The organism is Nocardia spumae, from assembly GCF_020733635.1.
In the GTDB taxonomy this organism is placed as follows: domain Bacteria; phylum Actinomycetota; class Actinomycetes; order Mycobacteriales; family Mycobacteriaceae; genus Nocardia; species Nocardia spumae.
The window spans coordinates 4,482,331-4,595,740 of sequence record NZ_JAJFZL010000001.1 but is presented as its reverse complement, the minus strand read 5'-3'; the positions used below and the strand labels follow the sequence as shown (position 1 = coordinate 4,595,740).

The window sequence follows — 113,410 nt, the reverse complement described above, 5'->3', positions numbered from 1 at the left end:
TCGCCGATGCGGTCGACGCCGCGATCAACGCCCAGCTCGAGGTGGTCAAACACCGGCACCGGGTCTCGGAGGCGTTGTCCGGCAAGCAATCCGGTGTGGTCCTCGTCGACGATATCGCGCAGGGGCTGCGCGTGGTCAACGCCTACGCCGCCGAACACCTCGAGATCCAGACCGCCGACGCGGCCGCGGTCGCCGCCCGGGTGCGCAGCGCCGGCGCGGTATTCGTCGGCGCCTGGTCGCCGGTCAGCCTCGGCGACTACTGCGCCGGCTCCAATCACGTTCTGCCCACCGCCGGTTGCGCCCGGCACTCGTCCGGGCTCAGCGTGCAGACCTTCCTGCGTGGCATCCACGTCGTGGAGTACAACGAGGTGGCGCTGAAAGACGTTGCCGGGCACGTGGTCTCACTGGCCAACGCGGAAGATCTCCCGGCCCACGGCCAGGCCGTGCAGGTGCGGTTCGAGGCGTTGTCATGACCGACACCACGGTGGGCGCGCAGGCTCCCGCGGTTCCGGGCGCCGGGGCGACGCTCGACGATCTTCCGCTGCGGGAGAACCTGCGGGGTAAGAGCCCCTACGGCGCGCCGCAGCTGACCGTACCGGTGCAGCTGAACACCAACGAGAATCCGCATCCCCCGAGCCGGGCGCTCATCGACGACGTCGCCGAATCCATTCGCGCCGCCGCCGCCGATCTGCACCGCTATCCCGATCGCGACGCGGTCGCGCTGCGCGCCGATCTGGCCGCCTACCTGACCCGGCAGACCGGCGTCGCGGTGGATACCGCGAATGTATGGGCCGCCAACGGCTCCAACGAGATCCTGCAGCAGCTACTGCAGGCCTTCGGCGGGCCGGGGCGCAGTGCTCTCGGTTTCGTACCGTCGTATTCGATGCACCCGATCATCTCCGAGGGCATCGATACCGAATGGGTCGAGGCCAAGCGCAATGCCGACTTCTCCCTGGATATCGACTACGCGGTGTCGGTCATCGCCGACCGCCGCCCCGATGTGGTGTTCGTGACCAGTCCGAACAACCCCACCGGGCATTCGATCGCCCTCGACGGGCTCGAGCGTGTGCTCGAGGCCGCGCCGGGCATCGTGGTCGTCGACGAGGCCTACGGCGAATTCTCCGCTGTGCCCAGTGCGCTGGCGCTCATCGATCGGTACCCGGCCAAGCTGGTCGTCAGCCGGACCATGAGCAAGGCGTTCGCCTTCGCCGGTGGTCGGTTGGGGTATCTGGTCGCCGCACCCGCGGTGATCGAGGCGATGTTGCTGGTGCGCCTGCCGTATCACCTGTCGGTGGTCACCCAGGCCGCCGCCCGCGCCGCGCTGCGGCATGCCGACGAGACCCTGGGCAGTGTCGCCGAACTCGCCGCTCAGCGGGATCGGGTCGCGACGGCGTTGCGCGAGCTGGGATTCGAGGTCGTGCCCTCGGACGCGAACTTCCTGCTGTTCGGCTGTTTCGCCGATGCCCCGCGGACCTGGCAGCGGTATCTGGACGAGGGTGTCCTGATTCGCGACGTCGGCATCGCGGGCTATCTGCGCACCACCATCGGACTGGCCGCCGAGAACGACGAATTCCTACGCGTGAGCGCGATGTTGGCGGGTACCGAGGTGATCTCCCGATGAGTACGGAAGCGAGTATGAACCGAACCGCACGGGTGGAGCGGACCACCCGCGAGTCCAGTATCGTCGTCGAGCTGAACCTCGACGGCACCGGCCGCACCGACATCAGCACCGGCGTCCCGTTCTACGACCACATGCTGACCGCGTTCGGTCAGCACGGCAGCTTCGACCTGACCGTGCAGGCGAAGGGCGATATCGAGATCGAGGCACATCACACGGTCGAGGACACCGCGATCGTCATCGGCCAGGCCCTGGGGCAGGCACTCGGCGACAAGGCGGGCATCCGCCGCTTCGGCGACTGCTACATCCCGATGGACGAGACCCTGGCCCACGCGGTGGTGGATGTGTCGGGACGGCCCTATTGCGTGCACGACGGTGAGCCGGAACGCCTGCTGCACACGGTGATTCCCAGCGCGGGGCCCGGCGCCTCCTATTCGACGGTGCTCAATCGCCATGTCTTCGAATCCATCGCGCTCAACGCCCGCATCGCACTGCATGTGCGGGTGCTCTACGGTCGCGATCAGCATCACATCACCGAGGCCGAGTTCAAGGCCGTCGCCCGCGCACTGCGCGCCGCCGTCGAACCCGACCCGCGAGTCACGGGTGTGCCGTCCACGAAGGGAACGTTGTGAGCGCTTCGGTCGTGTTGCTGGACTACGGTTCCGGCAATCTGCATTCGGCCGCCCGTGCCCTGGCCCGGACCGGCGCCGAGGTGACCGTCACCGCCGATCCGCGGGTCGCGCTGAACGCCGACGGTCTGGTGGTGCCCGGCGTCGGCGCCTTCGCCGCGTGCATGGCGGGGCTGCGCGAGGTACGGGGTGAGCGGATCATCGGCACCCGGCTCGCGGGTGGCCGGCCGGTCCTGGGCATCTGCGTCGGTATGCAGATCATGTTCGAGCGCGGCGTCGAATTCGGCGTCGAGGCCGAGGGCTGCGGCCAGTGGCCGGGAACGGTGGAACGCCTTCCCGCGCAGGTACTTCCGCATATGGGCTGGAATACCGTCACCGCGCCCGCCGACAGTGTGCTGTTCGCCGGAATGGATCCCGCGACGCGCTTCTACTTCGTGCATTCCTACGCCGCCCAGAAATGGGAGTGGGACGACAACGGCACCATCGCTCCGGCGAAGCTGATCTGGGCCGAGCACGGTGGACCCTTCCTGGCGGCGGTGGAGAACGGGCCGCTGTGTGCCACCCAGTTCCATCCGGAGAAGTCCGGGGACGCCGGTGCGCAGCTGCTGCGCAACTGGGTCGGCTCGCTGTAGCGCCTCGGCTCAGGCCGGCGGCGGCAGCATGTCGACCCGCTCGGTGAGCCAGCGGCCGTCGACGTTGTCGAGATAGACCCGCATCACCGAGCGTTGCGGCCGCGGCAAGCCGAGGGTCGCATCGCTTCGGGTGGACTGGTCGACCGTGACCACGATCTGTGGATGCTCGGGGTCGGGGACATCGGTGCGGCATTCGACCGACATGGCCTCCGAGCGGGTGTGGCCCGAGGTCGCCTGGGCGCGGCGATCGGGTGCCGTGGCGCTGAACTGATCGTGGAACGCGCCGGTGGACAGGTCGAGTACGCGGCGGTCGTAGTCGTCGTAACCCGCCCAGTCGAACGTGGTGAGCTGGCGGCCGAAATCGCAGGCTGCCAACTGAATCGGGTCGGTCGGAGTGGCTGCGGCGGTCGGGGTGACGACCAGCGCCGCTCCGACCGTCGCACAGGGTAACGCGATCGCCATGGGCCGCAACGTGATCCGGGACATGGTTGCAGATCCTCTTCCTAGACAGCAGTGGCAGTACGTGCCCCCGCCCCAGGGTACGTACGCGGAGAGCGCCGGCAAGGACCTCCTGCGCACAGTGACACGCGCAATGTTCGGAATGCCCAGCCGTCTGCAGCTCAAACGTGTGAGGTCCGTCCCGCGGGCAGTGACGGGCGTCCCATATGCGCCATCCCGGCACCGCGACGCCAACCGGTAGCCAGTAGGCTGCATGCGTGAGTCTTGTGCTGCTACCCGCCGTCGATGTCGCCAATGGTGAGGCCGTGCGCCTGGTCCAGGGGGAGGCCGGTAGCGAAACCGGCTACGGCGCCCCCCGGGACGCCGCGCTGGCCTGGCAGGAGGCGGGGGCCGAGTGGGTGCATCTGGTGGATCTGGACGCGGCGTTCGGGCGCGGATCCAACCGTGAGCTGCTCGCCGAGGTGGTCGGTGAACTGGATGTGAAGGTCGAACTGTCCGGGGGCATCCGTGACGACGAGTCGCTGAAGGCCGCGATGGCCACCGGCTGTGCCCGGGTCAACCTGGGCACCGCGGCCCTGGAGGATCCGCAGTGGTGCGCTCGCGCGATCGCCGATTACGGCGACCGGGTCGCGGTCGGCCTGGATGTGCGGATCATCGATGGTGAATACCGATTGCGGGGCCGTGGCTGGGTCAGCGACGGCGGCGATCTGTGGGAGGTCCTCGAGCGCCTCGAGCGCGACGGCTGCTCCCGCTACGTGGTCACCGACGTCAGCAAGGACGGCACCCTGCAGGGCCCGAACCTGGATATCCTGCGGCAGGTGTGCTCGGCCACCGATGCGCCGGTGATCGCCTCCGGTGGCGTCTCCGCTCTCGACGATCTGCGGGCCATCGCCGGACTGGTACCCGAGGGCGTCGAAGGCGCGATCGTCGGAAAAGCCTTGTACGCCGGGCGTTTCACCCTGCCCGAGGCCCTGGCCGCGGTTCGCTGACGTGAGTCCCGCCGCCCTCGACCCGGCCGCGTTGCTCGCGACGGCGAGCGAGATATTGGACAGTGCGACACCACGTTTCGTCGAAGGCGTGGGAGCACCCAGCGCGGTGCAGAAGGGACGCGGCGATTTCGCCACCGCGCTCGATCTCGAACTCGAACGCACGCTGTCGCAGGAATTGCTCGACCGGACCGGGATCCCGGTGCACGGTGAGGAATTCGGTGGGCCGGAGCTGAGTTCGGGTACCGCCTGGGTCCTCGATCCGATCGACGGCACCTTCAACTACTCCGCGGGCCACCCGCTGTCGGCGATGCTGCTGGCGCTGGTCGACGACGGTCAGCCGGTGCTCGGGCTGACCTGGCTGCCACTCCTGGATCGCCGCTACGCCGCGGCCGTGGGCGGTCCGCTGCTGCTCAACGGAAAGCCGTTGCCGCCGTTGGAATCCGGTCGGCTCGCGGAAGCGATGATCGGCTTCGGCGCGTTCAACATCGATGCGCACGGCCGCATTCCGGGCCGGTTCCGCTTCGATCTGCTGGGTGCGCTCAGCCGGTTGTCGAGCCGGGTGCGGATGCACGGCTCCACCGGGATCGATCTGGCCTACACCGCATCCGGGGTGCTGGGCGGAGCGGTGGTGTTCGGTCACCATCCGTGGGACAACGCCGCCGGGGTGGCGCTGGTGCGGGCGGCGGGCGGTGTGGTCACCGATCTGCGCGGTGAACCATGGTCGATCACCTCGCGTTCGGTGCTGGCCGCCGCGCCCGGTGTGCACGAGGAACTGCTGGACATGATCGACAGCGCCGTCGACCGCGCCTATGAGGGCAACGAGAATTCGGAAGGGGCGCAATGACACTCGCGACACGCGTGATTCCGTGCCTGGACGTCGACGCCGGCCGGGTGGTCAAGGGCGTGAACTTCGAGAACCTGCGCGATGCGGGTGATCCGGTGGAACTGGCCGCTGTCTACGACGCGCAGGGTGCCGATGAGCTCACCTTCCTCGATGTCACGGCCTCGAGCGGCGATCGCGGCACCATGATCGATGTCGTGACCCGCACCGCCGAGCAGATCTTCATTCCGCTCACTGTCGGCGGCGGCGTGCGCACGGTCGAGGATGTGGACCGGCTGCTGCGCGCGGGCGCGGACAAGGTGTCGGTGAACACCGCCGCCATCGCCAATCCGGAGATCCTGCGCGAGATGTCGCAGCGATTCGGTTCGCAGTGCATCGTGCTGTCGGTGGACGCGCGCCGGGTGCCCGATACCGGGTCGCCGACCCCCTCGGGTTGGGAGGTGACCACTCACGGCGGTAAGCGCGGTACCGGAATCGACGCGGTCGAGTGGGCGATCCGCGGCGCGGAACTGGGAGTCGGCGAGATCCTGCTCAACTCGATGGATGCCGACGGCACCAAGGGCGGATTCGATCTGCCGATGATCAGCGCGGTACGTGCCGCGGTCTCGGTCCCGATCATCGCCAGCGGCGGCGCCGGGCAGGTCGAGCATTTCGCCCCCGCCGTGGCCACCGGCGCCGACGCGGTGCTGGCCGCGAGCGTGTTCCACTTCGGTGATCTGACGATTCCGCAGGTGAAATCCGCGATGCGGGCCGAGGGCATCACCGTTCGCTGACGGCCGGGACGCAGACAGGAACAGGTATAACGATGGGTATGAGTTTGGATCCCGCCATCGCCGCCCGGCTCAAGCGCAACGAGGCGGGCCTGGTCGCCGCCATCGCGCAGGAGCGCGGCACCGGTGACGTGCTGATGATGGCGTGGATGGACGACGAGGCCCTGGCCCGCACGCTGGCCACCCGCAAGGCCACCTACTACTCGCGGTCCCGGCAGCAGTACTGGGTCAAGGGGGAGACCTCCGGGCACACCCAGTACGTGCACGAGGTGCGCCTGGACTGCGACGGCGACGCGCTGCTGCTGATCGTCGACCAGGTGGGCGCGGCCTGTCATACCGGCACCCATACCTGCTGGGACGGTGACCAGCTGCTCGCCGACGCGCGCTGAGACTCAGTTCGAGGCGCTGGCCGCCGGTTCGGACGCGGCTGGATCGGGTGTTCCGTCGGCCCGCCCGATACCGCGGCCCAGACCCTCGTCGAGCTGGCGCACCAGCGCCTCCCCGAGGCTGAGCAACTGTTCGACCTGGCGATCGTCGATCCCGTCGAAGACCAATCCCCGGACACCCTCCAGATAGGCCGGGGTCGCGTGCCGGACCCGTTCGTAACCGGCGTCGGTCAGTACGGCGCACGCGCCGCGGCGTCCGCGCACCACTTCGCGGCGGGCCCAGCCCAGCCGCTCCAGCTTGGTCACCACATGGGACAGGCGCGATAGCGATGCGTTTGCCTTGTTCGCGAGCTCATTCAGCTGCAGCCGATGCCCGGGCTCCTCCGACAGCAGTGCCATCAGGAAGTATTCGAAATGCGTCATACCGGCTTCGCGTTGCAGCTGGGTATCCATCGCCGCGGGTAACCGGGTGGTCAGCGCGACGAGGGTACGCCAGGCCCGTTGCTCGGTGGGATTGAGCCATTCCGTCACTTCGCGCCCTCTCTCGCAGCCCCGTGACGTAATCGTTGACAAAGCTAACGACCATTGAAACTTCAATTCACCGTCACTTGCGATGAATAAGTTTGCCACGACTTCGCTCGATGGTCATCAGCGTTGCGTATGACGTGACACCTATCACGCCGGGGCCGGTTCGGGTGGCGAGAACGGACGCTATGCGTTATGGCCCGGTGGCGCCGCGTTATTCGGTGAATGAGCGGAGGTGGCGACATACCCTCCGGCGCGAAGGCGGGGGCGTGCCCACTTGTTGTTTGCGTAGCAGTAGCGCGAGCGGCGCGGCGGCGATGTCGAGGACCTGCTGACCCGGCATGGCGACGCTGCTGGCGCCGAGCGCGATGGTCGGCGTCAGGGGAGGTGGGCAGGGCAGTGGACGGAGGTCGGGAGGTGGTCCCGGGGGCGTGACGGGGCTCGTCGACGTCCGGGCGGTACGAGCTAGGACCGGTGTTCGCGCAACGCGGCCAGTGCCGCGTCGGCGTGCACGTTGGCGCGCAGTTCCCCGGAGATCACCGCCAGGACGGTGCGATCGGTGTCGATGACGAACGTCTGGCGTTTGACCGGCAGGAAGTTGCCGAGCAGGCCGCCGATCGCACCGGATCGCTTCACACCGAAACGCTCCGCCACCGCGCCGTCGTGATCGGACAGCAGCGGATAGCCGAGGCTCTGGGATCGATCGAATCCGGCCTGGGTGTCGACCGAATCGGTGCTGATTCCCGCGCAACTCGCCCCGAGCGCGGCGAATTCGCTTGTCAGATCACGGAAATGACAGGCCTCGGCGGTGCAGACCGGGGTGTTGGCGGCGGGAAAGAAGAAGAGGGTCAACGGCCCGTCGGCCAGCAACGAATCGAGGGACCGGACGGTGCCGGACTGATCGGGAAGTTCGAACCCGGGAGCGCGCTGGCCTTTTTTCACACTGGCGAGGGTACCGGGCGGTGGGGGCGCCCGGTACCCAGCGCGCGACAGCGGCCGATCGGCCGATCAGCCGCCGATGAGCGCGGCGACCTCGGGGTTCTTGATCTTCATGACATCGAGGATGCCGTGTGCCCGCAGCAGCGGTCGCAGTTCCCTGAGGCGATCGGCGTGCTCGGCGTACTCCTCGGGAAACCTGTTGCGGTCCAAGGTTTCCAATGCTTTGGCGTAGGTGACGAACGAGGCCAGTGCGCTGTACGCACCGCTCGCGGCGTGCGGTCGGCTCGCCGGAGGCCGGGTCCGGCCGGGCAGCGGCAGATGCGGTGCCGCATGCCGCGGGACCTCCGGTGCGATCGGTTGCACGGGGTGCATCGGTGAGCAACTCCTTTCGGGGAAGGGGCGAGTGTCGGTGCCTGTTATTCGCCGCCGGTGCGGACCCGGCTGGCGGCGTTGCCGAATCGGTACCCGGCGGGGCGGGACGGGGCCAGCGAATCTCGGTTGCGGCGGACTGGAATGATGGGCGATATGCACGGCGCCGCATTCGACCGTCCGGAAACCGCAACCACCACCACTCGTGACCAGTTCCGCATGCTCGCGGCCGCGCACCGCGTGGTACCGGTCACCCGTAAGGTGCTGGCGGATTCGGAGACCCCGCTGTCCGCGTACCGCAAACTGGCCGCCGGCCGGCCGGGCACCTTCCTGCTCGAGTCGGCCGAGAACGGCCGGTCCTGGTCGCGCTGGTCGTTCATCGGAGCCGGCAGCCCCACCGCGCTGACCGTGGTCGACGGGCAGGCCGCGTGGCTGGGCGCCACCCCCGCCGACGCACCCGCCGGCGGTGACCCGTTGCAGGCGCTGCGCGACACCCTCGAGCTGCTGCGTACCGAGCGGCTGCCCGATCTGCCGCCGCTGACCGGCGGCCTGGTCGGTTATCTGGGCTACGACATCGTGCGCCGCATCGAACGGCTGCCGGAACTCACCACCGACGATCTCCAGGTTCCGGAGATGGTGCTGTTGCTCGCCGCGGATCTGGCCGCGTTCGATCATCACGAGGGCGCGATCACGCTCATCGCCAACGCGGTGAACTGGAACGGCACCGACGAGCGGGTCGACGAGGCCTACGACGACGCGGTCGCCCGCCTCGACCGGATGACCGCCGCGCTCGCCGCCCCCGCGGATTCGACCGTGTCGGTCTTCGACCGTCCCGAACCCGACTACCTGCGCCGCCGGACCCCCGAGGACTTCGGTGCCGGAGTGCGGCGGCTGATCGGCGAGATCGAGGCCGGTGAGGCGTTCCAGGTGGTGCTGTCGCAGCGCTTCGAGATGGACTTCGACGGCGAACCGCTGGATGTGTACCGGATGCTGCGCGCCTCGAATCCGAGTCCGTACATGTATCTGATGCACATTCCCGACGGCGCCGGCGGCACCGCGTTCTCCATCGTCGGATCGAGCCCGGAATCGCTGGTGACCGTGAAAGACGGTGTGGCGACGACACATCCGATCGCCGGCACCCGGTGGCGGGGCGCCACCGAGGAGGACGATCTGCTGCTCGAGAAGGATCTGCTCAGCGACGAGAAGGAGAACGCCGAACATCTCATGCTCGTCGACCTCGGCCGCAACGATCTGGGCCGGGTCTGCGAGCCGGGCACCGTGCGGGTGACCGATTACCGGCATATCGAGCGCTACAGCCACGTCATGCATCTGGTGTCGACGGTGACCGGCCGGCTCGCCGCCGGGCGTATCGCCTTCGACGCGGTACGCGCCTGTTTCCCGGCCGGCACGCTGTCGGGCGCCCCGAAGGTGCGTGCGATGGAATTGATCGAGGAGAACGAGCCCACCCGCCGCGGCGTCTACGCCGGAGTGGTCGGCTACCTGGATTTCGCCGGTGACGCCGATACCGCGATCGCGATCCGCACCGCGCTGCTCAAGGACGGCGTCGCCTATGTGCAGGCCGGTGCCGGTATCGTCGCCGATTCACAGCCCGACTACGAGGACGAGGAGTCGTGCAACAAGGCGATGGCCGTCCTGAAGGCCGTCGCCGCCGCACGCACCGTCCGCACCTTCACCCCCGAACCCGACCCCACCATGCTATGACCACTTCCGAACCCGAACCGGCCCAGCAGAATTCGCGCACCGAACCGGAGACCGACGCGACCTCGCCCGAGGCGACCTCCGGCGAGGTGGCGCAGTCGGGCGGGCGCACCCGGCCGATCGTGCCGGTGCTGCTGCTCGCGGTCGCGGCCATCGCGCTGTGGGGCTCCTCCCGGATGACCTGGGTGACCCTGCACTCCTCGGACGGGCTCACCGAACCGCGCACCCAGCACATCGACGGCGGTCTCTGGTTCGGCGCGCTGACGCCGCTGGCGCTCGTCCTGGTGGCTTCGATCGCGGCCGTCTTCGCCACCAAGGGCTGGCTGCGCCGTTTGATCGGTGTCGTCGTGGCGGTGGTGGCCGCGGTGGCCGCGGTTCCCGGCGTGGCCTTGCTGACCCAGCAAGCGAAGATCGCCGAACGGGCCGCGAGACTGGCGGAGCTGCCCGCGCGTGCCCAGGTCGATCAGGCGACCGCCGCGGCGTTTCCCGCCGCGCTGAGTGTGGTCGGGGCGATCGCGGCCTTCGTCGCCGGCGTGCTGCTGGCCCGTATGCCCGAGGACACCGCCCGCATGTCGGGTAAGTACGACAATCCGGTGTTCCGCCGGGCCGCGGCCGCCGAGCAGGTCGCCGAGCGGCGGCACACCGGCGCCGATCCGGAACCCGCGAACACGGCCGCGGCGACTCCCGCCGGGACCGCCTCACCGGACTCGGACGAACTCTCACAACGCGTGCTGTGGGATGCGCTCGATGCCGGCGCCGATCCGACCGACGACGAGCCCGGCCGATGAGAACGGCGCGGCAACGAGGCAGGTGCTCGGCGCCACACCCCGCCGTAGGCCCGGCGAACACCTCCAATTACTCTTTAACAGCATCGGTGAGACAGCACCTGGGGGGATTCTCAGGTAGCAAGTCCGTCTCCCCAGAAAGGATTCGAGCCAGATGACGGTACTCGACTCGATTCTCGACGGGGTCCGCGCGGATGTGGCCGCTCGGGAAGCCCTCCTGGATTTCCAGGCCGTCAAGAAGGCCGCAGCCGCGGCTCCCTCGCCGCGGGACGCGCTCGCCGCGCTGCACGCGGACGGGATCGGAGTCATCGCCGAGGTCAAGCGCGCCAGCCCCTCCAAGGGTGAGCTGGCTGACATCCCGGACCCGGCGAGCCTGGCGAAGGCCTACGAAGACGGTGGCGCGCGCATCATCAGCGTGCTCACCGAGGGCCGCCGTTTCCACGGTTCGCTCGACGACCTGGACGCCGTGCGCGCGGTCGTGGACGTGCCGATCCTGCGCAAGGATTTCGTCGTCGGCCCGTATCAGATCCACGAGGCCCGTGCCCACGGCGCGGACGTGATCCTGCTGATCGTCGCCGCGCTGGAACAGGATGTCCTGTCCTCGCTGATCGATCGCACGGAATCGCTGGGGATGACCGCCCTGGTCGAGGTGCACACCGAGGAGGAGGCCGACCGCGCGCTGACCGCCGGCGCCTCCGTGATCGGCGTCAACGCCCGTAACCTCAAGACTCTCGAGGTCGATCGCGACGTCTTCGCCCGGATCGCTCCCGGGTTGCCCACCGAGATCATCCGTGTTGCCGAGTCCGGAGTCAGCGGGACCGCCGATCTGCTCGCCTACGCCGGTGCCGGCGCCGATGCGGTCCTGGTCGGCGAGAGCCTGGTGACCAGCGGTGATCCTCGGGCGGCCGTCTCCGAGCTGGCCACCGCGGGTACCCACCCGTCGTGCCCACGTCCGCTGCGCCGGGGTGTGACTCGATGACCGGAGTGCGCGAGCCCGTGCTCCCACCGGCCAGCGAGGGGGTGACCCAGCGCAGCCACGAGCCCGACCTGGGCGGCCACTTCGGCGTCTACGGCGGGCGGCACGTACCCGAGGCGCTGATGGCGGTGATCGAGGAGGTCTCCGCCGAATACGACAAGAGCCGGGTCGACCCGGACTTCCTGGCCGAACTCGATCGGCTGCAGCGTGACTACGCGGGCCGGCCGTCGCCGGTCTTCGAATGCGCCCGGCTGTCCGAGCACGCCGGTGGTGCCCGCATCCTGCTCAAGCGCGAGGATCTGAACCACACCGGTTCGCACAAGATCAACAATGTGCTCGGCCAGGCGTTGCTGGCCCAGCGCATGGGTAAGACCCGCGTCATCGCCGAGACCGGCGCCGGCCAGCACGGTGTCGCGACCGCGACCGCCTGCGCCCTGCTGGGGCTGGACTGCGTGGTCTACATGGGCGCGGTCGACACCGCGCGCCAGGCCCTCAACGTCGCCCGGATGCGATTGCTCGGCGCCGAGGTCGTCTCGGTGACCACCGGATCGCAGACGCTCAAGGACGCGATCAACGAGGCGCTGCGCGACTGGGTCACCAACGCCGAGGAAACCTACTACTGCTTCGGCACCGCGGCCGGGCCGCATCCGTTCCCGCTCATGGTGCGCGATTTCCAGCGGGTGATCGGGCTCGAGGCGCGGGTGCAGGTGCAGGCGCAGACCGGCCGCCTGCCCGACGCCGTGGTCGCCTGCGTGGGCGGCGGATCCAACGCGATCGGCATCTTCCACCCGTTCATCGACGATGCGAGCGTGCGGCTGGTCGGCTTCGAAGCCGCCGGCGACGGTGTCGAAACCGGCAGGCACGCAGCCACTTTCGCCGGTGGCCGCCCCGGCGCCTTCCAGGGCGCCTACTCGTACCTGCTGCAGGACGAAGACGGGCAGACCATCGAATCGCATTCCATCTCCGCGGGTCTGGACTACCCCGGCGTGGGCCCCGAGCACGCCTACCTCAAGGATGTCGGCCGCGCGGAATACCGTCCCGTGACCGATGCCGAGGCGATGGACGCGCTGCTGCTGCTGTCGCGCACCGAGGGCATCATCCCCGCCATCGAGTCCGCGCACGCGGTCGCCGGCGCCCTGCAGCTGGGCCGCGAATTGGGTTCGGGGGCAATCATCCTGGTGAATCTGTCCGGACGCGGCGACAAGGATATGGATACCGCGGCCCGCTGGTTCGGACTGTTCGACGACAACGGCCCCGCCGCCGAGGAGAACCGCTCGTGAGCCGTCTGCAATCGACCTTCGATGCCTGCCGCGGAGAGGGTCGTGCCGCGCTGATCGGCTATCTGCCCGCCGGGTACCCCGACCTCGCCGGATCCATCGACGTGTGCACCGCCATGGTCGAATCCGGTTGCGACATCATCGAAGTCGGCGTCGCCTACTCCGATCCGGTGATGGACGGACCCACCATCCAGGCCGCCGCCGAACAGGCCCTGCGCGGTGGCGTGCGGGTACGTGACGTGTTCGCGGTGGTCGAGGCGATCACCGCGGCCGGCGGCCGGGCCGTGGTGATGACCTACTGGAATCCGGTGCTGCAGTACGGAGTCGACCGCTTCGCGCGTGATCTGTCGGCCGCCGGTGGCATGGGCCTGATCACGCCGAACCTGATTCCGGAGGAGGCGGGGCAGTGGTTCGACGCCTCCCGCGCCCACGATCTGGACCGCATCTTCCTGGTGGCACCGTCCTCGACCGAGGAACGCCTCGTGAAGACGATCGAGTCCAGCAGTGGATTCCTCTACGCGGCGTCCACGATGGGTGTGACCGGAGCTCGTGACGCGGTGTCCTCGGCGGCACCCGAGTTGTGCGCGCGGGTGCGCGCGCACTCCGACATCCCGGTCGGTGTGGGACTCGGTGTGCGTAGCGGCGCCCAGGCCGCCGAGATCGCTTCCTACGCCGATGGAGTCATCGTCGGCTCCGCTCTGGTATCGGCCGCGGGACAGGGCCTGGACCAGGTGCGTGCGCTGACCGCCGAGCTGGCCGAAGGCGTTCGATCGGCCACCGTCGTCAACTGACTCCCGCTCCGCCCGCGGTCGGCGACAGGACACGCCACGAGCACCACATCGGGTCCACTGGCGCGTGGTTCCGCCACGGCGCTGCCGACTCGACCCCGCGGAGCGACACCGCTCGTTCGAACCGGGCACGGTAGTCGTCGGGTGAATGCGGCCCTCGTGCGGCCGGCCCGGCGCGCTGGAGAACCCGAGCCGGGGTGCTCCGGCGTGTCCGCGGGCGGTGGCGATCGCGCGGTCGAAGTGTTCCCGAGCTGCCGGACTCGGAGGTGGAGGTAGCGAACCGCTGTCACTCGGCCCGGCCCGCCGACGCGCCGGGCGTCGGGGTGTGCGGCAGGGCCGGCCGTGCTCTCGACCGTGGCTCGCGGCCGCTTCCGCCGACTGAGACGACGCGAACTGGGCGGAAACTGTGCCCTCCGTTACGGTGGGGCCGTGACTTTTCCAGTCCTGGCAGACAGCGTTGGTGTGCACGGTGGAGCGGTGCTGGCCTTTATCCCCAGTCCGCCGCGTGGGGTGTGGGATGTGGGCCCGTTCCCGCTGCGTGCCTATGCGATCTGCATCATCATCGGCATCATCGTCGCGATCTGGTGGGGTGAGCGGCGGTGGCGGGAACGCGGTGGCCAGCCGGGCGCGGTACTGGACGTGGCGATGTTCGCGGTGCCGTTCGGACTCGTCGGTGGCCGGCTCTATCACGTCGCCACCGACTGGGAGAAGTATTTCGGCGCCGGCGGGCACCCGCTCAACGCGCTGAAGATCTGGGAGGGTGGGCTCGGCATCTGGGGCGCGGTGCTGCTCGGCGGCGTCGGCGCCTGGATCGGCTGTCGGGTCTATCGAATCCCGTTGCCCGCCTTCGGTGATGCCATCGCCCCGGCGATTCTGCTCGCCCAGGGCATCGGCCGCCTCGGCAACTATTTCAATCAGGAGCTGTACGGCCGCAAGACCGATCTGCCGTGGGGCCTCGAGATCTACCTGCGTTTCGACTCCGACGGTCAGCTGGACATGATGAACGGTGTCTCCACCGGTGTGGTGGAGAAGGTCGTGCAGCCGACGTTCCTCTACGAGCTGATCTGGAATCTGCTCGGCGTGCTGGTCCTGGTCATGGTCGACAAGCGCTGGCGCATCGGCCACGGACGCCTGTTCGCCCTGTACGTCGCCATCTACACCTTCGGCCGGTTCTGGGTCGAACTGCTGCGCGACGACGAGGCCACCCACATCTTCGGCATCCGGGTGAACTCCTACACCTCGGCGATCGTATTCCTCTGCGCGGTGGCCTATTTCGTCCTCGCGACCAAGGGGCGCGAGACCGCCGCACAGCTCGCGCCCGGCGGTGAGCGCCCGTGGCCGTGGCAATGGGGCGCACTGCGCCGCCACGGTGCCGAGCAGCGGGCGGCCGGCGAGAACGCCACTGCCGCAACCGCTGCCGGTACCGGGGCCCCCGCCGCGGAACCGGACGGGCCGCCGGAGGACGCCGTGGCATCGGACACCGATGCCCCGGCGCCCGCCGTCCGGAAGTCCGGTTCTTCGGAATCCGGCTCCGGCACTGAGGCCGAGGCCGAGCCCGAAGACGGTGCGACACCTCCCACCGCATCGGGCGCGGCGGACGAGTCCGGGCCCGAATCAGGCGATCCGGACGACACCGGCAACGATCCCGGCGCCGCGGCCGATGACACGGATGCGGCCGCTACCGACTCGCGGACCGAGGGCACGGCGCAGCCGACCGGGCGCAAACGGGGCCGCAAGCAGGCGAACAAGAGCTGAGCGGCCGACCGCTCGACGAGGAGGACTTCGTGACCGATCCCTATCAGCCGCAGCCCGGGTACGGCCCGCAGTACGGTGCGCCCGGTACCGGCCCCGGCGCACCCTACGGTCAGCCCGCGTACGGTCAGCCCGGATACAGCCAGCCCTACGGGCAGCCGGTCGACCCTTACGCGCAGCCGTACGGCCAGCCGCCGGGCTACCCGCCCGGCGCCTACGGGATGGACCCCGAGGCGCCCTTCGGCCGCAATATGTACGGCGAACCGTTCTCGGACAAATCCAAGCTCACCGCGGGCCTGCTGCAACTGTTCGTCGGCGGGCTCGGGGTCGGCCGCTTCTATCTCGGCTACCCGGGCATCGGCGTCGCGCAGCTGGTGGTCACCATCGCCACCTGCGGTATCGGCGGTATCTGGCCGTTCATCGACGCGATCATGATTCTCACCGGCAAGGTGCGCGACCCCTACAACCGCCCTCTGCAGGAATGACGCCGGTGCCGGGTGGTGTTGTGATGTGGGCCATACTTTTGCCGTTCACCAGCAACGGGTGTGCGGGTAAGCGCTATATCCGCGGCAGGGCTAGGCTCGATCCGTGATGCGACGGACAAAGATTGTGTGCACCCTCGGGCCGGCCACAGCCACCGAGGACCGGATCCGTGAACTTGTCGACAGTGGCATGGACGTGGCCCGGTTGAATTTCAGTCACGGAGAACACGCCGATCACGCCGAGAATTATCACAAGGTGCGGCATGCGGCCGAGCAGATGAGCCGTGCGGTCGGCATTCTCGCCGACCTGCAGGGGCCGAAGATCCGCTTGGGCCGTTTCATCGACGGCCGCACCGTGTGGGCGACGGGCGAGGAGGTGCGGATCACGTCGGAGGACGTGGACGGCACCCACGATCGCGTCTCCACCACCTACAAACAGCTACCCGAGGACGCCAAGGCCGGTGACCGGCTGCTCGTCGACGACGGCAAGGTCGGCCTGACCGTGGTCCGCGTCGAGGGCAACGACGTGGTGTGCCGCGTGACCGAGGGCGGTCCGGTCTCCAACAACAAGGGCGTCTCGCTGCCGGGGATGGACGTGTCCGTTCCGGCGTTGTCCGACAAGGACATCGAGGATCTGGAATTCGCCCTGCGGCTCGGCGTGGACTTCATCGCCCTGTCGTTCGTACGGTCTCCCTCGGACGTCGAGCTGGTCCACGACGTGATGGACCGGGTCGGACGCCGGGTGCCGGTGATCGGCAAACTCGAAAAGCCCGAAGCCATCGACAATCTCGAGGCGATCGTGCTGGCCTTCGACGCGATCATGGTGGCGCGCGGTGACCTGGGGGTGGAACTGCCGCTCGAGCAAGTGCCGCTGGTGCAGAAGCGTGCCATTCAGATGGCAAGGGAGAATGCCAAACCCGTCATCGTCGCCACCCAGATGCTGGAGTCGATGATCGGCAACTCCCGTCCGACCCGTGCCGAGGCCTCCGATGTCGCCAACGCGGTGCTCGACGGTGCCGACGCGGTCATGCTCTCCGGTGAGACCTCGGTCGGCCAGTACCCGATCGAGACGGTGCGCACGATGGCCCGCATCGTGCACGCGGTGGAATCCGAATCCTCCACTCGCGTGCCCCCGCTGACCCACGTGCCGCGGACCAAGCGCGGCGTCATCTCCTACGCCGCCCGCGATATCGGCGAGCGGCTCAATGCCAAGGCGCTGGTGGCCTTCACCCAGTCCGGTGACACCGTGCGCCGTCTGGCCCGGCTGCACACCACGTTGCCGCTGCTGGCGTTCACCCCGCTGCCGGAGGTGCGTAGCCAGCTCGCGCTGACCTGGGGTGTGGAAACGTTCATCGTGCCGCCGGTGGGCACCACCGACGAGATGATCGGGCAGGTCGACAAGGAACTGCTCTCGCTGAACCGGTACACCAAGGGCGATCTGGTGGTCATCGTGGCCGGCTCGCCGCCGGGTACGGTCGGATCCACGAACCTGATCCACGTGCATCGCATCGGCGAAGAGGACCACTGATCCGTGAGTGAGCGCAGCGAGCGAACAATGGACACAGCCGCACGTGCGGTCGTGTCACGTCCGAGCGCCGGCGAGGGGGCGGCATGAGCGCGTCACCGGTCGAATCGGTCGGCGCCGGTCGCGACGCCACCGGGGGCGGCGATCTCGCGGTCCTGCTCGATCTGCTCGACCTCGAGGAGATCGGCGAGGACGTATTCCGCGGCCACCACCCGGAGAAGGTGTGGAGTCGCACCTTCGGCGGCCAGTTGGTGGCGCAGGGGATCATCGCTGCCGGTCGCACGGTCGGACCGGGACGTCCGGTGCATGCGGTCAACGCTCATTTCGTGCGGGGCGGCGATGTGCGCAAACCCATCGAGTACCGGGTCGAACGACACCGGGACGGGCGCGCCTTCGCCAATCGCACGGTGACGGCGTATCAGGACGATCAAGAGCTGTTCGTGATGCTGGCGGCGTTCCAGGACTGGGCCAAGGGCTTGGAACACGCCAGCCCGCAGCCACAGGTGCCCGACCCCGATGGCCTGCCCCGGGTGGAGGAGTCCTTCTCCGGGCTCGAGGACAAGCTGCAGATGTTCGTGCAGGCGCCGCATCCGATCGATATGCGCTACACCAACGATCCGGCCTGGATTCTCAAGGGCACCGGCGGCACCCTCAATCACAACCGGGTCTGGATGAAGGCCGATGGCGAACTGCCCGACGATCCGCTGATCCACGTCGCGACCCTGGGCTATTCGTCGGACACCACTGTCCTGGACTCGATCATCACCACCCACGGGCTGTCGTGGGGATTCGACCGCATCGTCGCGGCGACGGTGAACCATTCGATCTGGTTCCACCGCCCGTTCCGATTCGACGACTGGGCGTTGTACGCGACGCAGTCACCGGTGGCGGCCGGTTCGCGTGGCCTGGCCACCGGCCACTTCTACTCGCGGGCCGGCGAGTTGCTCGCCACCGTCGTACAGGAAGGCGTGATCCGGCACTTCCCGGCTCGCAAGTAGTACCGACGTCCTCGGTGGCGTCACGCTCGTCAGAGGCGTTCGCGGTTCTCGTCGAAGTCGTAGCTGTCGCGATGCAGCGCCTGTATCGAATAGGGGATCGCGTCGGAGGTGGTGGCGATCCCGAGCAGCAAGCGGTGTTCGAGTGCGGCCATGCCGGATTCGGACAGCTGTTCGGGGTCACCGACCAGGCTCAGTGCGATTTCGTAGGTGCGCCGGGCACCCGGATCGAAATCGGGGTGGTCCAGTCGCCACTGGGTTTCCAGCAGTGTGTGTGCGGGCTGATCGGCATCGACGGGAAGGGTGAAGCGCCAAGCGAAGACATCGTGCTCGGCGAGGTGGTCGTCGACCACGCAGCGCACGGTGTGCACGACGCGGTCGAGCGTTTCCGGTGTCACGAAAACATGGAGTGAAACATCCGAAATTCGTTTCGGCATGTCTGTGTCCTGTTCCGGTGTCGAACCATCGGCGTCGGCAGTTTCCGCCGGGAGTCTAACCCCGGATCCGGATCGGCGGGAGGGTGGCATGCCCTGCCGCGGTCGTGGCCCCGGATTGTTCAGGCGTGGCGCCCGATTCGGGGGTGTTCGACAGCGGGCGGCGGCGTCGTCTCGACGCGGCCGCCCGGCAACAGGACCAGCCGCGGGCGCCCGTGGACATCGGAGCCGGCCCGGCCACCCCGGTCGGCGTGCAGGGCCAGCAGCAACGGGACGAGTGTTTCGGCGATCCGGTCGCCCACGGCACAGTACTTCTCGCTGGACAGGCCCACCGGGTCGGCGATGTTCTCGCGGCCGACCAGGGCGAGATCGTTTCGCGCGCTATCGATTGCTGCGATCGTCCGGGCGCCCGCGACCTTGGCGACGCGGTAGGCCTCGAGCAGGGTGAAGGTGCGGGGGCGCGCGGCGGGATCCGATTGGATGATGTGGTCGCGGATTTGCTCGGTCATCGCCAGAATCAGGTCCGCGCGGCTGATCATCTCCGGTTTCAGCTTGCGTGCCGAGAAGTCGCCGGCATCCGCACCGAGACCTGTGATGGTCTGCGCGGCAAGGGGTTCGACGCCGAAGCCGACCAGTGCCCGGGTTCCCGCGCTCTCGGCGGTGAGATCGTCGAGTCCGTGTGCGGCGGCCACGGCGCGGGTCAGACGTTCGGCGATGACCGAGCGGCAGACGTTGCCGGTACAGACGAACAGGACGTGCATATCCGCAACGGTAGGGCGTGGCGGTGTCCGGGAGAAGGTTCGGACGGCCGAAAACCGCTGATTTCGCGGGATGTTCACCTATCGGTAGCGCGTCGCGCGCGGCCGTTTGCCAATTCTTCGCTGAAAGGTCGTATCGACGAGGTGCCGTCAATCGTTGTGCGGTGGTCCGGAACCCTCGGCGTCGTCATCGGTTTCGTAGTAGGCGGCTTCGTCGACGACGGGGGCGGGCGCCGGTCGGCCGTCGAGGTGGGTGTTGTGCGCTCCCACCCGGGTGGCATTGTCCTGTGCGCGCCCGCGCGCGCCGAACAGCGGCCCGCGCATGGGGCGGGTCGGCGCGAAGGCGCCGAGGCCGGTCGGGTTGGTCATATCGTCGTACATGGTGTCGATGCCGCCGCGCAGGAAGTAGGCCTCGTGCCAGAAGCCGGTGCCGCCGGAATCGCGCAGGAAGCGCTGCCACCAGTCGCGATGCGGTGCCGATCGAGTCCAGCGTTCGAGACTGTCGAGGTCGCGCCAATACTGGCGGGCGCCCCAGTGTGGCGGGAACAGCGACCAGATGACGTCCTCGTGCAGCAGCAGCCCATCGGGCCGATCGCGATGGGAGCGGTACAGTTTCGGGCCGAGTCCGAGTAGGCGCAGCACTCCTCGTGGGGTACGGACCCGCATCCCCAGATAGATCACCACCAGATCCGGATAGCCGGACAGGTCGGCGGTGAGTCGATTCACCCGCATTGGCGCGACCTCCTCGATCCCGGGGTCGTGGTGTCCACCCTACGCGATGTCACGGCACGGCCCCGGTGTTCGGCTCGATCCGGTCACTCTGCTCAGCCGGTGACCTCCGCGGGCAATTCCCGATCGGGCACCACCGCCGAACCGTCCCAGGTGTAGGTGACGGTGACGGGGCCACCGGCCGCACAGCAGTTGGGTTCGTCACCGGCGATCCACTTGTACTGGACCGAGACCGAGGTGTCGGTGGATCCGGTGACGGCGGTGAAGGAGGTCGGCCGGGCGGTGGCGGTGCCGAGGTAGGTGCCGTTGTGGAAGAACAGCACATACTGCGGTGACGACACCGTCCCGCGCGGGGTTTGCGCGGTCATCCACATCAGGGCCGGACAGTTGCCGACGGTGGCGTCGGTGCCCGCCCGCGGCTGCCAGGGCGATCCGCCGGGCGCGGTGCCGAGGGTGGCGAACGCGTCCCCGACCACTGCGGAGTTGATATCGAGGCAATACCCGTGACCGGCTGTCTCGGCAGGCGGCGCCGGTTCGGCGGAGGGCGCCGGTTCGGCGGAGGGCGCCGGCGGGGCGGGAGGCGCCGGTGCCGCGGACACGGGTGGGGCGTCCGGTGCCGGCTCGGGCGCCGCGTTCGGGTCGGATGCGGGCGGCAGTTCGCCCGGCGCGGTGCCGGTGCGCGGCGTGTCGGAGTCCGGTGGACGCACCGGGTGCTGAGACGGCATCGCCCCCGGTGGTGCGGTCGCGGCGGACTGCGGGCCGGTGGTGGTCTGCCCGGCCGGGTGCGAATCGGAGCATCCGGCTGTCCACAGTGCGACAGCGCAGGTGAACAGCGTGATCGCGAGCCGATGGGCCATGGGGGTTCCCCTCTCGCCGCAGTCGTATTTCGATGCGGCGTGAAACCAATAGCGGCTCGTTGCCTGTCCGTTAACACCGGAAATGTCCCAGATGTCGGATCGGCGGCGGAATGCCCGGGCGCACGTCGCTGACCTGGTGAAACCTCGTGGTACGCATCACTGTTCGCCGATGCGGTGCCCCGAATACGGAAAGGCGGCCCGCCATGGGGCCGCCTCGATGTGGTGCCGAGTGTGGGACTCGAACCCACACGTCCGTGAGGACAACGGTTTTTGAGACCGTCGCGTCTGCCAGTTCCGCCAACTCGGCGCACCGGGAGGAAATGATAGCCGGTAGGGGGCCGGGTTACCGAATCGGCGTGGTGCGACCGGGTTCGCGCTGGGTAGATGGGTTGTGAGCGCGGTTGAACTGTACGCTTTAGAACACTCGGGTGTGTGCGGCCGGTGCTGGGCGGGGCGGACGCGCACACCGGGTGTCGGCATCGGGAATATGAGGGGTCTGTCTATGGGAACGAATGCAGGGGGCGCCGGCGCGAAGGACGCGCCGGCTGCCGCGAAGCGTGTCGTGGTGGCCGAAGACGAGGCGCTCATCCGGATGGACCTTGTGGAGATGCTCTCCGAGGAGGGCTATCAGGTTGTGGGTGAGGCCGGTGACGGGCAGCAGGCGGTCGATCTGGCCGTGGAGCACCGTCCGGATCTGGTCATCATGGATGTGAAGATGCCGCGTCGCGACGGTATCGATGCCGCCGCCGAGATCGCGTCCAAACGTGTTGCGCCGGTGGTGATCCTGACCGCCTTCAGTCAGCGTGACCTGGTGGAGCGGGCCCGCGACGCCGGTGCGATGGCGTATCTGGTCAAGCCGTTCACGAAATCGGATCTGGTGCCCGCGATCGAATTGGCGGCCAGCCGATTCCACGAGATCGCGGCGCTGGAGCACGAGGTCGCGAGCCTGTCCGACCGCCTGGAGACCCGCAAGCTGGTCGAGCGTGCCAAGGGTGTGCTCATGCAGACGCAGGGGTTGTCGGAACCGCAGGCGTTCAAGTGGATTCAGCGCACGGCGATGGATCGCCGGACCACGATGAAGGCGGTCGCCGAAGTGGTGCTGGAGAACCTGGCGCCGAAGTCCTGATCGCCGGGCCTCGGCGCGGATCGGCGCCGGCGCGGGCCGGGTTCGCCGACCCGCCGGGTTCACCCGTGTCCGGATGCCGTTCGCACGGGTGGCGCGGGTCGTCTGCTACGCCCGGTGCCCGGGGATGTCGGTGCCTGTCCCTAGACTCGGTCCCGTGACCCCAGCCTCCACCGATCAGCGTCAAGGCAGTGTCTCGTCCAGCACCGGTGCGGTTGCGCCTTCCGCCCCCGGCGGCGCGCCTGCCTCCTCGGCAGCCGTATCGGCCGGTGCCCCCGGCGAACGGCCCACCCTGTTGTTGCTGGACGGCCATTCGTTGGCCTACCGCGCCTTCTACGCGTTACCGGCGGAGAACTTCAAAACCGTCACCGGGCAGACCACGAATGCCGTGTACGGCTTCACCGCCATGCTCATCAACCTGCTGCGCGACGAACGCCCGACCCATGTCGCGGCCGCGTTCGATGTCAGCCGGCAGACCTTCCGCACCGAGGCCTACCCGGAGTACAAGGCCAATCGCATCACCACGCCCGACGAATTCCGCGGGCAGGTCGAGATCACCCAGGAGGTGCTGGGCGCGCTCGGTATCCCGGTGATGGCGATCGACGGCTACGAGGCCGACGACATCATCGCCACGCTCGCGACTCAGGCTGTGCCCCAAGGTTTCCGGGTATTGATCGTCACCGGTGACCGGGATTCGCTGCAGCTGGTCAATCCGGATGTGACGGTGTTGTATCCGAAGAAGGGGGTCTCGGAGCTCACCCGGTTCACCCCCGAGGCGGTGGAGGACAAATACGGCCTCACTCCCGCGCAGTACCCGGATTTCGCGGCTCTGCGCGGCGACCCGAGCGATAATCTGCCGGGCATCCCGGGAGTGGGGGAGAAGACCGCCACCAAGTGGATCCGAGAGTTCGGTGATCTGCCCACCCTGGTGGAGCGGGTCGACGAGGTGCGCGGCAAGGTCGGCGAGGCGCTGCGCGCGAATCTGTCGAGTGTGGTGCTCAATCGGCAGCTCACCGAGATGGTCAAGGATGTCGCGCTGCCCTATACGCCCGAGCAACTGGCGCAGCAGCCGTGGGATCGCGACAAGATCCACCGCCTGTTCGACGATCTCGAGTTCCGGGTGCTGCGGGACCGCCTGTTCGAGACGCTCGCTCCGCCGGAGCCGGAGGCCGAGGGCGGTTTCGAGATCAGCGGTGGACCGATCGAATCCGGAGCGGTTGCGGACTGGCTGGCGACCCACGCGGTCGCCGGCGAGCGGCACGGTCTGTCGATCGTCGGGACGACCACCCCGGTGCACGGCGATGTGAAGGCGATCGCGATCGCCGCCGCCGACGGTGAGGGCGGTTACCTGGATGCGGTCGCGCTGACCCCCGAGGACGAGCGGGCGCTGGGAGCCTGGCTGGCCGACGCCGGGACGACCAAGGCGGTGCACGAAGCCAAGGCGGCGCTGCACGCATTGCACGGGCGCGGCTGGACACTGGCCGGTTTGACCACCGATACCGCACTGGCGGCGTATCTGGTCCGGCCGGGGCAGCGCACCTTCAACCTGGACGATCTGTCACTGCGTTACCTGTCGCGAGAACTGCGCGTCGAGGCGGCCGAGGATGCTCAGCTGTCGTTGCTCGACGACGAGGATCAGGTCGATACCGAACTGGCCCGCGCCGAGATACTGCGCGCCCGCGCCGTCGTCGACCTGGCCGAGGCGTTCGACGGTGAACTGGAGCGGATCGAGTCCACGCCGCTGCTCACCGAGATGGAACTGCCGCTGCTCGGCGTGCTGGCCGATCTCGAGGAGACGGGCATCGCCGTCGATACCGCCGAGTTGGAACAGCTGCAGCGCGAGTTCGCGGATCGGGTGGCCTCGGCGGCGGAGTCGGCCTACGAGGTGATCGGTAAGCAGATCAACCTCGGCTCGCCCAAACAGCTGCAGGTTGTGCTGTTCGACGAACTGGATATGCCCAAGACCAAGCGCACCAAGACCGGCTACACCACCGACGCCGATGCGCTCGAGTCGCTGTTCGAGAAGACCCAGCACCCGTTCCTCGAACATCTGCTCGCCCATCGCGACGCGACCCGGCTCAAGGTCACCGTCGACGGTCTGCTCAAGTCGGTCGCCGACGACGGCCGCATCCACACCACCTTCAATCAGACCATCGCCGCGACGGGCCGCCTGTCCTCGACCGAGCCGAATTTGCAGAACATCCCGATCCGCACCGACACCGGGCGTCGCATCCGCGATACGTTCGTGGTCGGTCCGGGCTACGAATCGCTGATGACGGCGGACTACAGCCAGATCGAGATGCGCATCATGGCGCACCTGTCTTCCGACGCCGGGCTGATCGAAGCCTTCAACTCGGGTGAGGATCTGCACAGCTTCGTCGCCTCCAAGGCGTTCGACATTCCGATCTCCGAGGTCAATCCGGAGATGCGCCGCCGCATCAAGGCGATGTCCTACGGTCTGGCCTACGGATTGTCGGCCTACGGCCTGTCGCAGCAGCTGCGGATCAGCGCCGAGGAGGCGAAGGCGCAGATGGAGGTGTACTTCTCCCGCTTCGGCGCGATTCGCGACTATCTGCACGAGGCCGTGGATCAGGCCCGCAAGATCGGCTATACCGAGACCCTGTTCGGACGCCGCCGGTATCTGCCGGACCTGGATTCCAGCAATCGTCAGCGCCGCGAGGCCGCCGAGCGGATGGCGTTGAACGCGCCGATCCAGGGCACCGCCGCCGACATCATCAAGGTCGCGATGATCAATGTGCAGACCGCGATCGCCGAGGCGGGGCTGCGCTCGCGCATGCTGCTGCAGATCCACGACGAATTGGTCTTCGAGGTCGCCGCGGGTGAACGTGAGGCTCTGGAATCGCTTGCCCGCGAGCAGATGTCGAGCGCGATCGAGCTGTCGGTGCCGCTCGAGGTCTCGGTCGGTGTGGGTCGCAGCTGGGACTCCGCCGCGCATTGATCCTCGGGCGCCGCGGGAGCGGCGCCCCTGCGGCTAGGGTGGCGGCGATGGGTGCACTGGACTGGGATCACAACGCCTTCTATCACCGGACGCTGCTGCGGCGACTCCCGGCGCACTGTGATCGGGTGCTCGAAGTCGGTTGTGGTGCGGGGGTATTGGCCGCGAAACTGGCGCGGCGGTCCGATCGGGTCGATGCCCTGGACCGTTCGCCGGCGATGGTCGAGGCGGCCCGCCGGATCGTGCCGGCGAATGTGACCTGCGCGGTGGCCGATATCCTCGACCATCCGTTGCCCGAGGCCGGATACGACGCCGTCGTGTCGCTCACCACCCTGCACCACATGCCGCTCGAGCGGGTGCTGCCGCGACTGGACCGGGCCCTGCGACCGGGCGGGGTTCTGGCGGCGATCGTGCTTCCGCGCATCGACCCGGTGCGCGAACTGCCGTACGAGGTCGCCGGTGCGCTCGGCCACCGCGTTCTCGGCGCCGGATTCGCGGGCCTGCGCGCGTCCGGAGCGGGTCGGTGGTACGCCTACGAACCCACCCACGCGGCGATGCCGATGGTGCTCGACCCCGAGCTCACCACCCGGCAGGCCGCCCGCCGGGCACGTGCCGTTCTGCCCGGCGCGCGAGTGCGTCGATTGGTGTTCTGGCGCTATCTCCTGCTCTGGCACAAGCCCGCGTCCGGCCCGGCCTGAACCGTCCACCATGTCCGGCGGCCTGGATTCGCACCCGCTGTGGCCTGCGCGAATGCGGTGGCGGCCACAGCACTGTCCGTTGGTGTGCCGTTCACTCGAAAATGTGACGAAGTTACTCGTGGGTTCCGCGGCGATATTGTTGCTATCGCCGCGGGGAGTCAATACTCTCGAAGCCGTGCCGAATCCCGCCGCAAGCCACAGCGCCGCGCGCAACGTCGCCGACCGCGACCGCGTGGTGCTCCTTCCGCTTACCGCGATGGTGGCTGCGGCGCGACTTCTCGTAGTACCTCGCCGTAGCGGGAGCTGATTCGGACCGGCCCCCTCGCTGCGGCCGTTGAAGATTTTTTGCGCTGGTCCCCTTCTGTCATCCGACCAACGACAAAGCTTCGGGAAGACCTAGTCCAATGACGATCACCATTGATCCACACATGTTCATCGCGGCCGCGCCCAAGGGGATGCGCGCCGAATCCGCCGACCTGTCGCCGTCCGAGTTCTACACCCGGTACTGCGACCACACCGGTCCGATCAAGCTCAGCGACTGGACGCCGATCGGGCAACGAAGCACTCCGACCTACGCCGCGACCATCGAATTGGCCGGTCACGCGCGCACCGTGGTGTCCGCGGGCAGTCCGGTCGCGGCGCTGACCTCCGCTCTCTACGACGAGGGCTACCCGGTCGAGATCCTGCAGTTCCATCAGCGGCGCACCGATGTCGGCACCGCCACCTTCGTGCAGTGTGAGTGCAACGGCCGTCGTGGCTGGGGCGCGGCACTCGCCGGGGACGGGCCGGAATCGACGGTGCGTGCCATGATCGCCGGTATCAACCAGTTGGGGAACTGACCCTCACCCCGCCGAAAACCGAAGTGCCGCATCTCGTTTCGAGCTGAAACGAGATGCGGCACAGGTGCGTCGTGCGGGGTGGTCAGTCCTGCTGCGGCTGCTGCTCCTGCTGCTCGGCGAGCTGCTTGCGCACCTCGTCCATATCGAGCGCCTTCACCTGGGAGACGAGGTCTTCCAGTGCGGTCGGAGGCAGGGCGCCGGGCTGCGCGAAGACCAGCACACCCTCACGGAACGCCATGATCGTGGGGATCGAGCGAATGTTGGCGGCGGCGGCGAGGCTCTGTTCCGCCTCGGTGTCGACCTTGCCGTGGACAACATCGGGATGCTGGTCCGAGGACGCCTCGAAAGTGGGCGCGAACGCCTTGCAGGGCCCGCACCAATCGGCCCAGAAATCGACGAGGACGACGTCGTTTCCGGTCACGATCTCGTCGAAGTTCTGCGCGGTCAGGGTCTGGGTGGCCATGGGTTCCTCTCGTGTCGTTGTATGCGGTGCAACGTGGGAGACCGCGGTTATCTTCCGCCGGGTCAGCCGTGGACCTCACCCCCGGGAGCGATCGGCCATTCGATCCGCCGGTCACCGTCCCACCGTCGAATACCCACCACGGTAGCCGCAGAATCCCGGTCGGCGGCCACGGCATCGACGGCCGCGGCGAACTGTTCCGGCTTCAGTCGCCGCGCCAGCGTCACATGCGGGGTCCACGAACCGGGTCGCATGGTCGCCGGAATACCGGGGCACGCGTCGATGACCCCCGCGATGTGCCGATGGGTCGCCAGCAGCTGCTCGGTGGGCACCACCAGCCGGACGAGAATCGGATGGCGGGCGCCGAAGATCAGTAATCCGCCCAGCCGGACCGGCAGCGGCCGGAACGGTCGCGGCGACAGTGCCCGGTCCAGTCGGGGCCAGATCTCCCGTGCCACGCCGACGGTGACGTGCGGCCGGTGATCCGGTGCGGGACTGGATATTCCGGCTGCCGCCAGCATGCGCCACTGTCCGCGAATCTCGGCCTCGGCCGCGTCGTCGAGCAGCAGTTCCACCGATTGCACCATGGTTCACGCCAACTTACGCGGGTCGGCGGCGGCCGGGCACGAATCGGGTCGACGCGGGCGGACGGCGATCGGGGCCGCGGCGGGGGCTGCCCGGCCGGCAGCGGATCCGCACCCATAATGTGAGTCGTCCGGTCCGAGTGCCGGACAGGAGTGAGGTGCGAGCGGAGGAGTGCGGGTGAGCGTGACGGATTCGCCACGATCGGTGATACGGCTCGGTCTGATCGAGGGCGACGGCATCGGCCCCGAGGTGGTCCGCGCCACCCGGGTGGTGGTGGACGAGGCGCTCGCCGCGGCCGGCGCGTCCGCCGCGGAGTGGGTCGAGGTGCCGATCGGTCACGCGGCGATCGCCGAATGCGGTGATCCGCTACCCGAGCGCACGCTGTCCACCCTCGCCGGCCTCGACGCCTGGATCCTGGGGCCGCACGACAACGCCTCCTACCCGCCCGAACATCGCACCGGGGCGCCTCCGGGCGGGGCGATCCGCAAGCGATTCGGGCTCTACGCCAATATCCGGCCCGCCCGGGCCTTTCCGGGCGTGCGCGCGGCGGCTCCGGATATCGACCTGGTCATCGTGCGCGAGAACAGTGAGGGCTTCTACGCCGACCGCAACATGTTCGCCGGCGCGGGCGAATTCCGTCCCACTCCGGAGGTCGCGATGTCGATCGGCGTGATCACCCGCGACGCCTGCGCGCGCATCGCCCGCCAGGCCTGCGAACTCGCCTCGGGCCGCCGCGGGCGGTTGACGATCGTGCACAAGGCGAACGTGCTGCCGATGACGATGGGTATGTTCCGCGACGTGTGCTACGAGGTGGCCGCCGGATATCCGGCGCTGGCGGTCGACGACGAACATGTCGACGCGGTGGCGGCGCATCTGGTGCGCGCACCCGCAGACTACGACGTGCTGGTGACCGAGAATCTGTTCGGCGACATTCTGTCCGACCTGGCGGGCGAGCTCAGCGGCTCGCTCGGACTCGCCGCCTCCCTGAACTGCTCGGCCGATCGGGCGATGGCGCAGGCCGTGCACGGCGCGGCGCCCACACTGGCCGGTCACAACCGGGCCAATCCCGGTGCGCTGCAGTTGTCGGCGGCCATGTTGCTGCGCTGGCTCGGACATCGCCGCGACGATGCCGCGCTGCGGGGCGCGGCCGATCGGGTCGAGCGGGCGGTGGCGGCCACGCTGGCGGCCGGTATCGCCACCGCCGACCTCGGCGGGCTCGCCTCGACCAGCGAATTCACCGAACAGGTGCGCGCCCGGGTGCATCGGCGCTGATCGGCGTGTACCCCGGCCGGGAGCCGGTGGCGCGCATTAACCTTCGGTAACCGACCGGCGCGATGCGTGCCGATCGCCTAGATTTTCGAATGCGTGTACAGCTACACGGCAGTCGACCGCACGACGGTGGACTGTGGCGAATACGGAGGGCTGCGTGTCTGCTCGACTCGGTGCCCGCGGGGTCATCCTGCGAGCCGCAAGTGTGATCGTCGGGGTGGCGGTACTGGTGACGGGCTGTGTGGACAACACCGACGACGAGTCGCCGAAGGTTCCGAAGGTCCCGGTGACGAAGGTCGAGTCGATCGCCGCGCGGCTGCCCGCGAAGATCGCGCAGTCGGGCCGGCTGGTGGTCGGCGTGAACGTGCCCTACCAGCCGAATGAGTATCGCGACCCGCATACCGGGCAGATCATCGGTTTCGATGTCGACCTCATGGACGCCATGGCCGCGGTGCTCGGTGTCCGTGCCGACTACCAGGAAGCCGATTTCGAGAAGATCATCCCGGCGATCGACGCGGGCACCGTCGATGTGGGGATGTCCTCGTTCACCGACAACCTGACCCGGCAGAAGACGGTCGATTTCGTCGACTACTTCTCCGCCGGGATCCAGTGGGCACAGCGCAAGGGCCATCCGGTCGATCCGAACAACGCCTGCGGTAAGAAGGTCGCCGTGCAGCGCACCACCACCGAGGACATCGACGAGATCCCCGCGAAGTCCAAGGCGTGCGCCGATGCCGGCAAGCCGGCCATTCACAAGATGTCCTACGACGAGCAGAGCGCGGCGGCCACCGCGCTGGTCCTCGGCCAGGTCGACGCCATGTCCGCCGATTCCCCCGTGACCGCCTACGCCGTCAAACGCAATGCCGACACCATCGAACCGGCGGGTCCGCTGTTCGACGCGGCGCCCTACGGCTGGCCGATACCGAAGGGGTCGCCGCTGGCGCCGGTGCTGCAAGCGGCACTGCAACATCTGATCGATTCCGGCGTCTACCACACCATCGCGCAGAACTGGGGCGTGGAAGCGGGAGCCGTCACCACCGCTGTCGTCAACGGCGGGAAAGGCTGAGTGCACATGTCGGCGCAGGACCCCGATCGGCGGGATGCGGACACCGCATCGCCGCCGGAGACGATCGAAGCAGTACCGCTGCGGCGGCCGGGACGCTGGATCGCCGCCGCGATCCTGCTGATCCTGCTGGCGCTGTTCGTCTACGGCGCGGCCACGAATCCGGCGTATCGCTGGGACACCTACTGGAAGTACCTGTTCGATCGGCGCATCTCCGAAGGGGCGGTGGTCACCCTCGAGCTGACCGTCCTGGCGATGGCGATCGGCGTGATTCTCGGTGTGCTGCTCGCGGTCATGCGGTTGTCGCCCAATCCGGTGCTGCGCTCGGTGGCGTGGGTGTATCTGTGGATCTTCCGCGGCACCCCGGTCTACATCCAACTGGTGTTCTGGGGTCTGTTCCCGGCGTTGTACAAGTCGATTCAGCTCGGAGTCCCGTTCGTCGGACCGCAATTCGTGACGTGGGACGTCCAGGACTGGTCGCAGCCGTTCATCTTCGCGATGATCGGGCTGGGCCTGAACGAGGCCGCGTACATGGCCGAAATCGTGCGGGCCGGTATCAATTCGGTCGGTGAGGGCCAGCGGGAGGCCTCGGTCGCGCTGGGCATGTCGTGGGGGCAGACCATGCGCCGCACCGTGTTGCCCCAGGCGATGCGGGTGATCATTCCGCCGACCGGGAACGAGCTGATCTCGATGCTCAAGACCACCGCGCTGGTGACGGCGATCCCGTTGACCACCGACCTGTACGGCCGTGCCCGCGACATCTACGGCATCAACTTCCAGCCGATTCCGCTCCTGCTGGTCAGCGCGACCTGGTATCTGGCGATCACCAGCGTCCTGATGGTCGGTCAGTTCTATCTCGAGCGGTACTACTCGCGCGGAGCCACCCGCCAACTGACCGGGCGGCAGCTGCGGGCGCTGGCCACCGCCACGCACACCACGGAGGCCGGTAAATGAGCACTGCGCCAACGCCTCCGGCCGGGGCCGAGGTCCCGATGATCCGGGCCCAGCAGGTCTGCAAGAACTTCGGCGCGCTGCGCGTGCTCCAGGGAGTGACGCTCGAGGTCGCGCGCGGACAGGTGATGTGCCTGATCGGGCCCTCGGGATCGGGGAAGTCGACCTTCCTTCGCTGCATCAACCATCTGGAGCAGGTCAACGCCGGCCGGCTCTACGTCGACGGCGATCTGGTCGGCTATCGGGAGAAGGGCGGTAAACTCTACGAACTGCATCCGCGGGAGTCGGCCCGCCAGCGCCGCGATATCGGCATGGTGTTCCAGCATTTCAATCTGTTTCCGCACCGGACGGCGCTGGCGAATGTGATCGAGGCGCCGATCCACGTGAAGAAGGTCGGGAAATCCGATGCGCTGGCGCGGGCCCGCGAATTGCTGGACCGCGTCGGCTTGGCGGACAAGGCCGACGCGTATCCGGCCCAGCTGTCGGGCGGGCAGCAGCAGCGAGTGGCGATCGCCCGCGCGCTGGCGATGGATCCGAAACTGATGCTGTTCGACGAACCCACCTCCGCCCTCGATCCGGAGCTGGTCGGCGAAGTCCTCACGGTCATGCGGGAATTGGCGCACTCGGGGATGACCATGGTGGTGGTGACCCACGAAATGGGTTTCGCCCGTGAGGTAGCCGACCAGCTGGTGTTCATGGACGGGGGTGTGGTCGTGGAGGCCGGGGATCCCCGTGCGGTGCTGGCGAATCCACAGCACGAGCGCACCCAGGCCTTCCTGTCCCGAATCCTGTAGCCGGGTGCGTCGGACCGGGCGGGGTCAGTTCTCGTCGAATGCCGTTGCGCGCGAGACCTTCTCCCAGGTCTGGATCTCATCGCGCACGGTATCGAGGTGGCCGAGCAGCGTATCGACCGAATCGCCGCCCAGCGGCAGCCGCAGCGGTGTGCGCTCGGCCTCGAGCGCCGCGCGGATGGCGGCCGCCGCCTTGGCCGGATCACCCGGCTGGGTGCCGTCACCGCCCTCGATCATGCGCCGGGTCTTGCCCGAGGTGTCGGTGTAGACCTCGGATTCGGCGCTGAAATAGGCCGCGCCGGCACCGAACAGGCCGGTACGGAAGGCGCCCGGCTCCACGACCAGGACCCGGATGCCGAAGGGAGCGACCTCGTCGGCCAACGCCTCCGACAGGCCCTCCAGCGCGAATTTGGTGGCGCTGTAGGCGGAGAAGCCGGCGAACGACATCTGCCCGCCCACACTGCTCATCATGACGATGGCGCCGCTGCGCTGGGCGCGCATCTGCGGCAGCACGGCGCGGGTGAGGGCGGCGGGGCCGAACAGGTGCAGATCGAACAGATCGCGCAGCTCGCCGTCGGTGGTCTCCTCGACGGCGCCGACCTGGGTGCGGCCGGCGTTGTTGACCAGCACATCGATGCGTCCGTAGCGGGCGATCACGTCGGCGACGACGGTGTCGATCCCCTGGGTGTCGGTGACATCGAGGGCGACGGCCTCGATCCGGTCCGGGTGGGCGGCGACCAGATCGTCGAGTGCGGCGGTGCGCCGCGCGACCGCGATGACGGTATCGCCGGCCGCGATCGCGTTCTGGGCGATCGCGCGGCCGAAACCGCTGCTCGCGCCGGTGATCAGCCAGACTTTGGTGGTGCTCACGAGTGCTCCTCGGGTGTTGTGTCGGTGACGAGGGAAATCCTCGCCTGTTCCCAGTGGCGGCGTCCAAGTCCCTTCGCTATAACCATTGGTTATGGATGTGCACGGGCGGGATCTGCGCTACTTCGTCGCTGTCGCCGAGGAGTTGAACTTCACCCGCGCGGCCGAGGCGTTGTTCATGTCCCAGCCCGCGCTGTCGAAGCAGATCCGCATGCTGGAACGGCAACTCGGCGCACCGCTGTTCGACCGCGACGGTCGCGCGGTGCGATTGACCCCGGTCGGACATGCGCTGCTGCCACACGCTCGGACGCTGCTGGCGGACTGGGGCGCGGCCCTCGTCGAGGTGGAGGGCGCGAAAGCGGGCCAGAGCGCAACGGTGACCATCGGGATCAGCACCAGTCCGGGACGTGGTCTGCTGCCGGCGATTCGGTCGCGCTTCGCCGCCGCCTTCCCGGACGCGAAGCTGGTACTCCGCCAATCGGGCTGGTCGGATCCGACGGCGGGCCTCGCCGACGGAAGTGCGGATCTGGCCTTCGTCTGGCTGCCACTGGCCGAACCGGATCGTTTCCGTTGGATCGTGGTGGCCCGGGAGTCGCGCATGGTGGCGCTGCCCGAACACCACCGGCTCGCGTCGCGCACGGTGATCGATTTCGCCGATCTGCTCGACGAGCCGTTTCTCGCACTGCCGGAATCCGCGGCGGAGTTGCGCGACTACTGGCTGGCCCTCGACGCGCGCGGGGGCCGGCCCCCGGTCGTCGGCGCGGAGATCGCGAGTACCGAGGAAACCTACGAGGCGCTGGTGAACGGCGACGGTGTGGTACTCGTCGCGGCCGGCAATGTGGCGCTGGTGGCGCACGACGGTGTGGTCGCGCGCGCGGTGCGCGGTATCACCGCGAGCGAGCTCGCCCTGGTCTGGCGCGCCGACGACTCGCGCCCCCTCGTACGCGGATACGCACAGGCGTGCGGCCTCGCGCTGGGGGCGCGGTGAGATGAGTTACCGGGACCGGCGCTTCCATCCGCCCAGGGCGATGCGCAGCTGTCCGAGCAGGACTTTCGCCGCCGGACTCGCCGCCCTGTCCCGGCGCCAGACCAGCGCCAGCTGTCCGTGGAGCGCGGGATCGGCGAGCTCGACCATGCGGACACCGGCCGCCGTCGCCTGATCGGCGGTCAGGGCCGGGACCACGGCGATGCCGAGACCGCCGGCGGCGAGCTGGATCAGCAACGGCGGCGCGGCGGCTTCGAATTCCACTCGCGGCTCGAATCCGGCGGCGGCACAGGCGCGTTCGAGCACGCCGCGGATGCCGGTGCCCCGGGGCAGGCAGATCAGCGGCCGATCGCGCAGATCCGACAGCGTGATGCGGGAACCGAATTCGTCGTTGCCGGACGCGACCGCCGCGTCGAGACGGGTATCGAAGACGACATCGATGCCGAGACTCTCGTCGACTTCGGCGCCGGTCAATCCGACCAGCGCGATATCGAGGGTGCCGTGGGCCAGTGCGGCGAGCATCCGGTCGGTGGTGTCCTCGGTGAGGCTGATGCCGACCTGCGGATGATCGCGGTGGAAGGCGGTGAGCACGGTGGCGACATCGAACTCCTCGGTCGCGGCGCCGGAGATGAGCCCCACTCGGACCTGACCGCGCAACAGTCCGGTGAATTCGTCGACGGTATGGGAAACCCGTTGTGCCGCTTCCAGTGCCGCGCGCGCGTGTGGCAGGACGGCCGCGCCGGCGGCGGTCAGCGTCACCGTCCGGCCCGAGCGATCCAGCAGCGGCTGTCCGAGTTCGCGTTCCAACTGCCGGATCTGGGCCGAGAGCCCGGGTTGTGCGAGATGCAGCCGCTGTGCCGCGCGGGTGAAATTGGCTTCCTCGGCGACGGTGACGAAGTAGCGCAACTGCCGTAGCTCCATAACTTCTGATTCTAGTATCGAGAAGAACTATCTGTTTTACTTATCATTTGACCGGCGGCAGAGTTCAAGGCATGACGAATTCGACCTTCCCCAGCGAACGCCCCGCCGTCACCGGCCCGATCTTCCGCCCGGGTGAGGACGGCTACGACGCCGAGATCGCCGGCTTCCAGACCGCGTACACCCACCGTCCCGATCTGGTGGTCGGCGCGGTCCACGCCGAAGATGTCCGCGCCGCGGTGGAATTCGCGGCCCGTCACCGGCTTCCGATCGCCGTGCAGGCCACCGGTCACGGTCTGTCGGTGCCCGCCGAGGGCGGGGTGCTGATCAGCACCCGGCGGATGACCGAGGTGCGAGTCGACGCGGCGGCCCGCACCGCGTGGGTCGCCGCGGGTGTGCAAGCCGAGGCGCTGATCGCGGCGGCGGTCGTGCACGGGCTGGCGCCGCTCAACGGATCCTCCCCGTCGGTCGGGGTGGTCGGCTACCACCTCGGGGGTGGGCTGGGCATCCTGGCGCGCACCTTCGGATATGCCGCCGACCGGGTCCGGGCGCTGGAACTGGTGACGGCCGACGGCCGCTTGCGCCGGCTCGTGCCCGGCGACGAATTATTCGGCGCCGCACTGGGTTCCGGTGGCAACTTCGGCGTGGTCACCGGAATGGAGGTGGAACTGTTCCCGATCACCGAGGTCTACGGCGGCCGGCTGGTCTTCGACACCGCACTGGTGGAACCGGCGCTCGAGGCCTGGCGGCAGTGGACCGCCGACGTGCCCGAGACGGTGACCTCGGCGATCACCATGATGACGATGCCCGATGTCGAGGCGATTCCGGCGCCGCTGCGCGGGCGCTATCTCGCGACGATCACCATCGCGAGTACCGGATCCGCGGCCGAGGGGGAGGAATTGGTCCGGCCGCTGCGTGCGGTCGGCGCGCGGCTCACCGATGATCTGCGGGCCATGCCCTATCGCGATACCCACACCATCTATCGCGACCCGAGCTTCCCGCACGCCTACACCTCGACCAACGCTCTGCTGTCGGATCTCACCGCGGACGCCGCGTCGGCCTTCCTCGACATCACCGGACCGGATGCGCCGGTACCGGCGGTCGCCGGATTCCGGCATCTCGGTGGTGCGCTGCGCCGGCCGGGACCCGCCGCGATCGCGATGGATCACCGTGCGGCCGAATACGCCTCGCGGATCATCACCATGCCCGGCGCCGAGGGCGCCGACCTGCGCGAGTACCACGATCTGGTCGCGAAGACGCTGGCGCCGTGGACGATGGGCCACAACCTGAACTTCCTCTACGGAGCCGGTGAGTGGGCCGATGAGGAACAGACCCGCGCCGGATACGAGGCCGGAACCTATGCCCGCCTGCGGGCGCTCAAGTCCGAATACGACCCCGCCAACCTGTTCCGGTTCAACCGCAACATCCGACCGGCCTGACCTGCGGCGCTGGACGCGCGGAATATCCTCGCGCTATCGTAGTGATATCACTTCAATATTGGGAGGATGTCATGTCCCTGCGTCCCGCCTTCCGGCTGAACGGGTTCTTGCTGCTCTTGGTGCTGCTGATCGTCGGTGCCGCCGGATTGATCGGCGGCATCGCCGCATCCGCCTCCGCCGGGTCCGGCGGCGGTGCGGGCCCGGCGGTCGGAGCCGTCGCCGGATACGTGATTCTGGCGGTGGCCGTCATCGGGCTCACCGGTCTCACCACGGTGAGCCCGAACGAGGCCAAGGTGCTGCAGTTCTTCGGCCGCTATATCGGATCGGTGAGCGACGCCGGGTTCTATTGGGTGGTCCCGCTGACCACCAAACGTCGGATCTCGTTGCGGGTGAGTAACTTCGAGACCCAGAAACTGAAGGTCAACGATTCCGACGGCAATCCGGTGGAGATCGCCGCGGTGGTGGTCTATCGCGTGGTCGACAGCTTCAAATCCGCCTTCGCCGTCGACGATCACGAGGAATACGTGCAGACGCAGTCCGAGGCCGCCGTCCGGCATCTGGCCACCGTGCATCCCTACGATGCCGCGCCCGATGCGCCGTACCCGGGTCCGTCCGTGGGGGCGCGCGCCGCCGCCGGGCCCGACGCTCCCGGCGGCGACCCGGCCCGCACCAGCCTGCGCAACGGCACCGAGGTGGCCGAGGAGTTGACCGCGGAACTGCGCGACCGCACGGCACTGGCCGGTGTCGAGATCATCGAGGCCCGCATCACGCATCTGGCCTACGCACCGGAGATCGCGCAGGCGATGCTGGTGCGCCAGCAGGCCGCGCAGGTGGTGGCCGCGCGCAGCCGGATCGTCGAGGGCGCGGTCGGCATGGTGGGAATGGCGCTGCAGCGCCTGACCGATGAGGGCATGGTCGAACTCGACGAGGAACGCCGGGCGTCGATGGTGTCGAATCTGCTGGTGGTGCTGTGTGGTGATCGCTCCACCCAGCCCGTGGTCAACACCGGCACCCTGTATCACTGATGGTCAAGCGCGAGCCGAAGAAGGTGCTGGTGCGGCTCGACCCGGCCGTCCACGAGGCGATCGCCAAGTGGGCGGCCGACGACCTGCGCAGCATCAACGCTCAGATCGAGTACGCCTTGCGCATGGCGCTCGACCAGGCCGGCCGGTCCCCGCGCCGGGCGGGGGACACCCCCGAGTAAAACAAACCTGACGCCCGTTTAGTCCGGGATTTATTACCAGCTGGTCACGCCTTGAACACAAAATGCCCCAGGAAGTGCGAAAAGGTCACAGATGGGTAGCTTGGTTAGGTGCCAATCGTGTTCGAAACCGGGGGATTGCAGCAGCTTGACCAGACCACGTGGGGGAATCCGGCCACCCGTGACATCATCACGCTGAGCTATATCGATCTGGTACCGGACTTACCCGCCCCGCTGTCCGAACTCGACACGTTGCGCCGCCGTCTCACCGAACTGCAGTCCGAGTTCGGCTGCCTGATCGAGGCCCACGCCATCACCGTGGACTCGCAGCCGGCCCTGCTGCGGCTGGAGAAGTTCCCCCTCGCCGACCAGGCGAGCGGACTCGGCTTCACCGCCGGGATCGTCATCCCCAAGGCCACCTGCAGTGCGATTCTGAAGATCATGTGCCCGGAGACCGGCCGGTCCGGCGTCCGCGAGGCCGCGGTGGTGCCGAAGGTCGGATTCGCGAACATGTTCCCGCCGCATCCGTACGCGCCGGAGATCAAGGGCAAACTGCCCTACAACGTCGCCGACGACGCGCGCTGGGATCCGCAGTTCCCGGACCATCCGCTGACCCGTGCGCGCCGGTGGATCACCCAGGTCAGCCGAAGTGCGCGGGTCGATCCGCGTTTCGCGGCGCTGCCCGCGTTCGCCGGGGCGGACGAGGCCGCGACCGGCGAGTCGAAGTCCGAGAAGCCGCCGGCCGCACCGGCGAAGCCGGACCCCGGCGAGACCACGCCGATACCTCAGCAGAAGCCGGCCTCCGACGGCAAGCCCGCGTCGCCGCCGTTGCCGCGGGCCGCGCGGGCTAGCGCGGCGTCGGCTTCTCGGTGACGAAAATCGCTGTGCCGGGGAAGATCTCGCCGCGTAGCGGACTCCACTGACCCCACTCCCGGTCCAGCCACTCCGGCCACTCGGGCTCGACGATGTCGAGCAGGATCAGGCCCGCGCCGACGATGTCGCGGACCCGGTCACCGATGGTGCGGTGGTGCTCGACGTAGATCGGCTCGTCGTCGCCGTCCACCTCGACGTAGGGAGTGCGATCGAAATAGGGGATCGTCGCGTGCAGCCCGTCCGGTCCGGGATCGTCGGGGAAGACCCAGCGCATGGGGTGGTTGACCGAGAAGACCCATCGCCCCCCGGGCCGTAACACGCGCGCGACCTCCCGCATGACCTGCGCGGCGTCGGCGACGAACGGGATCGCGCCGAAGGCCGAACAGGCCAGGTCGAACGATTCCGCCGCGAAGGGCAAGGCCTCGGCGCCGGCCTGTACCAGCGGCACCTGCGGTCCACCGCGCGCCATGGCCGCGAGGCCCCGGTCGAGCATCGAGCGCGACAGATCCAGGCCCACCGGATGGGCACCTCGGCCGGCGAGCCATCGTGAGCACGGCGCCGATCCGCAGCCCACCTCGAGGACGCGCCGTCCGGTGATCTCGCCGAGCAGATGCCAATCGCCCTCGTGCAGGCCCTCCGGGCACCAGACGAACTCCCCGGCGTCGGAATCGACCCCCAGGAAGTCGGCGTGCGTGTCGTGATACTGGGCGGCGTCGGCGTCCCACCAGCGCCGGTTGGCGCGCTGGCTGGCCGCCGAGCCGACCGTCGTTCGGGTCACCCGGGCGGTGCCGAGTGCGGCGTTGGCCTGGGCGTGGCGATCGTCGCCGGCGAGCGCCGGACGCTGGTCATCGGACATGGATCGCAGCGTATGACACGGATATCGGGGTACCTCCGCGGCGGTGTGATCGATCTCGGCCGTGACGGCTACCACACTGTGCGGGAACGTCGTTCGGAATCCAGGGTGCGGGTGGGACCCGTGTTTGCTTGGCGTAACGCACGTCGCGTACGCTGTTTCCCGCGAGTGTCTTCGGCATTTGCGTAACCGCTGTCGGTACTGTAGCGCTCGGTACCGCAGAACCGACGGTGCTTTCCGGCCGTTGGTCTGGCGAAGCGCCTGTGTAGTGGGTTTCGCAACCACAGGGGTTACGGATTTCGGAAGTCGCCCGCAGACTGTGTTCACACAGTCTGTGCTGTGGGTTTCTGCAGTGAGTACAACGTTGTGCTGTGTCGCAGCGATGTGCTGTGCACGCCGACGTAGTTCCACCGCTGTGACCTCACAGCACAACCGAGAGTTCCAATGTCCACTACCGACCACAATCCGTCCGGAGCAACCCAACATATGCCCACCACCGTCACCTCGCCGCAGGTAGCCGTCAACGACATCGGCTCCGCCGAGGACTTCCTCGCCGCCATCGACAAGACGATCAAGTACTTCAACGACGGAGATATCGTCGAAGGCACCATCGTCAAGGTCGACCGCGACGAGGTCCTGCTCGACATCGGTTACAAGACCGAAGGCGTCATCCCTTCCCGTGAGCTGTCCATCAAACACGATGTCGACCCCGCCGAGGTCGTTTCCGTGGGCGATGAGGTCGAGGCCCTCGTTCTCACCAAGGAGGACAAGGAAGGCCGCCTGATCCTGTCGAAGAAGCGGGCGCAGTACGAGCGCGCGTGGGGCACCATCGAGGAGCTCAAGGAGAAGGACGAGGCCGTCAAGGGCACCGTCATCGAGGTCGTCAAGGGCGGCCTGATCCTCGACATCGGCCTGCGCGGCTTCCTGCCCGCGTCGCTGGTCGAGATGCGTCGGGTCCGCGATCTGCAGCCGTACGTCGGCAAGGAGATCGAGGCCAAGATCATCGAGCTGGACAAGAACCGCAACAACGTCGTTCTGTCCCGCCGTGCCTGGCTGGAGCAGACCCAGTCCGAGGTTCGCAGCGAATTCCTGCACCAGCTGCAGAAGGGCCAGGTCCGCAAGGGCGTCGTGTCCTCGATCGTCAACTTCGGTGCGTTCGTCGATCTCGGCGGCGTCGACGGTCTGGTCCACGTGTCCGAGCTGTCCTGGAAGCACATCGACCACCCGTCCGAGGTCGTCGAGGTCGGCATGGAGGTCACCGTCGAGGTTCTCGACGTCGACCTGGACCGCGAGCGCGTCTCGCTGTCGCTCAAGGCGACGCAGGAAGACCCGTGGCGTCAGTTCGCCCGCACCCACGCCATCGGCCAGATCGTGCCCGGTAAGGTCACCAAGCTGGTTCCGTTCGGTGCGTTCGTGCGCGTCGAAGAGGGCATCGAGGGCCTGGTGCACATCTCCGAGCTGGCCGAGCGCCACGTCGAGGTGCCGGATCAGGTCGTCGCCGTCGGCGACGACGCGATGGTCAAGGTCATCGACATCGACCTGGAGCGTCGCCGGATCTCGCTGTCGCTGAAGCAGGCCAACGAGGACTACCACGCCGAGTTCGACCCGTCGAAGTACGGCATGGCCGACAGCTACGACGAGCAGGGCAACTACATCTTCCCCGAGGGCTTCGATCCCGAGACCAACGAATGGCTCGAGGGCTCGGACAAGGTCCGGGAAGAGTGGGAAGGCCGCTACGCCGAGGCCGAGCGTCGCCACAAGATGCACACCGCTCAGATGGAGAAGATGGCGGCCGACGCCGCCGCCGAGGCCGCCAATGGTGGTGGCGCCGGTAACTACTCCTCCGAGAGTGGCGCGCAGACCTCGTCGTCCAGCTCCTCCGAGTCGGCCGGCGGTTCGCTGGCCAGCGACGCGCAGCTCGCCGCGCTGCGTGAGAAGCTGTCCGGCAACGCGTAATTCGCCTAGCGTGACGATGGCCCCGGTTCCGTGAACCGGGGCCATCGTCTATTTTCGCGGCGAGTTGCGGCCGGCCGCGGTCGAACCGTGCCAGGATGATCGCGCCGACAAGCGGTTGGTCCCTGCGCAACCGGGCCGTCACCGGCGGTCCACACGTGTCGGCGAAGATCTTGGAACTGTCGTTTTCACACTGGACGGAAGGTCGCGGCATCGGCATGGGTCTGTTCGACGGCATCAACAGGCGGGATTTTTTGGCGAAGGCCATGGCGGCGGGTGGGGCCGGTGCGCTGGCCACCTGGGCGAACCCGATCATCGAGCGAGCGCACGCCGCCGATCCCGCGGGGATGGGCGGTCTGGGCGATATCGAACATTTCGTCCTGCTGATGCAGGAGAATCGTTCCTTCGACCACTACTTCGGCACCTTGTCCGGGGTCCGGGGCTTCGACGACCCCTCCGCCGCCTGGAAACAGTACGGCTACGCACCCGGCACCGGCCCGACCACAGATGGCTACATCGTCCCGTTCCGGCTCGACACCACCCGGGGCGCGACACTCGACGGCGAATGCATCAACGACCCCGATCACACCTGGGGTGGTATGCACGAGGCGTGGAACGGCGGGCGTAACGATCGCTGGATGCCGATGTCGGTCGCCAGTGTCGGCGCCGCCAACGGCCCGGCCGCCATGGGCTACTACACCCGGGCCGACATCCCGGTCCACCACGATCTCGCCGACGCGTTCACCCTCTGCGACCATTACCACTGCTCGGTGCTCGGGCCCACCGATCCCAATCGCCTGTACTGGGTCTCGGCGACGATCGACCCCGATGGTCTGGCCGGTGGCCCGCTCGTCGAAACTCCGACCCTGATTCCGCAGAACGCGTACCGCTGGCGGACGTATCCGGAGAATCTGTCCGAAGCCGGCGTCAGCTGGAAGATCTACAACAACCGTGACGTGGGACCGATCTCGTCGGTGATTCTCGACGGCATGATGGGCTGCTTCGAACAAGCGGCCGACCCGAATTCCGAACTGGCGCGCCGGGGTAAGGCCCCGGTCTACCCCCAGGATTTCGCCGCCGACGTCGCCGCAGACCGGTTGCCGTCGGTGTCGTGGGTGATCCCGCCGCTGTTCAACTGCGAACATCCGGCGTTACCGCCGGCGCTGGGTGCGGTCGGAATCATGCAGGTCCTCGACATCCTCACCGCCAACCCCCGGGTGTGGGAGAAGACAGCGCTCATCGTGAGCTACGACGAGAACGGCGGCTTCTTCGACCACGTCACCCCGCCTACACCGCCGCCGGGGACGCCAGGGGAGTACCTGACCGTGGACCTGAACCGGGTTCCGGCCGCGAAGGGAGTCGCCGGGCCCATCGGGTTGGGTTATCGCGTACCGTGTTTCGTCATCTCGCCGTATTCGCGGGGTGGTCTGGTGGCATCGCAGACCTTCGACCACACCTCCCAATTGCGACTGCTGGAGCGGCGGTTCGGTGTCGACGTCCCGAATCTGACGGCGTGGCGGCGCAGCGTCACCGGAGATATGACCTCGGCCTTCGATTTTGCCTCGGCGCCCGACATCGCGCCCCCGCGCATCACCGATCCCAAGGCGAAATCCGATGCGGCACTGGCACAGTGCGGGCCGAATATCGCGCTCGGCACGGCCGGCTCCGGAATTGCCTATCCGGTCCCGCCCAACGTCATGCCGAGCCAGGAGCCCGGTACTCGGCGCCGGCCCAGCGGACTGGTCTGAACCGGACCCGGGCCGTACCCGCGATAGGCGGACAGGGCCGCACGAGAATCGAGCGATCGAGATATCGCCTGCCGATTGCCGGTGAATTGACGCAGGCCGGCTGTGCCCGAAGGATTCGATTTCATCTCCGCGATGAACCGCCCGCATCAGCGGGCGGAAATCGAATTTCGGAACGGCACAATGCGGTCCGAATAGAACTGAGCCGGATCAGCTCGCCGTGGCGGGAATCCAGCGCGTGACGCCACCGCGGCTGCGCATCGCGGCGAAGCTGTGTCGTGCCGGACTGAGCAGGGCGGTGAACCAGGAGCGGCGATGCTCGGCCAGGGCGGCGGCAACGGCGGGAATCCGTATGCAGTGCATGGTGCCTGCCGTACCCAGCCGGTGGCGACCCGACTGGATGACTGTGGTGCTCAATGAACTTCCTTCGCTGACTCGGATGGCCTGGTGCGCCTGCGGCGAAAGATTAGCGGAACAAAAGTGTGGGGTCGCGTATTTTGCGTGACTTCAATCCCGGCGTGTCGGAAAGTTGCCGACTCCAGGTCGGTATCGCACGGAAAAAGTTGCGAATTGATATCGCAGGCGTCACGGAATGAGTAATAGGTGGCCCGGCGGGGTGAGAACTATTCGCCCAATGGGTATTAAGCACGATCGGCTGTGCGGTGCGGGGCGCGAGCGGGCGCACGACATCGGGATGCGAGACTAGGGAAATGTTGCGTATCGGTCTCACCGGAGGCATGGGAGCGGGCAAGTCGACGGTGGCGCGGCTGCTGGTGGAACGCGGGGCGGTGCTGGTCGACAGCGACGCCATCGCCCGCGAGGTCGTCGAACCCGGTACCGAGGGGCTGGCGGCGCTGGTCGAGGCGTTCGGCGCGGGCATCCTGTCCGAGGACGGCAGCCTGAATCGCCCGGCGCTGGCGGCGGTGGCCTTCGCCGACGAGCAGTCGCGGATGACGTTGAACTCGATCACCCATCCCCTCGTCGGCCGGCGGACCACCGAGCTGATCGCCGCCGCCCCCGCGGATGCCGTTGTGGTGCAGGATATTCCGCTGCTGGTGGAAAACGGCCTGGGCGCGATGATGAATCTGGTCGTGGTCGTGATGGCCGACGAGGACCTCCGCGTACACCGGCTCGAGCAGTTCCGGGGCGTGAGCCGGGACGACGCGCTGGCCCGGATCAAGGCCCAGGCGAGCGACGACCAGCGGCGGGCGGCCGCGGATGTGCTGCTGGACAACAACTCCGATGCCGCGGACCTGGCACCTCGGGTGCACGCGCTGTGGGAGCAGCGACTGGTGCCCTTCGAGCGCAATGCGCGCACGCGAACGCCCGCCCGGAACACCGGTGGTATCCGGCTGGTCGACCCCGATCCGAGCTGGCCCGCCCAGGCGCAGCGGCTGATCGGCCGGTTGTGGCTGGCCTGTGGCGCCGATGCGCGCGCCATCGATCACATCGGATCCACGGCGGTCCCCGGATTGGCGGCCGAGGACGTCATCGATATCCAGATCACGGTCGCCGATCCGGCTACCGCCGACGGGCTGCGGGATCGACTGGCCGACGCCGGATTCCCGCGCCAGGACTCGATCGTCGGTGACGATCCGAAGTCGACGCCGCAGGACCCCTCCGGAACCGATGCGGACCTGTGGGCGACGCGTCTGCACGGCAACGCCGATCCCGGCCGGCTCGCGAATATCCATGTGCGCGTGGACGGCTCACCGGGCCAGCGGTTCGCGCTCGACCTCCGGGACTGGTTGCGGGCGGATGCCGTGGCGCGGACCGACTTTCTGACGGTCGAGCGCCGGGCCGAGGCCGCGGCGACGGGCCTCGAGGGCGCGGCGGCGATCGAAGCGTATCTGTCGGTGACGGAACCGTGGCTCGACGAGATCTATCCGAGGGTGCCGCGCTCGTAATCGGTCAGCGCCAGCTGATCGTGATGTCTTGTGAGCGCAGCCAGGCTTCGAAATCGTATCCGTGCGCGGCGATTCCGTCGATCGCGGTGGTGGCGGCCTGGATGGCCCGCTGTGCCTCGGGCAGGCTCAGATATCCGGCGGCGTGGGCCGCGAGAAGTTCGTCGACGTCGAGCAGTACGGCCTCGCGTCCGGTGCGGACCACGATGTCGAGATAGTGGTCGACCGACTTCCAGGTGTGTGCTCCGGTCCGGCCGAAATCGCCGATATCGAGGTAGTAGTCCTGATCGCGATCATGGGCCGGGTGGAAGTGGAAGATGGTGGCGCGCAGCGACAACCGGGGCAGCAGCCACGACTCGAGGTAGTGGAACTCCGGATGGTCGGCGGTGCGGGCCATGTACAGGCCCCAGGGCTCGACGTGGTATCGCTCGACCGGCCGCACGAACCCCTTCGGGTCGGTGTTGGTCGACTCGGCGAGATCGAAGTACTCGATTTTGGGTCGATGCAGATCGACCACATGGCCCTGAGTCATGGTCCGAATGTACCGTCGCCGCCCGGCTGGCCTCCCCACTCGCGTCGGATTCGTCGCCGGCCCGAGTGGGGAGGTGGGGTCACAGCCAGTGCAGCGTGATGCCCTCGGCGGACAACCAGCGCTCGAAATTGTGATCGTGCGACGCGATACCGTCGACGACGGCGGTGGCCTGCTCGAACGCCCGTTGCGCGGTCTCGGCGGTGACCTGGCCGGCCGCGTGCGCGGCGAACAACTCGTCCACGCCGTGCAGCTCGGGGACGTGGCCGTTGCGAGCGACGATATCGATGTAGTGGTACTCGGCCCGCCAGCGCTTGGGCTCGATCTTGGCGAATTTGCCGATGTAGATGTGATAGATCGGATCGCGATCGTGCGCGGCGTTGACGTGGTGCATGGTCACGCGGATCGACGGGCCGGGCAGCAGCCAGGTCTCGGTGTACCGGTACGGCGGGGTGTCGGCGGCCCGGACCAGATAGAGGCCCCACGGCTCGGCGTGATAACTGTCCACCGACCGGACGAATCCGCGTGAATCCGTTCTCGTGAGATCGGCGATATCGAAATATTCCACCTGCGGTTTGTGCGCGGTGCTCGGCACTGCCGGAGTGTGGGATTTTCGGCCCGGTGGAAACAGGGGATTCGACGGCATGAGACTGACTCCATTGGGCGCGACAGCGCGAAAACTCCGTGTGACATGTTCAGCGAGGAAACCGGCCATAACACTTGCCCTTCTCGACTCCGACCGGATCAGCGTACACCCGGGCAACCCCCGCCGGAGGGGTGAAAACGGCACGGAATCCGGCGGATTCGACGGTGTCGTTATCGTCCGAGACCAGTGCTTTATCGGACATTTCGGACATTGCGGCCGATGGGTGGCGGAGGTTGCCCGGGTGGTGCTCCGAGCTGGTCGGCAAACATCGAGCCGGACGTATCGGACGCCTCGGCGCGGGCGCCGATCGGGGGCTCCGCCGGGCCGGTGCCGGGGTAATTGCCGAAACAATACGAGACGAGGCGATATTCGACCGCCGCTGGCCGAAAGATTGTGGCACCCATCGAATTGTTCGGAAAGTCCGAATATGTGTCGGGATATCGGACGGTGGCGTGACGGAAGGTCTGATGAAATAGCCGGGATACCGAGCGATCCGGAGAGGTGCGGCCACCGTCGGGGCCGGGCCGGGCCATGGACTCCGGCCCCTGCGCATTGCGGCCTGGTTGCCGTAGCCGGTTCGGAGTACGCGAACGCCGGCCGTCGACGCGCGACGCCGGCGCCGGGGCCGGATACGGATCGCGGCGTCCGCCGCTGCGGAATCGTGGCCGAAATATGATCCGAACCGGCGCGTCGGCGTGCTCGCGCGGCACTGTCGCCGAACGTGTCGGTGGTGCCGCCTACCCTGGTGATCATGGCTTTCGCAACGGAGATCCCCGCGGATTCGGACGCACCCGGCGAACAGCCGCTGGCGCATTCGGAATTCCGGCCGATCGGGGCGATCGAACGCTCCGACGGGCGGTTCGAGGTGGTCAGCGAGCATCAGCCGGCCGGTGATCAGCCCACCGCGATCGCGGAGCTCGAGCGCCGGTTGCGCGCGGGTGAGAAAGATGTGGTGCTGCTCGGTGCCACCGGTACCGGTAAGTCGGCGACCGCCGCCTGGCTCATCGAACGGGTCCAGCGGCCCACACTGGTGATGGCGCCGAACAAGACGCTCGCCGCCCAGCTGGCCAACGAGCTGCGCGAGATGCTGCCCCACAACGCGGTGGAGTACTTCGTCTCCTATTACGACTACTACCAGCCCGAGGCCTACATCGCGCAGACCGATACCTACATCGAGAAGGACTCCTCGATCAACGACGACGTGGAGCGGCTGCGCCACTCGGCGACCTCGAGCCTGCTGTCGCGGCGCGATGTGGTGGTGGTCGCCTCGGTGTCGTGCATCTACGGTCTCGGCACACCCCAGTCGTATCTGGATCGGTCGGTGCAACTCGAGGTGGGGGCCGAGGTCGAGCGCGACCGCCTGCTGCGCCTGCTGGTCGATGTGCAGTACACGCGCAACGACATGGCCTTCACCCGCGGCTCGTTCCGGGTCCGCGGCGACACCGTGGAGATCATTCCGTCCTACGAGGAACTCGCGGTCCGGATCGAATTCTTCGGTGACGAGATCGAGGCGCTCTACTACCTGCATCCGCTGACCGGGGATGTGGTGCGCCAGGTCGACACCCTCCGGATCTTCCCCGCCACGCATTATGTGGCCGGGCCCGATCGGATGGAGCGCGCCGTCACCGATATCGAGGCGGAGCTCGAGCAGCGGCTCGCCGACCTCGAACGGCAGGGCAAATTGCTGGAGGCGCAGCGGCTGCGCATGCGTACCCAATACGACCTGGAGATGATCCGCCAGGTCGGGTTCTGCTCCGGGATCGAGAACTATTCGCGCCATATCGACGGCCGGCCCGCGGGGTCGGCCCCGGCGACGCTGCTCGACTACTTCCCCGAGGACTTCCTGCTGATCATCGACGAGTCACATGTGACCGTCCCGCAGATCGGCGGTATGTACGAAGGCGATATGTCGCGCAAGCGCAACCTCGTCGAGTACGGGTTCCGGCTGCCCTCGGCGGTCGACAATCGCCCGCTCACCTGGGAGGAGTTCGCCGAGCGCATCGGTCAGACGGTGTACATGTCGGCCACGCCCGGGCCCTATGAATTGGGTAGTACCGGCGGTGAGTTCGTCGAACAGGTGATCCGGCCGACCGGACTGGTCGATCCACAGGTGGTGGTCAAACCGACCAAGGGACAGATCGACGATCTGGTCCACGAGATCCGCGCCCGCACCGAACGCGACGAACGCGTACTGGTCACCACGCTGACCAAGAAGATGGCCGAGGACCTCACCGACTATCTGCTGGGGATGGGTGTGCGGGTGCGCTACCTGCACTCCGAGATCGACACCCTGCGCCGGGTGGAACTGCTGCGTCAGTTGCGGTTGGGCGAGTACGACGTGCTGGTCGGCATCAATCTGCTGCGCGAGGGCCTCGACCTGCCCGAGGTGTCCCTGGTGGCCATTCTCGACGCCGACAAGGAAGGTTTCCTGCGCAGCGCGACCAGTCTCATCCAGACCATCGGCCGCGCCGCGCGCAATGTGTCCGGCGAGGTGCACATGTACGCCGACAAGGTCACCGACTCGATGCGTCAGGCGATCGACGAGACCGAGCGCCGGCGCGCCAAGCAGGTCGCCTACAACGAAGCCAACGGGATCGATCCGAAACCGCTGCGCAAGAAGATCGCCGACATTCTCGACCAGGTGTATCGCGAGGCCGACGAGGCCGAGGTGGAGATCGGCGGATCCGGCCGCAACGCCAGCCGTGGTCGTCGCGCGCAGGGAGAACCCGGGCGTGCGGTGAGTGCCGGTGTGTACGAGGGTCGCGATATCGCGAATATGCCGCGCGCGGAACTGGCCGATCTGGTGTCTCAGCTCACCGATCAGATGATGAACGCCGCGCGCGAGCTGCAGTTCGAGCTGGCGGGCCGGCTGCGTGACGAGATCGCGGACCTGAAGAAGGAGCTGCGGGGGATGGATGCCGCCGGGTTGAAATGAGAACCCTTGCAGGCCATTTCCCCCGACGACGGTGGTGCGCCGGCCACACCGGCCACACCGGCCGCCCACCGTCTCCAGGCTCAGCTCTGGGTGGCCATCCACTCGTTGACCCGCCGTTCGCCCTCTTCGCGCGAGACGTCCTCGACTCGGGTCATCACCACCCAGCGATGGCCGAACGGATCCATCACCAGGCCGTAGCGGTCACCGGTGACGAATGTCTGCGGCTCCTCGGTACGCCGCGCACCGTGCTCGGCTGCCCGGGCGATCACCGCGTCGACGTCGGGGCAGTAGTGCACGATGCTGGTATGCACCCAGTCCGATTCGGGTGCGCGCACGCCGTGGTCGGGGATCGGCATACCCATCTGAATCGTCGAATCGCCGATGGACAGTTCGGCGTGAGCGGGTTGACCGTCGGGAAGGTCGTTGCGGCTCAGTACCTTCGCGCCGAAGACCGCGGAGTAGAAATCGATGGCCTTGTTGCCGTCGGGCACGGCCAGGAAACAGTTGACGGAGTGGTACCCGTCGGGGATCGGATTCACGTGGTTGCTCATGGGAACAACTCTCGGCGATCGCGGAGCGAAGATCTTGTAAGAACGCGACAGCCGATCGCAGCGGAAGGAGCCGGACATGGGTTCCGCTGAGCACGAGACGAAAGGGTCTGCGCTGCCACCGGTTCCGGTGCCACCGCCGGAGGTGACGAAAGGCATCCTGCATCCCCGCGAGCAGGAACGGCACCGACGCCTGATCCGGCTGGCCGCCGGGCCCGAGACGGCAGCGTATGTCGAGTGGTACTGGTCGGTGTCCTGGGATCTGCGCGGGCAGGACCCGTATCCGGCGCAGGTGCTGCCGTTCCCGTCGGTCAACGTCAGTTTCGAACGGTCGCCGACACGCACCGGCGGATTCGTCAACGGCGTGACCACGGGCAAATTCGTCCGTGAACTGTCCGGTGCCGGGGAGACCTTCGCCGCCAAATTCCGGCCGGGTGGTTTCGGCGCCTTCACCGGGATCGACGTCGGCGCCCTGCGCGATACCGCCGTCGAGTTGACCGACGTACTACCGGGAGCCACCGGGCTGACCGAGCGGGTGCTGGCGGCGCCGACCGAGGGGCAGCGCCGCGATATCGTCGACTCCTGGTTCGCTCGGGCGGCGCGGCGCAGTGAGCCCGACGACAACTATCGTCTCGTGCTGCGGATCATCGCCGCGATGGAGACCGATCCCGACCTGACCAGGGTCGATCAGGTCACCGCCGGTTTCGGTATCCCGATCCGGACGCTGCAGCGGCTGTTTCGTCGTTATGTCGGCGCCGGGCCCAAATGGGTGTTGCGCCGCTACCGCCTGCAGGACGGTGCGCAACTGCTGGCCCAGGGGCGTACCGCCGATCTGGCGGCGCTGGCATTGGATCTCGGCTATTTCGATCAGGCGCATTTCGGCCGGGAATTCGCCAATGAGATCGGAATGGCGCCTCTGGAATACGCGCGGGCGTCGCTACTGTCGGAGAACGGCGTATCGCAGGTCCCGGCTCCGAAGCCCTGATCCACCGGTACGGTCCGCCGCCGGGAATATTGCGATCCGCAAGTAGTTGAATGCTGTACTACTAGTCCGGCAGCGGATCTGCCGGCCGACAGAGGAGTTGGCGATGAGTGTTCTGGTGCTGATCGGTCGCATTCTGTTCGTCGTATTGTTCGTCAGTTCGGCGATCGGGCATCTGACCCAGGCCGATGCGATGGCGGGCTATGCCCGGAGCAAGGGGGTGCCGATGCCGAAGGAGGCGGTGCTGGGCTCCGGAGTGGTGCTGCTGATCGGGGGACTCGCCGTGTTGCTCGGGGTGTGGGCCGACCTCGGCGCACTGCTGCTGTTCGTATTCCTGCTGCCCACCGCATTCCTCATGCATCCGTTCTGGAAGGAATCCGATCCGGAGGCGAAACAGGGCGAGATGGTGCATTTCAACAAGGATCTGGCTTTGGCCGGCGCCGCGCTGATGTTGTTCGCCTTCTTCGCGCATGTCGACGATCTGGGTGCCACAATCACCGGCCCGTTATTCCACCTCGGCTGAACGCCGACACGGCCGCATTCCACATTCCCGGGTAATTCTCCGGCTTATCCGTCCTGCGCAGGTTTCGGTCTCGCCGTCGCGAATTGTGAGTTCTCACGAATGTGACGGTGCGGCCGGAGGTGCCCGGCAATTGTGGTCCGCGCCATTGGGGAATGCGATCGCTGTGATGAAAATCCCAGGGCCGCAAGATGGTTCAGCACTGCGATACCGATCGCGTCACATCGCCCGAACGCACCCCATCGGCGCTGGTAGAGCGGGACGAGCCGGCCGCCGCTCGGCAAATGTGTCCGATCGATCCCCGGCGGCGCCGGTGTGATGTGTTGCGATTTCTGATGATTCCGGCTCGATAACGGTTATGGTCTAGCGCAGTTGCCCGCGCGGGTTTCTGCTCCGGAATTTCGCGCAGGCATCCGACCACTCGCACATTTGGAGGAAAGATGACCGCCTACCGGTCCATTGTCGTCGGCACCGATGGCTCGGACTCGTCGTATGTCGCTGTCGAGAAGGCTGCCGCATTGGCCGGCGACGCGGGCGCCACCCTGTATGTCGCGTGCGCGTACTACCCGACCGACGACCGCGATGTGGCCGCCGCGGCCGATGTCCTCAAGGACGAGGCATACCAGGTGCGTGGCTCCGCGCCGACCAACGAGATCCTGCGGGTCGCGCGTGACAAGGCCACCGCGGCCGGGGCGACCAACATCATCGAGCGCGCCGTCGTCGGCGAACCCGTCGAATCGCTGCTGGATCTGGTCAAGGAGGTCGAGGCCGATCTGCTGGTCGTCGGTAACCGGGGTCTCAACACCCTGACCGGTCGCCTGCTCGGCTCGGTACCCTCCGATGTCGCTCGCAAATCGCGTAGCGACGTGCTCATCGTGCACACCGTCCGCTGACTCGTCTCCCGGCCCCGGGGCCCTCAGCGCAGTGCGCCGAGGACCTCGGGCAGGGTGCCGGTGTGCACCACCGATAATCGCTGCGTGGCACGGGTGAGCGCCACGTAGAGATCGTTCAGTCCGCGCGGTGACTCGTCCAGGATCCCCTGCGGTTCCACCAGCACGACCGCGTCGAATTCCAGTCCCTTCACATCGGCCACCGTAAGCACCCGCACGGAATCTCCTGCCAGCGAGGCGAACTCGCCGACGAGGGCGTGCGGGGTGAGGACCGCGGTGATTCCCGGCCGCTCGGCCTCGGCCGAGACGAGATCGGCGACCGCGGCCAGCGACTCGCCCGCGGCGACCTGCACCGCCTGCGGCGGGCAGCCGGATTCGCGCACCGACCGGGGGATGGTCGCTCCCGGGTCGATAGCCGCCAGCACATCGGCGGCGACCGTCATGATCTCGGCGGGGGTGCGGTAGTTGACGGTCAGCTCCGTCAGTTTCCAGCGTTGGGCGACATACGGTTCCAGCATCCGCTGCCACGAGGAGGCGCCCGCCGGATCGCCGGTCTGCGCGACATCGCCGACCACCGTCACCCAGCGGTTCGGGATCCGCCGCATCACCATCCGCCACGCCATCTCCGAGAGTTCCTGCGCCTCGTCGATGATCACGTGCCCGTAGGCCCAGTTGCGATCCCCGGCGGCTCGCTCGGCGGTGGTCTGCCGATTGCGCACGGTCTGACGCTCGGCGAGCTGTCCGGCATCGATCAGGTCGTAGGCCATCAGGATCTCCGGGTCGAGATCGTCCTCGAGATCCTGCGGCGCCGATCCGGTCAGGATGTCGAGTGCCTCCTGCGCTTCGGCCAGCTGTGCCCGCCACCGTCGGCGTGAACGCTCCCGCTCCTCGGCGTCGTCGATCCCGAGCAACTCGGCCAGCTCGTCCAGCAGGGGCGCGTCCGCGGCGGAGTATTCGGGTCCGGTCGCCGCATCGATGGCCCGGAACAGCTCTTTGCGATCCTCGGGGCTCATCCGGCTCGCCGCGCGACCCAGCCGGTCCGGCTCCGCCCACAGTTCGGCCAGGACCTGCTGCGGCGTCAGGATCGGCCACAACTGCGCGATGGCCCGCTGAATTCCGGAGTCGGCGCGCATCTCGTCGCGGATCTCGGTGAGGTCGGCCTGGCTCAGCAGGTTGCGCCCGTTGCCGGCGGGGCGCCGGCCCGCGGCGGCGTCGGCCTCGTCGACGGTCTCGGCGAACTGGTCCTTGCCGATGATCTGGGCGAGCTGATCGGTCAGGGCGTCGACCACCGCGGCCGCGAAGATCGGGCGGGCCAGGTTGTGCGCGCGCCGCGAGGACCGGGCCCGGCCCCGGGCCTTGGTCGCGATCTTGCGGTCGAGAGTCAGTTCGTAGCCGTCGAAGTCGAGCCGGATCGGATCGCCGGGTACCTCCTGGCGGTCGCGGACCGCCTTCTTCAGCACATCGATCATCTCGAGCGAACCCTTGAGCTCACCCGCGCGCAGCGAATCCTCCAGCGACGCTTGCACTCCCGGATACAGATTGCCGATCGTGGACAGCAACACCCCGGTCTCACCGAGTGAGGGCAGCACCTGGCCGATGTAGTCGAGGAAGGTGGAGTTGGGACCGATGATCAGGACACCGGCCTTGTCGAGCTGCTGGCGGAAGGTGTAGAGCAGATAGGCCGCGCGATGGAGCGCCACCGCGGTCTTACCGGTGCCCGGACCGCCCTGGACCACCAGCACGCTGCGATGCTCGGAGCGAATGATCGCGTCCTGCTCGCTCTGGATCGTCTCGACGATATCGGTCATATGCCCGGTGCGGGCCGCGTTGAGCGCGGTCAGCAGCGCACTCTCACTGCCCACACCGCCGTCGTCGGAGTCGACCGCGCCCGCGCTGCGGGCCGCTTCCAGATCGAGGTACTCATCGCTGATGCCGGTGACGGAGCGGTTACGGGAGCGGATATGGCGGCGCCGGGTCACGCCGTCGGGCGCCGCGGTGGTGGCGAGATAGAACGGGCGGGCCAGTGGTGCGCGCCAGTCCAGCAGCAGGGTGGCGTAGTCGTCGTCCTCGTCGAGGATGCCGAGCCGCCCGATGTACCGGGATTCGCCGTCGCCGGTCTCCTCGCCCTCGTCGGAGGCCGCGAGGTCGATCCGGCCGAAACACAGACCGTTCTCGGCGGCGTCGTACTTCGACAGGTCCTCCGAATACAGCTGGGTGAAGGATTCGCGTTCGCTGCGGGCCTGCGGTGTGCCGCCGGTTTCCAGCAGGACGGTCCGCAACCGGCGCTGGGCGTATTCGCGCATTCCGTCCAGACGTTGGTAGAGCAGGCTCAGGTAGGTCTGCTCCCGTTCCAGTTCGGCGACGCGGTCGGTGGCCGGGTGATCCTCGGTGAGGCGGTCGGGCAAAACGGAACTCCTTGTCACCACAGGGCCGAAGGGGCCGCGCGCGAGAGAACGGAATCGTCGAGTCTAGTTCGGGTTCGCCGGACTTGCCGTAGTCGCAGGTGAACGCGTCGCAAACACGGTAGTGAAATGTTGCACTACCGGGAAGGGATCGTAGAAATGATGCAGTAGCCGCGTCCCTTCGACTCTCAGGAGGCGTGGGTGTTGTTGGGCCGCCGCCCGAGGTTGGCGCCGTCGGACGTGGCCGGTTTGGCACGGTACATCGCCAGATCCGCGTCGTGCAGGACCGCTTCGGGACTGCGGGAGTCGCCGGAACGCAGCGCGGTCACGCCGATCGAGGCCTCGATGTGAATGCGATGCCCGCGTGCGATGATCGGCTCGGCCAGGGACTGGCGCAGCCGGGTGATCAACGTGTCCAGATCGGCCGACTGGGTGCGCCCGGACAGCAGGACCAGGAATTCGTCGCCGCCGATGCGGCCGACCACGTCGTCGGCCCGGAGACTGCGCTGCAGCCGCTGAGCCACGATCTGCAGAACGGTGTCGCCGATGGCGTGGCCGAGGGTGTCGTTGATGGCCTTGAAACCGTCGAGGTCGATGAACAGCACATTCGACACCGGTGTCTGCTCGTCGACACCCAGCGCCGTCGCCAGCCGGGAGAGCACCAGTGAGCGATTGGCCAGGCCGGTCAGCGGATCATGGGTGGCCTGATACTCCAATTGCCTTCGGCTGGCGCGGAATTCGGTGACATCGTTGAACGAGGACACCGCTGGTGAATCGGCTGCGCCGGGGTTGAGCAACCGGCTCGAACCCGACAGCCAGCGGCGCTGGCCGTCCGGGCGGTCGACGCCGAACACGTAGCGGGAGATGGTTTCGCCGGTGGCCAGGGTGCGTGCCACCGGATGCCGGCTGGGCGCGAGCGGCTGGGCATTGGAGTCCAGCAGGGCCAGCGGCAGCGAGTCGATCCGCCGGCCGACCAGGTTGTCACCGTCGTGGCCGAAGATGCGCAGGGCCGCCGGATTGATCGATTCGATGGTGCCGTCGCGGTCGATGACCACCACGCCCTCCTCGAGCTGCGACACCACCGCGGTGAAATGCTGTTCGGCGCGCCGCTGGGCGGCCTCGGCGCGGCGCTGCGCGGTGAGGTCGTGGATGACCACCTGATAGGCCAGCCGGTTCTGCCAGACGGTCAACACCGACACCGTCTCCACATCGACCGCCTGGCCGTCACAGCGGATCAGGGTCATTTCCGCCGTCTCGGACGCATCACCGGTTCGGTGCAGCCGGGCGATGCGCTCCAGCATCGCCGGAACGTCGCGATGCGCCACGAACTGCGCCACCGGCTGTCCGACCACCTGATCGACGCCGGAGGCGGCCAGTAAGCGGACGATGGCCGGATTCGCGTATACGAGGATGCCGTCTTCGTGGACGACGAGGCCGTCGGGACTGTGCTCGACCAGGGTGCGGTACCGCTGGGCGAGTTGCTCGGCGTCGATCACGGCATCGGGTCGGTCCTCACCTGCCTCAGCCACATGTAACCCCCTGATCATGGACGGTCAGGTCGATTGGCGCTCGGGATAATTCTGATCGCCGGATACGACAGATCACAGCGCCCGCGGTATTTGTTCGGTCACAGTTCGCGTTCTTCATCGGGTCTGTGAGTGATCATGACAGCTTCAGGTCCACGCGTCGCGGGCGGACGGTACGCTGGCGGCCTCCGGGTTCGAGCCGACCGGATTCGGACCGGTGCGGCGCCGGGTGCGACCCGGCCGGGTGTAGGAGCGGGAATGCCGAGCACAACCCCGAGATCCGGACAACAGTATCAAGATCGCATGCCGATCGCAGGTGTCGGTGTGGTGAGCGGCTACGGCTGGGGGCGTGAGACGTTTTGGCAGGGCCTCAACAGCGGTAAGGCGGCCGCCGGGTGGTACCCCGGATACGGCCCCGGACGTGACGAAGGCGCATGGGTCTCGCTGGTTCCCGACGGTGGTGACCCCGCCCTCGGTCCCAGCCGCTTCGCCCGCGCCTTTCACGAGGCGGCCCGTGAGGCGATCGCGGACGCCACCGATCGCGGCTGGCGTCCCGGGCGCACCGTCGGCATCCTGCACGCGATCGTGCTCGGTGATGTGCGCGACTGGGACGATTTCTACACCACCGATGCGCGCAGCCGCCGGACCCGCGATTATCTGCGGCTGCTGCCCTCGACCCCGATTTCGGTATTGGCGCAGGAATTCGGTTTCCACGGTCCGTCGATGAACGTGTCCGCGGCGTGCAGTTCGGCCAATGTCGCGCTCATCACCGCCCAGATGTGGCTGGACCAGGGGTTCGCCGACGACGTGATCTGCGTGACCACCGACCTGTCGGGGACTCCCGAGATGGTCGATCACTTCGTGCGGATGGGTGCGGCCGTGAGTGATACCGATCCGCTCGAGGCCTGCCGGCCCTTCCAGGAGGGCAGCCGCGGCTTCAGCTTCGGCGAGGCCTCGGTGGCGTTCGTCGTCTCTCGCCGGGTCGAACGGCCGTACTGCGCGCTCCTGGGCGGGGCGATGACCAATGACGCGTATCACGTCGTATCCGTGGATCCGGGTTCGGCGCGGATACTGGATTGTGTCCGTCAGGCTCTCGACCGCGCCGGGGTGCGGCCGGAAGACGTGTCGTATTACAACGCGCACGGTCCCGGCACCCGGCAGTGCGATGTAGCCGAGCGGACCGTGCTGACCGATGTGTTCGACGACCGCCCGCACATCTACTCGATCAAGCCGCTGACCGGGCATTGTATGGGTGCGGCGGCGGGTGTGGAGATCGCGGCCACCGCGCTGGGCTACGAGCGTGGCACCGTGGTGGCGCCGCCGATCGTGGCACCCGCGCATCCGCGGTTGCTGGACGGGCCCGGCCCGTTCGAGGGCGGATTCACGGTGAAGACCTCGCTCGGTATGGGCGGGCACAATTCGGTGGTGGTACTGGGCCCGGCGCGGTAGCCGGACTCGGCGCGTGTCGAACTTGTCGGTGGGTGTGCTTAGCATGGCGACCGGGGGTGATTCTGGACGCCGTTTTCGATCGAGAAGGGACAGCCGGTGGCGGATCTGTTGACCGTGCGCGGAGCTCGGGAGCACAACCTGAAGGGAGTGGACCTCGACCTGCCACGCGACAGCCTGATCGTGTTCACCGGGCTGTCCGGGTCCGGTAAATCCAGCCTGGCGTTCGACACCATCTTCGCCGAGGGCCAGCGCCGCTACGTCGAATCGCTGTCGGCCTACGCCCGCCAGTTCCTGGGCCAGATGGACAAACCCGATGTCGATTTCATCGAGGGGCTGTCACCGGCGGTGTCGATCGACCAGAAGTCGACCAATCGCAATCCGCGTTCCACCGTCGGCACCATCACCGAGGTCTACGACTATCTGCGCCTGCTCTACGCGCGCGCCGGAACTCCGCACTGCCCGGTGTGCGGTGAGCTGATCGCCAAACAGACCCCGCAGCAGATCGTCGACCAGGTGCTCGAGATGGAGTCCGGCACCCGGTTCCAGGTCCTCGCCCCGGTGGTGCGGACCCGCAAGGGGGAATTCGTCGATCTGTTCGACCAGCTCAACACCCAGGGCTACTCCCGGGTGCGGGTCGACGGCGTGGTGTATCCGCTCACCGAACCGCCGAAGCTGAAGAAGCAGGAGAAGCACGATATCGAGGTGGTCGTCGACCGCCTCGCGGTGAAGCCGACTTCCAAGCAACGCCTGACCGATTCGATCGAGACCGCGCTGCGGCTCGCCGACGGCATCGTGGTGCTCGACTTCGTCGACCGGGACGAGAACGCCCACGACCGGGAGCGTCGCTTCTCCGAGAAGCTGGCCTGCCCGAACGGTCATCCGCTCGATATCGAGGATCTCGAACCTCGCTCGTTCTCCTTCAACTCGCCCTACGGCGCCTGCCCCGACTGCGCGGGTCTGGGCATCCGCAAGGAGGTCGACCCGGAACTGGTCGTGCCGGACGCGGAGCTGAGCCTCAACGACGGTGCCATCGCCCCGTGGTCACGCGGGCAGACCGCCGAATACTTCAACCGGCTGCTGTCGGGATTGTCGGAGGCCATCGGGTTCTCGATGGACGCGCCGTGGAACACGTTGCCGGCCAAGGCCCGTAAAGCCGTGCTGGAGGGCAGTTCCGATCAGGTGCACGTGTCCTACACCAACCGCTACGGCCGCAAGCGTTCCTACTACGCCGATTTCGAAGGCGTCATGCCGTTCCTGCAGCGGCGGCTCGAGAGCACGGAATCCGAGCAGATGAAGGAGCACTACGACGGGTACATGCGCGATGTGCCGTGCCCGGTCTGCCGTGGCGCCCGGCTGCGCCCGGAGATTCTCGCGGTCACCCTCAACGCCGAGGCCGGCCGCCGATCCATCGCCGAGGTGTGTGAACTGTCGATCCGTGATTGCTCCCGCTTCCTGAACTCCCTCGAGCTGGGGGAGCGGGAGGCGGCGATCGCCGGTCAGGTACTCAAGGAGATCCAGGCCCGGCTCGGCTTCCTGCTCGATGTCGGCCTGGAATATCTGACGCTGTCGCGGGCGGCGGCGACGCTGTCCGGCGGTGAGGCGCAACGCATCCGGTTGGCCACCCAGATCGGGTCCGGTCTGGTCGGCGTGCTCTACGTCCTCGACGAGCCGTCGATCGGCCTGCATCAGCGCGACAACCGCCGGCTCATCGAAACCCTCACGCGGCTGCGGGATCTCGGTAATACGCTGATCGTGGTCGAGCACGACGAGGACACCATCCACGCCTCGGATTGGGTTGTCGACATCGGCCCGCTGGCCGGTGAGCACGGTGGGCAGGTGGTCTACAGCGGCTCGTATCCAGGTCTGCTGAAGGACCGCAATTCGCTGACCGGTGCCTACCTGTCGGGCCGGGAAGTGATCGAGGTCCCGCTGGTGCGCCGCCCGGTATCGAAGAAGAAGCAGCTCACGGTCGTCGGCGCGAGCGAGCACAACCTGCGCGGTATCGACGTGGCCTTCCCGCTCGGGGTGCTGACCTCGGTGACCGGGGTTTCGGGTTCCGGTAAATCCACGCTGGTCAACGACATTCTGGCGACGGTGCTGGCGAACAAGCTCAACGGTGCGCGGCAGGTGCCCGGCCGGCATACCCGGATCAACGGGCTGGATCATCTCGACAAGCTGGTGCAGGTCGATCAGTCACCGATCGGCCGTACGCCACGCTCGAATCCCGCGACCTACACCGGCGTCTTCGACAAGATCCGCGACCACCGAGGCCAAGGTGCGCGGCTACCAGCCGGGTCGGTTCTCGTTCAATGTCAAAGGCGGCCGCTGCGAGGCGTGTTCGGGTGACGGCACGCTGAAGATCGAGATGAACTTCCTGCCCGATGTGTACGTGCCCTGCGAGGTGTGCCACGGCGCCCGCTACAACCGGGAAACGCTCGAGGTGCACTACAAGGGCAAGACCATCGCCGAGGTGCTCGACATGCCGATCGAGGAGGCCGCGGAATTCTTCGAGCCGGTCACCTCGATCCACCGCTACCTCAAGACGCTCGTCGACGTCGGGCTGGGCTACGTCCGGCTGGGCCAGAGCGCGCCGACCCTGTCCGGCGGTGAGGCACAGCGCGTGAAACTGGCCGCCGAACTGCAGAAGCGGTCGACCGGCCGGACGATCTACATTCTCGACGAGCCGACCACGGGACTGCATTTCGAGGACATCCGCAAACTGCTGGGCGTCATCAACGGCCTGGTGGACAAGGGCAATACGGTCATCGTGATCGAACACAACCTCGACGTCATCAAGACCTCCGACTGGGTGATCGATATGGGCCCCGAAGGCGGTTCGGGCGGCGGCACCGTGATCGCACAGGGCACGCCGGAAGATGTTGCCGCCGTGGAGGACAGCTACACCGGGCAGTTCCTGCGTTCGGTGCTGGACAAGCCCGCTGCCCCGGTGAAGGCGAAGGCGAAGAAGGCGGCGGCCAAGGCCGCGTCGCGACGTAAGGCCGCGACGGTCGGCTGACCGACACCGTTCAGCGAGCGTCCCAGCTGTCCACCGTGCCGCGGCGGCGCCCCAGCTGACGGCGGCGGAAGAAGACCTCCTCCACCGACACCGAGCGGGCGCGCACCGAGTCGGCGAGCACGGCCAGCCGGGGATCGTCGCGCCGCTCGTCGAGATGCCACTGCACCCCGGCGCGGCGTTCGGGCGGCAGCGCCGCCCAGACGCCGCCGATCCGGGTCTGTACCGAATGATCTCCTGCCGCAACGATATCCAGCAGGATGGGCCACAGATCGGCCTCGGTGGCGTGCGAGGGCAGGGCGCCGATGGTGGCATCGGACTGCTGGGCGATCATCCGGGCCAGCATGGGACGCAGGGCGATATCGGTGTGCGCGAGCACGGCGAACAGTCCGTGCCACGGCGCCGCCACCCCGCAGCCGTCGAGGGACCGCATCATCGCGGCCGCCACCGTGGTGTCGCCGAAGATCGGTAACGCGGCGACGGTCGCCAGTGCCGCCGGCGGCAGGGTGCCGAGGAAGGTGGTCAGATCGGCCACCGCGTCGCCGCGGATCGCGGTCACCACCAGGTCGCACAGCGCCGAGGGCGAGCCGACGCCGACCGTGATCTCCCCGATCGCCCCGATGACATCGGCGTCGCAGCGGGCGAAGATCGACAACGCCGCCAGCCGCAGCTCCGGTGATCCGCTCAGCACCGTCCGCATCATCCGCGGCATCCGGCGCGCCGGGCCGGTCAGCAACTGGCGCAGCACCGAACTCAGCGCGGTCGCGGAGAAGGCGTACGACGCCGAGAAGATGAGGCCCTCGTCGTCGGGCACGCCGCGTTCGACGGCCGCGATCAGACGTGGGGTGGCATAACCCAGGAACGGTCCGGCCGTGATGTAGTCACGTCGGCGCAGCACCTCGTTGACGATGTCCACGAGGGGTTCCGGCGGCGCGATATCGGCCAGTTCGCCGACCGTGCGCGGATCCAGATACGGTGCGCAGTCGGCCGCGTACTGCACGCCGAGCAGGGCGACGGTCTCGGCCGCCTTCTTGGGATGGTCGACACCCACGGCGCCGGCCGCCCGGCCGGTCAAGGTGGGGGGCACGATCTTCTGCACCAGCGGCATCGAAATGCTCAGCGGAATGATCGGCACCAGCCGGCTGATGCGCCGGAAGGTTTCGGCGTGCTGATCGAAGACGATCGCCGCCATCCGCTGCTGCAACTCGTGCAGATTCCGTGCGCCCAGCCGCTCGAGGTGAGCGAGCCGCTCCGGCGGCACATGCAGGGTGCGGGCGAGGAGAATGAGTTGAGCGCGCGTTACCGGATCCGTCATCAGTCCAGCAGATTCCCGAACATGATCTTCTTGGTCGGCGCGCGCAGCGGCCGCGGCAGCGCGCCGATCATCGCGTCCACGGACCGGATCAGTCCTTCGGTCTCCTGACGGCGAGCCTCGCGGAACAACATCGATAAGTCGGCACGCTCCTGATCCGTCAGCAGATCCACGGCGGCCAGTGGCCCGCCGAGCTCGTTCTCCAGATCACCTCTGGCGGTCATGGTGCACCCCGGTATCGCTCACGTCTTCGGTAGCTGGAACGGAACGTACCCAAGAAGACATCCGGCGAATCATAGAAATCCCACACCACGGGTGGGAAGGAATGCGCCGTTTTTGGGCGAGGTCACCGTGGCGCGTGGGGTCGAGTCGGGCAGAACAACCACCAGCGATGCCCGATCGGCGCGGCACCACCGTGCGCGCGGCCGCGCGCACCTGCGACGATCGGACCATGGCGATTCCCACTGCGTTCACCGAACTCCTGTCGATCCGGCATCCGATCGTGTCCGCGCCGATGGGTGGTGAAGCGGGAGGGGCGCTGGCCGCCGCCGTGTCCGCGGGCGGCGGACTCGGACTCGTCGGGGGCGGGCGCGGTAACCGGGAGTGGGTCGAGCGAGAACTGCGGTTGGTGACCGAAACGACCACCGCCCCATGGGGAATCGGGTTTCTCGGCTGGGCCGTGGACCGGCCGGTGATCGAACACGCGCTGTCCTACCGTCCTGCCGCGGTGCTGCTGTCGTTCGGCGATCCGGTACCGCTCGCCGCGCCCGTACGGGAAGCCGGAGCGATTCTGATCGTTCAGGTCACCGATACCGAGGAGGCCCGCCGCGCGCTGGACGCGGGTGCCGACGTCCTGGTGGCACAGGGCAGTGATGCCGGAGGCCATTGCGCCGCAGAGGGAATCGGCACCCTGTCCTTCGTACCGACGGTCGTCGATCTGGCCGGTGCGGTGCCCGTGCTGGCGGCCGGTGGGATAGCCGACGGCCGGGCGGTGGCCGCGGCCTTGGCGTTGGGGGCGGCGGGCGCGATGATCGGCACCCGCTTCCAGGCGACACACGAGGCGCTGGTGCCCGTCGAGGTGGGCAAGGCTCTCGTGGGCGCCGTCGGCGCCGAAACCGAGGTGAACCGCACGCTCGACATCGCCCGCGGCGCCCCGTGGCCGCGGCGGTACCCGGCTCGGACCCTGCGCAACGCCTACCTCGATCGGTGGCGTGGCCGCGACGACGAATTGGGCGCCGACGAAGCCGCCCTGGCCGAGTATCGCGAGGCCGCCGCCCGCGCCGATCTGGCCGCGGTACCCGTGTGGGCGGGGCAGGCGGTCGACCGGGTCACCGCGATCACCTCGGCCACCGAGCTGGTCGGCGACCTGGCCGCGGACACCGAAGCGGTGCTGCGCCGGATCAGCGTGCGCTAGGACCGCCAACTCCGCACAACCTTGACCCGGGGGCCGTCGTGGGCCATTATGAACACACGTTCATGAACAAGTGTTCATAATAATCGGCGAGGAGATCCGATGACCGAGATCGTCAACACCGCCCAGTCCGAGGCGTGGAACGGCTACGAGGGCGAGCACTGGGCCGACCACGCCGACCGGTACGACGCGGTGAATTCCGGGATCAACGAACCGCTGCTGACGGCGGGCCGGGTGGGAACGGGGGATCGGGTACTCGACATCGGTTGCGGTAACGGGCAATTGACGCGTGCGGCCGCGCGCCGGGCCGCCTCCGCGACCGGTATCGATCTCTCCGGTCCGATGCTCGCGCGCGCTCGCGCCGGCGCGAAATCCGAAGGCGTGGACAACGTGTCGTTCGAACAGGGCGATGCTCAGGTGTTCGGGTTCGCGCCCGGATCCTTCGATGTGGCGCTGAGCCGGTTCGGCATCATGTTCTTCGCGGATCCGGTCGCGGCGTTCACGAACATCGCCCGCGCCCTGTCCGCGCGCGGTCGACTCGCGATCGCCGTGCCCGCCATGGCGGAATCCGACATCGGCGCCGTCTTCGCCGCCGCCGCACCGCATCTGCCGGGATTCGAGATCGGCCACGGGTTCAGCGCCTTCGCCGATCCCGCAGCCACGGCCGATTTGCTCACTGCCGCGGGATTCACCGAGGTGGCCAACGACCTCGTCGAGTCCGAGAGTGTCTGGGGCGCCGATGTCGGCGACGCCACCGAATTCGTCATGGGCTGGGGGCCGACGCGCTATCACCGGCAGCGCAACGACTTCGCCACCGACGACGCACTCCGCGGTGCCATCGCCGGGGCGCTGGCACCGTTCGCGGGCACCGATGCGATCCGGCTGCGGGCGGCCTCCCGGCTGATCACCGCGACCGTCGCGCCACGGTAGACCCGTATGGCACCCAGACGGGCCGCGGCGCTGCACGATCGCGACGCCGCCGATCTGCGCGCCCATCTGATCGCGACCGCCGAGCGCCTGTTCGCCGAAGCGGGCAGCAGCGGGCTCACCGTGCGCGCCATCGCTCGCGCCGCCGGCGTATCCGACGGCGTGCTCTACAACCATTTCGCCGACAAGGAGGAGTTGCTGGCGGCGGCGCTGGTGGCCCATGTCGAATCGGTGGATCGAGGATTTCCGGCCCTGCCGGCCGCGGGCACCGCCACGGTCGCCGAGAATCTGGCGGTCTGCCTGCGACAGGGGCTGGCCCTGCACGCTGCGGTACTGCCGGTCTTCGCCGGGCTGCTGAGTCAGCCGGCCGTGCTGGCCCGATTCGCCGAATCCCCGGGGCGCCGGCGTATCTGGCGTGACGAGCTGGTCGGCTATCTGCGTGCCGAGCGTGATCGGGGCCGGCTGCTCGCCGACGCGGACGTCGAGGCGGCCGCCGCGATCCTGGTCGGCATCTGCCACGACGCGGTGCTGTCGGCTCTGCTGTCGGGGGCGCCGCATCCCGATGCGCCGCCCCCGGTCGAAGCCATCGTCACGACGGTGCTGTCGGGCATCGCCCCGGACCACGTCACCGGCTGATCCATTCGTCCGGCCGCGTCTTCGCGGCCGGACTTCCGGGTGGGTGCGGGCGGCCGCTCAGTAGACCGGGCCGGTGTACTTCTCACCCGGTCCCGCGCCCGGTGCGTCCGGATGCGCCGAGGACTCGCGGAACGCGCGCTGCAGCGACTGCAGACCCTCACGGATCGGTCCGGCGTGCGGGCCGAGATACTCGACCGAGGACGTCACCAGTCCGGCGAGTGCGGTGATCACGCGACGGGCCTCGTCCAGATCGCGGCGCGGACTGGCATCGGGATCCTCGTCGGCGAGGCCGAGCTTTTCGGCGGCCGAACTCATCAGCATCACCGCGGCCCGGCTGATCACCTCGACGGCGGGGATGTCTGCCAGCTCCCGCACCGATTCCGGATCCGCGGACTCACTCAGGGCCGACGGGTCGCCGGCGTGCTCGCTCATGGTCGTAGCATGTCATCGAGTTCGTGTCGACGGGTTGCGGGGGCCGCCGATTGGGAGTAGGGGCCCGCGCAGTGCTAAGGTTGTCGGCGACGACCGCCCCGGTCTCATGTCGGAACAGATCCAGCATGTCGGCTCGGGGCTGTAAGTGGAGCCCGACTCCCACCATCGACCGGTCCGCGTGCCAGGTTCGATGGTCCGGTCACTCGCCACAGCGGCGGGTTCTCGCCCGGATTCGTCCGGGGCGAGGTCGAGATGGCTGTTCGCGTTGCGAACGCCTCCGGCGACCGGTCGACATTCGGGCCCCGTAGCGGTGAAATACCGCGACGGGGCTTTCGTGTTGGGTATGGGGTTGCAGTTTGTTGCTCGCGGTCGTTGGACGACACCGCTTGACCTAGGAGGCCCCATCAGCACTGAGACCCGCATCAACGATCGCATCCGCGTGCCCGAGGTCCGACTCATCGGACCGGGTGGTGAGCAGGTGGGGATCGTGCGTGTTGAAGATGCGCTACGCGTCGCCCAAGAGGCTGACCTCGACCTCGTCGAGGTCGCACCGGACGCGCGTCCACCGGTCTGCAAGATCATGGACTACGGCAAGTTCAAATACGAGACCGCGCAGAAGGCGCGTGAGTCCCGTAAGAACCAGCAGCAGACCGTGATCAAGGAGCAGAAGCTCCGTCCCAAGATCGATGACCACGACTACGCGACCAAACGGGGACACGTGATGCGGTTCCTCGAGGCCGGGTCGAAGGTCAAGGTCACCATCATGTTCCGTGGTCGTGAGCAGTCCCGGCCGGAACTCGGTTTCCGGTTGCTGCAGCGGCTGGCCTCCGATGTCGCCGATCTGGGCTTCGTGGAGACCTCCGCCAAGCAGGACGGCCGGAACATGACTATGGTTCTCGCGCCTCACAAGGGTGCGAAGACCCGGGTGAAGGCGCAGACTGCCGCGCAGCAGAGCGCCGCCGCGCCGCGTAACACGGCACCGGCCGGTGGCGAGGCCGCGGCCGGAACGGCTCCGGCGTCGCAGGCAGAAGCGGCCAGCCCGCAGTAAACCGATACAGCCCCGGCGGTATCGCCTCGCGCGATGCCGCCGGAACGAGACAGATTGAGGAATCCATGCCGAAGATGAAGAGCCACAGCGGCACCTCGAAGCGATTCAAGGTGTCCGGTCGCGGCAAGCTGCTGCGCCAGCAGGCGAACCGTCGCCACCTGCTCGAGCACAAGTCCAGCCGCCGGACTCGTCGTCTGGACGGCACGGAAGCCGTCGCGCCCGCCGACGTCCGTCGCGTCAAGAAGCTGCTCGGTATCTGATCTCACGAGCACAGCGCTCGCGTCCGATACCTCCTCTTCCCACCCTGTGGGCGCCCACCCGCGCCCCTCGATCGATCAAGGACTGACCAGTGGCACGCGTCAAAAGGGCCGTCAACGCTCAGAAGAAGCGCCGTTCCGTGCTCGAGGCCTCCAAGGGCTACCGCGGGCAGCGCTCGCGGCTGTACCGCAAGGCCAAGGAACAGCAGCTGCACTCGCTCACCTACGCCTACCGGGACCGCCGGGCACGGAAGGGTGATTTCCGCAAGCTGTGGATCGCGCGTATCAACGCGGCGGCTCGCGCCAACGACATCACCTACAACCGCTTCATCCAGGGCCTGAAGGCCGCGGGTGTCGAGGTCGACCGCAAGATCCTCGCCGAGCTCGCCGTCTCCGACGCCGAGGCGTTCGCCGGCCTGGTAGCGGTGGCCAAGGCCGCCCTGCCGGAGGATGTCAACGCTCCGGCTGCCTGAGCCGCGGCCAGTTGACCGATACCTCGAAACGACCCGTGGAACGCGGCTCCGACGCCGACCGGACGAATCCGGCGCTGTCGGAACGCAATCCGCGGGTCGTTTCCGCTGTCAAGCTCCATCGTTCCGCCTCCCGCCGCAAGGCCGGGACGTTCCTGGCCGAGGGAGCCAACTCCGTCGCCGCTGCCCTGGACGCCGGGCGAGTGGAGGAGCTGTTCTATTCCCCCCGCGCCGCCGAACGCGAACACGAACTGGTGGCCACCGCCGCCGCGTTGGGCGTGCGCACCAGCCTGGTGAGTGAACGGGCCGCCGAACATCTGGGGGAGACCGTCACCCCGCCCGGTCTGGTCGCGGTCTGCCGGCTCGTGGATGTGCCGATGGCACAGGTGGTTTCGTCGACCGCACCCCGGTCCCGCATGCTCGCCGTGCCGGTGGAGATATCGGATCCGGGCAATGCCGGCACGCTGATCCGGGTGGCCGACGCGGTCGGCGCGGACGCCGTCGTGCTCGCCGGTGATTCGGTGGATCCACACAACGGCAAATGTGTGCGCGCCTGCGCGGGCAGCCTGTTCCATGTGCCGATCGCCCGCGATCGCGATATCGATGCCGTCCTGACGGCGTTGCGCGACAACGGCATCACGGTGCTGGCGACCACCGCCCGCGGTGAGGTCGATCTCGACGACGCCGACGAACTGCTTCGTGGCGCCGGCGAATCCGGTGGTACCGCATGGCTTTTCGGTAACGAGGCGCACGGGCTCGATCCCGCGGTCGCCGCGCGCGCCGATCATCGCATCCGGATCCCCATCCACGGCCGCGCGGAGAGCCTGAACCTCGCGGCCGCGGCGGCGATCTGCCTGTACACCGGCGCGCGCGTCCGGCATCGGCCCTGAGCCGAGCGCCCGCCCACGATCGGGCCGGGTAACTCTTTCCGGCTACGACATGGGCGCCGGATCCACTCCGGCGCCCATGTGTGTCGGGTTGTTCAGTCGCGCGGGTACGACAGCTCGATCACGTGGTCGCCGGTGGCCCCGCCCGCCAGCGTGAGCGTGGTCGTGGTCGCTGGATATCCCGACGCGACCACCGTGTAGTCGCCCAGCGCCAGATTGCCGAAGCGGTAGCGGCCGTCGTGACCGGTGATGGTGCTCTCCACGACCGCACCCGCCGCATCGACCAGGGTTACCCGGGCATCGCGCAGCGGTCCGCCGGTGTTGAGCACGGTGCCGTGCAGCTGTGCCCCGCGGGGTAGTGCGACATCGAGCCGGGTGATGCCCTGCCCGCCGACCTCCGCCGGCAGCGCGACCGGCTGGAAGGCCGCGGCATTCACCGCCACGGTCACCGGTCCCGGGATCAGCTCGGTCAGCGTGTAGTCACCGTCGGGACCCGATGCGCCCGCCGCGAGGACATCACCGCGGCTGTCGGTGACGATCACCAGCGCGTCGGTGATCGGCGACCCGTCGTCGGCCGCCCGCACGGTTCCGGCCAGACCGCTCATACCGCTGAGCTGGATATCGTGTGCCAGCGGCCGGTCACCGATCGCGATCGGGGTGGCCTGCGGCTGGAAGCCGTCCGCGGAGGCGATGAGGACATACGATCCGCGGTCGGGAGCGTCCAGGGCGTAGCGGCCGTCGTGCCGTGCGATGGCCCGGCCGATCTGGCGGCCGGTGGGGGAGATCAGCGTCAACGCCGCGCGGGCGACCGGGGTTCCGTCACCGGCGCGAACGTGTCCGTGCACCACGATCGCGTTGTCCACGAACTCCTCCGGGACCAGACCCGACGCGTCCTCGGCCAGCGCGAGCGGCGACAGCACCGGCTCGGGCGCGGATTCGGCCGCCTGAGCCATCGCGCCCGACGTGCGCAGCGCGACCTCCTTGATGAACAGGGTCAGGATGAAGGCGACGAAGGCGATCGGCGCCGCGTAGAGGAACACATCTGCGATGCCGTGCCCGTATCCGCTTTCGACCACGGTGCGTACCGGCTGTGGCAGCGCGGCGAGATCCGGGATCTGGCTGCTGGCGCCCATCGCCTTGGCGGCAGCGGGATCCAGATGGCTCAGACCGTCGCTGATGTAGTGCTTGACCCGCTCGGCCATCACCGCACCCAGCGCGGAGACACCGATCGCACCGCCGAGGCTGCGGAAGAAGGTCACCAGGGAGCTGGCCGCGCCGAGCTCGTGCGGTGCCACCTGGTTCTGCGTGCACAACACCAGGTTCTGCATCGTCATACCGATGCCCAGGCCCATCATCGCCATGTACATCGCGACGACCCAGTAGTTCGTGTCGTAGCCGATGGTGCCCAGCAGCCCCAGTCCGGCGGTCACCAGGAACGCGCCGCTGACCAGGAAGCCCTTCCACCGTCCGGTGCGGGTGATGATCTGGCCGGAGACCGTGGAGGAGATGAACAGGCCACCGATCATCGGGATCGTCATGATGCCGGACATGGTCGGTGACTCGCCGCGTGCCAGCTGGAAGTACTGGCTGAAGAACACGGTGCCGGCGAACATCGCGACGCCGATGAACAGCGAGGCGGCCGAGGCCAGGCTGATGGTGCGGTTGGCGAACAGGTGCATGGGCACGATGGGTTCGGCGGCGCGCAATTCCGCGAAGACGAACAGCACCGCCAGCACGATCGACCCGGCCACCATCGCCAGCGTCTGCCACGACAGCCACGCGTACTTGTCACCGGCGAAGGTCACCCAGACCAGCAGCAGGCAGACGGCCGCGGTCACGAGGAACGCGCCGAGCCAGTCGACCTTCACATCCCGCTTGGTGACCGGCAGGCGCAGCGTGCGCTGCAACACGATCAGGGCGATCACCGCGAACGGGATGCCGACGTAGAAGCACCAGCGCCAGCCCAGCCAGCTGGTGTCGGTGATGACGCCACCGAGGAGCGGTCCGCCGACGGTCGCGACCGCGAACACCGCGCCGAGATAGCCGCTGTAGCGCCCGCGTTCGCGGGGCGCGATCATCGCGGCCATCACGATCTGGGCCAGCGCGGACAGGCCGCCGGCACCGATGCCCTGCACCGCGCGGCACGCGATGAGCATGCCCGGATTCTGGGACAGGCCGGCTACGACGGATCCGCCGACATAGATCAGCAGCGCGATCTGGACCAGAGCCTTCTTGCTGAACAGGTCCGCGAGTTTGCCCCACAGCGGGGTGGTGGCCGTCATCGCGAGCAGCGAGGCGGTGACGACCCAGGTGTAGGCGGACTGCCCGCCGCCGAGGGTGCCGATGATCTTCGGCAGCGCATTGGTCACGATCGTCGAGGAGATGATCGCGACGAACATGCCCAGCAGCAGTCCCGACAGGGCCTCCATGATCTGCCGGTGCGTCATCACCGTCGCATCGTCGGGCTCGCCGGATCTGCGCGCGGTGTCGTTCGCAGAGGTGATTGCCATTGCTCTTCTTTCCGGAACCGGTCGACCGGGTGCGGGGCGGCGAACGCCCGGGGCACCGGCATCGCCGGTGTCAAGAGTGGTTCGGAATAGGTCAAAGAATTTGATTACCGAAAGTAACTATAAACCTGTGAGGAGTCTGGGGAAAACCGCGACATCGGTGCGATCTATCACAGCAGGCCACGGGGTGCGGATGGGGGCCACCCGCGGGGCCGCTCAGTCGTCGCCCAGGCAGGCGTTGATCTCGTCGGCCCAGGGTGTCGCCACCGCGTCGGGGCCGATCACCTGCATCGCCGTCATCACCGTGATGAGCATGCCGGTCGCGATGAAATGCCGGGTGTCGTCCGCGGTGGCGCCGGTCAATTCGCGCACGAGTGTGTAGATGCGGCCGAAGCGCTCGCGCACGTCGTCGCCGATCGCCGGGTCCGCGCTGGCCGAGAACCCCTGCAGCAGGATCAGTGGTAGCTCGCGTTCGGACAGGAATGCCTCGTACCCCTTGCCGAGCGCTTTCAGCGCCTCCTGCGGGGAGGCGTGTGCCGGAGCGTCGGCGCGGGCGGTGCGGAAAACCTCTTCGATCCGGTCGCAGGCGCGGTTGGCCGCCGCGACGAACAGGCGCTGTTTGGTGCCGAACAAACGGATCACATACGGCTGGGAGACCCCGGCGAGCCGCGCGATCTCATCGGTTTTCGTTGCGGCGTAACCGGTTTCGGCGAACGCGGTGACCGCGGCGGCCAGCACCTGCTCGCTGCGCTCGGCCGCGGTCAGGCGGGTGCGGGTCGAGTCCGCCATGGTCCTCCTCGCGATCGTCCGACGGCAGAGTAGCGCGGTGCGGCCGGGAATCGAGTCGGGCGGCACCTCCTGTTGACATGTTATCAGTCGATGCATACTCTTTCGGCATCAAGTTATCAGTCGATAACAACAAAGGAACTGCGATGACTGCCACCACCGTCGAAACCCCCACCCTGGCCGGCTCGCCCGGCGCTACCCGGAGACCACTCGCGGCGATCCTGGCCGCGGTCGGCATCCCGATGTTCATGGTCACGCTGGACAATCTCGTCGTCACGAACGCCTTACCGGTGATCCGCACCGAGCTCGGCGCTTCGCTGACCGATCTGCAATGGTTCGTCAACGCCTACACGCTGTCGTTCGCATCGCTGCTGCTCACCGCATCGGCGCTGGGAGACCGATTCGGCCGGCGGCGGATATTCCTGGCCGGAATCGCACTGTTCACCCTCGCCTCGGCCGCCTGCGCGCTGGCCACCGAGCCGTGGATGCTGGTAACCGCCCGCGCGGTGCAGGGATTCGGCGGCGCGGCCGTGATGCCGCTGTCGTTGACGCTGCTGTCGGAGGGGGTGCCGGCGAAGATGCGCAATGCCGCGATCGGTATCTGGGGCGGCATCTCCGGATTGGGTATCGCGGTGGGCCCGGTGGTCGGCGGCGCGGTCGTCGGCGGTCTGAGCTGGCAATGGATCTTCTGGCTGAATGTTCCGATCGGCATCGCGGTCTTGCCGTTCGCGGCGCGGGTGATCGGTGAATCCTTCGGCGGCGCTCGGCGTTTCGATCCGCTCGGGCTGGTGCTGTCGGCCGGTGGTGTGCTGGCGCTGGTATGGGCGGTCGTGCACGGCGCCGACGACGGCTGGACCTCGGCGCCGGTGCTGACCGGACTTCTCGGCGGCGCGGTGCTGCTCGCCGCCTTCTTCGCCTGGGAGATGCGGACCTCCGCGCCGATGCTGCCGCTGCGCCTGTTCCGATCCCGCGCCTTCCGGGTCAGCAACGTCACGAGTTTCACGTTCGCGGTCGGCGTCTTCGGCTCGATCTTCCTGATCTCGCAGTACTTCCAGGTCGTGCGTGGCTACAGCCCGCTGGAATCCGGGCTGCGCACCCTGCCCTGGACCGCCGCGCCGATGGTGGTGGCCCCGCTGGCCGGATTGCTCGTCGGCCGGATCGGCGCGCGGACGGTGCTGGTGACCGGACAGGCGCTGCTCGCGGTGGCGCTGGCGTGGATGGCGACGGTGAGCACGGTGGACGCCGGATACGGTTCTTTCATCGGCGCCATGCTGCTCGGCGGGGTGGGCATGGGCCTCACCTTCGCGCCCGGCGCGACCGTCGTGATGGCCAGTGCGGTACCCGAAGACCGGGCGATGGCCTCGGGGACGAACAACACGGTCCGGGAAGTGGGCGTGGCTATGGGCGTAGCGGTACTGGCGTCGGTCTTCGCCTCCCGCGGGTCGTACGCGAGCCCGCAGGGTTTCGTCGACGGATTGGTGCCGGCGGTGTGGGTCGGCGCGGTGATCGTCGCGGTCGGCGCGGTGGTCGGCCTGCTGTGGCTGCCCAGCCGTATCACCCCCGTCGCGCCGGCGGCGAGTGAATAAGCGCCACTGGACGGCCGTAGCGGGCCCTCGCCCGCCGCGGTAGCCCGGAATCGGCTCGCGGCGAAGTTCTGAACAGGCGCGTCGCTCGGATAGCGAGCGACGCGCCTGTGCGTGTGCGGGCCGGTGTCGCGCGGACGCGACTGCCGAGAATATCCGTGTGAGGCGGGCTGCTGTCATCGCCTACGATTCGACCAGCGACAATAGATGGCAATCGAGCGACGTGATTCGAGTGGAATCCCGCTCGCGCCGTAACGCCAGGACCCGAACCAGCCCAGGGGAGAGACGAACCATCGTGGCCGACGAGAAGGATGCAGCCGAGCAGTCAGCGACGTCGGCGGAGGCACTCAGCGAAGAGGCTCTCTCCGCTGCCGCCGCCGCGGCGGAGAAGGCGTTCGCGGCCGCGGCCGACCTGGATACGCTCGCCACCGTCAAGACCGAGCACATGGGTGGCAAATCGCCGATCGCGCTGGCTCAGCGCGCGATGGGCAGCCTGCCCAAACAGGACAAGGCCGATGCCGGTAAGCGGGTCAACATCGCCCGCACCCGGGTCTCGGAGGCATTCGAGGCCCGTCGCGCGCAGTTGCTCGCCGAACGCGATGCGGCCGTGCTGGTCGCGGAGGCCATCGATGTCACGCTGCCGGCGCGGCGTAGCGCGGTCGGCGCGCGCCACCCCATCACGGTGATCTCCGAGCAGATCGAGGACGTCTTCGTCGGTATGGGATGGGAGGTCGCCGAGGGACCCGAGGTCGAAACCGAGCACTTCAACTTCGACGCGCTCAACTTCCTGCCCGACCATCCGGCCCGCACCATGCAGGACACCTTCCACATCGCGCGGTATATCCCGGCATCCGAGACGGGGCCCGCGGGGTCGCGCTCCGCCACCGCCTCCGGCCCCGACGCCGCGGACGCGGAAGGCTCGCGCCAGGTCCTGCGCACCCACACCTCACCGGTGCAGGTGCGATCGATGCTGTCGCGGGAACTGCCGATCTATGTGGTGTGTCCCGGCCGCACCTTCCGCACCGACGAGCTCGACGCCACACACACCCCGGTCTTCTCTCAGGTCGAGGGACTGGCGGTGGACAAGGGCCTGACCATGGCCCATTTGCGCGGCACCCTGGACGCGTTCGCCCGTGCTCTGTTCGGCCCCGAGACGCGAACCCGCATGCGCCCCAACTACTTCCCGTTCACCGAGCCCTCCGCCGAGGTCGACGTCTGGTTCCCCGACAAGAAGGGCGGCGCGGGCTGGGTCGAATGGGGTGGCTGCGGCATGGTCAACCCGAAGGTGCTGATCGCCAGCGGTATCGATCCCGAGGTCTACAGCGGATTCGCCTTCGGCATGGGCCTCGAGCGCACCCTGCAGTTCCGCAACGGAATTCCGGATATGCGCGACATCGTCGAGGGCGACGTGCGATTCACGCTGCCGTTCGGCATTCGCGCCTGATCCCGGCCGGCCCCGACCCCACACCGACACCCCATACGAGGAAGCGAAACGTCAAGTGCGAGTAGCGCAGTCCTGGCTGACGGAAACCCTGCAGCGGACCACCCCCGGCTGGTCGCTGACCCCCGAGGAGCTCGACGCCGGTTTCGTCCGCGTGGGCCTCGAGGTGGAGGAGCTCGACACCCTCGCGCCGGTCACCGGCGATATCGAGCATCCGCTGGTGGTCGGCCGGGTCGCCGAGATCACCGAGCTGACCGAGTTCAAGAAGCCGATCCGGTTCTGCAAGGTCGATATCGGCAAGCCGGAACTGCAGGAGATCGTCTGCGGCGCGCGTAATTTCGCGGTCGGTGACCTCGTGGTGGTGGTGCTGCCGGGTGGTGTGCTGCCGGGCGGATTCGCCATCAGCTCGCGCAAGACCTACGGCCACGTCTCCAACGGCATGATCTGCTCGGTCGCCGAACTCGGGATCGGCAAGGATCATTCGGGCATTCTGGTGCTGGAACCGGGTACCGCCGAGCCGGGCACCGATGCCAACGAACTGCTCGGCCTCGGCGATACGGTGATCGAACTCAACATCACCCCCGACCGCGGTTACTGCTTCTCGGTGCGCGGCCTGGCCCGCGAGCTGGCCTGTGGATTCGACCTCGACTACGCCGATCCGGCGGTGCGGACCCTGCCCGACGACGAGGCCGACGCCCATCCGGTCACCGTGGAACCCGAGTCGGCGTGTACTCGGTTCGCGGTGCGCAAGGTCACCGGCGTGGATCCGAAGGCGGTGAGCCCCTGGTGGTTGCAGCGGCGGCTGCTGCTGGCCGGCGTGCGCCCGATCTCGCCGGCGGTCGACGTGACCAACTACGTGATGCTCGAACTGGGCCAGCCGCTGCACGCCTTCGACGCCGCGAAAGTGACCGGCTCCCTGGTGATCCGGCGCGCCCACACCGGTGAGACGCTGCGCACCCTCGACGAGGTCGAACGGGTGCTCGACGGCGAGGACGTCGTCATCGCCGATGATTCCGGTGTGATCTCGCTGGCCGGGATCATGGGGGGCGCGAGCACCGAAGTCGGCCAGGACACCACCGACATCCTGCTGGAGGCCGCGACCTGGAATCCGCTGGCGGTCTACCGTTCCGCGCGCCGGCACAAGCTGGTCTCGGAGGCGGGCAAGCGTTTCGAACGAGTCGTCGACCCGGAGATCAATGTCGCCGCGCTCGATCGCGCGGCCGGTCTGCTGGCCGAAATCGCCGGGGGCACGGTGGAATCCGCGCTGACCGACGTGCGGCTGCCGGTGCCCGGCACCGAGCCCATCCGGATGGATATCGATCTCGCCGATCGCACCGCGGGGGTGGTCTACCCGACCGGTACCTCCGCTCGGCGGCTCGCGCAGATCGGTTGCGCGGTCGAGGTGAGCGTCAGCGAGACCGGGCACGGTCAGCTGGTCGTGACGCCGCCGAGCTGGCGGCCCGATCTGGTCCAGCCCGCCGACCTGGTGGAGGAGGTGCTGCGGCTGGAAGGCCTGGAAAAGATCCCTTCGGTGCTGCCGACCGCACCGGCCGGGCGCGGCCTGACCGCCCTCCAGCGGCGTCGCCGGGCCGTGAGCCGCGCACTGGCGTTCGCCGGTTGCGTGGAGGCTCCCGTCTCGATCTTCATGACCGCGGGCGTCTTCGACACCTGGGGACTGGACGCGGAGGATCCTCGCCGCGACACCCTGCGGGTGCTCAACCCACTCGACGTCGAGAAGGCGGAACTGGCGACCACACTGCTGCCGGCGCTGCTCGAGGTGGCGTCGCGCAACATCTCGCGCGGTGAGCGCGATCTGTCGATCTACGGCATCGCCCAGGTGGTGCTGCCCGGTCCGGGTACGCACCCGGTGGCCGAACTGCCCGTGGACCGGCGGCCGGACGACGAGCAGGTCCGCGAGCTCATCGAATCGCTGCCCGATCAGCCGGTGCATGTCGCGGCGGTCCTGACCGGGCGCCGGGAACCGCGTGGCCCGTGGGGGCCGGGCCGGGCCGCCGAGGCCGCCGACGCGTTCGCCCTGGCCGATGCCGTCGCCGACGCGGCGGGAGTTACCATCGAACGCCGCGCCGCCGCCTACCTGCCCTTCCATCCCGGCCGGTGCGCGGAGTTGCTGGTCGACGGCACGGTCGTCGGACATGCCGGCGAGCTGCATCCGGCGGTACTCGAGCGCAGCGGCCTGCCGCCGCGCACCTGTGCCGTCGAACTGGATCTGGACGCGCTGCCGATTCGCGAATCCCGGCCCGCCCCGGTGGTTTCCGCGTTCCCCGCGGTGCTGCAGGACGTGTCGGTCAGCGTCGAGAAGGCGGTGGGCGCGGCGCAGGTAGAGTCCGCGCTGCGCACCGGCGCGGGTGACCTGCTCGAGGACATCGCGCTGTTCGATGTGTACGAGGGCGCCCAGGCCGGTGAGGGACGTAAATCCCTGACCTACGCGCTGCGCTTCCGCGCCGCCGACCGCACCCTCACCGAAGACGAGGCCAGTGCGGCTCGCGACGCCGCGGTCGCGGCCGCGTCCGAGGCGGTCGGGGCGGTCCTGCGCGGCTGATGCCATCGGGCGGGGCCCGTCTCGCACGGTCGCGCGAGTGACGGTAGGAAGGTGTTATGCGACATCCGGCCGAGGGCGTTCTCAACGCGCTGACCTTCCATCCCGAGCGTCGGATCACGATGACGCCGGATCAGCTGGGGGTCGGCTACGACGACCTCTGGCTCAGCGCGGCCGACGGCGGCCGGATCAACGCCTGGTTCGTGCGGGCGGAGAATCCGGTCGGCCATGTGCTGTACGCGCACGGCAACGGCGGCAATATCGGTGATCGCTCGCCGGTGCTGGCGCTGCTGGCCGCGGCGGGGCTGGATGTGCTGGCCTTCGACTATCGCGGATACGGCCGCAGTCCCGGTCGTCCGAGCGAACGCGGCCTCTACCTCGATGCCCGTGCCGCTCGCCGGGCCCTGCTCGAGCGTCCGGGCGTCGATCCGAAACGGATTGTCTACCTGGGAAAGTCGCTCGGCGGTGCGGTGGTGACCGAGCTGGCCACCGAATATCCGCCCGCCGCGATGGTCCTGATGTCGACCTTCACCGGATTACGGGACGCGGCGCGGGCGGTGTATCCGTTCATTCCGAAACCGCTGGTGCCGGATGCGTTTCCGAGTCTGCGGCGGATCCGCGAACTGGCAGTGCCGGTATTCGTCATGCACGGCGACGCCGACGAACTGTTGCCGGTGGAGATGGGCCGGGCGCTGTACGCCGCCGCGGCCGAGCCCAAGCGGCTGCGGATCTATCCCGGTGCCGGCCACAACACGCTGGTCTCTATTCCCGGCTGGTCGGCGACCGTATCGGCCTGGGTGCGCGAGGTGCTGGCGGGAGCGAAGTCCGTGACCGGGGAATGAGTCCCCGCCCGGGCCGCGGATGCGTAGCCTGGGGGCATGTCCGAAACCCGTGATATGGCGGCACTGCTCGCCGCGCTGCAGGATGCGGATCTGCTCGAGGTCGTGGCGACCGCGACGACCGGCCGGCCCGGTCTGGAGAAGTTACATCTGGTCGCGGTCGAACTGTCCGCGCGCCCGGTCGATACCGGGCCGGTACCCGATGTGAGTTCCGACACCCCGGGCGCGGCCGCGGCGGTGCCGCCCCCGATCTCCGGCGGATTCGGGCAGGTCGCGGTGGGCTCGGGGGTGCCGTTGCCGCCGGAGGGCTTCGGCGTACCCGGTGGATATTCCGAATCCGGAGTCCCTACTTTCGAGTCAGTTCGCGATAAGGTCGAGCAACGCTTCGGCACCGCGCAGGGGATGGGCGAACTGGATCGACAGACACCGGCGGGCCGCAGCGCGGACGAACAATGGCAGGCGCGGGAGAAGGCCGCGGCCGAACGCCTGGACGCGATCCGGAAGTCGATGCACGGCGACGACGACGCTCGGCATTGATTCCGGCCGGTCCGGGCAGCCCGGACAGGTGAAGGGGAATCGATGACCGCACCGCAGGACATCGCCGCGAAACTGCTCGACGCGCAGGTGGATTTCGTGCTCGCGGAGGTGACCGGCGAGCGTTTCGCCGAGGTTGTCGCCCGCGATATCGGCGATGTGCTGGCGGTCGCCGACACCATCGTCTTCCGGGACGTGGTCGATGTCGAGGCCGCCAAGCAGACCGTGCGCACGGTGGTGGACCGGATCGGCGGCAGCCGGGTACTGCGGGACTCGGTATCGGTGTTCGCCGACGCGATCTACGACGCGATCGCCGGCAGTGACGAGTACACGCTCGGCGATGTCGTCGAGCGCGAGCCGGTGGAAGCGTTGCTGGAGAAGATCTTCGGCATGCACCAGGCGCAGGAGCGCACCCTGGAACGGCTCACCGAGAGTCCGTTGGTGGCGACCGTCGCCTCGAAATTCGTCGACAAGCTGATCGACGACTTCATGGAGTCGAACCGCCAGATGGCCAGCAAGATTCCGGGCGTGGGCTCTCTGGTGTCGTTCGGGACCTCGGCCGCGAAGTCGGCGCGCAAGGCCGCGGAGAAGGCCACCGACGGCACCTTCATCGGCGATATGGCCGGTAAGGGCGCGTTGTTCGCGCTCAAGCGCACCAACAACGCGATTCGTGAGATGTTGCGCGACGCTCCCGTGCACGACGCGGCGATGGAGTTCTGGGATCTGCACGCCGGCGAGCCCGTCAGCGGCCTGCGCGACTATCTGACTCAGGCCGACCTGCGGGAGCTGGCGCTGCTGGTGCACCGCATCATCGTCACCACGCGCGAAAAGGAGTACGTCGGAGTACTTCTCGACGAATGCGTGGAGGTCTTCTTCGTCAAGTACGGCGATCACACACTGGGCGCGCTGCTTCCGGAGCTGGGCCTGTCCGGTGACGACATCGGTACCGAGATCCTGCGCTACGGACCCGCGGTGGTCGAGGCCGCCAAGCGAAACGGTGTGCTGGCCACGCTGATTCGGGCCCGCCTGGAACCGTTCTATACCTCCGAGCCGGTCCTGGCGATCCTGGGCGAGGTGGCGGGCTAGCCTCGGCTGGGTTGCGGTTGCGGGCGCCGCACCGGCAGGTATCGGAGCAGTCCGCAGACGCGGTCGAGCTGGATCGCGAAGTCGCCGGATTCGACCGCCGCGATGCGCAGCAGCACATGGCGCGCGCCCGCGCGGACGTACCGGTCGAGATGTGCGGCGATATCCTCGGCCGTGCCCGTCATCATCACCTGGATTCGCTCGACCTCGGCCACCGGCATCCGGTAGGTCGCGGCACAGTACCGTTCCAGTGCGTCGCGCCCGGCGTCCTGATCGTCGGTGACGAAGACCGTGGCGAAAAGTGCCGGGGTGACGGCCTTCTCGTCGCGACCGGCGGTGGCCGTCGCGGTCCGTACCTCGGTCAGGGCGGTGGCGAAGGTGTCCACATCGGGCGGGTAGGGCAGCCAGCCGTCGTACAGGCGCGCGGTGCGCGCCAGCGCCGGCGGCGTGATCCCGGTCGCCCAGATCGGTGGTCCGCCCACCTGATGGGGACGCGGTACCTCGGGGAGCCAGTCGTATCGGAGCACCTTGCCGTGGAACGGTTCCCGGTTGCCCGTCCACAGCCGGCGCCACAGTGCGACGGTGTCGTCCAGCTGGGAGAACCGGGTCCGGTAATCCACTCCCACGAGGTCGAATTCGGGCCTGCTCAGTTCGGGGAAGCCCGCGCCCACCGCGATGATCAACCGTCCGGCGGCGAGTTGGTCCAGGGTCGCCAGGGTGGCCGCGGCCTGCACGGGATGCCGGAATGCGGGAATCAGGGCGGCGGTGCCCAGGGTTATCCGCTCGGTGAGCGCCGCCGCGGCGGCCAGCAGGGTGAGCGGTTCGACCCGGGCGCGACTGAGCGAATCGCCCAGCCAGACCGAATCGAAACCCCGCTCTTCCGCGGTCACCGCCAGCGTGGCCACCGCGCGCGCGGCATCGCGATGTTCCAGTTGCGCGGCACCGCCGGGCAGTAGCAGGCCGTATCGAATGTCGTTCACGCCGACCAGCGTGCGCCGGTCGCGGGAGTCGCGGCAATTCCCCGAGGGGTATCGCCGGAAGTCCGAATTCCACTCCGCCGGTGGATATCTCGAATTTCCCGATCGTCGTACACGGTAAATCTGACGCCCGACCGCTCGGTATTTATTATCCCGCTGTTGAACGTCCCGTTGAATAACGGTACGTTGTTTGAAGTTTCAATGTTCTCCAGCGGAAGGTCCGGTCATGAGTTCAGACCACCGACCCGTCGAATTGTCGGCACTTGCCGCCGTCCTGCACACCGAGCAGGACGGCTATCGAAAAACGCTGCGCAACCGGCAATTGCAGATGATAGCGATCGGAGGGGTGATCGGCACCGGTCTGTTCCTCGGCGCCGGTGGTCGGCTGGCGGGCGCCGGACCTGGTCTTTTCCTCGTCTACGCGATCTGCGGCATCTTCGTCTACTTCGTGTTGCGGGCACTGGGTGAATTGGTGCTGTACCGGCCTTCGTCCGGTTCGTTCGTCTCGTATGCGCGCGAGTTCTTCGGCGAGAAACTCGCCTTCGTGGTCGGATGGATGTATTTCTTTCACTGGTGTATGACCGGGGTCGTCGACATCACCGCGATTGCCACTTATGTCCGGTATTGGAGCGCGTTCACCGTAATTCCGCAGTGGGTGATCGCGTTGATCGCACTGGTCGCGGTGGTCGGCGCGAATTTGATCTCGGTGCGCTGGTTCGGGGAGCTCGAATTCTGGGTAGCCATGGTGAAAGTCGTGGCGCTGAGCGGGTTTCTGATCATCGGCACGGTCTTTCTGGCGGGGCGTTTCGACATCCGCGGGCAGTCCACCGGCCTCGGTGTGATCGCACATCACGGCGGTATGTTCCCGACCGGAGTGCTGCCGCTGGTCACTGTGACAACTGGTGTCGTATTCGCCTATGCCGCAGTGGAATTGGTGGGCGTCGCGGCGGGCGAGGCGGAACGGCCGGAGGAGATCATGCCGCGCGCGATCAACTCGGTCATCGCGCGGATCGCGGTGTTCTACGTCGGCTCACTGGTGCTGCTCGGATTGCTGTTGCCGTACACGGCGTTCCGGAACGGCGAGAGTCCCTTCGTCACCTTCTTCGCGCGCATCGGAGTCCCCGCCGCCGGGTCGGTGATGAATCTGATCGTCCTGAGCGCGGCGTTCTCCAGCCTCAACGCGGGTCTGTACTCGACCGGCCGGATTCTGCGATCGATGTCGCTGAACGGCAGCGCTCCCGCCGCGGCCACCCGGATGTCGCGCGGCGGCGTGCCCTATGTGGGCATCCTGGCGGCGGGTGCGATCGCGTCGATCGGTGTCGGACTCGATGCGGTGGTGCCGGACAAGGCCTTCGAGATCGTGCTCAACGTCTCCGCGCTGGGCACGATCGTGTCGTGGATGGCGGTACTGCTGTGCCAGCTGCGCCTGTGGCGACGCTGGTACGACGGCATATCGCACCGGCCCGCCTATCGCATGCTCGGTGCCCCCTACACCGGCATCGCGTCGCTGGTGTTCCTCATCGGCGTGATCGTGCTGATGGCCTGCAGCAGTGACCCGATTCAGCGTTGGGCGGTGGTGGCCACGGTGGCCGTCATGGCGCCGATCCTCGTCGGCGGATGGTTCCTCGCACGCCGGAAAGTGCTGCGCATCGCCGCCATTCGGCACGGCCATACCGGACAGTTCCCGGTGGTCGCCGAACGCCCGTGGCCGGGGCGTCCGCCGGAGCCGGAGGTGATCGTGGAGGAGCCGGACCAGCGCCGGCCCGAGCGGTAGTATCCGTCTCGATCGCGAATCTGTTCATCCGGGAGAGCGAGCCTCGGCTCCTGGCACCGGCTTCGCGCCGGCGCCGACCGCACTGGTGGAGGAGAGCGCATGGCGAAGACGACGGTGGCCGATCAATTCGTGGCTGTTCTCGTACAGTCCGGTGTCGCGCGGATCTACGGCGTCGTCGGGGACAGTCTGAATCCGATCGTGGACGCGGTGCGCCGCCATCCGGAGATCGAATGGGTGCATGTGCGCAACGAGGAGGCCGCTGCGTTCGCGGCGGCGGCGCAGGCGCAGTTGACCGGCCGCCTCGCCGTCTGTGCCGGTAGTTGCGGTCCCGGCAACACCCATCTGATCCAGGGACTCTACGACGCGCACCGCACCGGGGCGCCGGTGCTCGCGCTGGCCTCTCACATCCCCTCCGATCAGATCGGCACGCAGTTCTTCCAGGAAACTCATCCCGAACGGCTGTTCGTCGAATGCAGTGGTTACTGCGAAATGATCAGCCGGCCCGAGCAGATGCCGCGCATGCTGCGGATCGCGATCCAGCACGCATCGGCCCGTAGCGAGGTGTCGGTGGTGGTGCTACCCGGCGACGTCGCTCAGCTGGAGGCGGCGCACCCGACCGGTGAGACCAGCCTCGTCTTCGAACTCGGCCGGGTGATGCCCGCCGCGGCGCAGGTGCGCGCGCTCGCCGACGCGCTGAACTCCGCGCGCACCGTCACCCTGTTCTGCGGCGCCGGTGTACGCGACGCGCACGAGGAGGTGAGGCAGCTCGCGCAGCTGCTGCACACACCGATCGGGCACAGCCTGCGCGGTAAGGAATGGATCCAATTCGACAATCCCTACGACGTGGGGATGAGCGGTCTGCTCGGCTACGGCGCCTGCTATCGGGCAATGCACGAGGCGGAGCTGGTCGTGTTGCTCGGCACCGACTTTCCCTACGACGAATTCCTGCCGGGACGCGATACCGTGCAAGTCGATCACGACGCCGCCCGCCTCGGCAGGCGTACGCCGCTGCGGCTGGCCGTGCATGGCGACGTCCGGGAAACCCTGCGCGCGGTCCTGCCGCTGCTGAAGCCGAAGTCCGATCGCGAATTCCTCGACCGCATGCTCGGCGAGCACTGCCGGCTGCTCGAGCAAGTCGTCGACGCCTACACCCGCAATGTGGCCGATCACAAGCCGATTCACCCCGAATACGCCGCCGACATCCTCGACGACCTGGCCGCCGACGACGCGATCTTCACCGTCGATACCGGGATGTGCAACGTGTGGGCGGCCCGCTACCTCACCCCGAACGGCCGCCGCCGGGTGATCGGATCATTCCTGCACGGAACCATGGCCAATGCGCTGCCGCACGCGATCGGTGCGCAGTTCGCGTATCCGGATCGTCAGGTCGTCTCGATGTCCGGTGACGGCGGACTCGGCATGCTGATGGGCGAATTGCTCACCGTGGCACTGCATCGGCTGCCGGTGAAGATCATCGTGTTCAACAATGCGTCGCTGGGTATGGTGCGGCTGGAAATGCTGGTGGACGGACTGCCGAATTTCGAAACCGACCATGCCCCGGTCGATTTCGCGGCGGTGGCGGCGGCTGCCGGCATCCACGCGGTGCGCGTCACCGAGCCGTCGGCCATCCGCGCCGCCATCGCCGAGGCGTTGGCGCATCCGGGACCGGCCCTGGTGGATCTGGTCACCGATCCCGACGCGCTGTCGCTGCCGCCCCACATCACCGCCGCGCAGGTTCGCGGATTCGCGCTCGCGGCCAGCAAGATCGTGCTGACCGGCGGCGTGGGCCGGATGATCGATATGGCGCGGTCCAACCTGCGCAATGTGCCGAGGTGAATCGGCAACTCGTCACAGGTACTGCTCGCGAAGTTTGCCCTTGACCAGCTTCCCCGTCGGCGTGCGCGGCAGTTCGCCGGCGAAATCGACGGTGCGGGGCACCTTGTAGTGGGCGATCCGCTCGCGCAGGAACTCGCGTAGCCGCTGGGCGAGTTCGGGTCCGGGTTCGGCGCCGGGTGCGGCCTGGACCACCGCCTTCACCGATTCGCCCATCTCCTCGTCGGGGACGCCGATCACCGCCACATCGAGTACGTCGGGGTGCAGGGCCAGCGCGTCCTCGATCTCCTGTGGGTAGATGTTCACCCCGCCGGAGATGATCATGAACGCCTTGCGGTCGGTCAGGAACAGGAAACCGTCGGTGTCGAGGTAGCCGATATCGCCGGTCGTGGTCCAGGTCGGATGCTCGGGGTGGATCGCCTTCGCGGTCTTGTCCGGGTCGTTGTGGTAGTCGAACGGAACTTCCTCGCGTTCGAAATAGATGGTGCCGATCTCACCGGTCGGAAGCTCGTGTCCCGCGTCGTCGCAGATGCGAACGGCGCCCAGTCCCGCCTGTCCGACCGAACCGGGTTTGCGCAACCATTGCTCGCTGTCGATGAAGGTGGCGCCGTTCCCCTCGGTCGAGGCGTAGTACTCGTGCAGCACCGGCCCCCACCAGTCGATCATGGCCTGCTTCACGTCGACCGGACACGGCGCCGCCGCGTGGACGGCGACCCGCATACTCGAGACGTCGTAGCGGGCGCGCACGCTCGCGCCCAATTTCAGCATGCGGACGAACATCGTCGGCACCCACTGGCTGTGTGTGACGTGATGGCGTGCGATCGCGGCGAGTGCCTGTTCGGCATCGAAACGCTCCATCACCACCACGGTCCCGCCGAGGGCGTGCACCACACCGCCGAACCGCAGTGGAGCGGCGTGGTAGAGCGGGGCCGGGGACAGGTAGACGGTATCGGGGCCGAATCCGTAGAGCGGGCCGAATACGGCGGTGTAGGTATCACCCGGCGGGTCGCCGACCTGCCGGTCGGGCAGTGGGTGCTTGATACCCTTCGGGCGGCCGGTGGTGCCCGACGAGTACAGCATGTCGGCGCCGCGCGGCTGATCCGGCAACGGTTCGGGAGACGAGGCGGCCGCGGCCTTTTCATACGATGCGTATCCGGCGACCTCGCCGCCGAAGGCCAGCCGGATCCTGGCTCCGGGGGTCAGCTCCGCCACCCGCTGGGCGACCTCGGCCAACTCCGCTGACACGATGAGCGCGCGGGCCCCGCAATCGTTGACGATATAGCTGATCTCGTCCGCGGACAGATGCCGGTTGACGGCCGTGATGTAAAGCCCGGATCGCAATGCCGCCCAGTACACCTCGTACACCTCGAGGGTATTGCCGGACAGCAGCGCGATGTGATCGCCCTTGCGCAGCCCCGCGTCGTGGAGGTGACGGGCCACGCGTACGGAGTTGTCCTCCAGCTCGCGATAGGTCAGCCGCGCGCCGCTCTCGGCCAGCACGACCGCCGGTTTATCAGGGAAACGATCGACATGTGCACCGGGGTACATCCTGGCTCCTCCGCAACACCGCCCACGGCCGCGCCGCGACCGCCGGTAGAGACCGAACCGCCTCGCCGCCGCGAGGCCGGCCCGCCGGGCACTGGCCCGGCGAGCGCGACGATAGCCGAAAGTGAACGGTGATTCGTAGGTTATCGGCAAACTGCCAGACGGTCGGCGCCGCGCGCTCGAATTCATCGTCGCCAGGGTGACCAGTGCGACTACGGACGGTGATCCGGCGAACAACATCGCTGTCGACCCCATGTCCTGTCGGCCGTCATAGAGCCGTTCGCGGGTGAGTGGATCGCGGGTGAGTGGATATCGTGGGCCGCTGGTCGCGCGGGTCGTGTGTCGGCGGATCGGCGGCCGCTGACCTGGCGTTTCGGCGTCGCCGACGACTCTTCCGACGACCTCACCGCGGGGCCGGGTGAACCCGCGCGTGAATGAGCTTGCACGATCGTGCATAATCATCACATGGCGGATACCTCGAGTGGGCCCGTGCTGCGGGTCGCGGTGGCTGGTGCGAGCGGATACGCGGGCGGTGAAGTCCTGCGCGTGCTGCTGGGGCATCCCGAGTACCGATCCGGGCGCCTCGAGATCGGGGCGCTGACCGCCGGGTCCAATGCGGGAACGACGCTGGGGCAGTTGCAGCCGCATCTGCTGCCGCTGGCCGATCGGGTGCTGGAGGACACCACCGCCCAGGTGCTCGCGGGCCACGATGTGGTGTTCCTCGGACTGCCCCACGGCCAGTCCGCGGCGATCGCGCAGCAGCTGCCGGATTCCACGGTGATCATCGACTGCGGGGCCGATTTCCGGCTCACCGATCCGCGGGCCTGGGAGACCTACTACAACTCACCGTATGCGGGCAGCTGGCCCTACGGGCTGCCGGAACTGCCCGGCGCCCGCGCGCGGTTGCGCGGCGCCACCCGGATCGCGGTGCCGGGCTGCTATCCCACCGTCTCGAGTCTGGCGCTGGCGCCGGCCGTGGCCGCGGGACTGGTCGAGCCGGAGGTGAGCGTCGTCGCGGTCAGCGGTACCTCGGGCGCCGGACGCAAACTCGATGTGGGACTGCTGGGTTCGGAGGTGATGGGTTCGGTGCGGGCCTACAGCATCGCCGGCGCCCATCGGCACACCCCGGAGATCGCGCAGAACCTGAAGGCCGCCGCGGTCGCGGCGGGCACCGAAACCGGTGATATCGCGGTGTCTTTCACCCCGGTCCTGGCGCCGATGCCACGTGGCATCCTCGCCACCTGCACCGCGCGACTGCGCCCCGATGCCGCGGGCGCGGTGGCCGACGCGGCGGCCGCGCGCGCGGTCTACGACAAGGCCTACGCCGAGGAGCCCTTCATTCATCTGCTCCCCGAGGGGGTACTGCCGCAGACCGGTTCGGTGGTCGGCTCCAATGCGGTCACCCTGCAGGTGGCCGTCGATACCGCCGCGCGCACGCTGGTGGTGATCGGCGCGGTCGACAATCTGACCAAGGGCACCGCGGGCGCCGCGGTGCAATCGATGAATCTGGCTCTCGGTCTCGACGAGACCGCCGGACTTTCCACCGTAGGAGTGGCACCGTGACCGACACCGATATCGCCGGCGGCACACTGGTCCGCACCCAGGGTGTGACCGCACCGCTGGGCTACCGGGCCGCCGGCATCTCCGCCGGGATCAAGGCCAGCGGAAAGCTCGATCTGGCACTGGTGTTCAACGAAGGTCCCGACTACGCGGCGGCCGGTGTGTTCACCCGCAACAAGGTCAAGGCCGCACCCGTGCTGTGGTCGCAGCAGGTGCTGACCGCCGGCCGGCTGCGCGCGGTGATCCTCAACTCCGGTGGCGCCAACGCGTGCACCGGCCCCGGCGGCTTCCAGGACACCCACGCCACCGCCGAGGAATTGGCGAAGGCGCTCAGCAATTGGGGAACTGACACCGGCGCGGGCGAAATCGCGGTCTGCTCCACGGGTTTGATCGGTGACCGGCTGCCGATGGACAAACTGCTGCCCGGCGTGACCGAGATCGTGCACGAGATGGCGGGCGGGTTGTCCGGTGGCGCCGATGCCGCGCACGCCATCATGACCACCGACACCGTGCCCAAACAGGCGGCGTTCCATCACCATGACAAGTGGAACGTGGGCGCGATGGCCAAGGGCGCGGGCATGCTCGCCCCGTCGCTGGCCACCATGCTGGTCGTCGTCACCACCGATGCCGCGGCCACCCCGGAGCAACTCGACACCGCGTTGCGCAAGGCGACCGCGCTCACCTTCGACCGCCTCGATGTCGACGGCTCCTGCTCCACCAACGACACGGTGCTGCTGCTGGCCAACGGCGCCAGCGGTGTTTCGCCGAGTCAGGACGAGCTCGATGCCGCGGTGCTGGCGGTCTGCGACGATCTGGCCGCCCAGCTGATGGCCGACGCCGAGGGCGTCACCAAACGGGTCGAGATCACCGTTTCCGGTGCGGTCAGCGAGGACGAGGCGCTGATCGCGGCCCGTGCCGTCGCCCGCGACTCCCTGGTCAAGACCGCGTTCTTCGGATCGGATCCGAACTGGGGCCGGGTGCTGGCCGCCGTCGGCATCGCGCCCATCGAACTGGATCCGGATCGGGTCACCGTATCGTTCAACGGAAACCCGGTGTGCGTCAACGGAACCGGCGCTCCCGGCGCCCGCGAGGTGGATCTGTCGGGTCCCGATATCGAGGTGCTGGTCGAACTCGGTCTCGGCGAGGGCACCGCCACCGTCCGCACCACCGACCTGTCGCACGGGTACGTGGAAGAGAATTCGGCGTACAGCTCATGAGCATCGACATCCCGTCCACGCAGGAGCTGTCCGCACTGGACAAGGCGCACGTCCTGGCGGGCGCACTGCCGTGGCTGCAGAAGTTCCGCGACAAGATCGTGGTGGTCAAATACGGCGGCAACGCCATGATCGACGAGGGGCTCAAGCGCGCCTTCGCCGCCGATATGGCGTTCCTGCGCACCGTCGGCGTCCACCCCGTGGTGGTGCACGGCGGCGGCCCGCAGATCAGCGCGATGTTGAAGAAGCTGGGCCTGCAGGGGGAATTCCGCGGCGGCTTCCGCGTCACCACCCCCGAGGTCATGGATGTGGTCCGGATGGTGCTGTTCGGTCAGGTCGGCCGCGAGCTGGTCGGGCTCATCAACGCGCACGGACCGTATGCGGTCGGCATCTCCGGTGAGGATGCCAGACTGTTCACCGCGACCCGCCGCACCGTGACCGTCGACGGCGAGCCCACCGATATAGGGTTGGTCGGCGACGTCACCGCCGTCAATCCGGATGCCGTGCTGGATCTCGTTCGCGCCGGGCGCATTCCGGTGGTGTCGACCATCGCGCCCGACGCCGACGGCGTCGTGCACAACATCAATGCCGATACCGCCGCCGCGGCCCTGGCGCAGGGCATCGGCGCCGAGAAACTGGTGGTTCTCACCGATGTCGAAGGCCTGTACACGAATTGGCCCGATCGGTCATCGCTGACCACCCACATCGACACCGACGCCCTGGCCGCGTTGTTGCCGAGCCTGGACGCGGGCATGGTGCCCAAGATGGAGGCCTGTCTGCGCGCCGTGCGGGCCGGTGTCCCGACCGCACACGTGATCGACGGCCGGGTGCCGCACGCGGTGCTGCTGGAACTGTTCACCGGGGAAGGCATCGGAACGATGGTGACCCCACCCGAGACGGCAGGAACGAATACACCATGAGCACACAGCAATTGCGGCAGCGGTGGTCGTCCGCGCTGATGAACAACTACGGCACGCCGAAGGTGGCGCTGGTGCGCGGCTCCGGCGCGGTGGTGTACGACGCCGACGGCAACCGCTATGTCGACTTCCTGGGCGGCATCGCCGTCAACAGCCTCGGGCACGCGCATCCCGCGATCGTCGCGGCGGTCACCCAGCAGCTCGGCACGCTGGGCCACGTCTCGAATCTGTATGCCAGCGAACCGGTCCTGGAACTGGCCGAGAAACTGCTCGCGCACTTCGGTGACGGCACCGGGCGCGCGTTCTTCTGCAATTCGGGCACCGAGGCCAACGAGGCGGCGTTCAAGATCGCGCGGCTGACCGGCCGCCGCAAGATCATCGCCTGCGACGAGGCCTTCCACGGCCGCACCATGGGCGCGCTGGCGCTGACCGGTCAGCCGTCGAAGCGGGCGCCGTTCGAGCCGATGCCGCCCGGTGTGCTGCACGTGCCCTACGGCGACGCGGTGGCGCTGGCGGATGTGGTCGACTCCGACACCGCCGCGGTATTCCTCGAGCCGATGATGGGGGAGAGCGGTGTGATCGTGCCTCCGATGGACTATCTGGCGAAGGCCCGGGCGATCACCGCCGAGCGGGGTGCGCTGCTGATTCTCGACGAGGTGCAGACCGGAATCGGCCGCACCGGACCGTTCTTCGCGCATCAGGCCGCGGGCATCGTGCCCGATGTGATGACCCTGGCCAAGGGCCTCGGCGGTGGTCTGCCGATCGGCGCGGTGCTGGCGCAGGGCCCGGCCGCGGAGCTGCTCACCCCGGGGCTGCACGGCACCACCTTCGGTGGTAATCCGGTCAGCGCCGCCGCGGCGCTGGCGGTGCTGCGGACCATCGACGAAGAGGGGCTGCTCGCGCATGTCGAATCCGTCGGCAAGACCCTCATCGACGGGATCGAGGAACTGGGGCATCCGCTGATCGACCACGTGCGTGGTGCGGGTCTGCTCATCGGCATCCAGCTGACTCGCGACGTATCGGCCAAGGTGGAGGAATCCGCCCGCGCGGCGGGATATCTGGTGAATCCACCGAAACCGAATGTGATCCGGCTGGCCCCGCCACTGATCCTGACCGAGGCGCAGGCCCGGAGTTTCCTGGCCGACCTACCCGGCATTCTCGCGGCGGCCGATCAGGAGGGTGAGTGACCATGGTGCGGCACTTTCTGCGCGACGACGACGTCACGCCGGCCGAACAGGCCGAAATCCTGGCGCTGGCAGCGGAGTTGAAGGCGGCGCCGTTCTCCCGGCGCCCGCTGGAGGGCCCGCGCGGGGTCGGGGTGATCTTCGAGAAGAACTCCACCCGCACCCGGTTCTCCTTCGAGATGGGCATCGCGCAACTGGGCGGGCACGCGGTGGTGGTCGACGGCCGCGACACCCAGCTCGGCCGGGAGGAAACCCTCGCCGACACCGGCCGGGTCCTGTCCCGCTATGTCGACGCCGTGGTGTGGCGCACGTTCCAGCAGCACCGGCTCGACGAGATGGCCTCGGCGGCAACGGTTCCCGTGGTCAACGCGCTGTCGGACGAATTTCATCCGTGCCAGGTGCTGGCCGATCTGCTGACGCTGCGTGAGCGGAAGGGCGAACTCGCCGGTCGTAAGCTCGCCTATTTCGGTGACGGTGCGAACAATATGGCGCATTCGCTGCTACTGGGCGGGGTGACCGCGGGGCTGAACGTCACCATCGCCGCACCCGCGGGATTCCGGCCGCTGGACTGGGTGGTCGAGGCGGCCCGCAAACGCGCCGCCGAGACCGGGGCGACGATCACCCTCACCGACGATCCGATCGCCGCGGCGACCGGCGCCGACGCGCTGGTCACCGACACCTGGACCTCCATGGGGCAGGAGAACGACGGACTCGACCGGGTGGGCCCGTTCCGGCCCTTCCGGCTCGATGCCGGCCTGCTCGGCCACGCGGCCTCCGATGTCGTTGTGCTGCACTGCCTCCCTGCGCATCGCGGTGAGGAGATCACCGACGAGGTGCTCGACGGTCCGCACAGTGTGGTGTGGGACGAGGCCGAGAATCGCTTGCACGCGCAGAAGGCGCTACTGGTGTGGCTGCTGTCGCGACGATCGGGTGGTGTGGTGTGAGTTCGGCGGGCAGATCGGCCAACGGGTCGGGTGGCGGATCGGAGGGATTGCGATCCTCCGGATCGGAGGGATCGCGATCCTCCGGATCGGAGGGATCGCGATCCGGCCCGGCGATCGCCCGCACGCGGGCAGGGCGGCAGCAGCGCATCGTGGAGCTGCTGTCCGCCAACGCGGTTCGCAGCCAGACCGAGTTGGCGGCGCTGCTGGCCGACGAGGGTATCGAGACCACCCAGGCCACACTGTCGCGTGATCTCGACGAACTGGGCGCGGTGAAGCTGCGCGCGGCCGACGGCGGTGCCGGCATCTACGTGGTACCCGAGGACGGCAGTCCGGTGCGGGGTGTCACCGGCGGCACGTCCCGGCTGTCCAAACTGCTCGGCGATCTGCTGGTGTCCACCGACCACAGCGGGAATCTGGCGGTGCTGCGCACCCCGCCCGGCGCCGCGCACTTCTTGGCCAGCGCCCTCGACCGGGCCGCTCTGCCCGAAGTGGTCGGCACCATCGCCGGCGACGACACCATCGCGGTCATCGCGCGCGAGCCCATGACCGGGGCCGAACTCGCCGCGAAGATCGAGCATCTGGCGTAGGTGAGGGCCGGGCACCGCTCACCGGTCCGGCGCCAATCCCAGTAGCGCGCGTAACGCCGCCCGTCCGCGGTCGGCCGCGCAGGGGTCGCCCAGCAGTTGGATTTCCTGATTGACGGCCATCGTGATGCCGGTGACGACGGTGGCGAGCTCCGCCGGCGACCGGTGCGGTCCAGGCGATTGTTCCTGGGCGGCGGCGATTTCGGCGGTGAGTGCGGTGCGTGCGTCCTCGACGTAGACGCGCAGCCGGTCGCGGAGCACGCCCGGCCGGCCGTCCAGCTCGGTCGACGCGGCGGTGACGAAGCATCCTCCGGGAAACGGGCATTCGGCGAGATAGCCGATCCAGTTGTCGAGCAGCCGGGCCAGTCGCGCGGTTCCGGGTGGCAGGTCGCGCAACGGTTCGATCACCGTCGCCCGGAAGATCTGCCCGGCCTGTTCCAGTGCCGCCAGCTGTAGTCGCTCACGGGATCCGAACGGCCCGATCACCCCGGCCTTACTCATATCCAGGTGTTCGGCCAGCGATCCGATGGTCACACCTTCGAGGCCGACCTGCGACGCCTGTGCGACCGCGACCGCGACGATCCGGTCTCGGGTGTGGGCTGCCTCGGCAACCGAGCGGCGAGGGGACATTCAATAAGCATAGCGTCCGATCGTTCGCTATATTCATTTAGCGAACGAGTGTTTGCTAATTATCGGAAGGTGTTGTCATGAGCGAACTTCTGCGGCTCGACGCGATGGCGCTGGCATTGATCGCCCGCGATGTGGTCACCCTCGGCGAGGCGGATCTCACCGCGCCGACCCCGTGCGCGGGCTGGGATGTCGCCGACCTGATCCGCCACATGAACGAACGGCACGAGGCCGTCGTCGCGTCGATCCTGCCTACCGCCGCCGACCTGTCCGGTGACCCGCGGGAGGTCTTCGCCCACGTCTGCGCGCGCTGGGTCGCCGCGGTCGAGCAGTCGGGGGAGATCGTGGTGCTGCCGCAGGCCGGTCCGCTCGCCGCCGAACAGGTGCTCGCCGTTCATCTCGTCGATATGCTCACCCATCGCTGGGATATCGCCCGGGCACTGCGGCGTGACTGTCCGGTGCCGGCGCGACTGCTGGAAACGGCCCTGCCCATCGCGCGGTCGATCACCGCACCGGGGAGCAGGCTCAACGGGCCGGGCGGCGTCTACTCGGCCAGGCTGGCCGAGGACGAGTCGCGGCCGGTGCTCGACACTGTCGTCGCGTTGCTCGGCCGTGACCCACGGTGGCGGGGTTAGGGTTTGCGCGCCACCGCGCCCCAGCAGTTGACCTGCGCGTCGAGCCAGGCCGGCGGTTCGATGGCGGGACGCCAGCGATTGACCGTGACGATTCCCGGATCCAGCAGTTCGAGTCCGTCGAAGAAGGCGGCGAACTCGTCGCGGCTGCGCGCCTCCACGTGGACCGCGTTGCGCCGGTACATCTCGAACGCCCGATCCATCCCCTCCGGATCGAGGTCGGCGGTGATGTGCGAGGCGACGACGAACGATCCGGGTGCCAGGCCGTCAAGCAGGGTTTTCAGCACCCCGGCCGGGTCCTGCGCGGCCGACAGGAAATGCAGTACCGCGACCAGGCTCAGCGCCACCGGCGTGTTCAGGTCGAGCGTCTCACGCAATTGCGGTGCGCCCAGGATCGATTCGGGATCGTTCAGATCGGCGTCGACGTACGCGGTGCGGCCCTCGGATGACCCGGCCAGCAGGGCACGGGCATGGGCCATGACCACCGGGTCGTTGTCGACGTACACCACGCGCGCCTCGGGTGACTGCAGTTGGGCGATCTGGTGCAGATTGGGTTCGGTCGGGATACCGGTGCCGATGTCGAGGAACTGCCGCACGCCGGCCTCGGCGAGCGCACCGACCGCACGATGCATGAACTGCCGGTTGTGCCGGGCCGCGATGCGCACCGTCGGAAACACCTGCATGACCTTGTCGAGGGCGATCCGGTCGACCTCGTAGTTGTCCTTACCGCCCAGTGCGTAGTCGTAGATGCGCGCGCTACTGGGTAGCTCGGCATCTCCGTTGGCACTGATGTGGGGTGCGGTCATCACAATCCTGTCGGCGCGCGGGTGTCGTCGAGCGATGCTACGTCGGCTCCCGCTCGCGTGCACGAGTTCCGTCGAATCGAAACCTGTTGGAGACCATCGGAATTGGTCGCGACCGGGACTGTGGGCGCGGAGCGCTCGGCCGGATCACCCGCGCACGGCCGGCGCCAGCACCTCCGCGCACCACTGGCGAAAACCGGTGGGGGAGTAGGACTGCGGCGTGCGGGGCGGCGCATCGTAGAGGCCCGCGTCGACCGCCGCCGCCATCTCGACCAGTCCCTGCGCCCACGCCGCGCTCATGCCGTGGGCGGTCAACGCGGCCTTGTGGTCGGCGCCGGATATCTGCTGGTAGCGAATCGGCCGGTCGAGTACCTCGGACATGATGCGAGCCATGTCGTTGTGCGACAGATCCTCCGGGCCGCGGATCTCGACACTGTCCTGGCCCGTCCAGGACGGATCGAGCAGCAGGCGTGCGGCCACCGCGGCGATATCGCGAGTAGCGCAGGTGGGGGCCTTGCGGTCGCCGGACACCGTGCCGAAGAAGGTGCCGGAGTTCCGGATCGGCTCGATCTGCCACAGCATGTTGTCCATGAACCCCGGCAGGCTCAGCGAGCGGTAGTGCACTCCACTGCTCTCGATCAGCGCGTCCATCGCGAAGATCGCCGATATCTGGCCGGCTTTGCGGCCGTGTGCGCGTCCCAGGCTCGAGACCGCGACGACGCGGTCCACGCTGTCGATCGCCGCGCACAGCGGGGCGACGAATTCGACGACATGCCCGGGCACGCTGGTGGCGGCGGGATTCGGCGGCACCACCCAGAACGCCGTATCGGCATCCTTCAGCGCGGTCGCCACGACATCGTGATCGGTGGTCGAGCCGCGCACCACCTCGACGCGCTCCAGGGTCCGGGGAGACAGCCGCGCCGGATCGCGTGCGATCACCCGGATCGGCTCGTCGCCGTCGGCGATGAGGTCGAGCACCTGGTGCCCGATACTGCCTGTAGGTGTGGTCACGACGATCATGAGGACTCCTGCGATGAGTTCGACGAAAGTAAACTACACCGTACCGTTTACTTTGACGGAAGGGAAGACCGCATGGCGAGGCGTGGCGAACGACTGCGCGAGCACATCCTGTGGGCGGCCAAGGACGTCTTCCTCGAGGTGGGATTCGAGCGAACCTCGATGGATGTGCTGGCCGCGCGCGCCGAAACCTCGAAGCGGACCCTCTACGCGCACTTCGACAACAAGGACACGCTGTTCCTCGCCGTCGTCGACTTCGTGCGCGAACTGCACCTGGGCCGGATGGGTGCGCCGCAGGACTACGGCGAGGAGCCGATCGCGGCGGTGACCGGATATTGCGTGCGTTACCTGCAGTCGCTGGTGTGGGTCCAATCGGTGCGGACCTGCCGGTTGGTCATCGCCGAGGCGGAGCGGGTGCCGCGGGCGGCCACGGATTACTACGACGCCGTCTTCGCTACGACCCGCCGTACGCTCGCCGCCTTCGCGGGCTCGCGGTGGGGGCTGCCGGAACCGGTCGCTGTGGCCGCGGTGGACGAGATCCTCGCCGGTGCGGTCTATCCGCGCTTCGTCGCGGTGCTGTTCGGTGCCGAGGAGGCGACGGTCGCCCGCGTCGACGATCCTCCGTCCCCCGCCGATCCCGATTACGAGCGCGTCCGGCGGATCGTCACCGCGGTGCTGGGCGCCTGACCGGTGACACCGCTCAGGCCAGGGGATACTGTCCCGGTGGGTATGTCCCGCCGTATCCACCGGGGGTCGCCGAACTGCCCGCGCCGATGAGGTCGGAGATGAGGCCGAGTACCGCTTGGCCGATCGAGAGCACATCGGATCCGATCGCACCGAAATAACCCGCAAACGTGGAGAGCATGGGTCCGCCTTTCCCGGGCGCGTATAGCCGTGCTCTCCCAGGGTGACATACCGGCCGGGGCCGGTCGCGGCAATCGTGTTGAACCTCATGGGGTTTCGGGGCGAATGTCCGGAGTTGCCCGGTGTCCGCGATCGGGAGGGCTGGTCCGGCCACCCCCGGTTATGAATGGGATTGCATCATCATGCATAATCATTTGTAGTCGATGTGAGCCGACCGGGCGGGAAGCGGCGCCACATCCTCGCTGGTGACAGCGCGCACATCACATACGCACGAACCTGAGGAGCATCAGAAATGGCCGATCGCGTCGTACTCGCCTATTCCGGTGGGTTGGACACCTCCGTCGCCATCAGTTGGATCGGCAAGGAGACCGGGGCCGAGGTGGTCGCCGTCGCGATCGATCTGGGTCAGGGCGGCGAGGATATGAACCTCGTGCGTCAGCGCGCGCTGGACTGCGGCGCGGTCGAGGCCATCGTGGTCGACGCCCGCGACGAATTCGCCGACGAGTACTGCCTGCCGACCATCCAGGCCAACGCCATGTACATGGGCCGTTACCCGCTGGTCTCGGCGATCAGCCGCCCGCTCATCGTCAAGCATCTGGTCGAGGCCGCCGAGTACCACGGCGCGTCCACCGTCGCCCACGGCTGCACCGGTAAGGGCAATGATCAGGTCCGCTTCGAGGTGGGCATCGGTGCGCTGGCCCCCGACCTGAACGTCATCGCGCCCGTGCGCGACTACGCGTGGACTCGCGAGAAGGCCATCGCCTTCGCCGAGGAGAACGCGCTGCCCATCACGGTGAGCAAGAAGTCGCCGTTCTCGATCGATCAGAACCTGTGGGGCCGCGCGGTGGAGACCGGCTTCCTCGAGGACCTCTGGAACGCGCCCACCAAGGATGTCTACGACTACACCGTCGACCCGACCGTCAACTTCGAGGCGCCCGACGAGCTCATCGTCACCTTCGACAAGGGTGTGCCGGTCGCCATCGACGGCCGCCCGGTCAGCGTGCTCGAGGCCATCACCGAACTCAACGCTCGCGCCGGACGGCAGGGCGTCGGCCGGCTGGATATGGTCGAGGACCGCCTGGTCGGCATCAAGAGCCGTGAGATCTACGAGGCGCCGGGCGCGATCGCGCTGATCACCGCGCATCAGGAACTCGAGGCCGTCACCGTCGAGCGGGAACTCGGCCGGTACAAGCGCCAGGTCGAGCAGCGCTGGGGCGAGCTCGTCTACGACGGTCTGTGGTTCTCTCCGCTCAAGCGGGCGCTGGACGCTTTCGTGCGCGACACCCAGGAGCACGTCTCCGGTCAGGTGCGCATGGTCCTGCACGGCGGCAACGTCGTGGTCAACGGCCGCCGCAGCGAGGAGTCGCTCTACGACTTCAACCTGGCCACCTACGACGAGGGCGACAGCTTCGACCAGTCGCTGGCCAAGGGCTTCGTGCAGATCCACGGCCTGTCCTCCAAGGTCGCCGCGCGCCGGGACCTGTCCAAGAAGTAGGTGCTCGACGAGCCCGGCCGGCAGCGGCTGGGCTCGCGCGGCGTCCGGCAGCGCACGGCGTGGTCGCGTGACGGCGTGGTCATCCCGGCCGCGGCACCCATGGCGAGAGGTATTCCCAGCGTTCCGGAGTAGCCTGCGACCGGGCCGCGTCCACGTGGATGCGAGGCCGAGGGTGAGCGAACTGGAGGAGGCGTCCGTGCGCACCGACGACGACAGCTGGGACATCACCGAGAGCGTCGGTGTGACCGCGATCGGCGTGGCCGCGATGCGCGCCCGGGAGACCGCCCGCCCGGACGCGTTGTTCCGCGACCCCTACGCCGAACGGCTGGTGGCGGCGACCGGCTGCGGCTGGCGCCGGGTTCTGAACGGCGAGCTGAGCAGCGGCGATGCCGGCACCGACTCTCTCTATCGGTCGCTGAGCGCGATGCTCATCGCGCGCACCGTCTACTTCGACAACTACTTCACCGACGCCGCCGCGGCGGGCATCCGGCAGCTGGTGATCCTCGCCAGCGGGCTCGACGCCCGCGCGTACCGGATCGAATGGCCTTCCGGCAGTGTCGTTTTCGAGCTCGACCAGCCGAAGGTGCTGTCGTTCAAGCAGACCGTGCTCGCCGATGTCGCACCGCGGGCCGACCGGTGTGCGGTCGCTGTGGACCTGCGCCACGACTGGCCGCGGGCGCTGCGGGACAGCGGTTTCGATCCGGCGCGCCCGACGGCCTGGCTGGCGGAGGGTTTGCTGCGCTATCTGCCCGCCGACGCACAGGATCGGTTGTTCGCCGATCTCGCCGCGCTCAGCGCACCCGGCAGCCGGATGGCGCTGAACATCGGGCGCGGGAGCCGTGTGGATTCACCCGCCCTGCGGGCATTGCGCGAACGCCGCGCCCGGATGCTGGCCGAGGTGGGTATCGATATGAGACTCGAGAGCCTCTGGTATCCCTGGGAGGGCCGCACCGACCCGCGCGACTGGTTCGCCACGCACGGGTGGGAGGTCGCGGTCGCGGACCCGGCAGCCATCCTGTCCGAACGAGGACGCGAGCAGAACGACGAGACTCGCGCCGAATTGAACCGACACATTCTGATGACCGCGACACTAGGAGACGAGAACCGATGAGCCATGCCACCAACGAGGGCGCGCTGTGGGGTGGCCGATTCGCCTCCGGCCCCGCCGCGGCGATGGCGGCGCTGAGCAAATCGACCCATTTCGACTGGGCGCTGGCTCCCTACGATATTCGCGCGTCCAAGGCGCACGCCCGGGTGCTGCACAAGGCCGGTCTGCTGTCGGAGGCCGATCTGACCGCTATGCTCGCGGGCCTGGATCAGCTCGCCGCCGATGTGGAGTCCGGCGCGTTCACCCCCGCCGAATCCGATGAGGATGTGCACGGCGCGCTCGAACGCGGTCTGATCGACCGGGTCGGCGCCGAGGTCGGCGGCCGGCTGCGCGCCGGCCGCTCGCGCAACGATCAGGTGGCCACGCTGTTTCGCATGTGGCTGCGCGACGGCGTGCGCCGCATCGCCTTCGGTGTGCTCGAGGTCGTGGACGCGCTCGTCGACCAGGCCGCCGCGCACCCGGATGCGGTCATGCCGGGCAAGACCCATCTGCAGGCCGCGCAGCCGGTGCTGCTGTCGCATCAGTTGCTGGCGCACGCGCATCCGCTGCTGCGCGATGTCGATCGGCTGCGCGACTTCGACAAGCGGGCCGCCGTCTCTCCGTATGGTTCGGGCGCGCTGGCCGGATCGTCACTGGGCCTGGACCCCGAGGCCATCGCCACCGATCTGGACTTCGACGCGGCCGCGGCCAATTCGATCGATGCCACCTCCGCCCGCGACTTCGCCGCCGAGGCGGCCTTCGTACTGGCCATGATCGCGGTCGATCTCTCGCGGATGGCCGAGGAGATCATCATCTGGAGCACACCGGAATTCGGCTACATCACCCTCGCCGATGCCTGGTCCACCGGCTCGTCGATCATGCCGCAGAAGAAGAACCCCGACGTCTCGGAGCTGACCCGCGGTAAGGCCGGTCGCCTGATCGGCAATCTCACCGGTCTGCTCGCCACTCTCAAGGCGCAGCCGCTGGCCTACAACCGGGATCTGCAGGAGGACAAGGAACCGCTGTTCGATTCGGTGGCTCAGCTGGAATTGCTGCTGCCGGCGATCGCCGGACTGGTCGCGACCCTGACCTTCCACACCGACCGGATGGCCGAATTGGCTCCGGCCGGGTACACCCTGGCCACCGATATCGCGGAATGGCTGGTGCGCCAGGGCGTTCCGTTCCGGGTCGCGCACGAGGCGGCGGGTGCGTGCGTGCGGGCCGCCGAGGCCCGCGGGGTCGGGCTCGACGAGCTGACCGATGCGGAGTTCGCCGCCGTCGATCCGGCGCTGACCCCGCGGGTCCGCGAGGTGCTCACCGTGCAGGGCTCGATCGCCTCCCGTAACTCTCGCGGCGGTACCGCCGGGGTGCGGGTCGCCGAACAGCTGACCGAGGTCCGCGACACCGCCGCGGCGGCCCGGACCTGGCTGGCCTGACGACAGCGCCCGCTCGGGCCGGGTGTCCGGCCCGCGCGGGCGCCGGTGTGGCCACGCCGATATCGTGCGCGCATGATGTTCGTTCTGCTCGGTGTGGCCATCGTGTCCGAGGTGTCGGCGACGGTGTCGCTGAAGCTGTCGGAGGGATTCACCAAGCTGGTGCCCTCGGTCGTGGTGGTGATCGGCTACGTGGCGGCCTTCGCCTTCCTGTCCCAGGCCCTGAAGCGGGGCATGCCGGTCGGCGTGGCCTACGGGGTCTGGTCGGCCATCGGTGTGGCGCTGGTCGCCGCCATCGGTGCGCTGTTTCTCGACGAGCGGCTGTCGGTGGTTCAGATCGGCGGTATCGGGCTGTTGATCATCGGGGTGTTGGCCTTGGAACTGGGCGGCGCCCACTGACCGTGCCCGGCGCGGTTCAGTCCTGCACGCGCACCACGTAATTCGCGTGCTCCAGTCCGTCGAGCACATCGTCGCGATGGACCGGGCCGCGGGTCTCCAGGGTCAGCAGCACCTCCACCTCGTCGATGGCCAGGGCGGCGCCGGTGCGGGCGTGGACCACGTCGAGCACATTCGCCCCCGTCCCGGCCACCGCGTCCAGCAGCCGGCTCAGGCTGCCCGGTCGATCCGAGATGGTGATCCGCACCGCGAGATATCGGCCCCCGGCGCTGAGCCCGTGACCGATGATGCGGGTGAGCAGAATCGGGTCCACATTGCCGCCGGACACGATCGCGCACACCGGCCCGCGCAGCCGTAGCTCGTCGCCGGGCAGGCTCAGCAACGCCGCCACCGCCGCCGCGCCCGCGGGCTCCACCACGAGTTTCGCCCGTTCCAGGCACAGCAGCACCGCGGCGGAGAGAGCGTCCTCGTCCACCGTGACGATCGTCGGCTGGTGCGCGATGACATGCGCGAACGGCACCTCACCGGGCCGGCCCACGGCGATACCGTCGGCGATCGTCGACATGCGCCGCAGTGCGACCGGTTCGCCCGAGCGCAGGGAGTCCGGCCAGGCCGCCGCGAGCGCCGCCTGCACGCCGATGACCCGCACCTGCGGCGCTACCGGATGCAGTGCCGCGGCGATACCCGCGAGCAGTCCGCCGCCGCCGGTGGGGACGAGGACGGTGCCCAGCTCGGGACACTGCTCCAGCAGTTCGAGTGCGACCGTGGCCTGGCCGGCGACGATATCGGGGTGGTCGAACGGATGGATCAGGGTGGCCCCGGTGGCGTCGGCGAATTCCTGTGCGGCGAGCAGGGCCTCGTCCACCGTCTCGCCGACCTGATGGACGGTGGCGCCGTACGCGCGGGTGGCGACCAGTTTCGGCAGGGGCGCGCCCACCGGCATGAAAACCGTCGACGGGATCCCCAGAGTCGTTGCGGCCCAGGCGACTCCCTGCGCGTGATTACCGGCGCTGGCGGCCACGACACCGTGCGCGCGTTCGGCCGGTGCCAGGTTGGCGATGCGGAAGTAGGCGCCACGTGGCTTGAACGATCCGGTGCGCTGCAGGTTCTCGCATTTGAGCCGCACATCGGCGCCGGTGCGTTCCGACAGCACCCGCGAGGCCAGTACCGGGGTGCGCCGGATGACCGGCTCCAGCAGTTCGCGCGCCGCGCTGATGCGATCGAATCCGATCAGCTCCATGCGGTCATGTTGCCAGACGATTGCCATGAATCCTCGCATCCGCACCGCGGAGGCCGGACGGCCGATCGCTGTGAGCCGGGTCGCAAAATCGGCGTGCGGGAGGGCAATTGAGCCCACACGCGCTGAATACGCTTTCCGAAGGCGGACTTGAGTAGCCTGAGACTCGAACCGCGGCACGCCGAAATCGTGCGCGCCACGCTGCCGGTGATCGCCGCACGGATCGACGGCATCACCGCCGAGTTCTATCGCCGCCTCTTCGCCGCACATCCCGAGCTGTCGCGCGATGTGTTCAATCGCGGCAATCAGGCCCAGGGGGAGCAGCAGCGCGCGCTGGCTGCCTCCATCGCGACCTTCGCCGCCCACCTGGTCTATCCGGATCCGTCTCATCCGCGGCAGTTGCCGGCCCGCATCGGCCACCAGCACGCCTCGCCGGGGGTGGTGCCCGAGCAGTATCCAGGAGCCCGCTGGTGCTGATCTCCGCCGGCATCGGGATCCCCCGATGGTCGGCATCCTGGAGTACCTGGCCGCCACCGGATCGGTGCGCCGGGTGCTGGCACCGCATGCCGACCGTGCCGCGTCGACCCGTCCGCAGCGCGCCGTGCAGGCCGATCCGATCACACGGCTCCCGCACGCCGAGTCGCAGATATGGTACGAAGAGCCCGCGGCGGGCGCGCGGACCGGCCTGTTGTCGATCGCGGGGGTGGCACTGCCGGCCGGAGCCGATATCTACGTGTGCGGCCGGACCGACTTCCTGCAGTCGGTGCGGGCGCGATCGCGGGCGGCCGGAATCGCCGGCGAACTGGTCCATGTCGAACTGTTCGCGCCGAACGACTGGCTGCTCGACGGCTGATCCGCGCGATCAGCGCGCGGCGCGCGCCGTGGTCAGCACGCCGTGCAGCCAGGGCGTGAAATCCTCAGGGGCAGCGGCGATATCGGCGTCGAGATGGTCGGGATCGAGCCATCGTGTCGCGGCGACTTCGGCGGGGTCCGCATCGTCGGGCAGACCGTCGAAGTCGCCGATCAGCACGTGGTCCCACTCGTCCTCGACCCGCCCGGTAGCCGGATCGGCCGCCCGGTAGCGGTACACCCCCACCTCACGCAGCTCCGCCCGCACCCGCAGTTCCTCACCCAGCCGCGCGAGCGCCGCCTCGGTGACGGACTGGCCGGGTGCGGGATGTCCGCAGCAGGTGTTGGACCAGCGCAGCGGAAACCGGGTCTTGACCGCGGCGCGCTGCTGTAGCAGCACCCGCCCGTCCGGGGCGAACAGCAGGACGGAGAACGCGCGATGCAGCCGCCCGGGGGCCATGTGCGCGTCGGCCACCGGGAGGACACCGGTCGCGCGGCCCTGCTCGTCGACCAGCTCGACGGGCAGCGACTCGCGGTCGACCGTCGGATCGGAGGAGGTGGTGTGGGTGCCGGTCACCGTCCCACCTTATCGGCGGCCGCCACCGGGTAGCGGCAGCCGCCCGCCGGAAGCCGGCCCGTACTCCACCTCGTTGTGGCCCACGGTGCGGATGGGACCGATCACAACGGCCTCGCAGTAGGCTGTGCATGTGGCAGGCTCGACCCGCACGCGGGGGGCGTGCCGGTGTCGGGCGCAGGGCAAGGGCTGGGAGTGAGCGTGAAATTCGATACGAGAACCCTCACCGGGCCGGTGCAGCGGTTGATGGCGACCGCGCAGAACGGCCTGGAGGTCATCCGGTTCGGCGGCCTCGCTCACGATGTCGAGTCCTCGCCCTACGAGGTCACCGAACGTAAGCGCATGTACCGGCTGCGCCACTACTTCCCCGACGATCCCGCCCGCGATCGGCCGGTGGCACTGCTGGTGCCGCCGCTCATGGTCAATGCCGACATCTACGACGTCAACGCCTCCGGCGGTGCGGTCGGCATCCTGCAGCGCGCCGGAATCGATTGCTGGGTGCTGGATTTCGGTTCACCGGCGACCGAAGAGGGCGGCTGGCAGCGCGATCTGGCCGATCACGTGCTGGCGCTGTCGAGCGCGATCGACACCGTCAACGAATTGACCGGGCGCGGCGTCCATCTCATGGGGTATTCGCAGGGCGGCATGTTCGCCTACCAGACCACCGCTTTCCGCTACGGCAAGGGCGTGCAGAGCATCGTCACCTTCGGCAGCCCGGTCGATATCGTGGCCGGCCTGCCGTTCGGACTGCCCTACGGCCTGGTGTCGGAGGTGGCCGATTTCGTCGCCGATCACGTGCTCAACCGGCTGCCGATCACCGATGCCATGGTGCGGTTCGGCTTCCAGATGCTCGACCCGGTGAAGACGGCGAAGGCTCGGGTCGACTTCCTGCGCCAGTTGCACGACCGAGAAGCCCTGCTGCCCAAGGAACGTCAGCGCCGTTTCCTCGAACACGACGGCTGGGTGGGCTATTCGGGTCCGGCGGCCGCGGATCTGCTCAAACAGTTCGTCGCGCACAACCGGATGATGTCGGGCGGCTTCGTCATTCGCGATCAGCCGGTCTCGCTGGCCGAGATCAAGTGCCCGATCCTCGCGTTCGTCGGTGAGGTCGACGATATCGGCCAGCCCGCCGCGGTGCGCGGCATCCTGCGTGCCGCCCCCAACGCCGATGTCTACGAGGCCACCCTCGTCGCGGGGCATTTCGGCCTGGTCGCCGGCAGTACGGCCACCGAGCGGACCTGGCCACTGGTGCGCGAATGGGTGAACTGGCTCAGCGCGCGCGGTGAGCTGCCCGACGAGATCGCGCCCATGCGCGAGCACGTCGCCACCGACCGCCAGAAGACCGCCGTCACCCGGGTCGTGCACACCGCCGCCACCCTCGCCGAAGCCGGGGCCGGTATCGGCGCCGCGCTCGGCGGGCTGGCCGGAAACGCGCTGCGCGGCTCGATGGAGCTGACCGGTGAGGCGGCCCGCGCGCTGCCCCGGCTCACCCGGCTCGGCATGATCCAGCCGCATACCCGAATCTCGTTGGGCCGCTTGCTCGCCGAGCAGCAGCGCAGCGCCCCGCTGCGGGATCTGTTCCTGTTCGACGATCGGGTGCACACCCACGCCGCGGTCGGCGCGCGGATCGACAACGTCGTGCGCGGGCTCGTCGCGGTGGGTGTCCGTCCCGCGACCCGGGTCGGGGTCCTGATGGAGACCAGGCCGAGTGCGCTGGCGGCGGTAGCCGCCCTGTCCCGCGTCGGCGCCGTCGCCGTCCTGCTGGCGCCCGGAAGCGAGGTCGCCCGAGCGGTCGAATCGACCGGGGCCACGGCGATCATCGCCGATCCGGAGAATCTGGCCGCCGCGGCCGCCACCGGAACCCGGGTGTTCGTCCTCGGCGGCGGCGACGCGCGCACACTCGATATCCCGGACGGGGCCGATGTCGTCGATCTGGAGCAGATCGAACCGGCGGCGGTGGTACTGCCGGCCTGGTACCGGCCCGATCCCGGGCTGGCGCGGGAGCTGGCGTTCATCCTGGTCACCGGCACCGGCGACAAGCTCGACCTGAAGTACATCACCAACCACCGCTGGGCGCTCTCGGCCTTCGGCACCGCATCGGCCGCCGACCTCGATCGGCGGGATACGGTGTATTGCCTGGCGCCACTGCATCATTCGTCCGGGCTGCTGATGAGTCTGGGCGGGGCGGTGGCCGGTGGCAGCCGGATCGCGCTGGCCCGGTCGCTGGATCCCCCGAGCTTCGCCGAAGAGGTGCACCGCTACGGGGTCACCGTCGTCACCTACACCTGGACGATGCTGCGCGACATCCTCGACACCGACACCTTCGCCGCCGGCCATCCGCATCCGATCCGCTTGTTCATCGGCTCCGGAATGCCGGCCGGGCTGTGGCGGCGCACCACGGAACGTTTCGCGCCAGCCCGGGTCCTGGAGTTCTATGCCTCCATCGAAGGCGATGTGGTGCTGGCCAACGTGCACGGCGTGAAGATCGGCTGCAAGGGCCGCCCGGTGCCCGGAACGGCGAAGGTGGAACTGATCTCCTACGATCCGGTCGCCGAGCAGATCCTCACCGACACACGAGGTTTCGCCCGCCGGGCCGCCGACAACGAGGTGGGCCTGCTGATCGGTCGCGCCTCCGATACCGTCGACCTCTCCCGCGGTGGCCTGCGCGGCGTCTTCACCTCGGGTGACGCCTGGATGCCGACGGAGAACCTGTTCCGCCGTGACAGCGACGGCGACTACTGGCTGATGGACCGCCGCGACACCGTCATCGCGAGCCCGCGCGGGCCGGTCTACACCCAGCCGATCGTGGACGCGCTCAACGACATCACCGCGGTCGATATGGAGGTGGCGTTCGGCTATCGCACGCCGGCGGCGACCCTCGCGGTCGCGGTCGTGAGTGTGCGCGACGGTCATCGCCTCGAACCCGCCGATGTCACCGAGGGGCTGCGCGCGCTCGATCCGGCGCAGCGGCCCGATATCGTGCAGGTCGCCGACGACATCCCGCGCAGTTCGAGTTTCCGGCCGTCCACGCACGCGGTGCGGACGCGGTGGCGCCTGGAAGCCAACGATCGCACCTGGTTCTACAACCGCGACACCGACAGCTACGAAATCCTCACCGGCGTCGCGGCCGAGGCGCTGACCGGGAACTGAGCGATCGCCGCGGGCGAGCCGGTCACACGCTGAACGCGGTGACCGTCTCGACCACGCGGGTGATCTGCTGTTCGCTCAGATCCGGCCACAGCGGCAATCGCAGCAGCGTGGCGGAGAATTCGTCGGTGCGCGGACACGGGACCGTGGTACGGCCCAGCTTCTGCCCGGCCGGACTGGAGTGCAGCGGCACATAGTGGAACGGTGCCGAGATTCCGCGGTCGCGCAGATATCCGATCAGCTCGTCGCGGCTGTCCTCGGTAGGGGTGCGCAGGTAGTACAGATGCGCGGTGTGCTCGCGATCGTCAGGCACCCGCATCAGCCGTACGTCGTTGCGAGCGGCCCACTCCGGTAGCGCGGCGGCGTAGGAGTCCCACACCCGCAGCCGTCCGGCCTGAATGCGATCGAACTCCGCCAGCTGCGCATCGAGCACCGCGGCATTCAACTCACTGGGAAGATAACTCGATCCGATGTCCTGCCACGAGTACTTGTCGACCGCGCCGCGCAGGAACCGGGCGCGGTCGGTGCCCTTCTCGCGGATGATCTCGGCGCGGCCCATGAGGATGTCGTCGGTGAGCAGGATCGCCCCGCCTTCACCGCAGTGCACGTTCTTGGTGTCGTGGAAGCTGAGCGCGCCGACGGTGCCGATCGTGCCCAGTGGCCGCCCGCGCCAGCGTCCCCCGAGTCCGTGCGCGGTGTCCTCCACGATCGCCAGTCCGTGGGCGTCGGCGACCGCGAGCAGCCGGTCCATCTCGGCGCCGACCCCGCCGTAGTGGATGACCACGATCGCCTTGGTGCGGTCGGTGACCGCCGCCGCCACGGAGTCCGGATCCAGGTTGCCGAGCTCATCGATATCGGCGAAAACGCAGGTGGCTCCGCGCATCGCGACCGCGGTGGCGGTGGAGGTGAAGGCGAAACTCGGAACGATCACCTCGTCGTCGGGGCCGAGCTCGAGGAGCAGTCCGGCCATTTCCAGCGCATGTGTGCACGAGGTGGTCAGCAGGACGTGCGGGGCGCCGGTGATCGCACGCAGTTTGCTCGTCGCCGCGGCGGTGAAGGGGCCGTCGCCGTGACTGTGGTCGGACGCCAGCACCGCGGTGAGATTCGAGAGCTCGGCCGCGGCGCGATAGGGACGGCTGAAGAGAATGCGGTCAGTGCTCACCCGGATTGTGTCCCCCGATTGCCGCGGTCGTGGTCGGAACCCGCGCCTCGCTGTCCGGGCGCGGTGTCGGCGAATCTACCGTCAGATACAGAGGTTTGCCCACCAGCACGTGCAAAGCCACCCCGAGGTACTCCGCGATCAGTCCCAGCGAGAACAGAATCGCACCCGACACCAGCAGCAGCACGACGATGATCGAAGCCCAGCCCTCGGGATCGTGCCCGCTGCCGAACAGCGCGTTCCAGATCACCACCGCGGCCATCACCGCGCCGCCGGAGGCCAGCGTCACCCCCAGCAGGCTCACCAGGCGCAGGCCGCGAGTTCCACTGCACAACACCATCTTCCAGAACAGGGAGAACAGCCGGCGATAGTTGTAGCCCGACTCTTCGCGCCCCTCCGCGCGCAGCACCACCGGCGCCTGCGCGGTGTTGTCGACCACCCACGTCAGCGCCACATCCAGATACACCCCGTTGGAGGCGACTTCGGCGAGTTGACGGCCGATATCGCCGCGGATCAGCCGGAAACTCTCGAATCGGGTGGAGTCCGGGAAGGCGAACAGCGTCGCCAGCACCACTTTGGCGCCGCGCGAGGTGAGGTTGCGCAGCAGTCCGTGCGGGCGGGTGTTGGTCGGCTTGGAGTAGACCAGGTCCGCGCGCTGCGCCAGAGCGGTGTCGAGGAAGGTTCCGATGAACTCCGGATCGTGCTGGCCGTCTTCGTCCATGGTGATGATCCACTCGCCGCGGGCGGCGGCCATCCCGGCGATGGTGGCGGCGTCCTGGCCGAAATTGCGGCTCAGCCATATGACGCGGACCCGATCGTATTCTGTCGCCAGCCGTTCGAGCACCACATCGGAGCGGTCGGGTCCGTGATCGTGGACCAGCACGATCTCTTCGACGGCGAAACTGTTGCCCGCCGCGGTGGCCGACGGCAGCGTCAGCTCGTGGAGTTCGGCGACCAGGCCCGCGATGGTCTCCTCGCCGCGATATACCGGTACGACGACCGACACCGGGTGCACTCGGCGTGGTCCGTCTCCGCCGCCGGTGACCGGCGGGTGAACGGCAGGTGTCGACGGCTGCGCGACAGCACGCGTTCGTGCGGTGGCGGACGGAATCGGCATCAGCTGGTTCGACTTTCGAGGACGGTGCGCACCGGGAACTCCTGGACTGTCTGCAGAGCCCGAATCGGGGTGAACTCTAACACGGTGCTGGTCACCGGTTTCGATGCCGCGATCTCCGCGGGCGATTCCGCGGCCGATCCTCGCGCGCGCGGACCTCGCGCGCACGGACCTGTAGGGTCTGACAATCGTGGTGGAAAGTGCAGTGTCGACGACGGCGCTCGCCGAGCCCGCGCACGAGGGGCGCCCGGCCGTCTCGCGCGAGCCCGAGCCGAATGCCGCGGGACATCCGCGAAAAATTGTGTTCCGGTGGGGAACGGTCACCGTACTCGGTGTGATTGCCGGATATGTCGCGGTAATCCTCGCCAACGCACGACATTTCTATACCGACGACACCGAATCCCAGTATGCCCCGCTGTGGCTGATGCTCGGTCGTCATCTGCGCGAGGGGCATCTGCCGCTGATGGTGCCCGAGCAGTGGATGACCGGAAACTACACCATGGAAGAGGCGGGCCTGTTCAACCCGCCACAATTGCTGATCGATCTGATCGCGCCCTCGGTCGACAATCTCGCCCTGCTGGCGACCGTCGTGAAGTTGATCTTCGCGATCATCGCCGGGCTCGGGGTGTACCGGATCTGCCTCGTCTACGGCAGTCGCGCGCCGTGGGCGGCGGTTGCGGGCATCGCCTTTCCGCTGTCGGGCTGGTTCCTGTTCTTCGACGAGGCCAGCTGGGTCACCTCGCTGACCGGAACGGCCTGGATGCTGCACGCCTGGGCGAGCGCGGTGCGCTACGCCCGCGGACCGGCGGGCGATCGGTCGCGCTATGGCGGCCGCGGTTTCGGCTACGGGCCGATCCCGCTGTTCGTCTTCCTGTATCTGGCCATTTCGGTCGAATACGTCTTTCCGGCCGTGGAAGCGGCGCTCATGCTGGTCGCCGTAGCGGTCGGCGAACTCGTGGTGCAGCGCGCCTGGCGCCCGGTGGTGCGGCTCGCGGTGGTCTCCGGCGCCGCCGGTCTGGCCGGGTTGATGACCTATCTCCCGGCGATGCTGTCGGCCACGGTGAGCTGGCGCGGCAACTCCCAGATCAACAACGATCGATTCCTGACCGTCCCGTGGTCGGAGTCGCTCAATGCGAGCCTGCCGTCCTCGATGCCGGCGTTCACCTCCTGGTGGGGTTATGTACAGCCGCTGCCCGTCACCTATATCGCGTGGTTCCTGATTCCGGCGCTGGCGTTCGTGGACTGGGACCGGGCCCGTCGGGCGTGGCGGGAACTGGTCACGGTGGCGCTGTTCTCGATCATGTTCCTGATGTGGGCCGCCGGCCCCGGCACGGTCGGTCCGCTGCGCTGGCCGGCGCGGGTACTGCCGATGGTCGCGGTCGGGCTGCTCATTCTGGTGTGTGTGCTGCTGGGGCGGTTCGGTACCGTTCGAGATCCGCGCCCGCGCGCGATCGCCGCCGCGGTACTGATCGGATTGCTGTGGGTGCGAACATTTTCCGCCGATCCGCACGATGTGGCCTGGCATGTGCTCTCGGCGCTCGCGGTGGCCGCGGTCGGCGGGTTCGCCGTGTGGCTGGCCATCCGGCGCGGGACCGGCGCGGCCGCGACGGTCGCCATCGTGGCGATGTTCCCGATCGCCTACCTGCAGGTGTCGCTGGTCCAGCCGACGCCGATGGGCTGGAATCTGCCGGTGCATCGCGCGCAGGCCGAGGCCGCGTTCCCCGAATTCGACGGTGTCACCCTCCAACTCGGCGATCGTGGGCTGCTGCAACCGGCGGACAAGGACCTGCGGGGCGCCTACGGATCGCTGGTGTTCGGCAACTACGCCAAGGACGTGCGGCGCAACTACGTCAACGGTTATACGCCCAACGGGCACTACTGGTTCGGCGATATGCTCTGTATGCGCTGGGACTCCAGCGTGTGCCCCGACGCGTTCCGGCGGGTGTTCACTCCCGAACCGAGTACCGGCCGCGCGCCGGTGGACCTGATGAAACTCGATCGGGTGGTCCTGCATCGGGCGCTGTACCCGGATGCCGGCGATCAGCCGCCGCCGCCGGGCTGGGAGTGGGTGGACTACCCCGGCCACGAGCGCTACATCCGGGTCCTGGAGCGGCAGCACGGCCTGATCTCGAGAACCGATGGCCGGGTGTCGGATACGCGCGGTGTGCAGGCGACGTCGCTGGCGGAATCGGATCGGACCAGCCGAGTCCGGGTGAGCTCGCCCGACGGCGGTCGGGTGGTGTTCGCGCGGCTGAACTGGCCCGGCTATCACGCCACACTCGGCGGGCGTGAGATCCCGGTTACCGAGGTGTCGAAATCCTTCGTCGCCGTGGATATTCCGGCCGGCACCACCGCCGCCACCTTGGACCTGACCTGGGATCCGCCGGGCTGGACGCTCGGTGTCGCCGGCGCGGCCGCCGGGCTGCTGCTGCTGGCGGTGATGCAGTGGCTGTACTTGCGCACCCGGCGGCGCGAGCGCGACCCCGCGGCTGTGGTGGAACAGGAAGTAGCGGAAGTGGTTTCGTGACGACAGGTGCCGGCGATCCGGCCCCGGCGCGGACAGCGGGGGAGACCGCCCCGCCGCCGGGACTGCTGCTGCGAGTGATCCGCCGTCAGGAGATCGCCTTCGCCGCGGTCGGCGCCGCCAACACCCTGCTGGGCATGGTCGCGACCATCGTGTGGCTGCAGGTGCTGCCCGACAACTGGCCACCGGCCGCGGCGGTGGCGCTGGCCTACTGCGTCAGCATCGCGTTCGCCTTCTTCGCCCATCGGACGCTGGTCTTCCGGGTCCGGGGTCACCTGGTGGCCGACTTCCTGCGGTTCGTGGCGGTCAACTCGGGCGGGCTGGTGCTGAACATGGTCGGCGTGCAGGTGGCCGTCGGGGTGCTCGGCCTGCCCGAGACCCCGGCCACCGTGGTGGTGATGGGGCTGGTCGCGGTCGCGAGCTACTTCGGCCATCGCCACATCTCGTTCCGCCGGGCGGCGGAACCGGGCGACGCGGTCGACGGGTAGGTTGTCGGACATGGCGGAGCAAACCTTGGACCCGACGTTGTTGAGCCTGCTGGCGTGCCCGCAGGACAAGGGCCCGTTGTCGCTGGTTCGCGACGCGGACGGCAACAGCGCGCTCTACAACCCGCGCCTGCGCCGCGCCTATCCGATCGACAACGGCATCCCGGTCCTGCTGGTGGACGAGGCCCGCGAAGTGGGCGAAGCCGAGCACGAGGCGTTCGTCGCCCAGAGTTGATCGGATTCAGCGGACAGGGAGATCGCCGGTGAGGTAGCGCTGGATGGTCGGTCCGGCCAGCGCCGCCAGCTCGTCCAGTGGCATCGACGCCACCGGCTCGACCTGCAGGATCTTGCGAGCGACCAGCAGCCCGATCATCTGCGATACGGCCATCACCACCCGGGTGGTCCCGGTGCCGGGTGGCGAATCCACCTTCTCTCGAACATCTTTGAGCGCGACTTCCAGCAGGAAGCTGCGCGCCAGAGCGGCGTCGCCGCCGGCGAGGATGCCGCGGAAGGCCGCTACCGCGTGCACCCCGACCGAGGAATCCCAGGCCCCCACCACCGTGCGCACGACGGTTTCCCCGAGATCCTCCGGCGCCGCGGTGCGGATCGGAGCCCGGATCGCCTCCGGATCGATCGGCAGATTCAGTGCGGCGGAGAACAATCGCTGTTTGGTGCCGAAATAGTGGTGCACCAGCGCGGGATCGACCCCGGCCGCACCCGCGATCGAGCGGATCGAGGCCTTGTCGAATCCCACTTCGGCGAACCGGCCGCGCGCGGCGTCGAGAATCGCCTCGCGCGTACCGGATTCGCCCGCTCGCCGGCCGGTGCGCTCACTCACGCTGTGCGCCGCCGTAAGGTCGCCGCGCCCAGCGCCAGTGCGACAGCGGCGAAGGCGGCGACGATGCCCAGGTCCCGCCACATCGCGGCGGTGGCGCCGGGATGGCGCGAGACCTCCTGCAGGGCGTCGACGGCATAACTGAGCGGCAGCACATCGCTGATTATCTCGAGCCAGCGCGGCAGTTGATCACGCGGCACCAGCAGGCCGCACAGGAAGAACTGCGGGCCCACCACGAGCGGCATGAACTGCACGGCCTGAAATTCGGTGCGGGCGAACGCGCTCGCCAGCAGTCCGAGGGCCACCCCCAGCACGGCGTCGACCACGGCGATCAGCAGTACCAGCCAGGCGCTGCCCGCGGCCTCGAGGCCGAGCAGCCAGAACGAGACCAGACAGGCCAGTCCCGCTTGTGCCGCCGCGGCGATGGAGAACGCGGTGCCGTAGCCGGCCAGCAGATCCAGCTTCGACAGCGGCGTGGTCATCAATCGCTCCAGCGTGCCGGAGGTGCGTTCGCGCTGCATGGCGATGGCGGTGATCAGAAACATCACGATGAACGGCAGGATGCCCAGCATGCTGATACCGACCCGGTCGAACAGGCTCGGCACTCCGGGCACCGTCGGCGTCTCGTGGTACACGAAGTACAGCAGCGCCAGCAGCAGAGTCGGCACCAGCAGCAGCATGGCCACGGTGCGTCGGTCCGCTCGTAGCTGGCGCAGGATCCGCGCCGAGGTGGCGGTGTAGCAGCGCAGCGGTTGCGGCCGTGCTCGGGTGAATGTCGTTGTCATCGCGGCTGTCCCATCGTGATCAGGGCGAGAAATGCGTTCTCCAAACTGGTTTCGCCGGTATCGGCGCGCAGTTTGTCGGGGGTGAGCTGGGCCAGGAGATTGCCGTCGCGCATCAGCAGCAACTGATCGCAGTGTTCGGCCTCGTCCATGACATGGCTCGACACCACCAGTGTCCGGCCTTGAGCGGCCAGGTCGTGGAACTGCTTCCACAACTCGGCCCGCAGTACCGGATCGAGTCCGACGGTCGGTTCGTCGAGGACGAGCAGTTCCGGATCGGCGACCAGCGCGCAGGCCAGCGATAGCCGGGTGCGCTGCCCGCCGGAGAGCTGATTACCGCGCTGTCGCCGATGATCGCCCAGTCCGACCTGCTCGATCGCCGCGTGCACCGCCGTGTTGTCGCGCCCGTACAGTGCGGCGAAGTAGGAGACGTTGTCGAGCACGCTGAGATCGTCGTAGATACTCGGCGCCTGCGTGACATATCCGATGCGCGAGCGCAGTCCGCGAGCGCCGGCTTCCTCGCCGAGTACCCGCACGCTGCCGGCCTCGATCAACTGGGTGCCGACGAGGCTGCGCATCAGGGTGGTCTTACCGCACCCCGACGGGCCCAGCAGTCCGGTGATACTGCCGGCCGGCACGGTGAGTGAAATATCGTGCAGTACTTCCCGTCCACCCCGTTGCACCCGCAGGTGCTCGACGGTGATCGCCGGGCTCGAATCCGATTCCGCCACGGTCCACCTCTCACACACGGCCGGTGAATAATTCACCGAGCGTTGAATTCATCGTGTGTTGAATTCTGCTCCGCTGCCGGACGCGGCGCAAGCCCCGACCGTGCATCAGTGGTGATGCCCGGACTCCGGGGAGGGGACGGCCGCGGCCGGTGCGCCGGGCTCCACGACGACGAATTGGCCCATCATCCCCTGGTCCTCGTGCCAGAGCAGGTGGCAGTGGTACATGTACG

The 113,410-nt window shown here is 68.2% G+C and carries 108 protein-coding genes, 1 tRNA gene and 2 pseudogenes (2 of these 111 running past the window's edge); 72 read left to right on the top strand and 39 right to left on the bottom strand.

Translation table 11 applies throughout. The features are described 5' to 3' along the window. The 4 genes in view from hisD to hisH are tightly spaced (at most 14 nt apart) and all read left to right on the top strand, a layout consistent with a single transcriptional unit that may run on beyond the window. On the top strand, positions 1 to 473 hold the 3' portion of the coding sequence (gene hisD, locus LKD76_RS20525; RefSeq protein WP_227982936.1) for a histidinol dehydrogenase. 865 nt of this gene lie to the left of the window's left edge; only the last 473 of its 1,338 coding nucleotides appear in the window; its start codon lies beyond the left edge, outside the window; it ends in the stop codon at positions 471 to 473. Then, entirely contained in the window at positions 470 to 1,621 is a 1,152-nt protein-coding gene (locus LKD76_RS20520; protein ID WP_227982935.1) for a histidinol-phosphate transaminase, read from the top strand. Before hisD ends, LKD76_RS20520 begins: the two co-directional genes overlap by 4 nt. A gap of 14 nt (positions 1,622 to 1,635) precedes the next feature. After that, on the top strand, positions 1,636 to 2,250 hold the full coding sequence (hisB, locus tag LKD76_RS20515) for an imidazoleglycerol-phosphate dehydratase HisB (protein WP_372465892.1): 615 nt from the start codon (positions 1,636 to 1,638) through the stop codon (positions 2,248 to 2,250). Beyond that, positions 2,247 to 2,879 carry an imidazole glycerol phosphate synthase subunit HisH gene (gene hisH, locus LKD76_RS20510; RefSeq protein WP_227982933.1) on the top strand — a complete coding sequence of 211 codons (633 nt, stop codon included), beginning with the start codon at positions 2,247 to 2,249 and terminating at the stop codon, positions 2,877 to 2,879. The genes hisB and hisH overlap by 4 nt, the downstream gene beginning before the upstream one ends. A 9-nt stretch (positions 2,880 to 2,888) precedes the next feature. Here hisH and LKD76_RS20505 read toward each other — a convergent pair whose 3' ends face one another. Next, positions 2,889 to 3,365 carry a hypothetical protein gene (locus tag LKD76_RS20505; RefSeq protein ID WP_227982932.1) on the bottom strand — a complete coding sequence of 159 codons (477 nt, stop codon included), beginning with the start codon at positions 3,363 to 3,365 and terminating at the stop codon, positions 2,889 to 2,891. Positions 3,366 to 3,595: 230 nt separating this feature from the next. Here LKD76_RS20505 and priA point away from each other — a divergent pair, with 230 nt between their 5' ends. The 4 genes from priA to hisI are packed head-to-tail and all read left to right on the top strand — an operon-like array spanning position 3,596 to position 6,327. Then, positions 3,596 to 4,327 (top strand): bifunctional 1-(5-phosphoribosyl)-5-((5-phosphoribosylamino)methylideneamino)imidazole-4-carboxamide isomerase/phosphoribosylanthranilate isomerase PriA, encoded by a 732-nt coding sequence (gene priA / locus LKD76_RS20500; protein ID WP_227982931.1) that lies wholly within the window; start codon positions 3,596 to 3,598, stop codon positions 4,325 to 4,327. A gap of 1 nt (position 4,328) precedes the next feature. Beyond that, positions 4,329 to 5,171 (top strand): inositol monophosphatase family protein, encoded by an 843-nt coding sequence (locus LKD76_RS20495; protein WP_227982930.1) that lies wholly within the window; start codon positions 4,329 to 4,331, stop codon positions 5,169 to 5,171. Next, positions 5,168 to 5,941: an imidazole glycerol phosphate synthase subunit HisF gene (gene hisF / locus LKD76_RS20490; protein ID WP_227982929.1), complete on the top strand. Its 774-nt coding sequence runs from the start codon at positions 5,168 to 5,170 to the stop codon at positions 5,939 to 5,941. Before LKD76_RS20495 ends, hisF begins: the two co-directional genes overlap by 4 nt. A gap of 38 nt (positions 5,942 to 5,979) precedes the next feature. Then, positions 5,980 to 6,327: a phosphoribosyl-AMP cyclohydrolase gene (hisI, locus tag LKD76_RS20485; RefSeq protein WP_227982928.1), complete on the top strand. Its 348-nt coding sequence runs from the start codon at positions 5,980 to 5,982 to the stop codon at positions 6,325 to 6,327. Between the two features lie 3 nt (positions 6,328 to 6,330). Here the strand turns inward: hisI and LKD76_RS20480 are convergent, their stop codons facing one another. The 3 genes from LKD76_RS20480 to LKD76_RS20470 all read right to left on the bottom strand — a co-directional run bounded on the left by LKD76_RS20480 (position 6,331) and on the right by LKD76_RS20470 (position 8,160). After that, a complete protein-coding gene (locus LKD76_RS20480) occupies positions 6,331 to 6,855 on the bottom strand; it encodes a MarR family winged helix-turn-helix transcriptional regulator (protein WP_227982927.1) in 525 nt (174 codons plus the stop codon). Between the two features lie 459 nt (positions 6,856 to 7,314). Next, complete coding sequence (locus tag LKD76_RS20475; protein ID WP_227982926.1) at positions 7,315 to 7,791, bottom strand: peroxiredoxin; 477 nt, start codon at positions 7,789 to 7,791, stop codon at positions 7,315 to 7,317. A 66-nt stretch (positions 7,792 to 7,857) separates the two neighbouring features. Then, a complete protein-coding gene (locus tag LKD76_RS20470) occupies positions 7,858 to 8,160 on the bottom strand; it encodes a hypothetical protein (protein WP_227982925.1) in 303 nt (100 codons plus the stop codon). Between the two features lie 141 nt (positions 8,161 to 8,301). Here LKD76_RS20470 and LKD76_RS20465 point away from each other — a divergent pair, with 141 nt between their 5' ends. The 9 genes from LKD76_RS20465 (at position 8,302) to LKD76_RS20425 (ending at position 18,459) form a co-directional block, all read left to right on the top strand. Beyond that, a complete protein-coding gene (locus tag LKD76_RS20465) occupies positions 8,302 to 9,879 on the top strand; it encodes an anthranilate synthase component I (RefSeq protein ID WP_372465889.1) in 1,578 nt (525 codons plus the stop codon). Next, positions 9,876 to 10,664 carry a TIGR02234 family membrane protein gene (locus tag LKD76_RS20460; RefSeq protein WP_227982923.1) on the top strand — a complete coding sequence of 263 codons (789 nt, stop codon included), beginning with the start codon at positions 9,876 to 9,878 and terminating at the stop codon, positions 10,662 to 10,664. The genes LKD76_RS20465 and LKD76_RS20460 overlap by 4 nt, the downstream gene beginning before the upstream one ends. Before the next feature lie 151 nt (positions 10,665 to 10,815). Beyond that, a complete protein-coding gene (gene trpC, locus LKD76_RS20455) occupies positions 10,816 to 11,640 on the top strand; it encodes an indole-3-glycerol phosphate synthase TrpC (protein ID WP_227982922.1) in 825 nt (274 codons plus the stop codon). Next, positions 11,637 to 12,917 carry a tryptophan synthase subunit beta gene (gene trpB / locus LKD76_RS20450; protein WP_227982921.1) on the top strand — a complete coding sequence of 427 codons (1,281 nt, stop codon included), beginning with the start codon at positions 11,637 to 11,639 and terminating at the stop codon, positions 12,915 to 12,917. Before trpC ends, trpB begins: the two co-directional genes overlap by 4 nt. Then, positions 12,914 to 13,705, top strand: a complete 792-nt coding sequence (trpA, locus tag LKD76_RS20445) for a tryptophan synthase subunit alpha (RefSeq protein WP_227982920.1) — start codon at positions 12,914 to 12,916, stop codon at positions 13,703 to 13,705. Before trpB ends, trpA begins: the two co-directional genes overlap by 4 nt. A 426-nt stretch (positions 13,706 to 14,131) precedes the next feature. After that, on the top strand, positions 14,132 to 15,457 hold the full coding sequence (gene lgt, locus LKD76_RS20440) for a prolipoprotein diacylglyceryl transferase (protein WP_422615966.1): 1,326 nt from the start codon (positions 14,132 to 14,134) through the stop codon (positions 15,455 to 15,457). Positions 15,458 to 15,486: 29 nt separating this feature from the next. Next, complete coding sequence (locus tag LKD76_RS32380) at positions 15,487 to 15,939, top strand: TM2 domain-containing protein (protein WP_372465888.1); 453 nt, start codon at positions 15,487 to 15,489, stop codon at positions 15,937 to 15,939. A 103-nt stretch (positions 15,940 to 16,042) separates the two neighbouring features. Continuing rightward, on the top strand, positions 16,043 to 17,464 hold the full coding sequence (pyk, locus tag LKD76_RS20430; RefSeq protein ID WP_227982919.1) for a pyruvate kinase: 1,422 nt from the start codon (positions 16,043 to 16,045) through the stop codon (positions 17,462 to 17,464). A gap of 83 nt (positions 17,465 to 17,547) precedes the next feature. Then, positions 17,548 to 18,459 carry an acyl-CoA thioesterase gene (locus LKD76_RS20425; protein WP_227982918.1) on the top strand — a complete coding sequence of 304 codons (912 nt, stop codon included), beginning with the start codon at positions 17,548 to 17,550 and terminating at the stop codon, positions 18,457 to 18,459. A 29-nt stretch (positions 18,460 to 18,488) separates the two neighbouring features. Here the strand turns inward: LKD76_RS20425 and LKD76_RS20420 are convergent, their stop codons facing one another. From LKD76_RS20420 to LKD76_RS20400, 5 genes are all read right to left on the bottom strand, one after another. Beyond that, entirely contained in the window at positions 18,489 to 18,854 is a 366-nt protein-coding gene (locus LKD76_RS20420) for a hypothetical protein (RefSeq protein WP_227982917.1), read from the bottom strand. A gap of 158 nt (positions 18,855 to 19,012) precedes the next feature. Further along, positions 19,013 to 19,651: an arsenate reductase/protein-tyrosine-phosphatase family protein gene (locus LKD76_RS20415; protein WP_227982916.1), complete on the bottom strand. Its 639-nt coding sequence runs from the start codon at positions 19,649 to 19,651 to the stop codon at positions 19,013 to 19,015. 147 nt (positions 19,652 to 19,798) lie between these two features. Next, on the bottom strand, positions 19,799 to 20,380 hold the full coding sequence (locus LKD76_RS20410; RefSeq protein ID WP_227982915.1) for a monooxygenase family protein: 582 nt from the start codon (positions 20,378 to 20,380) through the stop codon (positions 19,799 to 19,801). A 92-nt stretch (positions 20,381 to 20,472) separates the two neighbouring features. Then, entirely contained in the window at positions 20,473 to 21,234 is a 762-nt protein-coding gene (locus LKD76_RS20405; RefSeq protein WP_227982914.1) for an LppP/LprE family lipoprotein, read from the bottom strand. A 220-nt stretch (positions 21,235 to 21,454) separates the two neighbouring features. Beyond that, positions 21,455 to 21,541: transfer RNA gene (locus LKD76_RS20400), tRNA-Leu, on the bottom strand. A 195-nt stretch (positions 21,542 to 21,736) separates the two neighbouring features. Here LKD76_RS20400 and LKD76_RS20395 point away from each other — a divergent pair. From LKD76_RS20395 to LKD76_RS20380, 4 genes are all read left to right on the top strand, one after another. Continuing rightward, positions 21,737 to 22,360, top strand: coding sequence for an ANTAR domain-containing response regulator (locus LKD76_RS20395; protein ID WP_227982913.1), 624 nt, complete (start codon positions 21,737 to 21,739; stop codon positions 22,358 to 22,360). Between the two features lie 154 nt (positions 22,361 to 22,514). Continuing rightward, positions 22,515 to 25,316, top strand: a complete 2,802-nt coding sequence (gene polA / locus LKD76_RS20390; protein ID WP_372465887.1) for a DNA polymerase I — start codon at positions 22,515 to 22,517, stop codon at positions 25,314 to 25,316. Between the two features lie 47 nt (positions 25,317 to 25,363). Beyond that, complete coding sequence (locus LKD76_RS20385) at positions 25,364 to 26,011, top strand: class I SAM-dependent methyltransferase (protein WP_227982912.1); 648 nt, start codon at positions 25,364 to 25,366, stop codon at positions 26,009 to 26,011. A 404-nt stretch (positions 26,012 to 26,415) separates the two neighbouring features. Beyond that, the gene (locus LKD76_RS20380; RefSeq protein ID WP_227982911.1) at positions 26,416 to 26,850 is read left to right on the top strand and encodes a 2-isopropylmalate synthase; all 435 of its coding nucleotides are present in this window, start codon (positions 26,416 to 26,418) and stop codon (positions 26,848 to 26,850) included. 82 nt (positions 26,851 to 26,932) lie between these two features. Here LKD76_RS20380 and trxA read toward each other — a convergent pair whose 3' ends face one another. Together trxA and LKD76_RS20370 are read right to left on the bottom strand one after the other, a co-directional pair. Continuing rightward, a complete protein-coding gene (gene trxA, locus LKD76_RS20375) occupies positions 26,933 to 27,313 on the bottom strand; it encodes a thioredoxin (RefSeq protein ID WP_227982910.1) in 381 nt (126 codons plus the stop codon). Between the two features lie 62 nt (positions 27,314 to 27,375). Continuing rightward, positions 27,376 to 27,897 carry a 2'-5' RNA ligase family protein gene (locus LKD76_RS20370; RefSeq protein WP_227982909.1) on the bottom strand — a complete coding sequence of 174 codons (522 nt, stop codon included), beginning with the start codon at positions 27,895 to 27,897 and terminating at the stop codon, positions 27,376 to 27,378. A gap of 175 nt (positions 27,898 to 28,072) precedes the next feature. Between LKD76_RS20370 and LKD76_RS20365 the strand changes: the two genes are divergently transcribed. The 4 genes from LKD76_RS20365 (at position 28,073) to LKD76_RS20350 (ending at position 31,972) form a co-directional block, all read left to right on the top strand. Next, positions 28,073 to 29,167: an isocitrate/isopropylmalate dehydrogenase family protein gene (locus tag LKD76_RS20365; RefSeq protein WP_227982908.1), complete on the top strand. Its 1,095-nt coding sequence runs from the start codon at positions 28,073 to 28,075 to the stop codon at positions 29,165 to 29,167. Between the two features lie 154 nt (positions 29,168 to 29,321). Continuing rightward, positions 29,322 to 30,230 carry an ABC transporter substrate-binding protein gene (locus tag LKD76_RS20360; RefSeq protein ID WP_227982907.1) on the top strand — a complete coding sequence of 303 codons (909 nt, stop codon included), beginning with the start codon at positions 29,322 to 29,324 and terminating at the stop codon, positions 30,228 to 30,230. A 6-nt stretch (positions 30,231 to 30,236) separates the two neighbouring features. After that, positions 30,237 to 31,181, top strand: a complete 945-nt coding sequence (locus tag LKD76_RS20355; protein WP_227982906.1) for an amino acid ABC transporter permease — start codon at positions 30,237 to 30,239, stop codon at positions 31,179 to 31,181. Positions 31,182 to 31,219: 38 nt separating this feature from the next. After that, positions 31,220 to 31,972, top strand: a complete 753-nt coding sequence (locus LKD76_RS20350) for an amino acid ABC transporter ATP-binding protein (protein WP_227985329.1) — start codon at positions 31,220 to 31,222, stop codon at positions 31,970 to 31,972. 24 nt (positions 31,973 to 31,996) lie between these two features. Here LKD76_RS20350 and LKD76_RS20345 read toward each other — a convergent pair whose 3' ends face one another. Next, a complete protein-coding gene (locus LKD76_RS20345) occupies positions 31,997 to 32,839 on the bottom strand; it encodes an oxidoreductase (RefSeq protein ID WP_227982905.1) in 843 nt (280 codons plus the stop codon). A gap of 91 nt (positions 32,840 to 32,930) precedes the next feature. Between LKD76_RS20345 and LKD76_RS20340 the strand changes: the two genes are divergently transcribed. After that, entirely contained in the window at positions 32,931 to 33,824 is an 894-nt protein-coding gene (locus tag LKD76_RS20340) for a LysR family transcriptional regulator (protein WP_227982904.1), read from the top strand. 6 nt (positions 33,825 to 33,830) lie between these two features. On the opposite strand, the gene LKD76_RS20335 is transcribed toward LKD76_RS20340, so the two are convergent. Continuing rightward, a complete protein-coding gene (locus LKD76_RS20335) occupies positions 33,831 to 34,742 on the bottom strand; it encodes a LysR family transcriptional regulator (RefSeq protein ID WP_227982903.1) in 912 nt (303 codons plus the stop codon). A gap of 71 nt (positions 34,743 to 34,813) precedes the next feature. Here LKD76_RS20335 and LKD76_RS20330 point away from each other — a divergent pair, with 71 nt between their 5' ends. The 4 genes from LKD76_RS20330 (at position 34,814) to LKD76_RS20315 (ending at position 38,252) form a co-directional block, all read left to right on the top strand. Next, positions 34,814 to 36,178, top strand: a complete 1,365-nt coding sequence (locus tag LKD76_RS20330; RefSeq protein WP_227982902.1) for an FAD-binding oxidoreductase — start codon at positions 34,814 to 34,816, stop codon at positions 36,176 to 36,178. A gap of 71 nt (positions 36,179 to 36,249) precedes the next feature. Beyond that, positions 36,250 to 37,203, top strand: coding sequence for an SPFH domain-containing protein (locus LKD76_RS20325; RefSeq protein WP_227982901.1), 954 nt, complete (start codon positions 36,250 to 36,252; stop codon positions 37,201 to 37,203). Beyond that, positions 37,203 to 37,382 (top strand): type II toxin-antitoxin system antitoxin, encoded by a 180-nt coding sequence (locus LKD76_RS20320; protein WP_227982900.1) that lies wholly within the window; start codon positions 37,203 to 37,205, stop codon positions 37,380 to 37,382. The genes LKD76_RS20325 and LKD76_RS20320 overlap by 1 nt, the downstream gene beginning before the upstream one ends. A 108-nt stretch (positions 37,383 to 37,490) precedes the next feature. After that, complete coding sequence (locus LKD76_RS20315; RefSeq protein WP_227982899.1) at positions 37,491 to 38,252, top strand: hypothetical protein; 762 nt, start codon at positions 37,491 to 37,493, stop codon at positions 38,250 to 38,252. Here LKD76_RS20315 and LKD76_RS20310 read toward each other — a convergent pair. After that, the gene (locus LKD76_RS20310; protein WP_227982898.1) at positions 38,227 to 39,108 is read right to left on the bottom strand and encodes a class I SAM-dependent methyltransferase; all 882 of its coding nucleotides are present in this window, start codon (positions 39,106 to 39,108) and stop codon (positions 38,227 to 38,229) included. The two genes, LKD76_RS20315 and LKD76_RS20310, sit on opposite strands and share 26 nt — an antisense overlap. A 483-nt stretch (positions 39,109 to 39,591) precedes the next feature. Between LKD76_RS20310 and rpsA the strand changes: the two genes are divergently transcribed. Both rpsA and LKD76_RS20300 read left to right on the top strand, forming a co-directional pair. After that, positions 39,592 to 41,061, top strand: coding sequence for a 30S ribosomal protein S1 (gene rpsA, locus LKD76_RS20305; RefSeq protein ID WP_227982897.1), 1,470 nt, complete (start codon positions 39,592 to 39,594; stop codon positions 41,059 to 41,061). Between the two features lie 215 nt (positions 41,062 to 41,276). Further along, the gene (locus LKD76_RS20300) at positions 41,277 to 42,806 is read left to right on the top strand and encodes a phospholipase C (RefSeq protein ID WP_227985328.1); all 1,530 of its coding nucleotides are present in this window, start codon (positions 41,277 to 41,279) and stop codon (positions 42,804 to 42,806) included. A gap of 207 nt (positions 42,807 to 43,013) precedes the next feature. On the opposite strand, the gene LKD76_RS20295 is transcribed toward LKD76_RS20300, so the two are convergent. Beyond that, complete coding sequence (locus tag LKD76_RS20295) at positions 43,014 to 43,220, bottom strand: hypothetical protein (protein WP_227985511.1); 207 nt, start codon at positions 43,218 to 43,220, stop codon at positions 43,014 to 43,016. Positions 43,221 to 43,513: 293 nt separating this feature from the next. Between LKD76_RS20295 and coaE the strand changes: the two genes are divergently transcribed. After that, the gene (coaE, locus tag LKD76_RS20290) at positions 43,514 to 44,710 is read left to right on the top strand and encodes a dephospho-CoA kinase (protein WP_227982896.1); all 1,197 of its coding nucleotides are present in this window, start codon (positions 43,514 to 43,516) and stop codon (positions 44,708 to 44,710) included. A gap of 4 nt (positions 44,711 to 44,714) precedes the next feature. Here coaE and LKD76_RS20285 read toward each other — a convergent pair whose 3' ends face one another. Together LKD76_RS20285 and LKD76_RS20280 are read right to left on the bottom strand one after the other, a co-directional pair. Continuing rightward, the gene (locus tag LKD76_RS20285; protein ID WP_227982895.1) at positions 44,715 to 45,239 is read right to left on the bottom strand and encodes a ribonuclease FAU-1 family protein; all 525 of its coding nucleotides are present in this window, start codon (positions 45,237 to 45,239) and stop codon (positions 44,715 to 44,717) included. A 79-nt stretch (positions 45,240 to 45,318) separates the two neighbouring features. Next, entirely contained in the window at positions 45,319 to 45,831 is a 513-nt protein-coding gene (locus LKD76_RS20280) for a DUF402 domain-containing protein (RefSeq protein WP_227982894.1), read from the bottom strand. An 802-nt stretch (positions 45,832 to 46,633) separates the two neighbouring features. Between LKD76_RS20280 and uvrB the strand changes: the two genes are divergently transcribed. Continuing rightward, the gene (gene uvrB, locus LKD76_RS20275) at positions 46,634 to 48,817 is read left to right on the top strand and encodes an excinuclease ABC subunit UvrB (protein ID WP_227982893.1); all 2,184 of its coding nucleotides are present in this window, start codon (positions 46,634 to 46,636) and stop codon (positions 48,815 to 48,817) included. Between the two features lie 80 nt (positions 48,818 to 48,897). On the opposite strand, the gene LKD76_RS20270 is transcribed toward uvrB, so the two are convergent. Then, a complete protein-coding gene (locus LKD76_RS20270) occupies positions 48,898 to 49,368 on the bottom strand; it encodes a VOC family protein (protein ID WP_227982892.1) in 471 nt (156 codons plus the stop codon). Positions 49,369 to 49,444: 76 nt separating this feature from the next. On the opposite strand from LKD76_RS20270, the gene LKD76_RS20265 reads away from it, so the two are divergent. From LKD76_RS20265 to LKD76_RS20255, 3 genes are all read left to right on the top strand, one after another. Next, positions 49,445 to 50,350, top strand: coding sequence for an AraC family transcriptional regulator (locus tag LKD76_RS20265; protein WP_227982891.1), 906 nt, complete (start codon positions 49,445 to 49,447; stop codon positions 50,348 to 50,350). Positions 50,351 to 50,453: 103 nt separating this feature from the next. After that, positions 50,454 to 50,870 carry a DoxX family protein gene (locus tag LKD76_RS20260; protein ID WP_227982890.1) on the top strand — a complete coding sequence of 139 codons (417 nt, stop codon included), beginning with the start codon at positions 50,454 to 50,456 and terminating at the stop codon, positions 50,868 to 50,870. Positions 50,871 to 51,307: 437 nt separating this feature from the next. Then, a complete protein-coding gene (locus LKD76_RS20255; protein ID WP_227982889.1) occupies positions 51,308 to 51,760 on the top strand; it encodes a universal stress protein in 453 nt (150 codons plus the stop codon). A gap of 23 nt (positions 51,761 to 51,783) precedes the next feature. Here LKD76_RS20255 and LKD76_RS20250 read toward each other — a convergent pair whose 3' ends face one another. Then, positions 51,784 to 54,162: a HelD family protein gene (locus tag LKD76_RS20250; protein ID WP_227982888.1), complete on the bottom strand. Its 2,379-nt coding sequence runs from the start codon at positions 54,160 to 54,162 to the stop codon at positions 51,784 to 51,786. A gap of 185 nt (positions 54,163 to 54,347) precedes the next feature. Then, positions 54,348 to 55,688, bottom strand: a complete 1,341-nt coding sequence (locus tag LKD76_RS20245) for a diguanylate cyclase domain-containing protein (RefSeq protein WP_227982887.1) — start codon at positions 55,686 to 55,688, stop codon at positions 54,348 to 54,350. A 300-nt stretch (positions 55,689 to 55,988) separates the two neighbouring features. Here LKD76_RS20245 and LKD76_RS20240 point away from each other — a divergent pair, with 300 nt between their 5' ends. Together LKD76_RS20240 and uvrA are read left to right on the top strand one after the other, a co-directional pair. After that, positions 55,989 to 57,134: a beta-ketoacyl synthase N-terminal-like domain-containing protein gene (locus LKD76_RS20240; protein WP_227982886.1), complete on the top strand. Its 1,146-nt coding sequence runs from the start codon at positions 55,989 to 55,991 to the stop codon at positions 57,132 to 57,134. 96 nt (positions 57,135 to 57,230) lie between these two features. Continuing rightward, positions 57,231 to 60,150: pseudogene (uvrA, locus tag LKD76_RS20235) on the top strand (excinuclease ABC subunit UvrA). A 10-nt stretch (positions 60,151 to 60,160) separates the two neighbouring features. On the opposite strand, the gene LKD76_RS20230 reads toward uvrA, so the two are convergent. Both LKD76_RS20230 and LKD76_RS20225 read right to left on the bottom strand, forming a co-directional pair. After that, positions 60,161 to 61,462 (bottom strand): hypothetical protein, encoded by a 1,302-nt coding sequence (locus LKD76_RS20230; protein ID WP_227982885.1) that lies wholly within the window; start codon positions 61,460 to 61,462, stop codon positions 60,161 to 60,163. Further along, on the bottom strand, positions 61,462 to 61,683 hold the full coding sequence (locus LKD76_RS20225; protein WP_227982884.1) for a hypothetical protein: 222 nt from the start codon (positions 61,681 to 61,683) through the stop codon (positions 61,462 to 61,464). The genes LKD76_RS20230 and LKD76_RS20225 overlap by 1 nt, the downstream gene beginning before the upstream one ends. Positions 61,684 to 61,850: 167 nt before the next feature. Here LKD76_RS20225 and LKD76_RS20220 point away from each other — a divergent pair, with 167 nt between their 5' ends. From LKD76_RS20220 to LKD76_RS20210, 3 genes are all read left to right on the top strand, one after another. Continuing rightward, positions 61,851 to 62,873 carry an NAD(P)H-dependent flavin oxidoreductase gene (locus LKD76_RS20220; protein WP_227982883.1) on the top strand — a complete coding sequence of 341 codons (1,023 nt, stop codon included), beginning with the start codon at positions 61,851 to 61,853 and terminating at the stop codon, positions 62,871 to 62,873. A gap of 99 nt (positions 62,874 to 62,972) precedes the next feature. After that, positions 62,973 to 63,800 (top strand): class I SAM-dependent methyltransferase, encoded by an 828-nt coding sequence (locus LKD76_RS20215; RefSeq protein ID WP_227982882.1) that lies wholly within the window; start codon positions 62,973 to 62,975, stop codon positions 63,798 to 63,800. Positions 63,801 to 63,806: 6 nt separating this feature from the next. Then, positions 63,807 to 64,433 (top strand): TetR/AcrR family transcriptional regulator, encoded by a 627-nt coding sequence (locus LKD76_RS20210; protein WP_227982881.1) that lies wholly within the window; start codon positions 63,807 to 63,809, stop codon positions 64,431 to 64,433. Between the two features lie 57 nt (positions 64,434 to 64,490). Here the strand turns inward: LKD76_RS20210 and LKD76_RS20205 are convergent, their stop codons facing one another. After that, the gene (locus LKD76_RS20205) at positions 64,491 to 64,865 is read right to left on the bottom strand and encodes a DUF1844 domain-containing protein (RefSeq protein WP_227982880.1); all 375 of its coding nucleotides are present in this window, start codon (positions 64,863 to 64,865) and stop codon (positions 64,491 to 64,493) included. Between the two features lie 343 nt (positions 64,866 to 65,208). On the opposite strand from LKD76_RS20205, the gene infC reads away from it, so the two are divergent. From infC to LKD76_RS20185, 4 genes are all read left to right on the top strand, one after another. Then, on the top strand, positions 65,209 to 65,913 hold the full coding sequence (gene infC, locus LKD76_RS20200) for a translation initiation factor IF-3 (RefSeq protein ID WP_227985327.1): 705 nt from the start codon (positions 65,209 to 65,211) through the stop codon (positions 65,911 to 65,913). Between the two features lie 65 nt (positions 65,914 to 65,978). Next, complete coding sequence (gene rpmI, locus LKD76_RS20195) at positions 65,979 to 66,173, top strand: 50S ribosomal protein L35 (RefSeq protein WP_025348784.1); 195 nt, start codon at positions 65,979 to 65,981, stop codon at positions 66,171 to 66,173. Between the two features lie 89 nt (positions 66,174 to 66,262). Further along, positions 66,263 to 66,643: a 50S ribosomal protein L20 gene (gene rplT / locus LKD76_RS20190; RefSeq protein ID WP_227982879.1), complete on the top strand. Its 381-nt coding sequence runs from the start codon at positions 66,263 to 66,265 to the stop codon at positions 66,641 to 66,643. A 74-nt stretch (positions 66,644 to 66,717) separates the two neighbouring features. After that, complete coding sequence (locus LKD76_RS20185) at positions 66,718 to 67,530, top strand: TrmH family RNA methyltransferase (protein ID WP_255661841.1); 813 nt, start codon at positions 66,718 to 66,720, stop codon at positions 67,528 to 67,530. A 92-nt stretch (positions 67,531 to 67,622) separates the two neighbouring features. On the opposite strand, the gene LKD76_RS20180 is transcribed toward LKD76_RS20185, so the two are convergent. Both LKD76_RS20180 and LKD76_RS20175 read right to left on the bottom strand, forming a co-directional pair. Then, a complete protein-coding gene (locus LKD76_RS20180; protein ID WP_227982878.1) occupies positions 67,623 to 70,037 on the bottom strand; it encodes an MFS transporter in 2,415 nt (804 codons plus the stop codon). Between the two features lie 213 nt (positions 70,038 to 70,250). Further along, positions 70,251 to 70,823 (bottom strand): TetR/AcrR family transcriptional regulator, encoded by a 573-nt coding sequence (locus tag LKD76_RS20175; protein ID WP_227982877.1) that lies wholly within the window; start codon positions 70,821 to 70,823, stop codon positions 70,251 to 70,253. A 143-nt stretch (positions 70,824 to 70,966) separates the two neighbouring features. Between LKD76_RS20175 and LKD76_RS20170 the strand changes: the two genes are divergently transcribed. The 6 genes from LKD76_RS20170 (at position 70,967) to LKD76_RS20145 (ending at position 78,860) form a co-directional block, all read left to right on the top strand. After that, positions 70,967 to 72,406, top strand: coding sequence for an MFS transporter (locus tag LKD76_RS20170; RefSeq protein WP_227982876.1), 1,440 nt, complete (start codon positions 70,967 to 70,969; stop codon positions 72,404 to 72,406). A gap of 292 nt (positions 72,407 to 72,698) precedes the next feature. Then, entirely contained in the window at positions 72,699 to 73,847 is a 1,149-nt protein-coding gene (gene pheS, locus LKD76_RS20165; RefSeq protein ID WP_227982875.1) for a phenylalanine--tRNA ligase subunit alpha, read from the top strand. A 55-nt stretch (positions 73,848 to 73,902) separates the two neighbouring features. After that, positions 73,903 to 76,404: a phenylalanine--tRNA ligase subunit beta gene (pheT, locus tag LKD76_RS20160; protein WP_227982874.1), complete on the top strand. Its 2,502-nt coding sequence runs from the start codon at positions 73,903 to 73,905 to the stop codon at positions 76,402 to 76,404. A 56-nt stretch (positions 76,405 to 76,460) separates the two neighbouring features. Beyond that, a complete protein-coding gene (locus tag LKD76_RS20155; protein ID WP_227982873.1) occupies positions 76,461 to 77,243 on the top strand; it encodes an alpha/beta hydrolase in 783 nt (260 codons plus the stop codon). Between the two features lie 36 nt (positions 77,244 to 77,279). Further along, positions 77,280 to 77,777 carry a PspA/IM30 family protein gene (locus LKD76_RS20150; protein WP_227982872.1) on the top strand — a complete coding sequence of 166 codons (498 nt, stop codon included), beginning with the start codon at positions 77,280 to 77,282 and terminating at the stop codon, positions 77,775 to 77,777. Between the two features lie 42 nt (positions 77,778 to 77,819). After that, positions 77,820 to 78,860, top strand: a complete 1,041-nt coding sequence (locus tag LKD76_RS20145) for a hypothetical protein (protein WP_227982871.1) — start codon at positions 77,820 to 77,822, stop codon at positions 78,858 to 78,860. Here LKD76_RS20145 and LKD76_RS20140 read toward each other — a convergent pair. After that, the gene (locus LKD76_RS20140) at positions 78,857 to 79,837 is read right to left on the bottom strand and encodes an LLM class flavin-dependent oxidoreductase (RefSeq protein WP_227982869.1); all 981 of its coding nucleotides are present in this window, start codon (positions 79,835 to 79,837) and stop codon (positions 78,857 to 78,859) included. The two genes, LKD76_RS20145 and LKD76_RS20140, sit on opposite strands and share 4 nt — an antisense overlap. A 223-nt stretch (positions 79,838 to 80,060) precedes the next feature. Between LKD76_RS20140 and LKD76_RS20135 the strand changes: the two genes are divergently transcribed. Both LKD76_RS20135 and LKD76_RS20130 read left to right on the top strand, forming a co-directional pair. Further along, a complete protein-coding gene (locus tag LKD76_RS20135; protein WP_227982868.1) occupies positions 80,061 to 81,608 on the top strand; it encodes an amino acid permease in 1,548 nt (515 codons plus the stop codon). A gap of 99 nt (positions 81,609 to 81,707) precedes the next feature. Then, positions 81,708 to 83,444: a pyruvate dehydrogenase gene (locus LKD76_RS20130; protein ID WP_227982867.1), complete on the top strand. Its 1,737-nt coding sequence runs from the start codon at positions 81,708 to 81,710 to the stop codon at positions 83,442 to 83,444. Between the two features lie 12 nt (positions 83,445 to 83,456). Here the strand turns inward: LKD76_RS20130 and LKD76_RS20125 are convergent, their stop codons facing one another. Next, positions 83,457 to 84,989, bottom strand: a complete 1,533-nt coding sequence (locus LKD76_RS20125; protein ID WP_227982866.1) for an acyl-CoA synthetase — start codon at positions 84,987 to 84,989, stop codon at positions 83,457 to 83,459. A 462-nt stretch (positions 84,990 to 85,451) separates the two neighbouring features. Here LKD76_RS20125 and argC point away from each other — a divergent pair, with 462 nt between their 5' ends. From argC to LKD76_RS20095, 6 genes are all read left to right on the top strand, one after another. Continuing rightward, positions 85,452 to 86,549 (top strand): N-acetyl-gamma-glutamyl-phosphate reductase, encoded by a 1,098-nt coding sequence (gene argC / locus LKD76_RS20120; RefSeq protein ID WP_227982865.1) that lies wholly within the window; start codon positions 85,452 to 85,454, stop codon positions 86,547 to 86,549. Beyond that, positions 86,546 to 87,763 carry a bifunctional glutamate N-acetyltransferase/amino-acid acetyltransferase ArgJ gene (gene argJ, locus LKD76_RS20115; RefSeq protein WP_227982864.1) on the top strand — a complete coding sequence of 406 codons (1,218 nt, stop codon included), beginning with the start codon at positions 86,546 to 86,548 and terminating at the stop codon, positions 87,761 to 87,763. The genes argC and argJ overlap by 4 nt, the downstream gene beginning before the upstream one ends. Further along, the gene (gene argB / locus LKD76_RS20110) at positions 87,760 to 88,680 is read left to right on the top strand and encodes an acetylglutamate kinase (RefSeq protein WP_227982862.1); all 921 of its coding nucleotides are present in this window, start codon (positions 87,760 to 87,762) and stop codon (positions 88,678 to 88,680) included. The genes argJ and argB overlap by 4 nt, the downstream gene beginning before the upstream one ends. Continuing rightward, on the top strand, positions 88,677 to 89,864 hold the full coding sequence (locus LKD76_RS20105) for an acetylornithine transaminase (RefSeq protein WP_227982861.1): 1,188 nt from the start codon (positions 88,677 to 88,679) through the stop codon (positions 89,862 to 89,864). Before argB ends, LKD76_RS20105 begins: the two co-directional genes overlap by 4 nt. 2 nt (positions 89,865 to 89,866) lie before the next feature. Continuing rightward, the gene (argF, locus tag LKD76_RS20100; RefSeq protein WP_227985325.1) at positions 89,867 to 90,805 is read left to right on the top strand and encodes an ornithine carbamoyltransferase; all 939 of its coding nucleotides are present in this window, start codon (positions 89,867 to 89,869) and stop codon (positions 90,803 to 90,805) included. A gap of 113 nt (positions 90,806 to 90,918) precedes the next feature. Beyond that, complete coding sequence (locus LKD76_RS20095; protein ID WP_030518235.1) at positions 90,919 to 91,392, top strand: arginine repressor; 474 nt, start codon at positions 90,919 to 90,921, stop codon at positions 91,390 to 91,392. An 18-nt stretch (positions 91,393 to 91,410) separates the two neighbouring features. Here the strand turns inward: LKD76_RS20095 and LKD76_RS20090 are convergent, their stop codons facing one another. Continuing rightward, positions 91,411 to 92,019: a TetR/AcrR family transcriptional regulator gene (locus tag LKD76_RS20090; RefSeq protein WP_227982860.1), complete on the bottom strand. Its 609-nt coding sequence runs from the start codon at positions 92,017 to 92,019 to the stop codon at positions 91,411 to 91,413. A 77-nt stretch (positions 92,020 to 92,096) separates the two neighbouring features. Between LKD76_RS20090 and LKD76_RS20085 the strand changes: the two genes are divergently transcribed. Further along, complete coding sequence (locus tag LKD76_RS20085) at positions 92,097 to 92,651, top strand: maleylpyruvate isomerase family mycothiol-dependent enzyme (RefSeq protein WP_227982859.1); 555 nt, start codon at positions 92,097 to 92,099, stop codon at positions 92,649 to 92,651. Here LKD76_RS20085 and LKD76_RS20080 read toward each other — a convergent pair. Next, positions 92,648 to 93,454 carry an SAM-dependent methyltransferase gene (locus LKD76_RS20080; protein WP_227982857.1) on the bottom strand — a complete coding sequence of 269 codons (807 nt, stop codon included), beginning with the start codon at positions 93,452 to 93,454 and terminating at the stop codon, positions 92,648 to 92,650. The two genes, LKD76_RS20085 and LKD76_RS20080, sit on opposite strands and share 4 nt — an antisense overlap. A 144-nt stretch (positions 93,455 to 93,598) precedes the next feature. After that, a complete protein-coding gene (locus LKD76_RS20075; RefSeq protein WP_308188557.1) occupies positions 93,599 to 94,462 on the bottom strand; it encodes an NmrA family NAD(P)-binding protein in 864 nt (287 codons plus the stop codon). Between the two features lie 81 nt (positions 94,463 to 94,543). Between LKD76_RS20075 and LKD76_RS20070 the strand changes: the two genes are divergently transcribed. Next, complete coding sequence (locus LKD76_RS20070; protein ID WP_227982854.1) at positions 94,544 to 95,155, top strand: TetR/AcrR family transcriptional regulator; 612 nt, start codon at positions 94,544 to 94,546, stop codon at positions 95,153 to 95,155. Between the two features lie 13 nt (positions 95,156 to 95,168). Here the strand turns inward: LKD76_RS20070 and LKD76_RS20065 are convergent, their stop codons facing one another. Beyond that, positions 95,169 to 95,333, bottom strand: a complete 165-nt coding sequence (locus LKD76_RS20065) for a hypothetical protein (protein ID WP_227982853.1) — start codon at positions 95,331 to 95,333, stop codon at positions 95,169 to 95,171. A 291-nt stretch (positions 95,334 to 95,624) separates the two neighbouring features. Between LKD76_RS20065 and LKD76_RS20060 the strand changes: the two genes are divergently transcribed. The 5 genes from LKD76_RS20060 to LKD76_RS20045 all read left to right on the top strand — a co-directional run bounded on the left by LKD76_RS20060 (position 95,625) and on the right by LKD76_RS20045 (position 99,746). Then, positions 95,625 to 96,827, top strand: a complete 1,203-nt coding sequence (locus tag LKD76_RS20060) for an argininosuccinate synthase (RefSeq protein WP_227982852.1) — start codon at positions 95,625 to 95,627, stop codon at positions 96,825 to 96,827. After that, on the top strand, positions 96,828 to 96,959 hold the full coding sequence (locus LKD76_RS31945) for a hypothetical protein (protein WP_255660216.1): 132 nt from the start codon (positions 96,828 to 96,830) through the stop codon (positions 96,957 to 96,959). Between the two features lie 64 nt (positions 96,960 to 97,023). Next, positions 97,024 to 97,938: a class I SAM-dependent methyltransferase gene (locus tag LKD76_RS20055; protein WP_372465999.1), complete on the top strand. Its 915-nt coding sequence runs from the start codon at positions 97,024 to 97,026 to the stop codon at positions 97,936 to 97,938. After that, positions 97,935 to 99,350 (top strand): argininosuccinate lyase, encoded by a 1,416-nt coding sequence (gene argH / locus LKD76_RS20050; protein WP_227982850.1) that lies wholly within the window; start codon positions 97,935 to 97,937, stop codon positions 99,348 to 99,350. The genes LKD76_RS20055 and argH overlap by 4 nt, the downstream gene beginning before the upstream one ends. Before the next feature lie 72 nt (positions 99,351 to 99,422). Beyond that, positions 99,423 to 99,746, top strand: coding sequence for a DMT family transporter (locus LKD76_RS20045; protein ID WP_227982848.1), 324 nt, complete (start codon positions 99,423 to 99,425; stop codon positions 99,744 to 99,746). A gap of 16 nt (positions 99,747 to 99,762) precedes the next feature. Here LKD76_RS20045 and ilvA read toward each other — a convergent pair whose 3' ends face one another. After that, entirely contained in the window at positions 99,763 to 101,010 is a 1,248-nt protein-coding gene (gene ilvA, locus LKD76_RS20040) for a threonine ammonia-lyase (protein ID WP_227982847.1), read from the bottom strand. A 99-nt stretch (positions 101,011 to 101,109) separates the two neighbouring features. On the opposite strand from ilvA, the pseudogene LKD76_RS20035 reads away from it, so the two are divergent. Further along, positions 101,110 to 101,833: pseudogene (locus tag LKD76_RS20035) on the top strand (hypothetical protein). A gap of 9 nt (positions 101,834 to 101,842) precedes the next feature. Here LKD76_RS20035 and idi read toward each other — a convergent pair. Further along, a complete protein-coding gene (gene idi, locus LKD76_RS20030; RefSeq protein ID WP_227982846.1) occupies positions 101,843 to 102,406 on the bottom strand; it encodes an isopentenyl-diphosphate Delta-isomerase in 564 nt (187 codons plus the stop codon). Between the two features lie 192 nt (positions 102,407 to 102,598). Between idi and LKD76_RS20025 the strand changes: the two genes are divergently transcribed. Then, positions 102,599 to 105,553, top strand: coding sequence for an AMP-binding protein (locus tag LKD76_RS20025; RefSeq protein ID WP_372465880.1), 2,955 nt, complete (start codon positions 102,599 to 102,601; stop codon positions 105,551 to 105,553). A 22-nt stretch (positions 105,554 to 105,575) separates the two neighbouring features. Here LKD76_RS20025 and rffA read toward each other — a convergent pair whose 3' ends face one another. Together rffA and LKD76_RS20015 are read right to left on the bottom strand one after the other, a co-directional pair. Continuing rightward, positions 105,576 to 106,712, bottom strand: a complete 1,137-nt coding sequence (gene rffA / locus LKD76_RS20020) for a dTDP-4-amino-4,6-dideoxygalactose transaminase (protein ID WP_227982844.1) — start codon at positions 106,710 to 106,712, stop codon at positions 105,576 to 105,578. After that, a complete protein-coding gene (locus LKD76_RS20015) occupies positions 106,702 to 107,724 on the bottom strand; it encodes a glycosyltransferase (protein ID WP_308188556.1) in 1,023 nt (340 codons plus the stop codon). The genes rffA and LKD76_RS20015 overlap by 11 nt, the downstream gene beginning before the upstream one ends. Positions 107,725 to 108,124: 400 nt before the next feature. On the opposite strand from LKD76_RS20015, the gene LKD76_RS20010 reads away from it, so the two are divergent. Genes LKD76_RS20010 through LKD76_RS20000 form a run of 3 tightly spaced genes read left to right on the top strand, consistent with a single transcriptional unit; the run spans position 108,125 to position 111,067 of the window. Next, positions 108,125 to 110,350 carry a tol-pal system YbgF family protein gene (locus tag LKD76_RS20010; RefSeq protein ID WP_227985323.1) on the top strand — a complete coding sequence of 742 codons (2,226 nt, stop codon included), beginning with the start codon at positions 108,125 to 108,127 and terminating at the stop codon, positions 110,348 to 110,350. Then, positions 110,347 to 110,835 (top strand): GtrA family protein, encoded by a 489-nt coding sequence (locus LKD76_RS20005; protein WP_227982842.1) that lies wholly within the window; start codon positions 110,347 to 110,349, stop codon positions 110,833 to 110,835. The genes LKD76_RS20010 and LKD76_RS20005 overlap by 4 nt, the downstream gene beginning before the upstream one ends. Before the next feature lie 10 nt (positions 110,836 to 110,845). Then, positions 110,846 to 111,067 carry a Trm112 family protein gene (locus LKD76_RS20000; protein WP_227982841.1) on the top strand — a complete coding sequence of 74 codons (222 nt, stop codon included), beginning with the start codon at positions 110,846 to 110,848 and terminating at the stop codon, positions 111,065 to 111,067. 6 nt (positions 111,068 to 111,073) lie between these two features. Here the strand turns inward: LKD76_RS20000 and LKD76_RS19995 are convergent, their stop codons facing one another. The 4 genes from LKD76_RS19995 to LKD76_RS19980 all read right to left on the bottom strand — a co-directional run. Then, entirely contained in the window at positions 111,074 to 111,670 is a 597-nt protein-coding gene (locus tag LKD76_RS19995) for a TetR/AcrR family transcriptional regulator (protein ID WP_227982840.1), read from the bottom strand. Further along, positions 111,667 to 112,452 (bottom strand): ABC transporter permease, encoded by a 786-nt coding sequence (locus LKD76_RS19990; protein WP_227982839.1) that lies wholly within the window; start codon positions 112,450 to 112,452, stop codon positions 111,667 to 111,669. Before LKD76_RS19990 ends, LKD76_RS19995 begins: the two co-directional genes overlap by 4 nt. After that, the gene (locus LKD76_RS19985; protein ID WP_227982838.1) at positions 112,449 to 113,180 is read right to left on the bottom strand and encodes an ABC transporter ATP-binding protein; all 732 of its coding nucleotides are present in this window, start codon (positions 113,178 to 113,180) and stop codon (positions 112,449 to 112,451) included. Before LKD76_RS19985 ends, LKD76_RS19990 begins: the two co-directional genes overlap by 4 nt. 105 nt (positions 113,181 to 113,285) lie before the next feature. After that, positions 113,286 to 113,410, bottom strand: the end of a protein-coding gene (locus tag LKD76_RS19980) for a multicopper oxidase family protein (RefSeq protein WP_227982837.1). The gene runs 1,396 nt beyond the window's last position; 125 of the gene's 1,521 nt are visible here — the last part of the coding sequence; its start codon lies beyond the right edge, outside the window — the gene reads right to left on this strand; the stop codon is at positions 113,286 to 113,288.

Bases quoted from the DNA above. Each gene is read 5' to 3' on its own strand.
- LKD76_RS20330 (WP_227982902.1), top strand. From the start codon at position 34,814: ATGACGAATTCGACCTTCCCCAGCGAACGCCCCGCCGTCACCGGCCCG.
- hisI (WP_227982928.1), top strand. From the start codon at position 5,980: ATGAGTTTGGATCCCGCCATCGCCGCCCGGCTCAAGCGCAACGAGGCG.
- LKD76_RS20370 (WP_227982909.1), bottom strand. From the start codon at position 27,897: ATGGTGCAATCGGTGGAACTGCTGCTCGACGACGCGGCCGAGGCCGAG.
- LKD76_RS20395 (WP_227982913.1), top strand. From the start codon at position 21,737: ATGGGAACGAATGCAGGGGGCGCCGGCGCGAAGGACGCGCCGGCTGCC.
- LKD76_RS20465 (WP_372465889.1), top strand. From the start codon at position 8,302: ATGATGGGCGATATGCACGGCGCCGCATTCGACCGTCCGGAAACCGCA.
- LKD76_RS20175 (WP_227982877.1), bottom strand. From the start codon at position 70,823: ATGGCGGACTCGACCCGCACCCGCCTGACCGCGGCCGAGCGCAGCGAG.
- LKD76_RS20150 (WP_227982872.1), top strand. From the start codon at position 77,280: ATGTCCGAAACCCGTGATATGGCGGCACTGCTCGCCGCGCTGCAGGAT.
- LKD76_RS20215 (WP_227982882.1), top strand. From the start codon at position 62,973: ATGACCGAGATCGTCAACACCGCCCAGTCCGAGGCGTGGAACGGCTAC.
- LKD76_RS20415 (WP_227982916.1), bottom strand. From the start codon at position 19,651: ATGCACGTCCTGTTCGTCTGTACCGGCAACGTCTGCCGCTCGGTCATC.
- LKD76_RS20180 (WP_227982878.1), bottom strand. From the start codon at position 70,037: ATGGCAATCACCTCTGCGAACGACACCGCGCGCAGATCCGGCGAGCCC.
- coaE (WP_227982896.1), top strand. From the start codon at position 43,514: ATGTTGCGTATCGGTCTCACCGGAGGCATGGGAGCGGGCAAGTCGACG.
- LKD76_RS20310 (WP_227982898.1), bottom strand. From the start codon at position 39,108: ATGTCCGATGACCAGCGTCCGGCGCTCGCCGGCGACGATCGCCACGCC.
- LKD76_RS20425 (WP_227982918.1), top strand. From the start codon at position 17,548: ATGAGCGCGTCACCGGTCGAATCGGTCGGCGCCGGTCGCGACGCCACC.
- ilvA (WP_227982847.1), bottom strand. From the start codon at position 101,010: ATGGCAATCGTCTGGCAACATGACCGCATGGAGCTGATCGGATTCGAT.
- LKD76_RS20220 (WP_227982883.1), top strand. From the start codon at position 61,851: ATGCCCGATCGGCGCGGCACCACCGTGCGCGCGGCCGCGCGCACCTGC.
- trxA (WP_227982910.1), bottom strand. From the start codon at position 27,313: ATGGCCACCCAGACCCTGACCGCGCAGAACTTCGACGAGATCGTGACC.
- LKD76_RS20520 (WP_227982935.1), top strand. From the start codon at position 470: ATGACCGACACCACGGTGGGCGCGCAGGCTCCCGCGGTTCCGGGCGCC.
- LKD76_RS20065 (WP_227982853.1), bottom strand. From the start codon at position 95,333: ATGCTCTCCACGTTTGCGGGTTATTTCGGTGCGATCGGATCCGATGTG.
- LKD76_RS20125 (WP_227982866.1), bottom strand. From the start codon at position 84,989: ATGTACCCCGGTGCACATGTCGATCGTTTCCCTGATAAACCGGCGGTC.
- LKD76_RS20210 (WP_227982881.1), top strand. From the start codon at position 63,807: ATGGCACCCAGACGGGCCGCGGCGCTGCACGATCGCGACGCCGCCGAT.
- LKD76_RS20285 (WP_227982895.1), bottom strand. From the start codon at position 45,239: ATGACTCAGGGCCATGTGGTCGATCTGCATCGACCCAAAATCGAGTAC.
- LKD76_RS20230 (WP_227982885.1), bottom strand. From the start codon at position 61,462: ATGACGGATCCGGTAACGCGCGCTCAACTCATTCTCCTCGCCCGCACC.
- infC (WP_227985327.1), top strand. From the start codon at position 65,209: ATGGGGTTGCAGTTTGTTGCTCGCGGTCGTTGGACGACACCGCTTGAC.
- argH (WP_227982850.1), top strand. From the start codon at position 97,935: ATGAGCCATGCCACCAACGAGGGCGCGCTGTGGGGTGGCCGATTCGCC.
- LKD76_RS20070 (WP_227982854.1), top strand. From the start codon at position 94,544: ATGGCGAGGCGTGGCGAACGACTGCGCGAGCACATCCTGTGGGCGGCC.
- LKD76_RS20085 (WP_227982859.1), top strand. From the start codon at position 92,097: ATGAGCGAACTTCTGCGGCTCGACGCGATGGCGCTGGCATTGATCGCC.
- LKD76_RS20380 (WP_227982911.1), top strand. From the start codon at position 26,416: ATGACGATCACCATTGATCCACACATGTTCATCGCGGCCGCGCCCAAG.
- LKD76_RS20225 (WP_227982884.1), bottom strand. From the start codon at position 61,683: ATGACCGCCAGAGGTGATCTGGAGAACGAGCTCGGCGGGCCACTGGCC.
- LKD76_RS20000 (WP_227982841.1), top strand. From the start codon at position 110,846: ATGGCGGAGCAAACCTTGGACCCGACGTTGTTGAGCCTGCTGGCGTGC.
- rpsA (WP_227982897.1), top strand. From the start codon at position 39,592: ATGCCCACCACCGTCACCTCGCCGCAGGTAGCCGTCAACGACATCGGC.
- LKD76_RS20240 (WP_227982886.1), top strand. From the start codon at position 55,989: ATGCCGATCGCAGGTGTCGGTGTGGTGAGCGGCTACGGCTGGGGGCGT.
- LKD76_RS19990 (WP_227982839.1), bottom strand. From the start codon at position 112,452: ATGACAACGACATTCACCCGAGCACGGCCGCAACCGCTGCGCTGCTAC.
- argC (WP_227982865.1), top strand. From the start codon at position 85,452: ATGGCGGATACCTCGAGTGGGCCCGTGCTGCGGGTCGCGGTGGCTGGT.
- LKD76_RS20270 (WP_227982892.1), bottom strand. From the start codon at position 49,368: ATGAGCAACCACGTGAATCCGATCCCCGACGGGTACCACTCCGTCAAC.
- LKD76_RS20460 (WP_227982923.1), top strand. From the start codon at position 9,876: ATGACCACTTCCGAACCCGAACCGGCCCAGCAGAATTCGCGCACCGAA.
- LKD76_RS20405 (WP_227982914.1), bottom strand. From the start codon at position 21,234: ATGGCCCATCGGCTCGCGATCACGCTGTTCACCTGCGCTGTCGCACTG.
- LKD76_RS20320 (WP_227982900.1), top strand. From the start codon at position 37,203: ATGGTCAAGCGCGAGCCGAAGAAGGTGCTGGTGCGGCTCGACCCGGCC.
- LKD76_RS20090 (WP_227982860.1), bottom strand. From the start codon at position 92,019: ATGTCCCCTCGCCGCTCGGTTGCCGAGGCAGCCCACACCCGAGACCGG.
- LKD76_RS20060 (WP_227982852.1), top strand. From the start codon at position 95,625: ATGGCCGATCGCGTCGTACTCGCCTATTCCGGTGGGTTGGACACCTCC.
- LKD76_RS20505 (WP_227982932.1), bottom strand. From the start codon at position 3,365: ATGTCCCGGATCACGTTGCGGCCCATGGCGATCGCGTTACCCTGTGCG.
- LKD76_RS20470 (WP_227982925.1), bottom strand. From the start codon at position 8,160: ATGCACCCCGTGCAACCGATCGCACCGGAGGTCCCGCGGCATGCGGCA.
- uvrB (WP_227982893.1), top strand. From the start codon at position 46,634: ATGGCTTTCGCAACGGAGATCCCCGCGGATTCGGACGCACCCGGCGAA.
- LKD76_RS20385 (WP_227982912.1), top strand. From the start codon at position 25,364: ATGGGTGCACTGGACTGGGATCACAACGCCTTCTATCACCGGACGCTG.
- LKD76_RS20105 (WP_227982861.1), top strand. From the start codon at position 88,677: ATGAGCACACAGCAATTGCGGCAGCGGTGGTCGTCCGCGCTGATGAAC.
- LKD76_RS20130 (WP_227982867.1), top strand. From the start codon at position 81,708: ATGGCGAAGACGACGGTGGCCGATCAATTCGTGGCTGTTCTCGTACAG.
- trpC (WP_227982922.1), top strand. From the start codon at position 10,816: ATGACGGTACTCGACTCGATTCTCGACGGGGTCCGCGCGGATGTGGCC.
- LKD76_RS20205 (WP_227982880.1), bottom strand. From the start codon at position 64,865: ATGAGCGAGCACGCCGGCGACCCGTCGGCCCTGAGTGAGTCCGCGGAT.
- LKD76_RS20335 (WP_227982903.1), bottom strand. From the start codon at position 34,742: ATGGAGCTACGGCAGTTGCGCTACTTCGTCACCGTCGCCGAGGAAGCC.
- hisB (WP_372465892.1), top strand. From the start codon at position 1,636: ATGAACCGAACCGCACGGGTGGAGCGGACCACCCGCGAGTCCAGTATC.
- rpmI (WP_025348784.1), top strand. From the start codon at position 65,979: ATGCCGAAGATGAAGAGCCACAGCGGCACCTCGAAGCGATTCAAGGTG.
- LKD76_RS20265 (WP_227982891.1), top strand. From the start codon at position 49,445: ATGGGTTCCGCTGAGCACGAGACGAAAGGGTCTGCGCTGCCACCGGTT.
- LKD76_RS20255 (WP_227982889.1), top strand. From the start codon at position 51,308: ATGACCGCCTACCGGTCCATTGTCGTCGGCACCGATGGCTCGGACTCG.
- hisF (WP_227982929.1), top strand. From the start codon at position 5,168: ATGACACTCGCGACACGCGTGATTCCGTGCCTGGACGTCGACGCCGGC.
- LKD76_RS20300 (WP_227985328.1), top strand. From the start codon at position 41,277: ATGGGTCTGTTCGACGGCATCAACAGGCGGGATTTTTTGGCGAAGGCC.
- LKD76_RS20260 (WP_227982890.1), top strand. From the start codon at position 50,454: ATGAGTGTTCTGGTGCTGATCGGTCGCATTCTGTTCGTCGTATTGTTC.
- trpB (WP_227982921.1), top strand. From the start codon at position 11,637: ATGACCGGAGTGCGCGAGCCCGTGCTCCCACCGGCCAGCGAGGGGGTG.
- LKD76_RS20135 (WP_227982868.1), top strand. From the start codon at position 80,061: ATGAGTTCAGACCACCGACCCGTCGAATTGTCGGCACTTGCCGCCGTC.
- LKD76_RS20355 (WP_227982906.1), top strand. From the start codon at position 30,237: ATGTCGGCGCAGGACCCCGATCGGCGGGATGCGGACACCGCATCGCCG.
- LKD76_RS20350 (WP_227985329.1), top strand. From the start codon at position 31,220: ATGATCCGGGCCCAGCAGGTCTGCAAGAACTTCGGCGCGCTGCGCGTG.
- LKD76_RS20340 (WP_227982904.1), top strand. From the start codon at position 32,931: ATGGATGTGCACGGGCGGGATCTGCGCTACTTCGTCGCTGTCGCCGAG.
- argF (WP_227985325.1), top strand. From the start codon at position 89,867: ATGGTGCGGCACTTTCTGCGCGACGACGACGTCACGCCGGCCGAACAG.
- LKD76_RS20170 (WP_227982876.1), top strand. From the start codon at position 70,967: ATGACTGCCACCACCGTCGAAACCCCCACCCTGGCCGGCTCGCCCGGC.
- argB (WP_227982862.1), top strand. From the start codon at position 87,760: ATGAGCATCGACATCCCGTCCACGCAGGAGCTGTCCGCACTGGACAAG.
- LKD76_RS20155 (WP_227982873.1), top strand. From the start codon at position 76,461: ATGCGACATCCGGCCGAGGGCGTTCTCAACGCGCTGACCTTCCATCCC.
- LKD76_RS20080 (WP_227982857.1), bottom strand. From the start codon at position 93,454: ATGACCGCACCCCACATCAGTGCCAACGGAGATGCCGAGCTACCCAGT.
- LKD76_RS20325 (WP_227982901.1), top strand. From the start codon at position 36,250: ATGTCCCTGCGTCCCGCCTTCCGGCTGAACGGGTTCTTGCTGCTCTTG.
- LKD76_RS20145 (WP_227982871.1), top strand. From the start codon at position 77,820: ATGACCGCACCGCAGGACATCGCCGCGAAACTGCTCGACGCGCAGGTG.
- LKD76_RS20410 (WP_227982915.1), bottom strand. From the start codon at position 20,380: ATGCGGGTGAATCGACTCACCGCCGACCTGTCCGGCTATCCGGATCTG.
- LKD76_RS20045 (WP_227982848.1), top strand. From the start codon at position 99,423: ATGATGTTCGTTCTGCTCGGTGTGGCCATCGTGTCCGAGGTGTCGGCG.